This is a genomic window from Achromobacter sp. LC458, assembly GCF_001005835.2.
Taxonomy (GTDB): Bacteria; Pseudomonadota; Gammaproteobacteria; order Burkholderiales; family Burkholderiaceae_B; genus Achromobacter; species Achromobacter spanius_B.
In genome coordinates, this window is sequence record NZ_LBHW02000022.1 from 1 (window position 1) to 88,531 (window position 88,531).

Below are 88,531 nucleotides of genomic sequence, written 5' to 3' on the forward strand. Positions count from 1 at the left end.
ACGCGCAGAAAATTTCCCCTTTTCAAATTGGAATTCAAATGGCTGGAGTCAAAGGACGCAGCGGCGGCGCTCGTTCGGGCGCCGGCAGACCGCGCAAAAAGGTGGATGACAAGCCGAAGGCCCCGCCGCCGCTGATCGAAGCGGATGACATGCTGGACCTTCTGCAAAAAGTCGCACTGGGGCAGTTGGAGGCAACTGCGCTACAGGTGCGAGCTGCGATTGCCGCTGTGCAATACACACATGCCAAGAAAGGCGAGGGCGGAAAGAAGGACGCAGAGAAAGAAGCGGCAAAGCGGGTTGCTGGCCGCTTCTCCGCGCCGCAGCCGCCCACGAAACTGCGCGTCGTCGGAAGCTAACCCATGGAATGGACAACCGCGTGCCCAGATTGGGCGGACCGCCTGCGCGAACGCCGGTCGATCATTCCGCCGCCGATCTTCGAAGACCAGGCGGAATTCGCGCTGAACATCTTCAAGCAGCTTCGCGTGGTGGACCTGCCGGGCAAACCGACCTTTGGGGAATGCTCCGAAGAATGGGTGTTCGACTTCGTGCGGGCAATCTTCGGGGGCTACGACGCCGAGACCGGAAAGCAGTTGATCCGCGAATACGGTTTGCTCATCAGCAAGAAGAACACGAAGTCCACCATTGCCGCCGGCATCATGCTTACGGCCCTGGTGATGTGCTGGCGCGAGGAAGAGGAACATCTGATCCTGGCGCCCACGAAGGAAGTCGCCGATAACAGTTTCAAGCCGGCAGCAAGCATGATCCGCGCGGACGAAGACCTGTCGGACATGTTCCACATTCAAGACCACATTCGCACGATCACCCATCGCGTGACGCGCAACAGCCTCAAGGTTGTTGCTGCCGACACCGACACGGTATCGGGCAAGAAATCGGGCAGGATCCTGGTGGACGAGTTGTGGTTGTTCGGCAAGCGCGCCAATGCTGCGGCGATGTTCATGGAAGCGCTGGGCGGCCAGGTATCGCGCGATGAGGGATGGGTGATCTACCTGACCACGCAGAGCGACGATCCGCCGGCGGGCGTCTTCAAGGAAAAGCTGGATTACTGGCGCGACGTGCGCGACGGCAACATTGACGACCGCAAGACGTTGGGGGTTCTTTATGAATTTCCCGATGAAATGGTCGAGGCAAAAGCCTATCTGCTGCCAGAGAACTTCTACATCACCAACCCGAATCTTGGCCGTTCGGTCAGTGCTGAATGGCTGGAGGACGAACTCAAGAAGCACCTCGGCAAGCATGACGGGTCAAGCCAGAAGTTCCTGGCCAAACACCTGAACGTTCAGATCGGCCTCAGCTTGCGATCAAACCGCTGGGCCGGCGCCGACTTCTGGGTGGCGCAAGGCGATCCAGGCCTGGCCGATTTGGACGCCTTTCTGGACCGCTGCGAGGTGGTTGTGGTCGGCATCGACGGGGGCGGTCTGGACGACTTGCTGGGCTTTGCCCTGGTGGGCCGCGAGATCCGCACGCGCCGCTGGTTGCATTGGGGGCGCGCGTGGGCGCACAAGATCGTCTTGGAGCGTCGGGCGGAAATTGCGCCCGCCCTGCTGGATTTCGATAAGCAGGGCGACCTGAAAATCGTAGACCGGCCTGGCGATGACGTGGCCGAGGTAGCGGACATTGTTTGCCGCGTGCGCGACCGGGGCCTGTTGCCGGAGAAGCTGTGCATCGGCGTTGACGGCTCCGGCATCGGCGATATCGTTGACGAACTCACCAGTCCGGGGCGCGACTTCACGCTGGAAGAGATCACCGCCATTTCGCAGGGCTGGCGCCTGAACGGCGCGATCAAAACCACCGAACGCAAGGTCGCCGGGCAGGAAATGCTGCACGGGGGGCGCCCGTTGATGGCTTGGTGTGTCGGCAACGCGAAGACCGTACAGCAGGGCAACGCGCTGGCGATCAACAAGCAGGTTTCCGGCAGCGCAAAAATCGACCCGCTCATGGCGCTATTTGACGCCGTTTTTCTCCTGTCGCTCAATCCTGAGCCCCGGGGGCTTCAGAGCCTGGACGGGTTCTTCGCCAACCCCATCGTTATCGGATAAATCTATGAAGGCAGCAATCATTCTGCTGGCGCTCGTGCTGCTGGCAGGCGTTGCCATGCTCGCCGGCGGCGTCTACCTGCTGGCAGGGCCCGGGTGGTGTTTGGTCAGCGGGGCCGTCGTGTCTTTCGTTGTGGCGGGCTACCTGCTTCGCGGCATCCGGGGGGTGACGCATGGCCAATAGCTCTTTTTCGAAGGTTCTTGCCCGCAGCGTCGCGCCCTCCGTCCGGTCGGCTCAGGTCGATGGTGTGAAGTCGAGTCTCAGCGACTGGATCGGGCGCAAGCTGGGACTGACGGATACCGCGTTCTGGGCCGCATGGGGCGGTGGCGGCTCGGCCAGCGGCAAGGCGGTCACGGCTCAATCCGCCCTGACCCTCTCGGCGGTCTGGAGCTGCGTCAGGATCCTTGCCGAGACGATAGCGACCCTGCCCTTTGACCTCTACCGCAGGGAAGGGCGCGAGGCCGTCGAGGCGACGGACCTTGATCTGTATACGCTGTTGCGCCATCAGCCCAATGCGGACATGACCTCCGTGCAGTTCTGGGAGGTTCTTGTCGCTTGTCTGCTGCTTTGGGGAAACTCTTTCGCCGAAAAGCGAATGAGCAAGGACCGGATTATTGCGATTGACGTGCTGTACCCCTGGCGGATGCAGGTACGACGCCTCGCTGACGGCTCTATCGAGTATCGCTACAACGACATGGACGGTACGCATCGGGTGATCCCGGAGGACCGTATGTGGCATATCGCTGCCTTCAGCCTGGACGGCCTGATCGGCATGTCTACTATCCGATACGGCGCCAACGTCATCGGCGCATCTCTGGCGGCCGACGAAGCGAGCGCGAAGATCTTCGCCAACGGTCTGAATGTGGGCGGCGTCCTGTCCACGGACAAGATCCTGAACCCCGCCCAGCGCACGGAACTGGGCGACAGCCTATCGGCCAAGTTCGCCGGCGCGATGAACACCGGCAAAACGATGGTCCTTGAGGCCGGCATGAAGTACCAGCAGGTGCCCATGAACCCCGAGGACGCGCAACTGCTGGCCACCCGGGCGTTTAACGTCGAGGAAATTTGCCGATGGTTCCGGGTGCCGCCGTGGATGGTCGGGCATACCGAGAAATCCAGCAGCTGGGGGACGGGTATCGAACAGCAGATGATCGCCTTCCTATCGTTCTCGCTTCGGCCTTGGTTGACCCGTATCGAGCAGTCCATACGCAAATCCTTGCTGAAGCCTGCCGAACGGCCGCTGTACTTCGCCAAGTTCAACGTCGAGGGTCTGCTGCGGGCCGACAGTGCGGCCCGCGCGGCGTTCTATTCGGTGATGACGCAGAACGGCATTTACACGCGCGATGACTGCCGCCTTAAGGAGAACCTGCCGGCCCGTGGCGGCAATGCGGATGTGCTGACTGTGCAATCCAACTTGCTACCGATCGACCTGCTGGGCGAGACGGCGGGCGCGGAACACGCCAAATCGGCTCTCTCGGCCTGGCTGGGCCTACCGACATTTGAGGACAAGACATGAAGCGCAAAGATGCAGCGATGCATATCCGCTCGTTCGATTACGACGTGAAGGCCGTCCAGGATGACGGCCTTTTTTCTGGCTACGGCTCTGTCTTCGGCGTCGTCGATTCTTACAACGAAGTGGTCGCCCCGGGGGCGTTCATGGACAGCATCGAACAGACCCGAGCGAAAGGCCGCACCTTTCCGGTCCTGTGGCAACACCGCAGCGGCGAGCCGATTGGGAACTGGGACATCGATCAGCTCAAGGAAGACGCGCACGGGCTGCACGGCACCGGCCAACTCTGGCTGGATGACGCAACGTACGCCAAGACGGCCTATCGCGGCATGAAGACGCGCGCGATCACGGGCCTGTCCATCGGCTACTACGTGCGCGAGGACAGCTACGACGAAAAGACGCGCATCCGCACGCTCAAGCGCCTGGATCTGGTGGAAATCTCCATCGTGACCGCGCCGGCGAACGAGGAGGCTCGAGTTGACGCAATTAAGGCCCGGATTGCCCACGGCGGCATGCCGGATCTACCCGATTTTGAGCGGTTCCTGCGCGAGGCAGGCTTCTCGAAATCTCAGGCCGCGGTGATCGCCAACCGTGGCCTGAAACACCTGCTTGACCGGAGTGAGTCCGGGGGCGAGGCGAAAGAAGAAACCGCTGGACTGATCAAGCAGATCGGCCGGCTCCAACTCCCGACTTTTAAAAGGTAACCATATGGGCCGCTACACCAATCTGGCACACAAGCACGAATTCGGCCGCAAGTCCGCCGACAACGCAGGGCGTCTGGATGACACCCTCGAACTGAAGGGCCTGGTCAAGGCTCTGAACGAGCGCGACGACGAAATCAAGGCATTCGCCGAAAAGGCATCCGCCGAAATCAAGGAACACGGCAAGGTTCTGGACGACACCAAGAACATCCTCGAAACCCTGTCGAAGAGCGGTATCGCGCTGACCGAACGGCTGGTCGAAGTGGAACAGAAGCTGGCCCGCCGTGGCACCGCCAATGACGACCAGGCCGAAAAGTCCATCGGCGAGCAGTTCACCGAATCAGACGACTTTACCGGCTTGGCGGCAAAGGGTCGCGGCATCGCTCGCATGAACGTGAAGGCGGTCACCAGCATCACCAGTTCGACCACCGGCACCGGCGGCGTCGGCGTCGCCATTCAGCCGACCCGTGTGCCCGGCATCATTTCCGGCCCGGATCGCCCGTTTACCATCCGCGACCTGATCATGCCCGGCCGAACCGGGTCCAATTCGGTCGAATTCGTGCAGGAATCCGGTTTTCAGAACATGGCGGCACCTGTCGCCGAGACGGCACTCAAGCCGCAATCGGATCTGTCGTTCGAACTGAAGACCACCACGGTCAAGACAATCGCCCACTGGTTCCTGGCTTCCAAGCAGGTGCTGGCCGACGTTCCGCTGCTGCAAAGCTACATCAACGGTCGCGCGATCTTCGGCTTGAAGTACGTTGAAGAAAACCAGATCTTGGCCGGTGACGGCACCGGGCAGAACTTGCTGGGCCTGATTCCGCAGGCCACGCCGTTCAACGAAGCCCTGCGCCAAGCAGGCGATACGAAGATCGACCTGCTGCGTCGCGCGATTCTTCAAGTGCGCGTTGCCGAATACCGCGCCAGCGGCATCGTGCTGAACCCGGTGGACTGGGCGGACATCGAACTCCAGAAGGACGAGCAAGGTCGCTACATCTGGGTGAACGTCGTGGAAGGTGGCGTGCCGCGCCTGTGGAAGCTGCCCGTGGTGGACACCACGGCGGTGCCGGAAGGCGAATTCCTGGTCGGTGCTTTCAACATTGCCGCCCAGGTCTTTGACCGCGAAGACGCCGCCGTGGAAGTGTCGACGGAAGACAGCGACAACTTCCGCAAGAACATGGTGACCATCCGCGCCGAGGAACGCTTGGCCATGGCGGTCTACCGTCCCGAATCGTTCGTGCACGGCGAGTTCACTGCCACGCCGTAAGGCATCGGCATTCTGATGTGCGGGCTGGCCAGGTTGCTGGCCCGCCGCCAAGGAGAAAATCATGTCTTATGTCTCCCTGAAGGGGTTCCTTAATGGAGCCAGCTATCAGAAGCGTGGTCGGCCCATCGACGTGTCGGGCGAGCGGGCGCGGGAACTGCTCCGCTTGGGCTTGATCGGTGCGAGCGCCGGCAAGGCCGCCCCGACCCCGGAAAACAAGATGAACCCGGCGCCCGAGAACAAAGAGGGCGGCCCCGGTGCACCGGCGCAGTCGGTGGACTACGCGGGCCTGCTCGGCAAGAACGCACCAGAAGTGGTGGATGCGGTTTCCGCAATTGCCGACCCTGAAGCGCTACGCGGCCTGCTGGCGGCCGAAGAGGCTGGCAAGGCGCGCAAGTCTGTGATTGAAGCCATCCAAGCCGGGGTTGCGGCGCGGAGCGCGTAAATGGAACTGGTCACGATCGATTTGCTCCGCACGCACTGCCGCGCTGACTCCACGGACGACTCGCTGCTTGAGGTTTATGGATCCACCGCTGAGGAAAGCGCGCAGGCGTATTTGAATCGGCGCGTGTATCCGACGCCGGAGCAGCTGGCTGCGGGCGTCCTTGACGGCACGGCCGGCAACGATCCCATGCTGGTGACTTCCGCCATCCGCGCGGCGGTGCTTCTGATCGCCGCCAGTCTGTATCGGAACCGTGAAGAAGGGCCGGAAACGCGCACGTTGCCTATCGGCGCGCAGGCTTTGCTGCAACCGCTTCGTGTGGGGCTTGGCGTATGAGCATCGCTGCCGCAAGCCTGCGCCGTTTGGTGCGGATTGAACGCCGTGAGCCCGGAACCGATGAGGTGGGCCAGCCCAATGATGAGTGGGTCGAGGTAGCCACCGTTTGGGCGGATCCGCGCGGACAGACTGGAATGGGCGCCATCACACGCAACCAGGAAAACGTGGGCGCGTCGATCAACGCTTACAGCTTTCGGATCCGGTTCCGGCGCGGGATCGATCAGGGTATGCGACTGCTCGAACTGGAAAACGGCGCGCCCGTGGGCGACCCGTTTGACATCAAAAACGTTCGCATGGATCTGGCGGGCCGCGAATGGACCGATTTGATTTGCGAGCAGGGGGGCGGCGATGGCTAAGGGGCTACAGGCGACGTTCGACACGTCCGGCTGGTCGGCGGGTCTGGATCGCCTGCTTGGTCCCGCAAGGGTCAGCCTCGCGCGCTCCATGGCCGTTGCTGGCGGCGAGGTGCTACGGGACGAGGCCAAGGCCCGCGTGAGCACGCACAAGGGCGTCCTGGCCAATGCGATCTATTTGGCGTTTCGGGAGGCGTATTCCACCGAAAAGGAAGTCCAGTACGCCGTCACCTGGAACAAAAGCAAGGCGCCCCACGGTCACCTCGTGGAATTTGGGCATTGGCAAATCTACGCGGTGATTCGGAAACCGGACGGCAGCTATATCACCGACAAGCGCCGCAAGCTGGCGACGCCCAAATGGGTGCCTGCCCATCCATTCTTGCGACCCGCGTATGAGGCGGCGACGACTCGAGCGCAAGCCGCGATGGTTAAACGCGGGCGCGAGCGGTTGCCGCAGTTGCTGGCTGCCCAAGGGGGGAACGATGAGCCTTGAAGCAAAGCTGAAGACGCTCTTGGGGCCTCTAGTGGACGGGAGGGCATACGCGGACGTCACGCCGGACAAGCCGGTGTTTCCGCTGATTGTCTACCAAGGCGCCGGCGGCATCGAGCAGTGGTATGTCGAAGGCAAGCGACGCGAAAAGCGCCACCAGCGCATGCAGCTTTACGTCTGGTCCACAAGTCGCGCCGAGGCGAGCGCCATTGCCGACGCAATCGGCACAGCGCTTTGTGAAAGTGACTTTCCCGCCGTGGAGCCCTACGGCGCACCGGTCAGCCTCTACGAAGAGGCGATCAAGAAGTACGGCACCCGCCAGGACTTCGGTATCTGGTTCCTTCCCTCCTGATTCTGACCCTCCACATTCGACCCGGCCCCGCGCCGGGTTTTTTCATTTGAGGAACACAAATGTCTTCCATCTTCATCAACGGCACCCGCTATGCCATTTCGACCGCGCTGGCTGCGGCGGTGCCCATCACTGCCATCACCAACGCGAAGCCTGCCGTCGCCTCGGCGGCAACGCCGCCGGCGGACGAATCCATCCTGGTTCTGAAATCGGCCTGGACCAACTTGAACGAGACGGTCGCGCGCAGCGCCAATGCTGACGCCGACAGCTTCGAGCTCGAGGGCGTGGACACCACCAGCACAGTGCTTTACCCGGCAGCGGGGGGCGCCGGCAGCTTTCAGGCCGTCACGTCCTGGGTCGAGTTGGACCAAGTACGCGACGTGGTGATGGCCGGCGGTGATCAACAGTTCTTCAACTATCAGTACGTCGAAGATCCCACCAGCCGCCAGCGCCAGAAGCCCACGTTCAAGAACGCGATGACCATGACCGTATCGCTGGACTACGACCCGGATAAGCCGTGGTATGCGGCGCTGATCGAGGCCGACCGTCTGCGCGAACCGGTCGTCGTTCGCGGCGTACTGCCCAACGGCTCCACGCTGTTCTATTACGCCTACCCCTCCTTCAACAAGGTGCCCGTGGGCCAGGTGAACGAGAACTTGCAGAACACTGCGGTCTTCTCGCTGATCGCTGACCCCATCCGCTACGAGGCCGCGTAATGACGTTCAAGATCAAATCGAACCCGACCATTGACGCCAGCATCACCATCGTCGGCCAAGGGCGCGAGCAGCAACTGAACGTCACGTATCGGCACAAGACCGGCAAAGAGTACGACGCCCTGATGCAGCAGTTGGCGAACGACGAAATCACCACTGCGGACTTGTTGCTGTTGCTGATCGATAAGTGGGATGCGGACATGCCCGTGTGCAAGGAATCGATCGATTTGCTCTGCGAGCACCAGCCGGGCGCCGACTTGGCTATCGCCAGCGCTTTCAACGACGCCATCCGGGTCGAACGCCGAAAAAACTGACGGAGGCTGTGGCGGCTTTTCTATTCGAGCCGCCATCAGCCGCAACGTTAGCGATGGCCGGGTTAAGGGTTAGCGACTTTCCCCGGCCGTGCGTAGAACTCTGGCCGGACCACGTGTCGGCGTTCAACCTCTTCACCCGCAACTACACCCAATGGCGCGTAGGGGCAGGAGGTCCGATAGGGCTGGATTACGGGGTCCTGTATCACGATCTGGACCGTCAAGAGCTTGCTAATGCGGAGCAGCAGGAAATCATGGACGTTCTTCGGATCATCGAGCGGGCGGCCCTGGAAATCTTCCATAAGAGTTGAACATGGCACAGGAAAGCATTGGCACTGCGCGGCTAGACATTGTTGTCGATACCTCGCAGTTTGACGCCGCGATTGCTTCGGCCAAGCGCGGCACCAGCGATATGTCGCAGGCCGCGCAAGCGGACTACACGAAGCTGGCTGCTGTGGAGCGCCGCCGTGTTGACGCCTTGGTGAACCAGGCCAACACCATAGGGATGACCCGAAAGGAGCAGATCCTATACAACGCGGCCCTGCGTGGCGTGCCGACTTCGATCTTGGATGAGCTGAAGACCAAGCTCGCGGCGACAGGGACGGCGGCGGCTGCTGCCGGCAAGCAGCTGAATCAGTACGGGGTCAGTGCCGCCCAGCAGTCTGCCGCGCTTCGCGGTGTTCCTGCGCAAATCACCGACATAGTGGTCTCGCTCCAGGGCGGGCAGCAACCCCTTACGGTCCTGCTCCAACAGGGCGGTCAACTGAAGGATATGTTCGGGGGCATCGTGCCGGCGGCGCGTGCGCTGGGCAGCACGGTGTTGGGGTTGGTGACGCCGTGGAGACTTGCCGCCGCAGCCGTGGCGCTCTTCGCCGTTGCCGTGGGTGCTGGTAAGGGCGAACAGTCCGAATTCACCAAGACGCTGATTCTCTCAGGGAATGCGGCCGGCCAGACTGCCGCCGGCATGTCGAACCTTGCCACGCGTATTGCCGATGTGGCGGGCGCTCGTGGCAAGGCGGTGGAAGCGCTCAACCTAATCGCGGGGTCGGGCAAGATCGCCGGGCAGAACTTTGCGGCCGTCGGCGAGGCGGCGGTGGCTATGAACCGCGCCACCGGAAAGGCCCTCGCAGACACCGTGCAGGAGTTCGAAACGCTGCGCGGCAAGCCAGCTGAGGCCATCGCAGCCCTAAACGAACAGCAGCACTTCCTGACGCTTGAGATCTACCAACAGATCGCCAGCCTTGAGCGGCAAGGGCGAACGCAGGAAGCTGCCGCGCTTGCACAGCGCACCTATGCGGACGCGGTGAAGCAGCAGGCCGAGGAGGTGCGGCAGAACCTGGGCACGCTGGAAACCGCCTGGGATGCGGTCAAGCAGGGGGCCAGCGGCGCCTGGGAGGCGATGAAGAGCCTCGGGCGTGCCCCGAGCTTTGATGACTTGACGAGCAAGCTGCGCGCCGTTAACGAGGAACTGGCGCAGATGCGCGCCAATGCCGCGCCTCAGACGGACGAATCGCAGGCATTTTTTGGGGATGGTGGGCGTGGTGCGCGCCGGCGCGCCAGGCCGCTAGAGCAGGAGAGCCGCCGCCTGATCGCTGAGGCCGCAGCGTTGCAGGATCAGGCCGACCAAGCTGCAATTGTGGGATCGCAGAAGCGCCAGGAAGCCGAAAAGATCGCCGCCGCGACCCGACTGGCGGCGCTTGCCAAAGAAACGGAGACCAATCGCCAGAAGCGCGAGCGGGAGATTGCGCAGGTCAAGGACGACGCCAAGCTCACTGGCGCGACCCTGGAGACGCAGAAGAAGCTGATCGACCAGATCAATGACAAGTACAAGGATCCGGCGGTCAAGGCGTATACGGAGAACGCCGCAGCCAAGCTATTGCAGCAGTACCGGGAGGCAGAAGCGTCCTTGCATGCTCAGATTGGCAGCGAGGGCAAGCTTGCTACCTGGGGGCAGAAGCGCGCCGAGTTCGAGCAGCAGATTGCCGACCTGAAGGATAAGAAGAGCCTAACGGCCGATCAAAAGAGCCTGCTCGCCCAGCAGGATCTGCTACGGCGCCAGTTGGATCTGAACGTTGCGGCAGAAAAGGAACTCCGCACCAAGCAGGAAACCGCCAAGGTAGACGCACTGCGCGCCAGCTTGGCCTCCACTCGGGAACTGGAGCAACAGCAGTATGCCGACCAGGTGGCCGGGGTAGGGCTGGGCGACCGTGCGCAGGAGGAGCTTCGCGCTCGTCAAGGGATTCTGCGGGACCACCAGCGCCAGCAGGCGCAGTTTGACCGCTCGATGGCATCGGGGCAGATCTCGCAGGAGACGTACCGCAGCGAGACGGCGCTCCTGCAAGAACACCTGGGTCTGCGGCTGTCCATGCAGCAGCAGTACTTCGATCAGGTGCGCACGGCGCAAGGGGACTGGAAGAACGGCGCGACTTCAGCGCTGGCCAACTATCTGGACTCCGCTTCGAACGTAGCGGGCCAGACCAAGGCGTTGTTCTCCAACGCCTTCCAGGGCATGGAGGATGCCATTGTCCGGTTCGCCACCACGGGGAAGCTGTCGTTCAAGGACTTCGCGACTTCGGTGCTTTCGGACTTGGCGCGCATTGCCGCCCGGCAAGCGATTGTGGGCATGGTCGGCAGCATCGTCGGCGCTGTGGCTGGCGCGGCAGCAAGCGGCATATCTGCGGGCGCCAGCTATCAGGGCATGGGCGGGGCCGCGACGGGCAGTGTGGAAGGTATGAGCGGGTCCTGGGGCGCCGTGGCCGGTGCGCGGGCTTCGGGCGGACCGACAGCGGCTAACTCGCTTTACCGCGTCAACGAGTTAGGGCCTGAGCTCTATTCAGAAGACGGGCAAACGTACCTCATGAGCGGGGCCAATGGTGGCTACGTCACGCCGCTGAAAAGCAGCGTGCCTGGTGCCGGGTCGGCCGCTGCGGCAGCGCCGTCCATATCGATTCAGGTCAACGTCACAGCGGACGGCAAGGACGAACGCAAAGGCGCCGGTGAAAGCGAAATGGGCGACCGCCTGGCAGATGGGATCGTCGCCCTAGTGCGCAGCGAGATTACCCGGTCGCACAAGCCTGGGGGCGCGGCCTGGAATGCACGCAATGGGAGGGCCTAATGGCTGAAAGATTTACATGGCGGTCCACGGGCCAGCCTACTGGCGTGACGACCTTCCGGCGCCTTACTGCGCAATTCGGCGACGGCTACCGACAAGTGGCCGGCGACGGGATCAACAACAAGGTGCAGTCCTGGCCCCTGACGTTTTCGGGTGGCAGGGAAGAAATGGAAGCGCTTGTCAGATTCCTGGATCGGCACGCAGGCACTGCATCTTTTCTGTGGACACCGCCGATGGGCGCGGAGGGGTACTACGAGGCCCCCACGTACAACATCAACCCGGTAGGTGGCGACGTTTATTCGGTTTCCGCCACCTTCCAACAAGTATTTAGGCCGTAGACATGGTTGATATCCAAGCTATTAACGTAGGCCTTGCGCCCAACGATAAGAAGGGCGATCCGCTACGCGACGCGCTCGTAAAGGCCAATCTGAATTTCTCGGCGCTCAACATCGCGATTCAGGGCGTGCTTGATGGAAAGGGCCAAGCAAATGGCTTCGCCTCTTTGGGCGCGGATGGTCGCTTGTTGGCAGCACAGGCGCCCGTGGTCTATTCGGCTGCATTGCCCACGACCGCGCACGACCTGAATACGTATGTCACTCCCGGCACGTTCTACCAGACGACGATTGCAGGGGCCACGGCGGGCACCAATTATCCTGTGGCAAACGTGGGCTTTCTGGAAGTCGTAGCGGCGGGTACGCCCGTCCTACAGATCTACACCACGCGCACCAACGTGCTGGCGTCCATGCAGCGGTTTTGGCGCGTGCGTCAGACGGCAACGCTGTGGTCGGTGTGGAAAGAGGTAGTCGATGCGACGGCGCTGGCAGCGGTGAAGGCCACGGCTGATGCGGCCATCCCGGTGGCGCAAAAGGCCTCTGCGAATGGAGTGGGGTCACTGGACGCAGGTGGGCGCCAGCCGATCTCGCAGTTGCCCGCGCCGGTTCTTCTGCCGGCTACCGCCCATGACCTTGACACGTATGACCAGGATGGGACGTTCGGACAGAACGCTACGGCTGGTGCGGTGGCAGGTAGCAACTACCCGGCTGAGAAGGTGGCCGGTGTCCTCACTGTTCAGCGTGGGGGGGCGGGAAATATTCAAGCGCATCAGTGGTATCGGACCTACTTCACCGACAATTCCACGATCTACTACCGCAATAAGACCACTGCGGGCTGGGGTAATTGGGTCCGTCTCGCCAAATTCAGCGAGGCGATGACCCACACATTCCTTACCACTGCGACGGACGCAAACACGCTTGCAGCGGATAACACGTTCTACACCTTCACGTCCGCTACGCCATTTACCGGCGGCACGAATTGGCCGCCGACTTCCAACATCATCGGAGGTCTGGTCGAAGTGGCTTATCTCGATGGGGGTCGCGTCATCCAGACATGCACGCTGCCGGTGGGTAATGGAAAGCCCCGCATCTTTCAACGCTATGGCGATCCGAGGGCTGGTGGGGCTTGGCAGACGTGGCGGATGATCGGCGCGGTTTCATCCACCGGTTGGCTTCCAACGGCCGATGCCGGTGATGTCTACGTAGATGGGGTTGGATGGCATAGCTGGAATGGCACCGCCTACGCGCAGATGTCGCTTGCGACTACCTTACCTACGACGGCTCATGACCTGAACAGCTATCAAGTCCCGGGACAGTACCGACAGGCCTCGGTCGCCGGCGCGACGGCTGGAAGCAATTATCCAGTTTCCATTGGTGGTTTGCTGGAGGTTATTGGTACGGGAACGGCCGGGCAAACGAAGCAGGTCTATACGGTTGCCTCCACAACAAACGTCTCAGTAGCGGCGGGGCCGCGCCAGTTCTGGCGAATGGCCATTAACACCACTTGGTCCCCGTGGCAGGAGGTCTTGACGTCTGCGCTTGGCATGACGCACCAATTTCTGACGACGGCGACCGACGCCAATACGCTGACGGCCGATAACACGTTCTACAGCTGGACGGCATCGGCGGTCGCAGGCGGCGCTAACTTTCCGGGGTACTCGGCCGCAGGCTACATGCAAGTTTTCTGGAATGCGGCGACGGTTGTTTCGCAAGAACTGACGTTGCTGGTGACTGGAGGCAAGCCGCTGAAGTTTGCTCGGTTCGGCAACACCTCTACGGGGGTATGGCAACCTTGGAAGGTCACGTCGGCGTTCAATACCACTGGGTGGATGCCGTCCAGCAATATGGGCGATATTTACGTGGACGGTGATGGCTTTTATCGGTGGAATGGTACGGCCTATGTCCGGTCCAACGTGTCAAGTACCTCAATTGGTGGAAAGGTCGATGTGATTGCGGGCAAGGGCGGACAAGGCTACGTGCTGAATTCATCCGGGAACACATTGACGATGGGGTGGTCCGGTACCAATCTGAATCTGATGGTGGACTCGACCAGCCAAGGCATTGTATGGACGTCCGGTAATAACACGGCCGGTGGTGGGTGGCGGAGAAGCGCAGACGGTGTCATCCATCAGTGGGGGTACGTCACGGCAACGGGGGATTCTGAAGTGGCATTTCCCATCGCATTCCCGACTGCATGTGAAGTGATTTTCGCGGCCATGGAAGGGAACCCGGGTGCAACCCAGGCCCTCACTGCAATGGTAGACGGCCGAGGCCTTACCACATTCGCATTCCGCAAACGATACATAAACAATGGCGGCGCAGTCGGACCCGCGACCCAACTCGGAACATACTTTGCGATTGGACGATGAAATGGACTACTTCTACTCCCCCCGTACTGGCGGATTCTATGTGCGCGAAGTCCACGGGAACGATATGCCTGATGACGTTCTGCCGGTTAGTGAAGAGCTACATGCCCAACTGATCGCTCCTCCACAAGGGTATCAATTGGGATTAGATAGCGAAGGCAGACCGGCTCTGGTGGAACGCCCAGAACCTCCCGCGCTGGTTCCGGCCGTTGTGTCGCGTTTCCAGGGCCGTGAAGCGATGCACCAGACGGCATACGGCGAGGGTACGTTGTTTGATGCTGCGCAGGCCGTCATTGACCATGCTGATACGCCGGCCATGTATCGCCGGGCGTGGGCCGACTTGCAGGAATTCCGCCGCGATAGCGAAATGCTCGGAGCAATCGCAGGGGCGCTTGGCCTTACGGCGGTGCAGATCGACGCGGTGTTCATCCTGGCCGCGAGCATCCAGGCCTAAGGGGACGTCATGGGAATTTATGCAGACGTCCAAAAGCTGGAGGTGGGGGGGCTGGTCGACCTATTCGAGCTGGACGCCACCGGTGTCGGCGGTACGCTTCAACGCTTCCACGGCTACACACAGGTAGGGCCGATCTGGTGGCAGGGCTATCAATACGAACCTTGGGCTATCAACGCTGATGGGTTCGAGCAGGTAGGAGAAGGGCAGCAGCCCACGCCCACTCTATCTGTTGGCAACATCGGGCTGGATGGCGATGGCAACCCTATCGCGGGTGTTATCTCGTCGCTGTGCATCGCTTTGGATGACCTGGTGGGCGCGCGGATCGTCGTGCGTCGAACGCTGGGCAAGTATCTGGATGCGCGCAACTTTGCGGGTGGCAATCCAACGGCTGCGCCGGACGAAGAGCTGCCGCCAGAAATTTGGATCATTCAGCAGAAGACGGCCGAGACCGCCGAGGTGGTGGAATTTGAGCTGTCGAGCGCGCTGGACTTCAATGGCCAGATGCTGCCATCCCGGCAGATCATCGCTGGCATGTGCAGCTGGCTGACGAAAGGCGGCTATCGCGGCACCTACTGCGGCTACACCGGGTCGCGGATGTTCGACGTCAACGGAAACCCTGTTTCCGATCCGGCTCTGGATCGATGTTCGGGGCTGCTGTCCGACTGCAAAAGGCGGTTCGGCGAATACGAAGTGATCAACTTCGGCGGGTTCCCTTCAGCGGACCGCATTCGGGGATAAACATGCGTAAGAAAACTATGGCCGCCATCCGGGCGCACGCGGTGGCGGCGTACCCGCGCGAGTGCTGCGGGCTGGTGGTGCTGCGGGACCGCCGCGAAAGCTACCGGCCGTGCCGCAATATGGCGGAAGGCACGGACCATTTCATCCTTCACCCGGAAGACTACGCGGCGGCCGAAGAGGCGGGGCGGATCACTGCCGTAATCCACTCTCATCCAGACGCGCCGGCCGCGCCCAGCGAAGCGGATCGCGTTGCCTGCGAGGCATCCGGCCTGCCCTGGTTCATCGTCGCCGTGTCGAAGGATGACACCGGCGCGGTGTTGGCCGGCGAGCTGGTCAGCTTTGCGCCCGAGGGTTACGCCGCGCCGTTGCTGGGCCGCCCGTTCGCGCACGGCGTTCTGGACTGCTACAGCCTGGTGCGCGACTGGTACGCGCGGGAACGTGGGATCGTCCTTCCCGATTTCGCGCGCGAGGATGGTTGGTGGGACGCCGGCAAAAGCGCGGATCTTTACATGGACCACTACGCCGAGGCGGGATTCAGGCCGTTGACCATCAGCGAGCAGCTGGCTCCCGGCGACGTGGTGCTGATGCAGATCCGATCCGACCGGGCCAATCACGCCGGCGTGTTTATCGGCACGCAGCCGTTGATGGAGGTGCCCGATCTGTTCCCTGTGCCGGACGCAATGCTGCATCACCTGTATGGGCGGGATTCGGAACGTGTGGTGTACGGCGGTTACTGGCGCGAGGCCACGCGGCTAATGCTGCGATACAAGGGGGTTACGTGAGCGAAAAGTTGCGAGAGGTGCGGCTATATGGGCGCCTGGGCGCGCAATTCGGGCGCATCCATATGCTGGCAGTCAGCAGCGCGGCAGAGGCGATACGCGCCCTTTGCGTGCTGGTGCCGGGCTTTGAGCGGGCGCTTGCGGATAGCGACGCCCACGGCGTGCGGTATGCCTGCTTTTTGGGGAAGCGCAATATTGGCGAAGACGACTTGCATAAACTGGTTGGGGGCGACGCAATTCGGATTGCCCCCGTGATAGCCGGCGCAAAGCGTGCAGGTCTATTTCAAACGATTCTCGGCGCCGCCATTCTGGTGGTGTCCGCGCTGACTTATAACGCTTATGGCGCGACGGCCGGCTGGGCAATGATGACCGGCATGGGGGTGTCGATGGCCCTTGGCGGCGTTACGCAGTTGCTGTCACCGCAACAGCGCGGATTGAGTGCGCAGGACAGCCCCGAGAACGGTGCGTCTTACAACTTCAACGGTGCCGTAAACACCAGCGCACAGGGCAACCCGGTGCCGGTGCTGTACGGCCGAATGATTTGCGGAAGCTCGGTGATATCGGCGGGCATCTTCGCAGAGGACCAGGTATGACAGGTCAACATTATCGAGCCAACAGGGCGCCTTCGGGCGCCCTTGTTGTTTCTGGCGCGGGACGCGGGCGGGGCCTTCCGGTGGTTGGCTTCGGGGGCGGCAAAGGCGGGGGCGGCGGTCGCAGCCCGAAAGAATCGCCCGATAGCCTGCACAGCACCGCATTCGCGCGGATTATCGACCTAGTTTCAGAAGGCGAGGTGTACGGACCGACGCATGGCCTTAGCGGTGCGCTGCGCGACGTCTATCTGGATGGAACGCCCATCGCGAACGAAGACGGAACGCTTAACTTTCAAAACGTCGCAATCGACTTTCGGACAGGCACGCAAACGCAAGACCCGCTACCGGGCATTCCGGCATCTGAAACCACGACCGGCGCCAACGTTGAACTGACGGCCACCACACCATGGGTGCGCTCCTTCACCGACACCCAACTTTCCGCAGTGCGGATAACGCTCGCGGTGAATGGGCTTTCACAAGCGAACACGAGCAACGGCGACATTTCCGGATACCGGGTGGAGTATCGAATTGAGGTAAGCACCGATGGAGGCGCTTATCAGCTTGCACTGGCCAGCGCCTTCGACGGCAAGACCACGCAACGATACGCCCGCTCGCACCGTATCGAATTGCCCGCTGCGCGCTCCGGTTGGTCAGTTCGTGTTGTGCGCGTCACCGCAAACGCGGCGAGCAGCACGATCGTGGACCGCACGTTTGTCGATGCGTTTACGGAGGTGATAGACGCGAAGTTGCGATATCCGATGTCTGCGGTTGTGGGCATCAAGGTTGATGCTTCGCAGTTCCAGAACATCCCAACGCGCTCATACGATTGGAAGGGCCGGATCATTCGCGTACCGTCGAATTATGACGCCGACAGCCGGGCCTACACCGGTACGTGGGATGGCACCTTCAAGCTGTCCTGGACCGACAACCCGGCGTGGATTTTCTTTGACCTCGTAAGTAATGACCGCTACGGGCTCGGCGAGCGTATTCCGGCCGGCTGGCTGGACAAGTGGGGGCTGTACCAGATCGCCCGGTATTGCGATGAGCTGGTGCCGGATGGATTCGGCAGCCAAGAGCCGCGTTTCACCTGCAACGCCTATTTGCAGACGGCGGCCGACGCCTTTCGGGTATTGCAGGATCTGGCATCAACGTTTCGCGGAATGGCGTATTGGGCCAGCGGGTCAGTCTTCGCGGTGGCCGATATGCCCGGCGATCCTGTGTACACCTTCACTTCCGCCAACGTCATTGACGGGCGGTTCAACTATGTCGGGTCGGCACTCAATACCCGCTATACGGTGGCGCTGGTTTCGTGGAACGACTTGTCCGACATGGGCCGGCAGAAGGTCGAGTACGTGGAGGACCGGCAAGCGCTGGCTCGCTATGGGCTTAAGCAGGTCGAAGTGAGTGCGTTCGGGTGCACGTCTCGCGGGCAGGCTAATCGAGTTGGAAAGTGGCTTTTGCTGACCTCGCGGATGGAAACGCGCTCGGTGTCGTTCGCAGTAGGCCTGGACGCTTGCCGGGTACGGCCTGGCAGCATCATCCGCGTGGCTGATCAGCACCTAGCCGGCCGGCGTATCGGCGGGCGGATCCGTGAAGCGACCGCAACGGTTGTCACGGTAGATGCCGAACTGGGTGTGAGGCCCGGGGATCGTCTGACCGTGAATCTGCCCAGCGGCGTGTCGGAGACGCGGATTATCAGCACTGCGGTGGGACAGGGCCTGACGGCCGACATGACGACGTTCACCGTCGATTCCACGGAACTGACTGCGGACATGGTGGGCTTGCCCGGTACGGTGCTGATTCTGACTGTGACCGCGCCGTTTACCGAGGTGCCCGAGGCCGAGTGTGTGTGGACGCTGGAATCGGAAACGCTTTCTGCACAGCGCTTCCGCGTCCTCGGCGTGAAGCGCAAAGACGGACTGATTGCGGAAATCTCGGCCATACAGCACGAACCGGGCAAATTTGATAATGTGGATTTCGGGACGCGTCTAGACCCGGCGCCCATCACCGTTATCCCGCCTGGTGTCCAGCCGCCTCCGTCGGACGTGCAAATCACGTCGTATTCGGTGATCGACCAGGGGTACGCGAGCCACACCGCCGTGTTTTCTTGGAAGGCGGCGGCAAGTGCCGTTGCGTACGAAGTGCAGTGGCGCCGGGACAACTCGGAATGGGTCAACCTGCCGCGTACGGGATCGACCAGCATTGAGGTGCCCAACATATACGCCGGGGCGTTCTTGTGCCGCGTGCGGGCGCTGAACGCGCTGGATATCGCGTCCATCTGGGCATCGTCCACGCAGACGCAACTTGACGGGATTTTGGCCCCGCCGCCGATGGTCACAAGCTTGACGGCCACGGCTCTGGTGTTCGCCATCCGCTTGAAGTGGGGCCTGCCCACATCTCCGTCGATCATCGAGCGGACGGAGATCTGGTACAGCGAAGCGCCGGCGTTTTCCTCGGCGCAGAAGCTGGGCGATTTCGCATTCCCGCAGGACACCACCACCCTGATGGGGCTGTCCGCTGGTGCGCGGCTGTATTTTTGGGCCATCCTTCGCGACCGCAACGGGGTGGCGGGGGAACGCTACCCAGCGGGTAGCGGCGTGCTGGGGCAATCCAGTTCGGACGCTACAGAGATTCTGGAGTATCTGACCGGGAAGATTACGCAGACACAGCTGGCCCAGGACATTCTTGCGCCAATTGAAAAGATCCCGGTGCTGGAAACTCGCATTTCGCAGGAATCGACAATTCGGCAGGAGCAAAACGACGCGATGGCGCAGACCATCAGCGCCGTCAGCGCGAAGGCCGATGAAACTGCGGGCCTTGTGCAAGAAGAGTCCACGGCGCGCGCTGACGCTGACGGGGCGCTGGGAGAGCGCATCACCGCAGTTCAGGCTACGGCAAACGAGGCGTTCGCGGCGGTGGAGGAAACCAGCCAGGCCATCGCCAAGACGAACGGCGATATTTCGGCCATGTGGAACGTCCGTACGCAGATCTCTGTGGGCGGCAAGAACTATGTGGCAGGTATAGGCCTCGGCGTCGCAAGTTCGGGCGGGGTGACAGAATCGCAATTCCTGGTCGCGGCCGACCGGTTTGCGGTGATCCATCCAAATGGTGCGCAGCTTACGGCGCCGTTCGTGATCCAGGGCAGTCAGGTTTTCATGAACCAGGCTCTTATCGGCACTGGCTGGATCACCAACGCGATGATCGGCAACTTCATCCAGTCCGATAACTATGTCGCGGGCGTGCAGGGGTGGCGCCTGGACAAGTCGGGGACCTTTGAAATTAACGGACCGGTCGCCGGTCAAGGGCGTTTGCGCTTGACCAACCAGTTGCTGCAAGTCTTTTACGCGAATGGGGTGGAGGCGATCCGTTTGGGAGTGTGGGCATGACGGCAGGTTTGATGATGTGGAACAGCGACGGCACGTTGCTGTTTGGGCCTAATACCGTTATTGGCCGCACGCTTGGAGTGTTAACCACGACGACTTCACCGGGTTCGCTTTACGTGCCTGAATTCGCCTTGGGCGAGCCATTCTTCATGAGCAACGCGCCTCTTTCGGGCAGTGGCAGCAATTCGGCGGTGGCGCCGAGGGTGTATATCTCTGGGATGTACGTTATGTGGGATTTCTGGACCGACGTGTATCCGCACAAGGCAGCGCGTGTGACCTACGGGATTCGACTATGACGGCGGGATTCAGGTATACCAAGCCCGGCGGGGCGACGGCGCAAATCGACAACGAATATTCCAATTTGGTGTTGCGCGAAAAGAGGACCTTTGTCGTGCCTTTAGGGGCGGAGTGGTACATCGGAACCACTACCATTTCGGGTTCGCCGGATTCAGTGATCGCTTTTTCTGCGGACCAGTTTTGTGGGCTGCTCGGGTCCAGTCAGAGCGGGCAAACCTGGACGCTGGTTTTCGCTGCCCGCGCGAATGCGCCTGCACCCACCGTCACGATCTATTCCTTCGATCAAGCCGGGTACGGTCAGCAGTACGAATTCGCTAACGCTGCGCTTGAAATATGGAAACCAGATGGAACCAGGGCCTTCAGTTCGCGGCTCAAATACCTGCGCCCCATAGACACGCTATCCGAGGTCGTGCCGCCGACGCAGCCCATGACGCCGGCGACCCGCATTTACGGTGGTGGCGTGTTGCCCGCAGTGGTCGTCGGCAACCTTTTCTACTCCAACTTTTACCAGCTAACCAGTCCCGGACCGCAGCCGGATTTCATGTGGATTCAAATCTGGAGTTCGGTGCGGATGGGGGCGGGGGGCAGACTTGATGTGGACCAGTCAGCGCGCATCACCGGGCCGTATCGATCCGGTACGGCGTTGACGCCGGAGCCCGATCAGCCGGCCTGGACATACACCGTTTTGGACGTCAGCGGCCTGTAAAGCCGAGGCCCCGCGCATAGTGTTAATTCGAAGTTCACACCCGGCCCGCTAGTGCGGGCCTTTTTTTCGTCTCAAGGGGACGCGATTGAACATCCAAGATTTCGACGCCCTCGCGGCAAAGCTGGCCGGCGTTATCGGCGCGATGGTGTCCATGCGGTTCCTGCAAGGATCCCGGACGGCGAAGGCCAGCATGGCGGCGACCGGGGCCGCGTTGGCTTACTACGGGTCGCCGTGGCTGGCGCAGTTCCTCGGGATTCCCGAGGGCCTGTCGGGCTTCCTCTGCGGTTTCCTGGGCATGGCGATCATGTCGCGTATGTGGCAGGCCGTGCAGGAAGCGCCCATCGGTGCCCTGTGGCAAGCAGTACTTGACCGCGTTCGCGGCAAAGGAGCCTGACATGGATACCAAGATCTATATCACTTTGTGGGCTGTGCTGGCATTCGTCTGCTGGCTTGTAGTAGCGGGCGGTGCTGCGCTCGCAGTCTTTGCGAAGTCGATCAACGACACGACGCTGGAGCGCATCGGCCTGGCCGCAGTCTGCCTTACCGCGACGGGCGCAGCGTGCCGGGTCTTCGTGGCGGGCTGGGCCAGCGCGGGCGATGCCGCCCTCGCCGCGTCCGCCGCCTTCTACGTGGCCGCAGTGACGGCCAAGCACATCAGGACACCGAAGCAGCAATGAACCTTTCCGAAATCACCAAGACGGGTATCAACCCGGCCCTGGCGTTGCTACCAGCCAAGATGGACACGCCGGGCGCGCGCGTCATGCTGCTGGCCATCGGCCTTCAGGAAAGCCGCTTTGTGCATCGCCGGCAGATCAAGGGGCCTGCCGTGGGCTTCTGGCAATTCGAGCGCGGGGGCGGCGTCCGTGGCGTGCTTACGCATCCCTCCAGCTGGCCGGATGCTCGTGCGATCTGCACCGCTCGCGATGTCGAACCGACCGCGACGGACGTGTACAACTCCCTGGCTCATGACGACATTTTGGCGGCAGGCTTCGCGCGATTGCTGCTGTGGACGGATCCGGCGAGGCTTCCGGCTATCGGCGACAGTGACGCCGCGTGGCAGCTGTATTTGCGCACCTGGCGGCCCGGCAAGCCGCACCCGGGCACATGGGACGCACTGTACTCGCAGGCAGTGGCGGCAGTGGGGGGCGGCTATGACGGTATGGATTGAGCGATTCAAAGGGGCCTTGCTGCTGATCGGCTTGGCAGTCGCGGCGCTGGTCAGTGTGTTTTATCGGGGGCGCGCGACGGGGCGGCAGACAGAACGCCAAGAACGGGCGAATCAGATCAACGAACAGGGCGCGAAGGCCCGCAACGAGGTGCGCGATGTGCAACAGGAAACGGCCAGTATGGGCGACGACGATATTGCTGATGAGCTTAAGCGTAACTGGGTGCGCGGCTCCGGCGACCGTAGGCGTTGAGTACTGCGAGCACGCACGACCCGTCTATTTTGATACCGGGGAGGAAGTTGACGCGACGCCGCCGTCCGTGCGCCGGCAAATCTTGGAGGGCAACAATATGTGGTCGAGGCTATGTCGGCGGTAGCTGAAGCTCACCCTTTAGTTTTGACCATATAGCCCGTCCCGTGTAATTCTTAGTGCGCTGGATAAGGAGAACGTGCATGGACAGCGACGAACTACTGGCGCTTATGATTTCGGCGTCTGCACCGACACCAAACCTGAATTCGTGGGACAGCGTGCTGGTTATCTACTCTGGCCATTTGGCAAAACTGGCCGCGAAGCTCGACGAAAGAGAGCTGGGGCATCTGGTAGCGTGCGGCGCAATGTTTTACAGAACGCTGCGTCAGGCTGATGCTGCTCGCCTTCAGGCCCTGGAGAGGCGGGATAAGGCGGGGGATGCCGACAGCAGGCCGTAGCGAGTGGTGCCAATAGAATGGCGCCCGGGACAGGGCGCCATCATCTCGGAGCGTCGCCTACGGGCATGTGAATTGCTGCAACGCAATCGGCTCGCAAAAGGAAGGTGCCCTCCATGCTCCGTGATGAACTACTTGCAAAAATGATCGCTCAACCTGCGCCCAGTCGTAATTTTGACGACTGGGCGGAGGTCTTGACTGAGTATGCCAACTGTCTGGAGCGGATCAGCCCTCGATTGAGTCTCAATGAGTGCGCCGAGCTGGTGCACGTGGGCGCAAAGTTTTACCGTACCTTAGCCCGGGCCGAGGACTACCGTAGGACTTCTCTCCGGGACGGCTAGGCAGCGAGCGCGGCTACGGACGGAGGACGGCCGGCTTCGCACCTGTTTGCGCCAGCCGGTCTCCCATGCACGAATCTTCTCGCGCCATTCTGCAATTGGTCCCCCGGTGTGGCCGGGCATTTCCTCTGCGCGCAGATAAGGACAATCCCACAGGCTAAAACCCTCGCGAGCAGCTTGGGCGCCGAGCTTCTGGATGTCATCGCGATGCATTGCTGTACCCTCCAAAAGTATGGTGAACGGGACGTCAGTATGGCGCGGTTCGGCAGCTGCTTGCAATAGTGTTGCGGCACTAAGGGGAAAGGTACGGCGGTGTGGCGCTAGTGAGCGGTTGAACTCTTCAATTGATACCCTTTGCCTCGCACGGAGCGGATAGGGAACGGAACGCGCGCACGCGCGAATTTGGCCCTCATGCGCGAAACATACAGCGCCAAGCGGGTCGCCACGTTTTCTGTTGCCCCAGAGTTCCAAAGGCGAAGCAGATCGGCTTCTAGAACGTCTCTGCTCACAGCGGAGCCGGCGGCCGCAAGCAGGCGGCCGAAGACGATAAGTTCGGCCGCATTTAGACGGACGGAGCCGGACGGGCTGAGAACTTGTTGCCGCCAAAAGTCAACCTTCCAAGGACCAGCCTCCCACGCGAGGGTGCCAGGTGTTGCACGGTCTGTTCCGGAGATTTCGTCAAGAAGGTTTGATAGCGAACAGGACAGGGCGGGCGGTGCGCCCAGCACTTCGTCAGTTGACTTGGAGGTCATAGACGTTGCCCCCATCGTCAAGACAGGCGCCCGAGCCGTTTTGCGTTCGGGCATTCATGGCGAACACGCAACGCAGACCGCTGTTATCCGCCGACTTTGCAAACACGCTTCCGTTGCCTCCGACAAACCCCAGCTTTGCCTTCTTCGCCTCCAACGGAGGGGGAAGATTGTCGGATTGGGAAATCGACGGGACCGAGTAAGTGCTGTCCGAGCGGTAGCTAAATTTCCCCGCGTAGGTTTTGCCGCCCAATTCAATGAGGGCAATAGAGTCGTTCGCCGTGGCGCGCCCATGGCCCGTAGTGCCGCTCTTTTGGTCCATTAACGCCAGGTCGTAGGTCGAACAGCCGGAAACAGTCAGCACAGTAACGAGCAACGCTGCTTTTTTCATTTTGTTTCTCTCTTGTAATGCTATCGGAGCGTCAGACCTTCCGATTATTACATTATTTACTCATTGAAATGTACAGCGGCACAGTCGGGCAGTGGCGGAAATGTTGCCCTTCTGCCTAGGCCGGACACTTTGACATATCACGAGCAAAAAAATAGGCCCTAGACTGCTCCATGCTTCTGCGGTTCATTTTTCTGAGGGTGTCATGATCAATGCGGCAGTCGCGCTGGCCCTCAATTAAGGCGATGCTCGGCGTAACAGGGAAGAAAAAGCGTGGCCTTGCGTAGCCATCGGCGACGACGAACTCTCCGGATTCGGACTTTGCGACCCCCCATCTGAGAGCCGGGTACTGATGCATCCGTTCATCCACGCCGCGAAGGATTTGAATCGTGGTCGCGTGCTGTCCCCCCATCTTTGCGTCGTGATCGATGGTGATGACATGCTTTGCTTCTGCAAGCTGCCGCTGCAATGGCATTAGCGAGGTTCCCGTAATGCCGTTTAGCTTCATGTCAGGGATAGGCTGCTCCCGGGCGATCCGGCGCATTTGCCAAAGAAAGAAATACTCCGACACCGCCTCGTGGTCTTGCACCGAATAGCCATGCACGGCGCGCCCAAGCTGGCTGAAGAATCGGCGTTCGATGTTATCCCGCATCAGCGCACGTTCGCCCTGTAGCGACCACGCCCGATCTGCGCAGAACAAGGGGTCACTCGGCGGCAATCGCGTTTTTGCGACGCCCAACAAGACCACATCGACTTTCCCATCGGCGCCCACGAAATGCTTAATGCACTTGGCTGCATGCACATGCTGATGCCGGGTGAGCTGCGCCGGGTTTCCCCGGTCTATCTGACGTCCATTCACGGGATACCTTCGGTTGTTGTAATTTTGGCCAGCGACTTTAGAGGATGCGAACCACAGCTTTCATCCAACAGCAGATGTTCTCTCGTGGTCCTCTACGCTTATCGACGGTAGCCATGTGGCGGGATCGCCGAGCAGCTTTGTTAAATGTGCGCCCAACACATCGAATGCCTCCTTTCGCTGGGGGAGCATTGTTTGTCGCTGATAGGTGCGGGTGGTTTTTTTGGCTTTCTTGTGGTTTAGGCACAGGTCGATTACATCTGACGAGATGTCCAGCTCGCCCATGATCGTGGCACCGGTGCGCCGTAGGTCGTGCTGTGTCCAATGTCCGCCGGGCAGATCGAGGATAGTGCTGTTCTTTCGTCCTTTGATCGGCTTGGCCCGCGTCTGCCGGTCGGACAGTCGCCGGGTCACTTCCGTTTCCGACACGTGCCCACCGTCGCGTCCTTCAAACACATACTCCCCGTCACCTGGGATTTCGCACATGCGATCCCACACGGCCAACGCGAAGGGGCTCAGGTGAACCAGATGAGGCTTCTTGTTCTTGGAAACTTCGGCGGGTATCGTCCACGTGGCAGCTTTGCGGTTTACGACGCCTTTGCGTTTGATGGTTGCCACCTCCACGGCGCGCGCCAACGTTGCCAGAGTCCACCAAACCGCCAGCTCCGTATGGAGGGGCAGCACGCGCCGCCTAGCGACGTAATAACGAGATTTCGATTCCGGTGGCGTTGCGAGAATATCCCGCAGCATCACGATTTCTGAATCATCAAGAACGCGATCGCTTTCCTTGTCCTGCCCTCCGGCGTCTTTCCGAGTAATCGCGGCGGTCGGATCGCCCTGCATCCACTCCCGCGCCGCCGCGTAGCGGAACATTTGTCCAAGTTCCCCAAGAAGCAGATTGGCGGTGCGCATCTTGTTCGCTTCTCGGGCGGCATCGATGACGACCATCAGCTGACCCCGGCGGATCTTGCTCAATGGAATGTCGCCCACCCTGGGCCGGACGTAGTTCTCGAACCGGCTCTTTATGGAATCCTTGTCGCTCTTGCTGGATCGATTACGCTCGACGTGTTTGGCATACCACGTGTCGTACAGGTCACCGACGGTGGTCGGCGTTTCCCCGTCCTCCGCGAGCAGCACTGTCGCCGCGTCAGGACTCACGCCTTGCGCCACGAGGGTCTTTCGTTGGGAAGCCTTCTCGCGCGCGTCGGCGAGGCGCAACGCCGGATAAGCGCCGATATACTCTCGCACACGCTTTCCAGTGGTCGGACTGGTGTAACGCACCGCCCACATTTTTGTTCCATTGGTCTTGATGCGAAGAGCGAGGCCGCCGCCATCGGTGATCTCGTATTCTCGGTCCTTCGGCTTGGCCGCCAGGATTGCACGGTCGGTTAATAAATTCGTTGCCATTGCCAGATCGTCAGAGCGCGTGGATAGGTGGACCGAAAGTGGACCATTGAAACGGCGCTTCAGTCAAACGATTACAAACCGGCACAAACTCGGGTGTTGGCTAATTCATTGATTGTTATAGAAAAAGGCGCCTAACACAAACGGCTTCAAACTCTCAAAAACGCGACTGAAAACGATTTGGGAGCAGAGGGTCGTGAGTTCGAATCCCACCGCCCCGACCAAAAAAATCAAGGGCTTACGCTTTTATGGCGTAAGCCCTTGTGCTTTTGTAGCGGGCTATTCGCTGATGTGGTTGAACTGCACCGATTCCGGGGCAATGCCGCCTTGTTTCAGGCGGCTGTCCACCTGTTGTTCTTCGGTGCTGGCGCTGCTGCCTTCAGGCAGTTCCAGCCAGTTCGCCAATTCACGCTTGGCTTGCAGTGTCTCTGAGATACCGCCGTTGACCAGGGCGACGCCGTGGTCGCCGTCGAGTTTGCGATAGCTGATCTGCGTTTTCATTGTTTTCTCCTGACGTGAAGCATCCAAGAACCGCCCGTGCTTGTCGGGCGGTACGAGTGGCGCTCAGCAAGTCCCGTTCCAAGCTGGCCCCTTACCCGAACCAGGCGGCAGCAAGCGGCACCAGACGGCACCAGGCCGCGCCACGGGGACGGATGCAAGGCGCGGATCCGTCCACGGCCCACCCCTACGCCGGCTTGAACACCATCAGCCAGAAAATCCCCAGGAACGCGCCCAGCGCCGGAAAGCCCAGCACGAACCATGCGCGAAAGTAGCGCATGAACCGGGGCGATAGCGGTTCGCCGGCGGCGGCCGAGGCCGTCGCGCTGTCGCGCATCAGCATTTGCAGCCTCACGACCGGCAACCAGCAAGCGATCGCCACCGCATACAGCATCAACGAGGCGGACAGCCACGGCGTGTTCAAGGGCAACTGCATCAGGTGGGCCAGATACCAGCCGGTCAGCGGTTGGATGACGGCGGTGGTGGCGGTGAACAGCCAGTCGGCCACGACAACCACGCGCGCCACCGAGGCCACCACCTTGACGTCGCGGCGCAGCACCACGCACAGCAGGTAGAACGCCGACCCGATGCCCGTGCCGAACAGCAGCGTGGAAGACAGAATGTGCAGCAGCTTGAACCAAAGATATTCCATCACGGCCTCCGCGCGCGGCTATCGCATAGATACAGCAGCGCCAGCACCGCCAGCATCGGCACATTTTTCGAAATGGGGCCGAAGGGGTGCAGCCATTGCTCGGGCAATTGCACGGTGATGATGGCGGTGTAGCCCAGTATCAAGGCCATCTGCGCCAGCCACACCCAGCGCTTGCGCCCCCCCAGGTTCATCAACGTCAACACGCCCAGCACCAGGTCCAGGCCGGCCGCGCCCGCCAGCATGATCGGGGCCAGGGCGTCGGGCACGCCGGCGTCGGCAAGCAGCGCCAGGCTGTCCTGGATGGGGTACAAGCCCATGGATACCGCGGCCGTCCATAGCCAGACGGCGGCGATGCACAGCCGCATCACGGGCAGCATCGTGCGCAGGATGCTGTCGGCGCGCAGCGGTGCCTGTTCATGCGGCGCTATGAACGAAGGGGGGGCGACGGGGCTGCGGCCCAGCAGCGCGGCGAAGGCGATCGGGTTGCCGGTATTACCGCGGTTCAACATGGCCAGGCTGTCCGCGTCGACCAAGGAGCCTGGCATCCAGCTGCCGGCCCTGGCCGCGGCGCTCGCCATACGCGACGGCACCGGAATGATCCACTGCCTTCCCGCCATGCCCAGCCCGCCGCGCAGCATCGACAGGTAGGTCCTCACCGTGATGGGTTCGGGGCCGCAGAACGCCACGGTGACCGCACCGGGCGCCGGCTGCGCCAGCATCGCGCGCACGCCCGCAACCACGTCATTGATGTGCACGGGCTGAACGCGCTGCCAGCCGCCCGCAGGCAAAGCGACGACAGGCATGACGGCAAGCTGGTTGAACAGCGCGGCGCTGGTGCCGCCCACGCCATAGACCAGCGACGGCTGCACGATGTAAGCCGGTGCGCCGGCCGCGCGCAACGCGTCGTCCGCGGCGCGCTTGCTGATATGAAAGCCCGATGCGGCCTCGGCATCCGCCCCCAGCGCCGAAAACTGGATGACCGGCGCGCCGTATTGCCGGGCCGCCGCGAACAGCGCCTTGGCCGCCTTGTCGTGCACGTTGGCAAAGCTGGCCGAACCCGACTCCCGAAAAATTCCGACGGTATTGATAACGGCATCCACGCCCGACAACAGCGGCGCCCAGTCTTCCACCCGCGTCAGCCGAGAAAAGTCCGCGGGCACGTATCTTGCTCGCGGCACGTTCAAGTCGCGGGGGCGTGGCGTGCGCACCAGGCATACCAGCTGATGGTCGTCTTCGCGCAGGGCGTCGACCAGCCGGCTGCCGATAAATCCATGCGCACCGGTCAGCAGAATTTTCATGCCTGTTCCTTTTTTGTCGCGGCGCCAGATCGGTTCACGGGTTCAGCAAACTGCATACCTGGCGGCGCCGGGGCAAGAGCCCCGGGCTGCCACCACATCAACCAGGGGATCACCATGCATGAATGGCGGCAAGCTTTTGTAGAAGGCGTACGCAGCGGTAGCGCGGCTAGCGCGTTGTCCACGTTGGCATTGATTGCGTTGGCTAAGCACCAGACCGGGCACGCCGCCGCCGCGACCAATGCGACCAGCCAGTGGCTGTGGGGCGAGCGCGCGCTGCACCAGGATGACCCCAGCTGGAAGCACACGGCGACCGGCCTGCTGATCCACCATGCGGCGTCTATCTTCTGGGCCACGCTGCACGCCCGGGCCAGCGCACGCGCACAGCAGACGCGCTGGGGCAAGCGGCCGTGGATGGAAGGGGCGCTGGTGGCCGCCACATCGTGTTTTGCCGATTACCAATTAACGCCCAAGCGCTTGCAACCCGGCTTTGAGCAGCGACTGACGCGCGGCGCCTTGCTGTTGGTGTATATCGCTTTCGGCGTCGGCATTGCGTTGGCAACGGGCGGGGCATCGCCAGGCAGGCGGAACGATGCAAGCGGCAGCGGCCGTCGTGCCCGGCGGCCTTCACGCATACGTGATTGATGCGGGTTCGATTCGGGATTGACCCGGCTGCGGCACCGTTCGGACTCGCGCATCAAGAAAACACCCCGAGATCCGAAGACGCCCCCACGCGTCGGACCTCGGGGTGTGGGCGGCTCAGGCCGCTTGCCTGGCCTTACTTGGCTTTACCGGCCTGCGCGGCTTCCGCGTTGGTCTGCTGTAGCGCCAGCATGCTGAGCTTTTCGTCGGTGGCCTTTTCCTCGGCCAACGTTTCCTTCAACAGCGTCAACGCCTCGGTCAGGCCCAACTGCTTGGCGAAGGTGCACAACGTGCCGTAGCCGGCAATTTCGTAGTGCTCGACCTTCTGCGCGGCGGCAATCAACGCAGCATCGCGCACCGGCCCTTTTTCAACGTCTTCAATCACGTCGCGGCCTTCCTCCACCAAGCCTTCCATCGCTGCGCACTTGATGCGCTTGAGGCGGAAGTCGGCGGATTCGATGATCTTGTCGATGCGTTCCACCTGGCCGCGCGTTTCTTCCAGATGCTGCGTGAACGCTTCGGCAAGCGCTGGGTCTGAAGCGGCGCGGGCCATCTTCGGCAACGCCCGCGTCAGTTGCTTCTCGGCGCTGTAGATGTCCGACAGTTCATGCACGAATAGATCCTGCAAAGTCTTCTGGGTCATTGTCTGCTCCCGTGTGTTGATGGGTGTGATGGGTGTGAAGGTGGCCATGATTGGCGCAGCGCCATTCAGCAAACACCATGCCTGGCGCGCCGTGCTATTTCGCCTGGCCCTGGCCCTTAATGGCCTTTTGCAGTGCGCGCGCTTCTTGCAGATGGCGCTTCAGCGCGGGTAGCGTGTCGGCGGCAAAGCGCTTCAGGTCGGGATCGTTGGACTCTTTGGTGGCCTTGTCGAAGAGTTCGACGGCGTCTTCGTGCGCGGCCACCCCGATCTCGTCGCTGTACGCCTCATCAAAGCCGTCGCTGCGCAGGTCCAGCGCCTTGAGCTTGGCGCTTTGCACCAGCGAGGGCTCCTTCGGCGTCTCGAAGCCTTTCTGTTTTGCCAGCGCTTGCAATTGCTGCCCCACGCGGGTGTGGTCGTCGACCATCTTTTGCGCGAACTGTTTGACCTTTGCGTTCTGCGATTTCTTCAACGCCAGTTTGCTGCCGTCCACTTCCAGATAACCCGATTCCGCCGCCCGGGTCAGGAAGCCGCGGTCTTCGCTATTGAGCTTGGTGATCGACGCGGCGGAGTCGGCGGGGTCCGGCTTGGGCGCGGATTGCGCGGATTGCGCGGCGGCCACGCCATGTGCGCCCAACATGATGGCGCCGCAAAGCGCTGCGACATAGACGTGCTTGGTCATGCGTGTCTCCTGGATGAGGCCCGCCAGCGCGATGCCGCCCGGCGGGGCCATGCAACCTAGCAATCCGCATGCCCACGCACGCACGCGGTAGCGCCCGGAAAACCCGCTGCGAAGGCACGATAGTTGCTGCCCCCACCGCGCGATTCGCAACGCTGCGGTTGCATGTCTAAGGGGACACACATGAAAGCACTTTGCTGGCACGGAAAGCACGACATCCGGTACGACACGGTTCCGGATCCGATTCTGGAACATCCCGGCGACGCCATCATCAAGGTCAGCGCCTGCGCCATCTGCGGGTCGGACCTGCACTTGTTCGACGGCTTCATGCCGGAAATGAAATCGGGCGATGTGATGGGGCACGAATTCATGGGCGAGGTCGTCGAAGTGGGTAGCGAGACCAAGCGCCTGAAAGTAGGGGACCGCGTGGTGATTCCATTCACCATCACCTGCGGTCAGTGCGACCAATGCCGACGGGGCAATTTTTCGGTCTGCGAACGCACCAACCGCAATGCCGACGATGCGGCCAAGATGTTCGGTCACACCACGGCCGGGCTGTTCGGCTACACGCACCTGACGGGCGGCTACGCGGGCGGACAAGCGGAGTTCGTCCGCGTGCCGTGGGCCGACACCACGCATATTCCCGTACCGCCCGAACTCACCGACGACCAGGTCCTGTTCCTGGGCGACATCCTGCCCACGGGATGGCAGGCCGCGATGCAATGCGAGATCGAGCCCACCGATACCGTTGCGGTGTGGGGCGCGGGGCCGGTGGGCCAGATGGCGGTGCGCAGCGCCGTGCTGCTCAACGCCCGTCAGGTGATCTGCATCGACGATGTGCCCGAGCGGTTGCAGATGGCCAGGGACGGCGGCGCCATTACGATCAACTTCGAGGAAGAAAGCGTGGTGGAACGGCTGAACGCGCTGACGCAGGGCAAGGGGCCGGACAAGTGCATCGACGCGGTGGGCATGGAGTCGCATTCAGCCAGCGCCATGGGCGGCATGTACGACCGCGTGAAGCAGGCGGTGGGCGCCGAGACCGACCGGCCGCACGTGCTGCGTGAAATGATCTACGTATGCCGGCCGGGGGGCGTGTTGTCCGTGCCTGGCGTATACGGCGGCATGATCGACAAGATTCCGTTTGGCGCGTCGATGAACAAGGGGCTGACCTGGCGCATGGGCCAGACGCACGTGCAACGCTGGACGGATGAGTTGCTGGACATGATCGTCAAAGGCCGCATCGATCCGTCATTCGTCATCACGCACCACGAACATCTGCAAGCCGGCCCGGACATGTACAAGACCTTCCGCGACAAGCAGGACGGCTGCATCAAGGTGGTGTTGAAGCCGTAATCGTTGCGACCCCGCGCACGGCTGCCGTCGGCTAGCCGCCCGACGGCAGCAGCTGCATGCCGGTGCGGCGCACGAATTCGTCGTAGCTGATGGGCGCGCCTTCCCTGGCGCTGGCGGCGTTGGCCTGCCAGTGCACCCACGAGCGGCCCGTCGTGGCGTCGTACACGACTTTATAGACGTGGCTGGGCACGGCGACGCCGGCGCCGATCGTCGCCGGTTTGCCGCTGTAGTAGGGGCCGGTATAGACGTACACGTCGCCCGCCGCGCGCATGACGTATTTGCGCGTGTCCTGCTCGATGCGGCTCCACGAGCCCGCGTTCTGTGTCTGATCTTGGGGCACCATGTTCGCCAGCGAGAAGCTTTGCGCCATGGTTTCCTTGGAATACATGTCGCCGGCCGGCGCCATGTGACCGCGCGAATAGCCCGACCCCTTGTAGTCATCCAGCGCGGCGCGTTCGGCGCCGGGCAGCCGCGCTTCCGCGTAGAACTTGTCAGTGCGCTGCATGCCCTGCGCCTGCGCGAGCAGCTTGCGGTTCAGGCGTTCAACAACGAAAACGGGGGTTTTGGTTTGACCGTTATGCAAGACGGCAAAGCCGGTAAAGCACAGTTCGCGCAGCGCCGCGCCGGACGGCACGACAGGCATCTGGCCTTTCGGAAAGAACTGCGGACAGTCGGCAAACCGCGTGTGGGTCAGCGCGCCTGATGGAATCACGGCCGGGGCAATTTTTTCCTGCGCGGGCCAACCCAGGCGCGCCAGAATGGCGTCGGGCGTCAGTTGCGCGGGCCATTGCGGTTTCAGCACATAGGTGGCGGCGCCGAAGCTGGCCAACGACGACACCAGCAGCGCCCTGATGAACCGGTAGGCTCGGCCGGCGGATTTTGTATTGCCCCGGGCGGTGGGGCGTTTCTTTCTTGCTGCTGGTTTCTTCGCGCGCGTCATGCTACCTGTGTGTTGCGGGCCGGCCCTTGATGCGGCCGGCGTCAACGGATTGTAGATGACTGCGGCCAGCCGCAAGCCGGCGCGTTTACAGCACCAATTTCAAGCCGATGGCCAGCATGGCCACGCCCACGCAGGCATCGAGCACGCGCCAGGCGCGCGGGTTGGCGAACAGCGGTCGAAGCAGGCGGGCGCCGTAACCCAGCGTGAAGAAAAACGCGAACGAAGCCGACATGGCGCCCAGCGCGAAGGCGACTTTCCGCCCTTCGTATTGGCTGGATATGGACCCCAGCAGCACCACGGTGTCCAGGTAGACATGCGGGTTCAGCCAGGTGAATGCCAGGCAGGTGGCCAGCGTGGCGCCCAGCCCGGCCGTCTGCGTGGCCGACGGCGCCAGGCTGTCGTGCTGCGTGCGCCACGCCGACCGCAGGCTGCGCAGCGCGTACACAAACAGGAACAGCGCGCCGCCATAGCGCATGGCCGGCTCCAGCCAGGGCAGCGTGTCCACCGCCAGCCCGAAGCCGGCCACGCCCGTCGCAATCAGGATGGCGTCGGACACGGCGCAGGCCAGGCACACGGCAAACACATATTCCTGGCGCAGGCCCTGTCGCAGGACGAAAGCGTTTTGCGCCCCGATGGCAACGATCAGGCCCAGGCTGAGCAAAAATCCAGGAACGAACGCGGTCGTCATTGCAACCCCCATGAAAAGGGCGACAGACTAGCTGCTGGGGCCAGATTAGAAAAACTAATTAATCTAAACCGAGTTCAGGGCGGCTTAAGACGATGTCCGGGGGCGCGCCATATGCGAACTTGGGTACATGCCCGGCCCGGCACGCCGTGCCTTGCCGCGCCGTGGTGGCGTTCACGCAGAGGCATGTCCGGCCGCCACCAGGTGGTCCAGCAACAGGCTGGCCGCCGCCGATAGCGCTTGCGCGTCGCGCATGCAGATGGCAAAGCGGCGATGGCTCCAGGGATCCAGCAGTGGCAGCACGCGCAGCCCATGGGCCAGCGCATAGGGCGTGGCGACCTCGATGGGCGCGACGCTGATGGCCAAGCCGGCCAACACCACACGAAACGCCGAATCGAAATTGCTGACGGTGACGCGGTGGCGCAGGGTCTTGCCGCTATGGCTTGCCGCCGTCTGCAACATGCGCAAGACCGCGCCGGCGGCGGGCATGTTGACGTGTTCGAAGTCCAGCGCGTCGTCAAACCATACCGCCTCGCGCTGCGCCAGTGGATGGCCGGGCGCGGTCACGACAGCCAGGCGGTCGCCCCGGTAGGGCCGGGTTTGCAGGCCGTGGAAGTCGGCCGCGTCCCAGCAGATGCCCAGGCTGGCAATGCCGCCCTTGACCTCGCGCACGACCTCCTGGCTGACGCGTTCTTCCATGTCGACCCGGATGTTGCGATGGGGCGCCATTTGCAGAAACGCCGCGATGTCGTCGGCCAGGGATTCCGCCAGCACGGACGCCGTTGCCAGGATGCGGACCTGGCCCTTGACGCCGCTGGCATAGGCCGACATGTCGCGTTCGATGCGGTCCGAGCTGGCCAATATGGCGCGCGCGTGTTCCAGCAGGGTCTCGCCAGCCTGGGTGGGTTCGACGCCCCGGCGTTTGCGGGTCAGCAGCTTGGCGCCCACCGTGTCTTCCAGTTGCGCCAGTCGCTTGCTGATGGCCGATCCCACGATGCTGGCGCGTTCGCCGGCGCGCGCAATATTGCCGGTTTCGCATACCGAGATGAACAGGCGCAGGGTGGTGATGTCCAGATCGCGCATGGCGGGCTGCCTTGATATGAAATTCCGATTGGGAATATTAAACGTTCCAAAATACCGCTGGTGCGCGAATAGAGAATATCTAAACTGGCTTCATCTTCATCTTCATCTTCATCTTCATCTTCATCGGTCTTCCCACCCCTTGCCGAATCCGCCGCCATGCCGACTGCCCCATCTTTTGTGATTCCCCCCACCGCCGTCGTGCGCGAAGTGGGGCTGCGCGATGGGCTGCAAAGCCTGCCCGTGGTGCTGCCAACCCACACCAAATGCGAATGGATCGACGCCGCCTACGCCGCCGGTCAACGCGAGATCGAGGTCGGCTCTTTTGTGCCCGCCCGTCTGCTGCCGCAGTTGGCGGACACGGACGCGCTGGTGGCTCACGCGAAAAAACTGCCCGGTCTGTCGGTGTCGGTCCTGGTGCCCAACGTAAAGGGCGCCGAACGCGCGCTGGATAGCGGCGCCGACCTGATGCTGGTGCCCTTGTCGGCCAGCCATGCACACAGCGTGGCAAACCTGCGCAAAACGCCCGACGAGGTCGTCGCGATGGTGGGCCAGATACGCGCGGCGCGCGACGCGGCGGGCTCGTCGATGTTGATCGAAGGCGGCGTCGGCACGGCCTTTGGCTGCACCTTGCAGGGGCAGGTACCGCCGCACGACGTGTTGCGCTTGATGCAGGCGCTGCTGGACGCCGGCGCGGACCGCGTCAGCCTGGCCGATACGGTGGGCTATGCGGACCCCGCGGCGGTGCAGCGGCTGTTTACCGACGCGCGCCGCATTGCCGGCGAGCGCCTGTGCTGTGCGCACTTTCACGACACGCGAGGGCTCGGCCTGGCCAATGTGCTGGCCGCGTTGCAGACCGGCGTGTCGCGCTTTGACGCCTGCCTGGGCGGCATCGGCGGGTGCCCACATGCGCCCGGCGCCAGCGGCAACGTCAGTACGGAAGACCTGGTGTTCATGCTGGAAAGCATGGGCATCGCCACCGGCGTGGACATCGATCCCCTGCTGGCGCTGCGCGCTGCCGTGGATGGATGGCTGCCCGGGCAGCCGTTGCATGGGGCGTTGTGGCGCGCCGGCGTGCCCAAGACGTTCCGCGCTGCATCGCATTCGCTTGCGCAGCCCCACACCCAGGGTCCCCGCGGCGCGCGCCTTTAAGCGCCCGCGCACTTCACACGAGCTTTGTCATGTCACAACCACATCAAGAACCGACTCTGCCGCAGACTTCGCGCGCGTTGCCGCTTGCCGGCCTGCGCGTGGTCGAATTCACGCACATGGTGATGGGCCCGACCTGCGGCATGGTGCTGGCCGACCTGGGGGCGGAAGTCATCAAGGTCGAGCCCGTACAGGGTGACCGCACGCGGCATCTGCTGGGCGTGGGCGCGGGGTTTTTTCCCATGTTCAACCGCAACAAGAAGAGCATTGCGCTGGACATCCAAAGCGCCGCCGGCGCCGAGGCCGCGCGCAAGCTGGCCGCCGGCGCCGACGTGGTTGCCGAGAATTTCCGGCCGGGCACCATGGCCAAGTACGGGCTGGATTACGCGTCGCTGGCACGTGACAACCCCCGGCTGATCTACGTCAGCCACAAGGGTTTCCTGCCCGGGCCCTACGCCATGCGCACCGCGTTGGATGAAGTTGTGCAGATGATGGGCGGCCTGGCCTATATGACCGGGCGGCCCGGCGACCCGGTGCGCGCCGGCACCAGCGTGAACGACATCATGGGCGGCATGTTCGGCGCCATCGGCGCGATGGCCGCGCTGATCCAGCGCGGCATCACCGGACGCGGCCAGGAAGTGCAATCGGCGCTGTTCGAGAACAATGTCTTCCTGGTGGGGCAGCACATGCTGCAATACGCGATCACCGGCCAGCCGTCCGCACCGATGCCCGAACGTGTATCCGCCTGGGCGCTGTACGACGTTTTCACCGTGAAGGATGGCGAGCAGATTTTCCTGGCGGCCGTCAGCGATGCGCAGTGGATTACGTTCTGCGACGCTTTCGGCTTTGATGATTTGAAGCGCGACCCCGCCATGGCGACCAACAACGACCGTGTGCGCTTGCGCCCCACCTTGCTGGCGGACCTGCGCGCGCGTCTGGCGGGGTACAGCGCGGCGGAACTGGCGGCGGTGTTCGAACGCATCGGCCTACCGTTCGCGCCCATCGTCAAACCCGAAGCGCTTTACGACGACCCTCATTTGCGCGCGACGGGCGGGCTGGCCGACATCCGGCTGCCCGACGGCGAACGCGCCGGCCAGATGGCGGGCGCGGCGCTATTCCCATTGATGATGGACGGCCATCGGCTTGGGGTTCGACAGCATCCCCCTACCTTGGGCGCGGATACCGACGCACTGCTAGCAGACCTGGGGTATGACGCGACGCAGATCGCGGCGCTTCGGGAGCAGGGCGCGGTGGCCTGATGAACGGCAATAAAAAACAACCAGGAGACAGACATGAACGATCAACGCGCGGGTTGGAGCCGCCGACAACTATTGGGGGCGCTGGGCGCCGCGATGCTGGCCGTGCCGGGCCTGGGGCGCGCGCAATCGGACCGGCCCGTGAAGTTCATCCTGCCGGTAGGCGTGGGCTCTGGCGTCGACACGATCACGCGCTCGGCCGGCCCGGCTTTGTCGTCGGCGCTGGGCCACACGGTGGTGGTGGAAAACCAGCCGGGCGCGGGCGGCATCGTCGGTACGTCGGCGTTGGTGCGGTCGGCGCCCGACGGCTACACGCTGAGCATGGTGTCGAACAACCATGTGATTTTTCCCAGCGTCTATAAGTCCTTGCCGTTCGATCCGCTGGCGGACATCACCCCGATCAGCATGGTGGGCATGACGCCGTTCCTGTTGGTGGCCAACCCGAAGAACATCACGGCCAACAACCTGAAGGATCTGACGGCATTGTTGTCGCGGGAACCCGGCCGCTACAACTACGCGTCGTCGGGCAATGGCACGATCCTGCATCTGGCGGCGGAAATGTACGTGCAGCAGGCGGGCGTCAGGGCGCGCCATATTCCGTACAAGGGCGTGGGGCCCATGATGGCGGACCTGATCGGCGGGCAGGTGGATTTCGGGGTGTTGTCGCTGCCGTCGGTCCTGCCGCAGATCAAAAGCGGGGCGCTCAAGGCGCTGGCTGCCTGTGGGGGCGAACGGATGGAGGCATTGCCGGATCTTGCCACCGCGCGCGAGCAGGGCCTGGTTGACTACGAGATAGGCGGCTGGTTCGCGGCAGCGGGGCCGGCAAAGCTGCCGGCGGCCGATGTGCGGCGCGTCTACGACGCATTGGGGCGGGCGTTCAACGCGCCCGAGGTCAAACAGGCCATGGCCACCCAGAACAACAAGATCTTGCTGATGCCCCCCGAGCAGACGGCGGCGTACTTCCGTTCTGAAATGGCCAAGTACGCGGTCATCGTGCGGGGGGCGGGGCTTGAGCTGATGTAGCGCCCAAAGCTGGGGTGTCAGCCGGCCTTCTGGTCGGCGGCCCGCAGCAGGCCGTAGAGCTTGTCCTTGAGCTGTAGTTTTTCTTTTTTCAGCACTTCAATGTTGACGCCCGAGCTTGGCACGACGCCGTCCTCCATATTTTGAATCTCCTGGTCCAGGTCGTTGTGACGCTGGAACAAGGCCGAGAAATGCGCATTCTCGGATTTCATCTGCGTAATGAGTTGGCGATATTCAGGGAACATTAGGGCCTCTCTCTTGGGAACCCGTTGACGGGAACCGGCGACGCACCGGGACGCGGCACGCGTCGGCTCGTCCATGACACGCCAACCCCCGCGCCTTGTCAACCACGCGGCCCCCGCCGCCCTTGGTGTGAATTGACCGCCCGCAAAGCCGGCAGATACGCGGCGTGAAAATGTCGTTGATGCTCACTTTTGATTACATGAAAGGGTTTGCCCGGAGATACACTCGGCACCCCGTGGTCCGTCATCTTTTAGACATGAAACAACGCGCGTCCAATGTTCGGCAGGTTTTTGCTCTTTTCAGCAAGGACGGGCGTATCCACCCGGGCACTGGCATGATGAGCGGCGTGATCGCGCTGTTCCTGGCCATTCTGGCCGTGCTGGGCGTATTGGCTTTCCACTTTCCCGCTTACCTGACCACGCCGGAACTGCGCGCCTTCTATTCCGTGGAGGCGATGCGCACGCTGCTGTTTTCCGCGTTGCTCGTGTCAGGGTCGATCGCACTGGCCAACATCGTGCTGGGCCGCCAGCGCTGGCTGAATATTTCGGCTTTCGTGCTGGTCTGCTGCGCGGTGGCCGCCGGGGGTAGCCAGGTCGTAGTGACCACGTCCAATACCGGCAACCACCCGTACCTGGGCCTGGACTGGTTCATCCTGGACCTGCTGGCGTCCAGCATGGTCTTCATCATCTTCGAAAAGCTGACGCCGCTGTATCCCGGCCAACCCGTGTTTCGTGGCGAGTGGCAGGTGGACATGAAGCATTTCCTGTTCAACCATCTGTCGGTGGGCGCGGTGCTGCTGTGCATCAACTTCTTTATCCACCGGCTGTTTTCCTGGGCAGCCTACGAGCCGCTACAGGCCGCCATCCAGTCGATGCCGTATCTGCTGGAATTGTTCGTGGCGGTGCTGGTGGCGGACCTGGCGCAGTACGCGGCCCATCGGGTCTACCACGAGGTCCCGTTCATGTGGCGCATCCATGCCGTGCACCACAGCACGCGCACGCTGGACTGGCTGGCCGGATCGCGCCTGCACATCGTTGAACTGCTGATCACGCGCGTGGCGGTGTTGGGCGTGTTGTTCGTGCTGGGGTTTTCAAAGGCCGTGCTGGACGCCTACATCATCATCGTCGGCTTCCAGGCCGTGCTGATCCATTCCAACGTGAAGCTGCCGTGGGGCTGGCTGCGCTACATCATCGTGACGCCGGACTTTCACCATTGGCACCACTCGTCGGACACGGAAGCCATCGACAAGAACTACGCCGCCCACTTCTCGTTCATCGACTACATCTTCGGCACGGCCGTGCGCGGCGTGGGCAATCGCCTGCCCGAAAACTACGGCATCCTGGATAACGACATGCCGGGCACCTTCCTTGCCCAGCAAGCGTATCCCTTCAGCCGCAAGCGCTAGCCCGCGCCTGCCGGCTACAGCATCTTGACCGCGCGCCCGATGAACTGAATCGGGCCGGTCGGCTTGCCGATGGGCGAGCCGGTCTTGGGTTCAAGCGTCAGCTCGAAAAGCTGGTTGGGCTCCAGCGGCGGCAGCTTGTCCAGCGGGATTACGACGGGTTCGCCCGGCTTGATCAAACCCAGCGATACCGGGCCGGCCCAGCCGTCGGCCTTGGTCCAGAATTCCAGCGCCCGGTCCGGCGGCACTTCCGTTGCGGCGATGGGCACCAGTTGCACGGCGCTTTGCCCGGCCTGCGCCTGCACCACCCAGCCCGGCGCCTGCGATTGGGGCGCCACCAACACCACCACGTATTGCGGGGCCGACGGCGTCGATGCAGGGCGCAGCGCCAGCGTGCTGCCCAGGATCAGCACCGCCGCCATACCGCCCACGGCTACGCTGCGCCAGAACATCAGGCTGTCCCACAGCCCCGGCTTGGGTGGGCCGATAGGGCGCGACCGCGGGGCCGCCGACGTGTTCGTCTGGGCTTGTCCCCGGGCATGGGCTTGTACGCGGGCATGGGCGGTGCCCTTGGCCTGCGCCGCATCCAAGGTGCCGACGATGCGCGGCCAAAGGCTGGCCGACGGTTCCACCGGGGTCGACAGATTGGTCAATGGCAGCAGGCGCGCTTCCCATCGCGCCACGGCGGCCCGCAGGGCGGCATCGTGCGTCATGCGCGTTTGCACCGCGCGGCGCGCGTCGGCCGGCAAGGTGCGCAGCACGTATTCGCCTGCCAGTTCGTCGGTGTCGTCGTAAGCATCTTGCGGGGCGTTCATGCCAGGCACTCCCGCAGCGCTTGCAGGCTGCGCTTGATCCATGCCTTGACGGTGCCCAACGGCGCGCCCAGGCGTTGCGCGATCTCGCTGTGCGTCAGCCCCTCGACATACGCGTGCAGCACGCAGTTGCGGCGCACGGGTTCCAGTTCTTCCAGGCACGGAGCCATGCGGCCCGCGCTGGCGCGCCAGTCGAACGCGTCACGCGTGTCGTGCCAGGCTTCGATGGCGTGTCGCGCGTCCAGGGCGGCAGCGGCGTCATCATCTACGTCGGTTTCTCGCGCGGTGTCGCGCAGCGCGTTCAACGCCAGGTTGCGGGTGATGCTGTAGACCCAGCCGCGTCCCGAACCCCGCGATGCGTCAAAGGCGCCCGCCTGCTTCCAGATCTTGACGAATGCGTCATGCACGATGTCCTCCGCCCAAGCGCGGTCGCGCAGGAGTCGTTGGGCCACACCCAACAGGCGCGGGCCTTCTTGCCGATACAGGGCCTCCAGCGCGGCCCGGCGGCCGGCGGCGCATTCCTGCAAGGCGGCTTCGTAATCGAAATCCGGATCAAGGCGGTTCGGCATGCGAGAGCGGGGGAGCGGGAAGAGGGCGGCCGCGCGTGATCAGCCTGCGCGGTGGGAAGTTGCGCCATCTTACCCGTAGTCCCCTGCCGTGGGCCCGTCGGAATGCGACGGGCCCACGGGATCAGTTCGCCTTGTAGAAAATGTAGTCGGCCTGGTATTGCACCTGGCTCTTCTGGCCCAGCATGGCGGTGGTGCAAGGGGTCTTGGGCGCCACGCCGCCCTTCAGGGCCACGCGCTGAATGTAGGTCACCCCGGTCAACGCGCCCGCGCCCATCGCGGGGTTTGCCTTGACCAACTGGTAAGGCAGGTTGCCGTCACCCGCCGGCGCCACGGCCACTTGCGTGCCGGTCAGCTTCGAGCCGTCCATGGCTTCCCACGTGGCGGGCGGGCCGTAATACGTGCCCACCGGCTTGCCCTTGCGGTCGTTAAGCACGGCCTTCGGGCCGGCAAACACCCATTCGGCCTGGCCCTTCATATCGGCCTTGGCGCGGCATTCGTAGGTGATCTCGCCCACGCCCACGGTTTCCCAGGCCACCTTGTTGCCGGCGGGCGCCTGGACGCTGGCGGGCAGGTTGGCCTGCGAATAAGCCATGGATTTGGAACTCATCGAGCCGCAGGCGGCAAGCAGCGACACGGCGAACAGGCCGGCAACGGCGGGAATGCGGTGCGAACGTTGGGTCTTCATGAGCGGTCTCCAGCAACGTGAAAGGTCTGTGGACGACGCGCCCATTGCGCGCCGGTACAGGTACTACACGCGGGGAGCCCAAACGGATGCAGGCCGGATGCAAATATTTTTGCATCCGGCCTGCATTGGCAAAACGGGCGGGGGTTTACTTGGCCTTGCGGTTGGCCGAGTACGACGCCATCAGGTTGCGGTAGTCGGGGATGTGGTTGGCGAACAGGGTGCCCAGGCCTTCCACGTCGTTGCGCCAGTCGCGATGCAGTTCGCACGCCACGCCGAACCAAGACATCAGCTGCGCGCCGGCTTGTTCCATGCGGCTCCAGGCGGCGTTGCGGGTGACTTCGTTGAAGGTGCCCGAGGCGTCGGTCACGACGAACACATCAAAGCCTTCTTCCAGGGCCGACAGGGCGGGGAAGGCGACGCACACTTCGGTGACCACGCCGGCGATGATCAGCTGCTTCTTGCCGGTGGCCTTGACGGCCTTGACGAAGTCTTCGTTGTCCCAGGCGTTGATGTTGCCGGGGCGGGCGATGTAGGGGGCGGTGGGGAACTTGTCTTTCAGTTCCTGGACCAGCGGGCCGTTGGGGCCGTCTTCAAAACTGGTGGTCAGGATGGTGGGCAGCTTGAAGTATTCGGCCAGGTCGGCCAATGCCAGCACGTTGTTCTTGAATTGGTCCGGTTGGAAATCGCGCACCAGGGAAAGCAGGCCGGCTTGGTGGTCAACCAGCAGGACGGCGGCTTCGTTCTTGTCCAATTTCACGTAGGGCTTGGTCATGGTTTGCTCCGTTATGTCTTCAGGTTTGGTGCGCGGTGTTGCGCGGTGAGTGCATGAACAGAATTCTAAATATCAACCAATAACCCCGGTAGTCGGGCAAATTGCGCCTCAGCGTTCTATTTATCGGACGATGGGCGCGGGGCTTGCGGGCCAGGGATGCCGTGGCGCTGCTGCGTATCGCATTCGCGTTGGGCGTTTTCACGATACTCCGTCGCCATGAAATCCAGTAGCTCGCGCACGGCGGGCAGCAGCCCCCGCCGTGAGGGGAACACCGCATGGACGGCGCCCGGCTCCGGCACCCAGGGCGCGCCCACCGGCACCAGCGTGCCCGCGTCCAATTCTTCGCGAATCATCATCAGGGGCAGTGCGGCCACTCCCACGCCGCGCATCGTGGCCTGCTTCAGCGCCAGCATGTCGTCGGTGACCAGGCGCGGGGTGAACGCTACGTTCTGACGCACGCCATCGGGCCCGTCCAGCCGCCACTGGCATTCGCGCTGTTCCGTGCCCAGCGCCAACGTGGGCAGTTCGGCAATCCTGGCAATGTCGGCGTCCGGCGGCAGCCTGCGGGCCAGCGCGGGGCTGGCGACCAGGCTCTGGCAGCTCATGCCCAGCGGCTTCATGACCAGATCGCTGTTTTCCAGGGGACCAAAGCGCACGCGCACGGCCAGGTCAAAGCCTTCGCGCAGCACGTCCACGGAACGCGAAAAGCTCTTCAAATACACGTGCACCTTGGGGCACTTCTGCATGAACCGCGCGACCACATCGCCCAGAAAGTAATAGATCAAAGCGGGCGGCGCGCTCATGCGTATCGTGCCTTGCGGCTCGGCATGGGTGCGGTCGATGACGTCTTGCGCGGCCTCGGCGCCGGCCAGCATCGACAGGCACTGGTCGTAATATTCCTGCCCCAATTCGGTCACGGCAAAGGTGCGGGTGGAACGCTGGATCAGCCGCACGCCCAGCCGTTCTTCCAGCAGGGCAATGCGGCGGCTGAGGCGGGATTTGGGGATGTCCAGCGCACGGCCCGCGGGCGCGAAGCCGCCGTGTTTCACGACTTGGACAAAGTAGTAAAGATCATTCAAATCGTGCATGACTTCCCGCGTTTTCGGAATTAAGACGTAGCGGGAGCATATAACGCGATGACGGCCGCGCGGGACCCAAGCGGAACTCAGGCGGCCGCGCCCACCGATTCCTCTTTCCAGCGCTGTTTGTCGCGCAGCGGCGGGGTGCCGAACAGACGGCTGTATTCGCGACTGAATTGCGACGAACTTTCGTAGCCCACGGCGTGCGCGGCCAAGGCCACGCCGGCGTCATCGCTCAACATCAGCCGGCGCGCTTCCTGCAAGCGCAGGTGCTTCTGGTATTGCAGCGGGCTCATGGCGGTGGCCTGCTTGAAATGGTGGTGCAAGGACGACACGCTCATGTGCACGTCGCGCGCAATTTCTTCCACGCGCAGCGGTTGCGCGTAGTTGTCGCGCAGGATACGGATGGCCTTGGCCACGCGGTTGAGCTGGCTGTCTTGCAGCACCGTCTGGCGCAGCACGACGCCCTGGCCGTTCATCAGCAGCCGGTACAGCAGCTCGCGCTTGACCATGGGCGCCAGGATGGGGATGTCGCGCGGAGTGTCCAGCAGCCGCAGCAGCCGCAGCACCACGTCCAGCAGCGAGCCGCCCAGGGGATTGACGCACAGCGCGCGCGAGGCCTCGGCGGGCACCAGCGGCGGCAGGTTTTCGTCGCTGATCAGCTCGGCGATTTCCTCGGGGTTCAGGTCCAGCCGCAAGCCCAGGTAGGGCAGGGTGGGGCTGGCCACCGACACCTTGGCCACCACAGGCAGGTCCACCGACGAGATCAGGTAATGAAAGGGGTCGTATTCAAAGCTCTCGTCGCCGATCAACAAGCGCTTGGAGCCTTGCGCGATGACGGCCAGCGCGGCTTTTTGCAAACCAGGCTTGGCGCCGGTCGGTTGCGACAGGCGATGCAGATACAAGCCTTCGATGGGTGTATCCAACGAGCCCTCCAGCGTGCCCGTCATGCGGTCCAAGGTGCAAAGCAGCTCGCGGCGGGCGGGTTCGTAAGCACCGTCCAAGCCGGGAATATTGACGGAAGCTTCGGTTTGCTCGGTAGTAATAGGCATGGAGGCTCCGAGAGGGGCGCGGGCCTGGCGGCGGCACAGGCGCGGCGGAATAGGGGGCGGGCTCCAGTGTATGCCCGCTGGGGGCACGCCGAACCGGGGCCAGATAGGCTATGGAGAAATGGGCAAAAAATCAGGAGGATCGGGCGTATGCCTGATTCTCCGGCGCACCCGCCAGAGAATCAGGCAAAAAACGGGCAGGATCAAGCAGCGCGTGGCGGCCGCTTGCGACGCATACTGTTCGCACCCCGGCCAGTTGCGTTCGGCGTCCCATCCCGGGGCGCACGGATCCGCCACGCCGCAGAAGGAGCACCACCATGCGATACAAGAAATTTGGCAGCACCGGCCTATTCGTTTCGGAACTCTGCCTGGGCACCATGACCTTCGGCGGCGAAGGCGAGTTGTGGAGCAAGATCGGCAACCTGCAACAGGAAGACGCCAACCGTCTGGTCGGTCGCGCCCTGGAAGCGGGCGTCAACTTTATCGACACGGCCGACGTCTATTCCGAGGGGCGGTCGGAAATCATCACCGGCCAGGCGCTGCGCGATTTGAAGGTCGCGCGAGACGACGTCGTCATTGCCACAAAGGTGTTCGGCCAGACCGGCGCGGGCGTGAATGCGCGTGGCAATTCGCGTGTGCACATTCTGGATGGCGTGAAGAAAAGCCTGTCGCGCTTGCAGCTGGATCATATCGACCTCTACCAGATCCACGGCTTTGACCCGGCGACGCCCATTGAAGAAACCGTGCGCGCGCTGGACACGCTGGTCCAGCATGGCCACGTGCGTTATGTGGGCGTGTCCAACTGGGCGGCCTGGCAGATCATGAAGGCGCTGGGCATTGCCGAACGCCTGGGGCTGGCGCGCTTTGAATCGCTACAGGCGTACTACACGATTGCCGGGCGCGACCTGGAGCGCGAGCTGGTTCCGATGCTGCAAAGCGAAGGCGTCGGCCTGATGGTGTGGAGCCCGCTGGCAGGCGGCTTGCTCAGTGGTAAATACAGCCGTGACGGCTCTGCCGAAGCCGGCAGCCGCCGCGCCGCCTTCGACTTCCCGCCGGTGGACCGCGACCGCGCTTATGACAGCATCGACGTCCTGAAATCCGTGGCCGATGCGCGCGGCGTGTCGGTGGCGCAGGTGGCGCTGGCGTGGTTGCTGCACCAGCAGGTGGTGACCAGCGTCATCATCGGCGCCAAGCGGGTAGACCAGCTGGACGACAACCTGGCGGCAACCGCCATCAAGCTGACGCAGGATGAGCTGGCGGCGCTGGACAAGGTCAGCGCGCTGCCGCCCGAGTATCCCGGCTGGATGCACGTGCGCCAGGGCGAGTTCCGCCGCAAGCAATTGGCGGAATCGGGCGCGGTGTAAACGGCGCGGGGCCACCCGCGGCGCAGGCGCGCCCAGGTCATTGGGCGGTTCGGAGTGCGACCGAGAGCTGCGCGAAACGGGGGCGGCGCGAGTAGAATCTTCGCGTTCCGTCCCCGCCTTGAAGACCTCCCATGACACATCGCTTTCTCGCCAGCATGCCTTCCCCGACGGTCAAGCCGTGGTTGGCTGCGCTGGCCGTCACCGCCCTGGCAATGGCCGCGCCTGCGGGCGCCGCGCCGCAGCCCTCGTTTGACTGCGCCAAGGCCACGGCCGACGTAGACCGCGCCATCTGCGCCAGCGATGCCCTGGCCACGCAAGACGCCAGCATCGCGCGCCGCTTTGCCGAGGCCAAGAAGGCATTCGACGCCGACACCGCCCGCGCGCTGACGCAAGACCAGCGCTACTTTGTCGGCGTGCGCAACGAAGACTATGCCGAGCCCGGCAGCGCCGCCGAGCGCGTCGAAAGCTTGTCCGACCGCCTGAAATACCGCGACGCTTTTCTTGCGTCGCTGGTGCTGACGCCACGCCAGGGTTTTGAAGGCAGCTGGGACAACCTGGCTGGTGGCATCACGATCGTCCGTCAGGCCGATGGCAAGCTGATGGTCGAGGCCCAGGCCGCGCAGCCGCAGAATGCGCGCTGGTTGTGCGACGCCAGCGGCGTGGCGACGGTCAAGGGGGACACGCTGGTGGTCGAGGCGGACGACCCCGGCGGCTGGACGCTGACACTGTCGCGCAAGGGCGCGGCGCTTGTCGTGGTCGATACCCCGCCGGCCAAGGACAAGGCGGCGGGCGGCCCGCCGTACTGCGGCATGAACGGCGCGTTGGGCGGCGTCTACTTCCCCGTGCGCCAACCCTAGGCCGGCCCGTGGACGCCGACTAGAATGTGTGTCGCGTTGCCGTAGGCACGCTCTTCGTTTGAAGGGAATCGCGTGGCCATTCCGTATTTGCGCCGGCTGACGGCGGTCAGCCGCAGCCCGCAAGCCAACAGGCACCTTGCCTATTTTCTGACCTTTACCGCCGGCGCGGTAAACGCGGGCGGGTTTCTGGCCGTCCAGCAGTACACCTCGCACATGTCCGGCATTGTCTCGATGATGGCCGACCACATGGCGCTGGGCGGCATCGTGGTGGTGTTGCAGGGCATGGCGGCGTTGCTGTCGTTTCTGGCGGGCGCGGCCAGCTCCGCGTTCCTGATCAACTTCGGGCGGCGGTCCCATCTGGCTAGCGAATACGCCTTGCCGCTGCTGGTGGAAGCGGTGTTGCTGCTGCTGTTCGGCTTGCTGGGCGCCAACCTGGAAACGCTGCGCTGGTTCTATGTACCGGGCACCGTGATGCTGCTGTGCTACATCATGGGCCTGCAAAACGCGATGATCACCAAGGTGTCGCGCTCTGAAATCCGCACCACGCACGTCACGGGCATGGTGACCGACATCGGTATCGAACTGGGCAAGCTGTTTTACTGGAACGTGGCGAAAAGCGATGCCCAGCACACGCCGCCGGTGCGCGCAGACCGCGGCAAGCTGATCGTGCTGAGCCTGATGGTCACGCTGTTTTTTGTAGGCGGCGTGACGGGCGCGTACTCGTTCTTCCACTTTGGCTTCGGGTCGACCTGGCCCCTGGCGCTGCTGCTGACCTTGTTGGCCGCCGTGCCGATCGGGGACGACCTGCGCAGCCTGATGCGGCGCGTCTAGCGCATCACCGCGTGGCCTTGCGCACGACGGCGTGGCCCAGAAACACTTGCAGCGCGGCCAGGGTTTCGTAATGCAGGTTCTTCAGGCGGGCGTCTTTGGCCGCTTCGGTGATGGCGGTGCCCCGGGCGTTCAGGGGATACGGCTCACCCAGCAGGCGAGCCATGTCGATCTGGTAAAAACTGGCGTCGCCATAGGGCCGCTTGCCGTCGATCATGGGCATCGGCCAGAAACGATCGCCTTCGCGCAGCACGGCTTGCAGCTCTTGCGGGCCGGCCTCGCGCCACACCGCAGCGCGCAACACTGTCAGATGTTCGGCGCGCAACGTGAAGCCGCCTTGCGCGTCCACGCCGCTTTGCGGGAAGTCGAATGTGTCTTTCATCTCGGCCGGCACCGTGTAACGGCCCGGGGCGAGTTTGCCCGCCGACGTCACAAAGCCCGGCACCACGCGGCACACTTCGGCCAGGCGTTGGATGGCCAGCGCATCGTCCGACGTTTTCAGTGCGCGGCGAGCGGCCGCGAGCGTGTCCGGGCCACCGAGCAGCGGCTGTTCGAAATCGATGCCCGGCGCGCCGGATTCGATCGGCATCCATTGCACGCGCAGCAAACATATCAGCGCCGCGTGCTGGGCCGTGATCGGAATGGCTTCGATCGGCGTGGCGAAGACTTGTCGAATAATGGGCTTGCGGTCCACGGCGGCCAGTGCGCGTAGCGGCGCCAGCAGCAGCCCGCCCAGGCCCAGCCTTAGACCCAGACCCAGACCCAGACCGAGACCCAAACCCTGGCCCGTCCCCGCCAGCAGCTGGCGACGCGTCATCATGGCGCGTCCGCTCATTTGCGCAGCTCGTCCAGCGCGGACTGGGCCAGTGGGTAACCGGGCTGGATTCGCAAGGCGTCTTCATAAGACAAGCGCGCGTCGGTCTGCCGGCCCAGGCGCCGCAGCAAATTACCCTGGTTGGTCAGAATCAGCGCGCTGGCGGGTTTGGCGCGCACGGCCTTTTGGTAGGCTTCCAGCGCGTCGGCCTGGCGGTCCATGCTGTCCAGCAACGCGGCCTGAAGGTTGTAGCCGATGCTCCAGTCCGGGAAACGGCTGGTCAGCGCTTGCGCGGTAGCCAGGGCGTTGGGCAGGTCTTTGCGTTGTGCCTGGGCGCCGGCTTTGTTGACGTACGCCCATTTGTCGTCCGGATTCAGCTTGATGGCTTCGTCAAACAGGTCCTGGGCGGCGGGCAGGTTGCCTTGCTGCGCTTGCAGCTTTCCCAGGAACAGCCTGACGTCGGCGTTGCGGGGGTCTTGCTTGGCCATCTCTTCGGCCACGCGCTGCGCCTCTTGCGGGTCGTTGGCTCGCAGCGCGGCGGATATCCGCGAGTTCAGCGTCTGCATCGCGGGCGGCAGTTGCTGGACGCGCGCGTGCAACGCTTCGTTTTCGGCGCGCAGCTCGGCTTGGTACGCGTGGTCCAGCTGTGCGGCGCCTTGTGCATGGGCGGCGGGCAAGGCCAGGGCGGCAAGCGCCGATCCCAGTAAGCAGGCAAGCAAACGGCGGCGTAGGGGCGCAAGCATGGCGGTCGGCGGTTCCTGAAGCGGTTGGGCAAGCGGGCGGGGTGTTGGACGCCTACGATACCGGAAGCGCGGCGCGCGGTAAAAAAAGAGAGGCTGAAAAAGTCAGCATCGCGCCAACAGCAAGCAACAGTAAGCCAAGAGCAGGCCAACAGCACGCCCACATCGCGCTGCAAAACGCGCCACGGGCAAGCCGAACGCAAAAAAGCCGAACGCAAAAAAACCGAACGCAAAAAAGCCCGGCGCTTGGGCCGGGCCTGGAACCACGGCCCCGCAGGGCCGGCTCCCAATCAGTTGGGCATCAGCACCGTGTCCACGACATGGATCACGCCGTTGGACTGATAGACGTCGTACGTGCTGATGGTCGACATACCGCCCTTTTCGTCCTTCAGGGTCAGGTTGTGCTTGCCGTTCATCATCACCCAGAGCTTGCCGCCGCTGGCCGTTGTCAGTTCCGTCTTGCCGCCGCCCTTCTTGATCTTGGCCGCCAGCGCGTCGAAGTCCAGCTTGCCGGGCACCACGTGGTAAGTCAGGATTTTGGTCAGCGTGGCCTTGTTTTCAGGCTTGACCAGCGTGTCAACCGTACCGGCGGGCAGCTTGCCGAAGGCGGCGTTGGTGGGCGCGAACACCGTGAACGGGCCCTTGCCCTGCAACGTATCGACCAAACCCGCCGCCTTCACCGCAGCCACCAGCGTCGTGTGGTCCGCGGAATTGACCGCGTTGGCGACGATGTTCTTGGTGGGCATCATCGCCTGGCCGCCCACCACGACGTCAGCCGCGAACGTGGGCGACATGGTCAGGGCAGAGGTAGCGATGGCAATCTGGGCTAGCAATTTCATGACGATCTCCTTTTGTGTGGCCGTCATGAGGAGATACGGGGCTGGCCTTCGATTGGATGCGCGAATTCTTCCTGGGACAAACCCTGATCAGATGACCTTGCCGCTAAGCACGACCGGGCCGGTCGGGATGCCATTGGGGGCGCCGCCGTCCGGTTCCAGCGTAATGGCAACGGTGTCACCCTGTTGCGGCAGCTGGCTGGGAGCCAGCACCGTGGTCTGGCCGGGTAGCACCACGCCCAGCGAGCGCGGCGCCTGCCCCGGCGAAATGGCCCACAGCTCCAGCGCGCGGCCGTCCGCCAGCGCGACCAAGTCCTGCATGGGCTGCACGGCCAGACGGTTGTCCGGCAGGGTGTTCACGACCATGGCGCCGGGCACCTTGTCGTTCGACAACACGGCAACGGTGCGGACCTGGAGGGGCTCGGTGGGCGGCTTGAGCATCAGGAAGGCCAGTACCACCACGGCGGTGGCCAAGCCCGCGGACACGGCGCGCCACCAGGACAGGGCACGCGGGGGCGCCAACGTGCGGGCGGCGGCGGGGGCCGGCGCGATGCGCGCGGCAATGGCTTTCCAGACATGCGCGGGCGGGGTTTCGGGCGGCAAGGCCAATGCCAAGGGCAGCAGGCGGTCTTCCCATTCGGCCACGGCGCGGCGCAGGCCGGCGTCGTCGCGCATCAGCGTGATGAAGCGTTGCCGCGCACCCGCGCGCAAACCGCCCAGCACGTAATCGGCGGCCAGGCGATCCTGCAATTCGGGGTGGCGGTAGTTCATTCCAAGCACCTTTTCAGCCGTTGCAAGCCCCGGCGTATCCAGCTCTTTATCGTTCCCAGCGGCGTGTCCAGGCGCGCCGCGATGTCGGGATGCGCCAGGTCGTCAAAAAACGCCATGGCGATGGCAACGCGTTGCGGCCCTTCCAGTTCGCCCATGCAATCAGCCAGCCGACGGCCTTCCTGGTTGCTTTGCAGACGCGCCAGCGGACCCGGGCTGTCATCGGCCATGGCCAGGGTCAACGTGTCGTCCGGGTCCGGCACCACCACATCGGGCCGACGAAGGCGGTCGATGCAGCGATTGCGAACGATGCGAGTCATCCACGTCATCGGCTGGCTTTGCGTGGCCTGATACTGGCCGGCCTGGCGCCAGATCGATACGAAACACTCTTGCAGCACGTCTTCCGCGGCGGCCTGGTCCCTCAACATACGTCTGGCCAGCGCAAACAGATGCGGGGACGCAAGGCGATAGACCTCCGCCAGGGCGGATTCGCGTTTTTCCGCGCACTGGCCAAGCAGGGTCTGAAGGTGTTGAGCGTCGGGCATCGGTTCCTAAGGGGGGAAGGGCATGCTGGTGCAGAGCATACCGGCCCGTGACGCTGGCGTCACTGTGTTGGCGTCACTTATTTATCCCGGCACTACAATGCCCGGCACCGGATCGCGCGTCAGCGCGCGCCGCAGGTGGCCCGGTACGCCGGGCGCGCCGCCGTCCCGGGCCCCGGCCGGCCCGGCAAAAAGCGTATAGCTTGCAATCGAAACACAGGAGGAGCAGACAGGACATGGACGCAGAATTCTGGTTGGAACGCTGGCGCGAAGGGCGCACGCACTTTCATCAAACCCGGATTACGCCGCTCTTGCAGAAGTACTGGCCCACGTTGGCCGTACCGAAGGGGGGTCGGGTTTTGGTGCCGCTATGCGGCAAGTCGCTGGACATGGTCTGGCTGGCGGCGCAGGGGCACACCGTGCTGGGCGTGGAACTGTCGCAGCTGGCGGTGGAACAGTTCTTCAGCGAAAACGAGTTGCGCCCGGTCACGCATGAATCCGTCTACGGCACGCACTACGTGGCGGGCAATATTGAAATCATCCGCGGCGACATCTTCAAGCTGGATTCCCAGCTGCTGTCGCACTGCGTGGGCGCTTACGACCGCGCGGCGCTGGTCGCCTTGCCCGAGGACATGCGCGGCGACTACGTGCGCCACGTATACGGGCAGCTATCGCCCATTGCCCGGGGCTTGCTGATTACGCTGGACTATCCGCAAGAAGAAATGGCGGGGCCGCCGTTCGCGGTGCTCGACAGTGAAGTGCAAGCCATCTTCGCGGGCGTGGCGCCGGCGGTCATCATCGACCGCCGCGACATCCTCGACAAAGAACCCAAGTTCCAAGGGGCGGGCGTCAGCCGGCTGGACACGGTGGTGTACCGACTGGGCGTGCAAGGCGCCTGATCCGCAGTGCGGGCGGCGGCGCGGCGTGCCTACAGGCTTACAGGCTCAGGTCATCAGCCAGCCGCCCGCCACGTCCAGCACCTGGCCGGTCACGAACCGCGCCTGGTCGGACGCAAAAAACAGGCAGGCGTCGGCCACTTCCTCGGGGGTGCCCAGACGCCGTAGCGCCGTCACCCGCGCCACGGCGTCGTTGATTTCTTGCGGCACGCTTTTCAGCAGCGGCGTGCTGATGCGCCCCGGCGCCAGCCCATTCACCGTCACGTTGAATTCACCCAGCTCGGCAGCCCAATGCCGGGTGAGCCCAAGCAGCCCTGCCTTGGTGGCCGCGTAGTGCGCCGCCACGATGTCGCAATACGCCTTGCCCGCCACCGACGACATGTTGATCACGCGACCCTGGCGCTGCTGGACCATGTGCGGGGTCGCCAGGCGCGTCATGTAGAACACGCTGTTCAGGTTGACGGACACCACCTTGTCCCATTCGCCGGGCGGCATTTCCCAGACCTTCAACGCGCGCCCGCCCGTCTTGGGCGAAATGCCGACATTGTTCACCAGGATGGTTGCCGCGCCCAGTTCGGCGGTGATGCGATCGTAGGCCGCCTGGCACTGGTCGAAGTGCGCGACGTCGGCGGGCACGAAGGCGACGTCGTGGCCGCGTTTTTGCAGGACCTTTTCATAGGCCTGTCCAGCCTGGGCATTGAAATCGATCAGCCCGACGCGGCCGCCTTCGGCCACAAAACCTTCGACGATGGCCGAACCGATGCCGCCCACCGCGCCTGTCACGATGGCGACCTGGCCATCAAAGCGTCCGCTCATGCCTGCACCTTCAGCATGATCTTGCCGATGTGCCGGCTGCTTTCCATCAAGGCATGCGCGCGGTGGGCGTCGGCCAGCGGGAAGACCTCATGGATCAGCGGCAGGCATTGCCCTTGTTCCATCAACGGCACCACTTTTTCCGCCAGGGACCGGGCAATGGCGCCCTTGTCCTCATCGGAACGCGGGCGCAGCGTCGACCCGGTGAATTGCAGGCGCTTGGTCATGATGGGCAGGGCGTCGATCTCGGCCTTGCTGCCTTCCAGGAAGGCGATCTGCACCAGTCGGCCGTTCACCGCCAGCAGCCTGATGTTCTTGTTGATGTACGACCCGCCCACCATGTCCAGGATGACGTCCACGCCCGTGCCCTGGGTGGCGTCGCGCACGGCGGTTTCGAAGTCGGTGTCGCGGTACAGCAGCGCGTGATGCGCGCCGGCCTTCACGCAGGCGTCCGCCTTGGCCCGGTTGCCCACGGTGGTCCAGACCTGCGCGCCGAACGCGCGGGCCAGCTGAATGGCCGTCAGCCCGATGCCGCTGGAGCCGCCGTGCACCAGGAACTTCTCGCCGGCGGACAGGCGGGCGCGGTCGAACACATTGGTCCAGACGGTGAAGTAGTTTTCGGGAATGGCGGCGGCGGTCAGCATGTCCAGCCCGCGCGGCACGGGCAGGCAGTGGCGCTCGTCGGCCAGGCAATACTGGGCATAGCCGCCGCCGGGCGTCAGCGCGCAGACGGCGTCGCCCACCTTCCAGGCCGTAACGTCGGGGCCGACGCCGATGATGGTGCCGGACACTTCCAGCCCCAGGTAGGGGGATGCGCCCGGTGGCGGCGGATACGAGCCCGAGCGTTGCAGCACGTCGGGGCGGTTGACCCCGGCGTAGGCCACTTCAATCAGCACCTGGCGGCCGGTGGGCTCTTCCATGTCGCGTTGGGCGACCTGCATGCAATCGGGCGCGCCGCCCTTGCCATGGTCGATGAATGTGCAGCGTAGGGACATAGGGGAATCCTGGAGTTCAGTGGCCCAGATAGGCCTTTTTGACATGGGGGTCGCTAAGCAGTTCGGCGCCGGTGCCGGTGCGCACGATGGCGCCGTTTTCCAGCACGTAGCCCCGATCCGCAAGCCGCAGCGTGCGGAACACGTTTTGCTCGACCAGCAGCACCGTCACGCCATGCGACGTCACGTTGCGGATGATGTCGAACATCTGCTGCACCAGCAGCGGCGACAAGCCCAGCGAAGGCTCGTCGAACACCAGCAGCTTGGGGTCCGCCATCATGCCGCGCGCAATTGCCACCATCTGCTGTTCACCGCCCGACAGCGACCCGGCGTACTGCGACAGGCGTTCTTTGACGCGCGGGAAAATGCGCAGCACTTCGTCCAGCTTGCGGGCCACGATGGGGCGCGCCGCGCGCTTGTACGAACCCATCAGCAGATTGTCTTTGACCGTGAAGTGCGGAAACAGCTGACGGCCTTCGGGAATCATCGTGATGCCCGCATCCACGATGTCGTACGGGTTGCGGTTGGTCAGGTCCTGCCCTTCGAATTCAACCTTGCCCTGCATGGCCGGAATGACGCCGCACAGCGTCTTGAGCGTGGTGGTCTTGCCCGCGCCGTTCGCGCCGATAAGCGTCACGATTTCGCCGGCATTCACTTCGAAGTTCAGGCCGTTGAGCACCTGGCTCTTGCCATAGCCCGACGACAGATTCGACACCTTAAGCATCCTGGTACTCCTTGCCCAAATACGCCTCGATGACGGCGGGGTTCTCGACCACGTCCTTCGGCGCGCCGCTGACCAGCACGGCGCCTTCGTTCAGGACGATGATGCGGTCGGACAGCGCCATCGTGGCTTGCATCATGTGTTCGATCAGCAGCACCGACACGCCCGAATCGCGGATGCGCCGGATCATCTGGATCGACTTCTCGATGTCGGTCGGGTTCAGCCCCGCCATCACCTCATCCAGCAGCAGGATGCGCGGCTTGATCGCCAGCGCGCGGGCGATCTCCAGCCGCTTCATGCCGCCCACCGTCAGGCTGCGCGCCTCGGTGTTGAGGTACTTGAGCAGGTCCGTCTGTTCCGCGACTTTCAGCGCGATCTGCTCCGCTTCGTCACGGTTGGACGTGCGGATGAACGCACCCAGCATGATGTTCTCAAGCACCGTCAGGCCGGTGAACGGCTTGGCGATCTGGAACGTGCGGCCCAGGCCCTTGTGCGCGAACTCGTCCGGCGTCTTGCAGGTGACCCAGTTGCCGTCGGCGTCCAGCATCGAAATATCGCCCTTGTCCGGCGACAGAAAGCCCGACAGCAGATTGAACACCGTGGTCTTGCCCGCGCCGTTCGGCCCGATCATGCCCAGGATTTCGTTCTGGTTCAGCGTTAGCGACACGTCGTTGGTGGCGCGCAGCCCGCCGAAACTCTTGAACAGCTTGTCCGCCTTCAAGACCGGCTGGTCGGATCGGGTCGCGGCGCGCAGCCGCAGTTCGTCGGCCAGCTTCGGCTTCTTGCGCGGCGTGCCCAGATACGGCAAGCGCGCCAGCCCGCGTTCAATGGCGGGGCCGAAGGCGCCCGCCAGCCCACGCGGAATCGTCAGCACCACGGCCACCAGGATCAGGCCGTAGATCAGCCCGTGCATGCCGTTGCCCACGCTGGACAGCCAGCCGCGCGCCAGCTCGGCGATGGGCAGCACCAGGAACGTGCCGGCAATCGGCCCGGCCACCGTGCCCAGTCCGCCGATCAGCGCAAACATGGCCACCTGGATCGACAGCTCCAGCGAGAACGCGGAACTGGGATCCACGAAGGTCAGGTAGGTGATGTGGAAGGTGCCGATGATGCTGGTCAGCATGGCCGAGACGACGGCCGCGATGATCTTGACCCGCACGGTATGGATGCCCACCGCCAGCGCGGCGTCCTCGCGTTCGCGGATCGCGATCAGGTAATGGCCGATGCGCGACTTGCGTATCGCCCACGACACCCACGTCACGAACAGGAACAGGCCGAACGCGATGATCACGTAGTTCATCTTTTCGCGAAACACGATCCACGCCCAGCCGATATTGAGCGGCAGGCTGATGCCGCTGGAACCGCCCGTCCAGCTTTCCTCGTGGATGACCAGCAGCCGCACCACCTCCAGGATGGCGATGGTGGCCAGCGCGAAGAAGGGCCCGCGCAGCCGCAACGTGGGATAGCTGATCAGGATGGCGACGGCGGCCGAGATGGCCGCGCCCGCCAGCATGCCGATCCACGGCGAAATGCCGAAGTTCTGCGTCAGCAGCGTGGCGGTGTAGCCGCCGATGCCGTAGAACACGGCATGGCCCAGCGACAACTGGCCGGCGTAGCCGCCGACGATATTCCACGCCACGGACAGCGAGGCAAAGACGAACAGCAAGACAAAAAGGTTGGTCCAGAAAGGCGTGCCCATGACGGCGGGCACGAGGAACATCACGATCAGCAAAATCAGGCTGACGTAGGCTTTGGGGCTTCGAAAGTCGGGAAACACGTCTCGCTCCTTGTGGCTCTGATCACTCTGTGCCGACGCCGAACAGGCCGTTCGGTCGCAGGACAAGGATCAAGAGGAAGATCCCGAAATACACGACCTCTTTCAGGTCGGGGGCGATGTAGTAACCGGCCAGCGTATCGACGATGCCGATGATCATGGAGCCGGCCACGGCGCCATACAGGCTGCCCAGTCCGCCCAGCACCACGATCACGAAGGCGGTCAGCACGAAGTACGTGCCCACCGTCGGAAACACCGGATACTGCGGCGCCAGCAGGCCGGCCGCGATGCCGACGAACGCGGTGCCCAGGCCGAAGGCGATGGCGTAGACGTTGTTCACGTTCACGCCCATCAGCGTGGCGGCATAGCGATGCTGGGCCACGGCGCGCAGCGCGCGGCCCAGGTAGGTGCGATGCATGAACAGGTGCAGCAGCACGGCCAGGCTGATGCCGATCACGAAGGTGATCAACTGCCCGGTCACCATCGAGAAGTTGCCCACGTCGATGGCGTTCGTGCCCAGCTCCACCGGCGCGCGATACACGTTGGCGCCGAAGATCACCAGCGCCAGGTTCAGCAAGATGGTGGACACGCCCACCGTGGCGAAAATCTGAATGTGCTGGTCGGCGTTGAGCAGCGGCTGGATGATGCCTTTTTGCGTCAGCGCACCCAGCGCGAACAGGATCACCGCAACGGGAACCAGCCCCACATACGGGTGGACGCCGAATTGCGCGGCAATCAGATAAACCAGATACATGCCGATCATCAGGAACTCGCCGTGCGCGAAGTTCACGACACGCACGACGCCGAAAATCAGTGTCAGCCCCAGGCTGATGATGGTGTATGCGCCGCCCAGCAACAGGCCGTTGATGACCAGTTGAATGAAGATATCCATGGTGCAACCTCTTAGAGCGGGATGCGGCCCCGGCGCGGCTGCTGCATTGGCGGCCGCGCCGGGGCGCGCGTGTCCCGGGAAACATCAGGCGCCCCCGAGCGCCTGATCACTGGCGTCGCGCTTACTTCTTGAAGACGGGCTTGCCAAGTGCGAGGTTGCTGGGCGCAATGGTGACGAGCTTGCCGTCTTGCCACTGCATGACGTAGAACGTGGAGGCGTTGTTCTGGCCGTCTTCGCCGAAGTCGAACGCCCAACCGTTAGCCGTTTGGCCGGCCGGCTTTTTGTAGGCCATGACGGCGGCGCGAATCTTGTCCTTGTCGGTGGACTTGGCGTTGCCGATGGCTTCAAAGAAAGCCTTGGCGCCCACGTAGTTCGTCAGGCTGTGGCCCGACTGCGGGTCGCTCTTGTAGGTAGCTTTGTAGGCTTGCAGGAACTTGTCCAGGCCCGGCGCGCCGGCCGGGTTGATGGACGACTGGGGAAAGTCCAGGTCGAACACGCCGTTCATGTCGGCGCCCACGGCCTTGGCCGTATCGGCCAGCGAATAGCCGCCGCCCGCGCCGATCACGACCTTGGGCTTGAAGCCCGCGGCGCGTGCCTGGCTGAAGTACAGGATGGCGTCGTTCTGGTAGGCCGTTTGCAGCACGACGTCGACCTTGGCGCCCTTCAGGCGCAGGATCAACGACGACAGGTCAACGGTCTTGGCGGAATACGGCAGCACTTCGGCCACGGTGTAGCCCAGTTCCTGCGCGCGCTTTTTCTCGGTGGCCGCCACGTCGGTGCCATAAGGCCCGTCTTCGTGGATGATGCCGATCTTGATGTCCTTGGGGTTCAGCCCCATGCCCGGGGCAATGGTGTCATGCAGCGCGTTGACGACCGACACGCCGTACAGCGCCGTGTTCGGGTTGCTGCGGAACAGGTACTTGTAGCCGCGCGTGGTGATCTTGTGGGCGGTGGCGCCCAGTTCAAAGTACGGCACGCCGGCCAGTTCCGTCACGGGCGAGGCCGCGTACGAGATGCCCGATGCGTAGCTGCCGAACACGCCCACCACGTTGGCCGAAATCAGGCGCTTGGTTTCCGACACGGCCTGCGTCGGGTCCACAGCGTCCGCCTTGATGATTTCGATCTTCTCTCCGTTGACGCCGCCGGCGGCGTTGATCTCGTTGACGGCCAACTCCAGACCGCGATAGCTCTCTTGACCCAGGAGCGCAAGCGCACCGCTGAACGGGAAGAGGGCGCCCACTTTCATGTCGGCCGCTGCGGTGCCGCTTGCCAGTGCGCCACACACGCCCAGCGCCAAAATAATTTTATTGAACTTGAACACTGTCTACGCTCCTTTGTCGGTATGGGATGCGGACTGTCTTGAGTGCTGTCCGTCTTTTTTAAATATATGATATATGAGCCGGTCAGGTACAAAAACCCCGCCTTGGATTCTAGTGGGGGCCGCAGCAAGCCGAATCGGGGAATTCCCTAAAGCCGCATGAATAAAGCCTTAGCGGCCGATGACGCAGGAAATTAACCGCAATATTCCGCCTGGCGAAAGGGGCCGGCCCCCTGGCGCGGGGTACCCCGGAAAGCGGGGAAATTTCCGCGCTTTGTCATATATCGTATATGATCAAACGCAAGCTTTCCCATAAAAACCAGGAGACAACAGCATGTTCGAGGAAGTCGATTTCGCTGGCAAAAAGGTGCTGATCACCGCGGGCGCGGATGGTCTGGGTTTGGAGATGGCCAAGGTTTTCCACCACGCCGGCGCCACGGTTTTCGTCTGCGACGTGAACGAAACCAGAGTGGCCGCCATCCCGTCCGAGCTGCCGGGCGTGCAGGCCATGGTGGCCGACGTGTCCGACGAAGATAGCGTGGGCGCGCTCTTTGCCGCCGTCAAGCAAAAATTGGGCGGGCTGGACATCCTGATCAACAACGCGGGCGTTGCCGGCCCCACGGGCTATGTCGAAACCTTGTCCAAGGCCGACTGGGACCGCACGCTGGCCGTGAACATCACCGGCCAGTTTCTTTGCGCGCGCCAGGCCATCCCCCATTTGAAGCAGTCCAAGGCGGGCGTGCTGATCAACCTTTCGTCCGCTGCCGGTCACCTGGGCTTTGCCGGGCGCTCGGTGTATTCGGCGTCCAAGTGGGCCGTGATCGGGTTCACCAAGTCGCTGGCGATTGAGCTTGGCCCGCACGGCATCCGCGTCAACGCCATCCTGCCGGGCGCCGTGGAAGGCCCGCGCATCCGCGCCGTGATCGCCGCGAAGGCCGACACGCTGGGGCGGCCGGTTGAGGAAATTGCCGCGCAGTACGAAAACCAGGCGGTGCTGGGCCGCATGGTCACTGCGCGTGACATTGCCAACATGGTGTTGTTCAACGCCAGCGAGGCTGCCCGCAGCGTGACGGGCCAGGCCATCGTGGTGGACGGCTTCACGCAGAAGCTCTACTGATGGACGCCGATTCCGCGGCCCCCGTTGCCGCCATCATCGGCACCGGCCTGATCGGCCAGGGCTGGGCCATCGTGTTTGCGCGCATGGGCTGGCAGGTGCGTCTTCATGACGTGAATGCCGCCATGCTGGCCGAGGCCCGCACGCTGATCCTGCAACAGTTGCAGGAGTTGCAAGCGCAAGGCTTGTTGACCGACGCCGACGCCATCATCCAGCGCGTGCACGTTGCCGACAGCCTGGCCGATGCGGTCAAGGGCGCGTGCTACATCCAGGAAAACTCGCCCGAGAAGGTCGACATCAAGCGCGCCTTGTTCACCGAGCTGGATGCGGCGGCCGAGCCCGACGCGGTGATCGGCAGTTCCACGTCCAGCATTCCGGCCAGCCAGTTCACCGAGCACTTGCCAGGGCGCCATCGCTGCCTGGTGGCGCACCCCGTCAACCCGCCGTATCTGATCCCGGTTGTGGAACTTTGCCCAGCGCCGTGGACCAGTCCGGATACGCTGGAGGCGGCAAGCCGCATCATGACCGCCATCGGTCAGAAGCCCGTGCGGCTGCGTCGGGAAATCGAAGGCTTCATCTTGAACCGCCTGCAAGGCGCCTTGTTGCACGAGGCCTTCCGTCTGGCGAAAGAGGGCATCGCCAGCGCCGAGGACATCGATACCACCGTCAAGGACGGCCTGGGACCGCGCTGGTCGTTCATGGGGCCGTTTGAAACCATCGACCTGAATGCGCCCGGCGGCATTGCGGATTACTGTGCGCGCTATGGTGGGCTGTACCAGTCCATAGGCGCGGACCAAACCGAATGCGTGGCATGGGACGCGCCGCTGGTGCAAGCGCTGGCCGACGAGCGCCGCCGCTTGCTGCCGGAACCAGACCTTGCCAAGCGCCGCTTCTGGCGCGACGAAAAACTGATGCGCTTGATGCGCCACAAACAACAGGACGGAGACAACAATGGCTAAGCCCAAACAGAAAGTCGTCATCACTTGCGCCGTGACGGGCGCCATCCACACGCCCAGCATGTCGCCGCACCTGCCGGTCACGGCGGATGAGATCGCCGAAGCCGCCATCGGCGCGGCCAAGGCCGGCGCAGCGGTGCTGCACCTGCATGCGCGCGACCCCGAAACGGGCAAGCCGTCGCAAGACCCGGCGCTGTTCAAGCCGTTCCTGGAACGCATCAAGAACGAGACCGACGCCATCATCAACATCACGACCGGCGGCAGCCCGCACATGACCGTCGAAGAACGCATGCGCCCGGCCACGACGTTCAAGCCGGAGCTGGCGTCGCTGAACATGGGGTCGATGAACTTCGGCCTGTTCCCGATGCTGGACCGCTTCAAGGACCTGAAGCACGATTGGGAACGCGAGCATCTTGAGAACAGCCGGTCGCTGATCTTCCGCAACACGTACCAGGACATTGAATCGATCCTGACGCTGGGCAACGCCAACGGCACGCGCTTTGAGTTCGAGTGCTACGACATCAGCCACCTGTACAACCTGGCGCATTTCGTTGACCGCGGGCTGGTCAAATCGCCGCCTTTCATCCAGTCGGTGTTCGGCATTCTGGGCGGCATTGGCCCGCACCCGGAAGACCTGATGCACATGAAGCGCACTGCCGACCGCTTGTTCGGCAACGACTATGAATGGTCAATCCTGGGTGCCGGCCGCAATCAGATGCCGCTGGCCACCATCGGTGCGGCAATGGGGTCGAACGTGCGGGTCGGGCTGGAAGATTCGTTGTGGATCGGGCCGGGCCAGCTGGCCGAATCGAACCGCTCACAGGTCGAGCGCATTCGCACCATTGTCGAAGCGCTGAACCTGGAAGTGGCCACGCCCGACGAAGCGCGCGCCAAGCTGGGGCTGAAAGGGCGGGACAACGTGGCGTTCTGATCGGCAAGCGCGGCGGGCCTGGCCTGCCGCGCTGCGTGAGGCGCGACTAGGCGTGGCGGCGCAGCGCGTCCGCCAGCGTGGCGACGTCCAGCGGATGATCGAAGTTGGCGGCGTGGCGGGCCTTCAGGCTCAGCTCGGCCGCCAGCGTCAGGTCTGCGTCGCTGGGCATGTCGGCCGCGCCCAGCTCGCGCAGGGTGGTGGGCAGCCCGACCTGCGCGTACCACTGGGTCAGGTCCGCCAGCATGCCGTCGTTGCGTTGTTCAAGGTCCAGCTGCACCAGCAGGCCGACCGCCACTTGCAGGCCATGCAGCGCGGTGGCCACGCCGCCGATCTTGGGCAGGCCGCGCGTCAACGCGTGGGCAATGGACAAGCCGCCGCTTTCAAAACCGAGACCGCTCATGAGGATCATCGCTTCCACCACGCGCTCGAATGCAGGCGTGGGCTGGCCGGTGCCGGCCGCGCCCACGGCGTCCACGCCGTCGGCCAGCAGCGTGCGCAGGCAGCCGTCGGCAATCAGTTGCGCCGTCAGCAGCGGCGCGCCGTCGTACATGTTCTTGCCGCCGTTGCGCTGGCATTGTTCCGCTTCGAATTTCTTCGACACGGCGTCGCCCAGACCGGCGCGGAAAAAATGCACGGGCGCGGTGGCAATGATGGCGGTGTCGACCAGCACGATGGTGGGGTTGAACAGCATGTGCTCAACGGCCAGGAGGTTGTGATGCGCGTCGTAGAGCACGTAGTTCTTGCTGGTGGGCGCATCGTTGGAAGCCACCGTCGGCACCGTGATCAGATGGCAGTGCGAAGACTTGGCCACCGCCTTGCCCGCATCCAGCGACTTGCCCCCGCCCACGGCGATCACCATGTCGATGCCTGCCTGCGCGGCTTGCGCGCGCAGGGCGTCGATCAGCTCGGGCGTCAGGTCGCCGTCGACGATCAGCGGTGTCACCGCAACGTCGTGCTCGGCGCACAGGCTCTCGATTCTTGGACCCAGTACGCCATGGACATAGCTGTCGATGACCAGTGCCGCGCGGCGTCCGAACAAGGTGGCGGTCTGGCCCAGGGTGTCCAATGCGCCCGCGCCTTGTATGTAGCGGCTGGGCGCGCCAAAAATCTTCAGCATGAAGTCTTCCTATTTGCGTGGCACGGGAGGGCGGTAGTCGAGCTCTTTTTCGCGTTCGACCAACCAATCGATCATGATCTTGCCGCCCCAGACCAGGTCGGCCTGGATGGCGCTGCGCGCGGCTTCGGAATCGCGCGCTTCAAGCGCTTCCAGCACGGCTTCGTGGCGGTGTTCGTTTTCGGAATAGTCCAGCCCGGCGGTCTTGACGTGGAACACCTTGAGGATCGGCCCGGTAATGACCCAGAACGATTCGACGGTGCTGCGCAAGATGGGCTTGTTGCTGGCTTCCAGGATGGCGAAGTGGAACTTGCGGTTCAGGTAGCTGGCGCGCTTCGGATCGGTGGACGTGCAGGAGATGAAATCCTTTTGCAGGGCGATCAGGTTGTCCAGCTGCTTGCGCGTGATGTTCTGCGCGGCCTCGGCCGCGCCCATGCCTTCCAGGTGGAAACGGATCTGCTGGATTTCCCGCAACTTTTCCGAATTCACATAAGGCACGTAGACGGCCGTGGCCGCCTGCATTTCCAAGCCCTGTTCGCTGATGAGCCGGAAGATGGCTTCGCGTACGGGCGTGATCGACACGCCCATCTCTTGAGCCAGTTCGCCGATGATCAGGCGTTCGCCGGGTTCGTACTGCCCGTTGATGAGGGCATTGCGGATTTCGTTGTAGACCCTGACGGACAGGTTCTCTTTCTTTACCGGTTTAAGGCTGGGCATGACGTTTCGGGCTTGCTGTATTAAGGGGAACGGGTGAATCCGGGATGAATTCTAGCCCGCCATAGCCAATCCGAGCACAATGGGTATATTATATATCATATATCCTAACGTAGAAAGGACGCGCCATGCGCCAGCACCAGGAGGCCCCCACCGAGGGGGAAGTTGCGATGCTGCGGGAAAAGGCCCGCTACATCCGGCTGGAGACAATCAGGTTGATTGAAATTGCCAAGGTCGGGCATTACAGCTCGGTCTTTTCGTGCGCGGAGATCTTTGCGTCGCTGTACTACGACGTGATGCGGCTGCGTCCGGGCGAGCCGCATTGGCCCGATCGCGACCGCTTCCTGATGGGCAAGGGCCACGCCGCCGTCGGGCTGTTTCCGGTGCTGGCCGATCACGGCTTCATCGACCGCGCGTTGCTGGACGGCTATACGCGCCTGGGCAGCCCGCTGGGCGACCACCCCGACATGAGCAAAGTCCCCGGCGTCGATTTCAGTTCCGGCTCGATCGGGCACGCGCTGTCCAACGGCGTCGGCATGGCCATGGGTGGCCGCATGAGCCGGCGCGACTTCAACGTCTTCGTGATGCTGGGCGATGGCGAAATGCAGGAAGGCCAGGTCTGGGAAGCCGCGCTGTTCGCCGCCCACCACCGGCTGTCGCGCCTGGTCGCCATCATTGACCGCAACGGCTACCAGCTGGACGGCAAGGTAGACGACGTGATGGGCGTGGAATCGCTGCGGGAAAAGTGGCTAGCGTTTGGCTGGGACGTGCACGAGGTTGACGGCCATAACCTGCGCGACCTGACCGCGCTGCTGCGCCGCCTGCGCGCGGACGACACGCGCGACAAGCCCGCCTGCGTGATCGCCAAGACGATCAAGGGCAAGGGCGTGTCGTACATGGAAACCGAGCCGGGCTGGCATTTGGGCTACCTGGCGCCGCAAGACGCGCAAAGCGCCGTCGACGAAATTCTTTCCCGCGAGATCTGAATGGCACAGGCACAAGTCCTATCCCCCGACTCCTGGCAGTACCGCGCGCTGAACGCGGTGAACCCCGGGCTGTCGTACCTATCCGATGCGCTGATTGAATTGGCTCAGGCCGGGCACCCGGTGGTCGCCGGGTCGGCCGACCTGCAATACTCCAACGGCCTGAACCGCTTCGCCACCGCCTACCCCGACCGCTACATCCAGTTCGGCATTTCAGAGCAGAACATGGTGTCGGCCGCCGCCGGCCTGGCCACCACCGGCATGATGCCGTTCGTGGCCACCTTTGCGTCTTTCCTTGGCTTGCTGTGCTGCGAACAAATCCGCATGGACGTTGCGTACACGAAGCTGCCCGTGCGCCTGATCGGCCATCACACCGGCATCAGCCTGGGGTTTTATGGCACGTCGCACCACGCCACCGAAGACATCTCAACGATGCGTGCCCTGGCCGGCCTGACGGTCGTGTCGCCCGCCGACGGCCCGCAGCTGGCCGCCGCTATCAAGGCATCGGTCAACTGGCCTGAGCCGATCTACTTTCGCATCGGGCGCGGCCGCGATCCGCAGGTGTATGAAGACGGCACGCCGTTTGAATTCGGCCGCGCCATCGTGCATTCCACCGGCTCTGACTTGAACATCATTGCCTGCGGCATCACGCTGCACGCCGCACTGGCCGCCGCCGAGCAATTGCGTGCGGATGGCTTGTCCGTGGGCGTGATCGACATGCCGACCATCAAGCCCCTGGACCGCGATGCGGTGCTGGCCGCCGCCGGTCAGGCCCGCCGCATGATGACGGTGGAAGAGCACAATGTGCTGGGCGGCCTGGGGTCTGCCGTTGCCGAAGTGTTGGCCGACGCCGGCACCGGCACGCGCCTGCGCCGCCACGGCATCTACGACGAATACAGCCTGATCGCGCCGCCCACGACGCTCTACGCGCATTACCAGCTGGACGCGGCCGGTATCGGCGCCGTCGCCCGCGAAGTCATCGCATCCTGAATCTACCGCTTTTGAATCTGGAGAACCCATGAAGGAAATCACCGGCAACACCCGCCTGTTCGGCATCCTGGCCGACCCCATCCATCACGTGAAAACGCCGCAGCGCATGAACGAACTGTTCGCGCAGCTGGGCTACGACGGCGTCTGCGTGCCGTTTCACACCCGTCCCGATAATCTGGCCGCCGTGGTCGAAGGCTTGCGCCGGCTGGAGAACCTGGGCGGCGTCATCGTGACGATGCCGCACAAGACCGCCATCCTGGACCTGGTGGATGACGTGACGCCGGTGGCGCGCAAGATCGGCGCCGCCAACGTGGTGCGCCGCGATGCCGACGGCAAGCTCACCGCGCACATGCTGGATGGCGAAGGCTTTGTGCGCGGCCTGCAAACCGCGGGCGTGGACCTGCGCGGCAAAAGCGCCTACCTGGCGGGCGCGGGCGGCGCGGCCAATGCCATCGGCTTTGCCTTGGTGCAGGCCGGCGTGTCGCGGTTGACCATCGCCAACCGCACCCCGGCCAAGGCCGAGGACCTGAAGGCGCGCATCCTGTCGCTGCATCCCGATGCGAACATCGCCGTGGGTACGCCCGACCCTTCGGGCCATGATGTGGTGGTCAACGGCACGTCGCTGGGCATGAAGGAAGGCGACGCGCTGCCGCTCGATACCGAGCGCCTGACGCCCGAGCAGCTTGTGTGCGAAGTCATCATGCAGCCCAAGGACACCGCGCTGCTGCTGGCCGCGCAAGCCAAGGGCTGCAAAGTGCATTACGGCGCGCCGATGCTCGTCTGCCAGATTGCATTGATGGCCGAAATGCTGGGCGTGACGGCAGCCAAATAAGCCCGCCAAATAAGGCAGGCGGCGGACATCAGGACAAGGTGTAGAACGATGGGCGATTTCGATTTCATTATTGCGGGCGGCGGCACGGCGGGCTGCATCCTGGCCAACCGGCTCAGCGCCGACGGCAAGCATCGCGTCTTGATGCTGGAGGCGGGCCAGGAAGCCCGCAGCATGTGGATTTCAATACCGGCGGGTTTTTCCAAGCTACTGGTGAACCCCGACTACAACTGGCGCTTTGCCACCGAGCCCGAAGACAACGTCTATGGCCGCACCATCGCCGTGCCGCGCGGCAAAGGCGTGGGCGGTTCCACCTTGATCAACGGCATGATCTACGTGCGAGGCCAGCCGCGGGATTACGACGGCTGGGAAGCCGCGGGCGCAACCGGCTGGAATTACGCACAGGCCGAGCGGCTGTTTCGCAAGATCGAGCATTACGAGCGCGGTGGCGAGACACGCGGCAAGAACGGCCCCATGCATTTGGAAGAAGTGGCCGAACGGTTTCCCGTGTCCGACGCGTTCCTGCGCGCCGCGCAAGAAGACGGCCAGCCCTTGAACCCCGACTACAACAGCGGCAAGCAAGAAGGCGTGGGCCACTACCAGGTGCTTCAGCACCGTGGCCGCCGCTGGAGCGTGGTGGACGGCTACCTTAGGCCGGCCGCCGGGCGCAAGAACCTGCGCGTCGAATGCGGCGCGCACGTGACGCGACTGGTGTTTGAAGGCAAGCGCTGCGTGGGTGTCACGTACCGCAAGAACGGGCAGGAACACACCGTGCGCGCCGCCCGCGAAACCATCCTGTGCCTGGGCGCGGTGCAGTCGCCGCAGTTGCTGGAACTGTCCGGCATCGGCAACCCCGCCTTGCTGCAATCGTTCAACATTGCGCTGGTGCATGCGCAGCCGCAAGTGGGTGAAAACTACATCGACCACTTCGCCACCCGCATGAATTGGCGGGTGAAGGGCACGGTGACGTTGAACGAGATGTCGCGCGGCTGGCGCCTGGCGCAGCAGGTGGCGCGCTATTACACCAGCCACACCGGCATCCTGACGCTGGGCACGGGGCTGGTGCACGGCTTCGTGAAAAGCGCGCCCGATATGCCCACGGCTGACGTGCAGTTTTTCTTTGTGCACGCCAGCTACGCCAACGCCGCCGAACGCATCCTGGACCGTCAACCGGGCATGACGATCGGTGTGGCGCAGCTGCGCCCGGAATCGGTGGGCACCATACACATCAAGTCGGCGGACCCCTTGGCGGGCCCGTCCATTCGCCCGAATTTCCTGTCGGCGCAGATTGACCGCGACAGCTTGGTGGGCGGCATGAAGGTTGCGCGGCGCATTGTCGGGCAACCCGCGATGCAGCCCTATATCCAGGCCGAGCTCAGCCCCGGCGACGCGGTGCAAAGCGATGAACAATGGTTGGACTTCGCGCGCCGCAATGGGCAGACCATCTATCACCCCATCGGCACCTGCCGCATGGGCTCGGACGCCGCCGCCGTCACCGATGTGCGCCTGCGCGTGAACGGGGTGACGGGCTTGCGCGTGGTGGACGCATCGGTGATGCCGAAGATGGTGTCGGGCAACACGCAGGCCGCCGTGATGATGGTGGCCGAGCGCGGCGCCGAGCTGATTCTGGAAGACGCCGCCACGGCGTGATCGCGCACCGCGGCACGATGAGACAATGCGCGCCGGGCCGGGTAGCCCGTCGCGCATTGTGGTTTCTGGACGATCGGTGATTACCCGATCAACGAATCAGGAAGCCCGCGCCGACCGGGTCGTTGCGATCAATGACCCAACGCGCGGTGCCCAGGATGCTGGCCGTGCCCTTGACGGTAGGACGCACGGCGCGCGTGCCGTTCAAGTCCACTTCGCCCAACAAGCAGCCCTCAAACGTGCCGCTGCCCAGCAAGCCTTCGGACTTGATCGGCTGGTTCAGCCCCATCTTTCCGCGTGCTTCGAACATGGCCATCATGGCGCTGGTGCCGGTGCCGCCGGGCGAGCGGTCCAGCTGGCCGGCGCTGAACACGTGCACGTTCTTGTAGAACGCGCCTTCGATTGTGGGCTGGTGCCAGAAGGTGATGAAGTTCAGGTTGTTGATGTGCGCTTCGGTCGGATGCTGGATGCGGTGGCGCGCGTTCAACTGGTCACGCACGATCAGGCCCATGCGCGACAGCTCGGTGCCGTTGTCCGGCGAGATGCGCAGGTCGCAGCCTGACAGGTCGACGATGCCGAAGTAATTGCCGCCCCACACGATGTCGGCCGACAGCTTGCCGTAGCCCGGCAGTTCCACCGGAATGTCCTGCGCGGCCACGTAAGCGGGCACGTTTTCAAAGCGCGTCCACAGCACGTTGTCGCCTTCGGATGCGACCTCCGACACGACCAGGCCCGCCGTGGTTTCAAAGCGGATCTTGGTGATGCCGTCCTTGCCGCGCGCCACCAGGCCGTTGGCCACCATCGCCATGCTGACGGCAATGGTGCCGTGGCCGCACATGTGCGAATACTCGGTGCCGTCGATATAGATCAGGCCGGCATCGAATTCCGGGCTGGACGGCGGCGTGAGGAACACGCCGAACATGTCCTTGTGGCCGCGCGGCTCGCGCATCAGCGCTTGGCGCAACCAGTCGTAGTTCTGCTCCAGAAAAGCCCGCTTTTCCAGGATGGTGGATCCGGCGGGGTAGGGGATGCCGCTGTGCACGATGCACAGGGGCTCGCCTTCGGTATGGGTATAGATGACATCGAACGCGTCTTGCTTGCGCATGACTGTGGCTCCAGACTAAGTAGGATGAAGGGGAAAAGCGGATGGGGGAAACTATTTGCCGCGTTCGGAAAGCATGTCCAATCCGACGGTCAAATCCAGGATGACGATAGCGATCACCGCAACCACAATCGTGGCGCCCGATACGGCTGCGATGGTCGGATCGATCGTGTACTGCACATAATTGAATAGCTTGACGGGTATGGTGTTCAGGTCCGCCGTGGTGTTGAAGATGGATAGCTCCACGTTGATCCACGACGAGATGAACGCGAAGATGGAGCCGGTGACGATGCCGGGCCGGATCTGCGGCAGCACCACCAGGAAGAACGTGGTCCACGGGTTGGCGCCCAGGTCGGCCGACGCCTCTTCCAGCGCGCGTTGTTCGGGCGTGAGCAACGTCAGCGTCGAGCGCAACACGAACGGCGCGATGATGACGATGTGCCCGATCAACAGCGACAGGAAACTGCGCGTCAACCCAAAGTACGCGCCGTACTGCAACAGCGCCGCGCCCAGCACAATGTGCGGCAACACCAGCGGCGACATCAGCACCGATGTCATCGCCGCCTTGCCCGGGAAGTCATAGCGCGCCAGGGCCAGCGCGGCCGGCACCGTCAGCAACACCGCCACCACGGTGGCCGCCAGCGCCAGCACCGTGCTGGTCGTGAATGCCGCCACATAGCCGGCTTCGACCAGCAGCGTGCGATACCAGTCCAGCGTCCAGCCGTGCGGCGGAAACGCCAGGTAGGGCGTGGTCGTGAACGACGAGCCCAGGATGACGACCAGCGGCAGCGCCAGGTAGGCAAGCACAGCCAGCGCGATCAGGCGGATCAGGTGGCGGGCGATCATCGCGCGGCTCCCGGCAAGGTGGCGGCGCGGTTGGCCAGCGCCACCAGGATCAAGGTGAAAACCAGCAGCACCATGCTGAGCGCGCCGCCGTAATGAAAGTCGAAGACCGAGCTGTATTGCTGGAAGATCAACATGGACAAGACCGATATCCGTCCACCCGACAGCAGTGCCGGCGTCACATACGCGCTGACCGCCAGCGTGAAGACGATGATGGCGCCGGACACCACGCCCGGCAGCGTCAGCGGCCACGTGATGTGCAGGAAGGTGGCGGCGGGGCTGGCGCCCAAGTCGGCCGAGGCGTGCTCGCAAGCCGGGTCGACGCGCGCCAGCGCATTGCCCACCGCCAGCACCACGAAGGGCAGCAGCACGTACACCATGCCGATCAGGATGCCGGTCTCGGTGCCGATGAAGCGCACCGGCCGGTCCGCCGCGCCCACGCCCACCAGCGCCTGGTTCACCAGCCCGTTGCGGCCCAGCAGCACCATCCAGCCGAACGCGCGCACGATGTTGCTGGTGAACAAGGGCACCACCAGCAGGATCACGCAAAAACGCCGCCACGCCTGCCAGCGCACGACGCGCACCAGGTACCAGGCCAGCGGATAGCCCAGGATCACGCAAACGATCGTGGTGAAAAAGGCCAGCCGGAAGGTCGTCAGGATGACGTCCCAGTGGTACTGGTCAGCCAGCACGCGCAGGTACTGCTGCGCGGTCAAGGTCATGCCGCCAGCGCCGTCGGGGCCGGCGGCGGCACTGGTGATGCTGGCCACCGCAACCACGGCCAACGGCGCCAGGAAGAACGCCGCGAAGAACAGCGCGGGCGCCGCCAGCAGCAAGCCGGGCGATAGCCAGGTGCGGCGCGTCATGGTTGTTCACCGATCAGGTGCAGTTGTTCGGGCGCGAACGACAGGCTGACGGTCGCGCCCGGCAGCAAGCCCGACGGCGCGATGCCGCTATGACGCGCCACGACCGTCTGCCCGCCCACATCCACGTGGATCATGCTGTGGCTGCCCACATTGATTACGTCGGCCACCACGCCCGTCAACCTGCACGCGTCTTGCCCGTCGGCCAGGCGCAGATCTTCCGGACGCAGCACCGCCACGCCGCGTGCGGGCGCGGCATGGCCCGCCAGCGGCACCAGCACGCCTTGCGTATCCAGACGCAGCGCGTCGTCGTCCGCCGCGGTATACGTCATGAAGTTCGCGTCGCCGATAAATTCCGCCACGAATCGTGTGGCCGGCCGGCGATAGATATCCGTGCCCGCGCCCACCTGCTCAATGCGCCCGGCGTGCATCACGACGACGCGGTCCGCCATCGTCATTGCTTCTTCCTGGTCATGCGTGACGAAGATGAAGGCGATGCCCAGCTTGGCTTGCAGATGCTTGAGTTCCAGCTGCATGCGCTTGCGCAGCTTCAGGTCCAGTGCCGACAGGGGCTCGTCCAGCAACAGCAGCTTGGGCTGGTTCACAATGGCGCGCGCCAGCGCCACGCGCTGCTGTTGGCCGCCGGACATTTCACGCGGGTAGCGCGCACCGAAGTCGGCCAGCCCCACCATATCCAGCGCGGCGCGTGCGCGATCCGCCGCGTCCTTCTTGGACGCACCCTGGCGCCGGGGACCGTACGCCACGTTCTCCAACACGGTCATGTGCGGAAACAGCGCGTAGTTCTGGAACACCGTATTCAGCGGGCGGTGGTGCGCGGCCAGGCGGCTGATGTCCTGGCCCTCGATCAGGATGCGGCCCGATTCCGGTGTCAGAAAGCCGGCAATCGATCGCAGCAATGTGGTCTTGCCGCAACCGCTGGGCCCCAGCAGGGCCACGAATTCCCCCTGCTGGATGTCCAGCTCGATACGGTCCAGCGCCTGGTAGGCGCCAAAGCGCATCGACACGCCTTTGATGGAAAGCAAAGCAGACATGGTCGACCCCGGCCTAGCGCTTGCGAGCGACCTGGCGGTTCCACGCGTCGGTGACTTCCGCGCGCCGGCTGTTGATCAGGTTCCAGTCGAACAAGCTCAGGTTCTTGACGGAACCTTCGGCGCCCCACGGCAGCTTGCGGGCCACGTCCGGCCGTACCTGCACGCCCTTGACGGCCGGGCCCAGGTACAGGCGCGTGGCCAGGCAGGCGGCGGCGTCTGGCGTCAGCGCGGTGTCGATGAACTTCTTGGCCGCCGCCGCGTTGGGCGCGCCCTTGACCAGATGCAGGCGGGCGTCGGTGGCCCACGCGCCTTCCTTGGGTACGGCAAAGCCGATGGGCAAGCCCTTGTCGATCAAGTCCCAGGCGCCCACGTTGAAGTGCGCGCCGATGATGGCCTCGCCACTTTGGTAGGCGTTGCTGGCGGCGCCCGAGCTATCAAAGAACAGCGCGGTGTCCAGCGAGGCCAGCTTGGTGTAGAGCGGCGCCAGGTTGGACGGGTCTATCGCCCAGACGCGCGCCAGGAAGAACACGAACGGCACGCCGGAAGAGTTGGCGGGCGACGGCACGGCCACGGCGCCGGCGTACTCGGGCTTCCACAAGTCCTTCCAGCTGGTTGGGGCCTCGCGCACTTCCTTGGTGTTGTAGGTGATGCCCAGCGAGTAATAGCCGGTGCTGACCGCGTAGGCCGCGTCGCCATTGCGATAGACGCCCTGGTCGATCACATTTTTCAGATTGGGAATGGTGGCCGGGTCCAGCGTGTCCAGCACGCCGGCCTGCGCAGCCAGCTCGCTGATGCCGCCGTCCATCCATGCCACGTCGATCGTTGGCGCGTTCTTTTGCTGTTGCAGCTTGGCCAGGGTGGTTGTTGACGTGCCCACTTCAGGCACCACCGTGACGCCCGTGGCCTTGGTGTAGGGCTCGGCCACGCAAGCGCGAAACGCATCGCCCCAGTTGCCGCCGTACCAGGCGACGGTGATCTTCTGCTGCTGCGCGCCGGCGGGGCCGGCCATCAAGAGGCCGGCGCCCATCAGGGCGGCGGCCAAAGCGCTGCGGGTAAGTGTTGCCATCGTGGATTCCCCTTGTCGATTTGTTGGCATGTTCCGGAAGTCTGAGCCCAGTGAGGCGCTTGCCGACATTGCCATGGATGCATCTTGGGCGATGCGCGGGAAAACGAGCTTGAAGGCGCGGGACAAAAACTTGAATAATTGCGTCATGACCGCCACCGAAAACCCCGCCGCCGAGTCGCCCTCCTATGACGACGCCCACGACGCGCTGCCTCGGGAAAAACCCGCATTGAACGTCGGCATCGTGTTGATGGACCAGTTCACGCTGGCCGCTTTCGCCGGCCTGGTGGATGTTTTGCGCCTGGCGGGCGACCACGGCGGCCGCAGTCGTCAGATCCATACCTCGTGGCGTGTCATGAGCTGGGACGGCAAACCGCGCCGCGCCAGCGCCGGGCTGACGATCGATGTTGCCGACGGCTTGCCGGCCGACCCCGCCGAATTCGACTACGTCGCCGTGTGCGGCGGCAACGACTACATCAATGGCCGCATGCCGGAACCGCTACGCGACTGGCTGCGCCTGGCGGCGGCAAGGCGGGTCCGCCTTCTGGGCATCTGCACCGGAACGTTCGCCCTGGCGCAGGCCGACGTAGTCGGGCCGCGCACGGTCTGCGTGCATTGGAATGTGCTGGATGCTTTCCGTGCGCGCTTTCCGCAAACGCGCGCGGTCGTGGACCGCCTGTTCGTGGACGAGGGCGACCTGATTTCCTGCGCCGGTTCCACGGCCGCCATCGATCTGGCGCTGTATCTGGTGGCCCGGCATTGCGGGCGGGACAAGGCCCAGCAGGCAATGCGGCACATGATGCTGCAAGGTGTGCGCCCCGGCCGGGTGCCGCAGGCGCATTTCCGCACCGACTTGTCCGGCATCCAGGACCTGCGCGTGCGCCAGGCTGCGCACTTTATCGAGCAGCGCATCGACAATCCCCCGCCGCTGGACGCCATTGCCCGCTATGTCGGTGTGGGGCGACGGCAACTGGAGCGCGCGTTCCGGCAGGCGACAGGAAAATCCCCGATGGCGTTCCAGCGGCAACTGCGGCTGGAATATGGAAGCTGGTTGTTGCTGAATAATCCTTGCAGCATTACGCAGATTGCGTTGGACTGCGGATTTGCAGACGGCGCGCATTTCTCGCGTGATTTCCGCGCGCACTTTGGCGTATCGCCGCGCCAGTATCAACAGGCCCAAGGCCTGCAACCCCAAGGGCAGGAAGACAGCGTCGACGCCTTGCCCGCCTGAGCCTGCCCCCGACGCAAGGAGACGGCATGACCTACGACCTTTGGTATTGGGAAACCATTCCCGGACGCGGTGAATTCGTGCGCCTGGCGCTGGAAGCGGGCGCCATACCTTATCGCGAGCGGGCGCGCGAGCCGGGCGCCTCGGACGATGCGTTGATCGAAGACATGCGCACGCCGCGTCCGCATCCTCCGTTTGCGCCGCCTTATCTGGTGGTGGGCGAGATGACGCTGGGTCAGACTGCAAATATCCTGCTGTTCCTGGGTGAAGAGCACGGCCTGGCGCCCGAGTCGCTGGAAGGGCGGTTATGGGTCAATCAATTGCAGCTGACCATCGCCGATATGGTGACCGAGGCACACGACACCCACCATCCCATTTCGGCCAACGATTACTACGAAGACCAAAAAGAAGAGGCCGCGCGGCGCGCCCGGACTTTCCGGGAAGAGCGCATTCCGAAGTTCCTGTCCTATTTCGAGCGCGTATTGGCCGGGCCGAAGGCATGGTTGGCGGGCGAAGACCGCTGGACCTACGTGGACCTATCGCTGTTTCATCTGGTTGATGGCTTGCTCTACGCCTTTCCGAAGCGCATGGGGACGGTGGCGTCGAATTATCCGAATGTGATGGCGCTGCATGCGCGCGTTGCGGCGCTGCCCGCATTGCAGCCCTACTTTTCCAGTGGCAGGCGGCTGCCCTTTGGCGAATGCATATTCCGCCAGTATCGCGAGTTGGACGCAGCCTGATCGTTTGCACGACGCGCCAGAGACAAAAGCAGGAGACATTAACGGCTTGCGGATGGTCGATATTAAGTGACAAATCGGACAGTATTTTATAAGGGACGGATAGATCCGCATGACGTTTTCGATATTAATAAAAGGGCCGGTTCCATATATGGAGTCGGCCCTTTTTAGTTAATTGTCAGAAACCGCAATGTGCCCACGTGGTAACTCCGGTTGCACCGGGTTTATACCAACATAGAAACCCGCAGGATTATCGAATAACGCGATTTTTTTTCGTTGAACGAGCCAAAAGGTGGAGAAACGTACATTTATAGGATTAATATTTTCGACTAGATACATTCTGAACGGTTTATCTTCTTAGTCGGTTTCGTCGCCGTTGGCGCGACGGCCATACGCGGTAGTGCATGCGGCGCGGCGTGCATTGCCTAGGCAGGGTTGGGACGCGCCAATCGGTTCTGATTTGAAATTACCTTTTGGTCATCGGCAGCACTTCGTCCCACTTTGGCAGGAGAAACCCTATGCAATGGATCACATTAAGCCGGCTGTTCCGTGGAAATCGCGGCATGCAAAAGGCCGACCTGTACGGTCAGATATCCGCCATTCACAAAGCGCAAGCCGTAATCGAGTTCGACCTTCAGGGCCATGTGCTCATGGCGAACCAGAACTTCCTGGACACGATGGGTTATACGCTGGATGAAGTCGTGGGACATCATCACGGTATGTTCGTAGACCCTGAAGAACGGGAATCAGCGGAATACGCGGCCTTCTGGCACAAGCTGGGCCAGGGCGCCTATGACGCCGGGCGCTATCGCCGGGTGCGCCATGACGGCACGGACGTGTGGCTGCAAGCCTCGTACAACCCCATTTTCGATAAGCGCGGACGGCCGCTCAAGGTCGTGAAATACGCCACGGACATTACCGACCAGCAACAACGCCAGGCGGATACCGAAGGGCAGTTGGCCGCGATTTCGAAAGTGCAGGCGATTATTGAATTTGAACTTGACGGCACCATCATCCGCGCCAATGACCTGTTCTTGAAAACCGTGGGCTATCAGGCCGCGGAAGTGGAAGGCCAGCATCACAGTATGTTCGTGCGCCCGGACGAAGCGCGCGGGGCGGCCTATAAAGAGTTCTGGCGCAAGTTGCGCAGCGGCCAATATGACACCGGCCAGTATCTGCGCATCGGCAAGGGCGGCCGCCAGGTCTGGATCGAGGCCAGCTACAACCCCATCTTCGACGCCGAGGGCCGCCCGTTCAAGGTGGTGAAGTTTGCCACCGACATCACCAAGCGCTTCACCGCGGCGCAGACCTTGCGCGTGGCGGTCCAGGGCCTGACCGAAAACGCCGAGCGCGCCAGTCAGGCCAATGCGCTGGCCCTGGACGCCAGCCAGGTGGCCGAGCAGGGCGGCAAGACCGTGCAGGGCGTGGTGCGCACCATGGGCGCCATCACGGAAAGCTCGCGCCGCATATCGGAAATCATCGGCGTCATGGACGGCATTGCGTTTCAAACCAACATCCTGGCCTTGAACGCGGCGGTAGAGGCCGCGCGCGCGGGCGCGCATGGCAAGGGCTTTGCCGTGGTTGCGGCCGAGGTCCGCAGCCTGGCCCAGAGCAGCGCGGCGGCCGCCAAGGAAATCAAGGGCTTGATCACCACGTCGGTTGAACAGATCGAAAGCGGCGCGGGGCAGGTCCAATCCGCCGGGGTCACCATGGAGGACATTGTGGCGTCGTCGCGCCGCGTGACGGAAATCATGGCCGAGGTGGTCAATGTGTCACTGGCGCAGTCGGCCAAACTGGGCGGTGTCACGCAAGACATCACGCAGATGACGGCCGACGCCGAACAGACCTTGCGCGCGACGCAGGCCAGCGCTGACGCGCAGGCGGCGCGGGCTAGCCGTCAGCCCGCGGGCGTGGTCAAACCGGTGACCGCCGCGTTGCGCGCCCGGCCCGCGGCCAATACGGCGTTGCCGCCGGCGCCCGTCTTGGAGTACGTGCGGTACTGAAGCCGGCGCCGATTGCGCTATAAAGACGGTATTGTTTGAATCCCAGGCCTGGGCCGGAGCATTCCCGCCCAGGTCGATTTTTTTGCGGCCACCGTCCATGACTGAATCCGAAGCCCTGGCTCTTGCCTCTCACCGCCACTACAAGGGCGGCCTTTACCGTTATGTGGGCACGGCCCGACATTCCGAAACCGAAGAGTCGATGGTGGTGTACGAACACCTGTGGCCTCACGAGCGCGGCCTGTGGGTGCGGCCGGCTTCGCTGTTTTTTGGCCAGTTGGCCGATGGATCGCCGCGTTTTGCGCCCTTGGCTACAACGACCGTGACGCCGTGACGTTCTTTTATCGCCGCGCACGCACGGGGGTGTCGCCCGCGCTGACGACATCGACCGATGCATTGGCCGGACCTGCCGGCAAATCCACCAGCGGAACGCCGGCAAGAACGTCCGCAAGAACGCCCGCCAAGACGCAGGCTTCGGCGGCCTTGGCCTCGGCGCTTCAAGCGCTGCGGGGGCCATTCATCGTGGCCGACCTGGAAACCACCGGGCTTTCAACCGCCACCTGCGAGATCCTGGAATTTGCCGCCGTGCGCGTCGAGACCTGCGGCACGCTGGCGCGCGAATATACGCAGGTGGTTCGAACGTCGTCGCCCGTGCCGTCCTTCATCACCCGCTTGACCGGTATCACGCAGGCCGAAGTCGACCGTCACGGCGTGCCGGTGATGCAGGCGTTTTCGTCGTTTCTTGAATTCGTCGAAGACCTGCCAGTGTTCTTTCACAACGCGTCTTTTGACCGGCGTTTTCTGGGCGCCACGGCGGATCGCACCGGCCTGCCGTTCGTCAATGCCACGCATTGCACGCTGGCGTTGGCGCGCCGTGCGTGGCCCGAATTGCCCTCCCATAAACTGGAAATCCTGGCGCGGCACGTGGGTGCGTCCAACCCTACCCACCGGGCGCTGGCTGATGTGCGCACCACGGTCGCGGTGGCGCTGGCGGCCAATGCGCGGCTGGCCACGGCGTAGGAACGAAGATGTCGGATCTGCAAGATATCAAGCTGGCGCTGCGGGCCTTCACGGCCGAGCGGGCCTGGCAACCTTTCCATTCGCCCAAGAACCTGGCGATGGCGCTGTCGGGCGAGGCGGGCGAGCTGGTGGCGCTGTTTCAGTGGCTCACCGAGGCTCAGTCGCGCGAGATGACGCCGGCGCAGTTGGCGCACGCTGCCGACGAGATCGCCGATGTGCAGATGTACCTGGTGGCGCTGGCGGATCAGTTAGGCATCGACATTGCCGATGCCGTGGCGCGCAAGATGGTGAAAAACGCCGAGAAATATCCGGCGGACCGGTTCGCGGGCAGCGCCCGCAAATACGACGATCCGCCTGGCGAAGCCTAATGCCTGACGCCTGACCCCTGACCCCCAGACATCAGGCGCCGGGCGGTCAGATCACCTGCTGTTCATGATGCACCACGGGCGGCTCGACGAAGAACCCCGCCACCAGCTTGCGCCATTCCTGGAAGTCGGGCGATTCGCGGAAATCGACCATGTGGTTTTCAACCGTTTCCCAGGCCACCACCAGCGTGTAGCGCTGCGGTTGCTCGATGCTGCGGTGCAGTTCCATGCCGTGGCATCCGCGCGCGCGCAGGAACAGCGGCTTGGCCTGCGCGACGCCGGCTTCGAACAGCGCTTCCTGGCCCTCGCGAACGTGGATGCTGGCAATTTCCTGGATCATGACGAGTCTCCAAACAAATGGGGCCGGGTAAGCACCGGCCGGCCGGAGTAGTATGGCTGAAAATTTCTTGCTTAGCCTGTTCATGAATTCCCGAGCGGCCGTCCTGACTCGTCTCATTACCCTGCGCCTGTTCTGGTATGTGGGCATCGGCGCCGTTGCGCTGATGGCCCTGTCACTGCACACACAGTTCAGCGTAGCGGTCTTGCTGTCGGCCATCGCCGTCTACATTCCCCTGTCGATGCTTTTCTTGCCCCTGATGGCGTGGCTTTGCGTCCGGCGCGGCACGTCCGCCAACAGCGACAGCTTGCTGTCGCCCTGGCCCGCCTGGCTGGCCGGTTTGTCGGGCATCGCACTGCTGGTCAGCTACCACCTCGTGTCCGACCTGGACCTTGCCGAATGCGGCTTCCTGTTGCTGCTGGTGGCCGGCGACCTGTGGTTGGCGCGCCGCGAGTCGGCACAATTGCTGCGCATTGTCAGCTTGTCGCAAGGCTGACAGTAAGCCTAAAGGTCACTCGCGCGCTCATCCCCGGCGTGCGCGGTAGGCCCCTTGTCCGAGCCGACCGCGCGCCAAGCCATCCTTAGAGTTGAAGGTCGGCCCGCGGGCACGGCACGCGCCTGCGACTTTCATCGGCCATACGCACGGCGTAATGCCGGTTGGCACGCCATTCGTGCGGCCCGCTACCTGCCTTTGACTGCATCCTTACGGAACCGGTCGCCCGTTTAGCCGATATCGACGAGCCTAGGACGGAGCAATCATTCCGTACCAATACGAAAGTCCCGCGCCCAACATTTCAGTCAGGCGCCCGGCATGACGTAGGGGTCCGCGCCGGTAGGCCACCGGCACCTGAGCATCCGTATGAAACGGATCAGGAGGAGCTCAAATGAAAAAGCTCGCAGTCGTCGCAGCGCTGTCATTGTTTGCCGCATCCGCGTATGCCAGCGGTCCAAACATGCCTTCCGTGTCGATCACCGGCCACGCCGGCACGATCAATGGCACGGCTTCATCCATCTCGACCGGCAGTTCCGTCGTGGCCACCCAGGTCAACGGCTACGGCTCGTCCAGCCAGACCTCGTTTGGCGAAACGGGCGGCGTGGCGCAAGTTGGCGGAACGTTCAATCGGGACGGCACCACGGTGGTGACCAGCACGCGGCAATATGCCACCAGCGAATCCTACGGCCACATTTCGGGCAACGCGCCGATCATGGTCGGCGACAGCATCGCCAACGGCGGCGCCTCGTTCGGGAACACGGAAACCAAGGCAACGGCCTCCGGCACCTTCGCGTCCGCCAACATCGGCGCATTCGGGGCGATTGGTGGTGTGGGGTCGATGGGTCACGTTGGCGGGTTCAATCGCTGACCGATTTTCCGGACGGCTACGGCCGTCCGGTCGAGGGGACATCATGAAGAAAATCGTGTTTGCCATCACGCTGTCGCTTGCAGCCGGCTCGGCCGTTGCACAGACCAGCAATTCAAGTTCCACGACGTCTGCATCGTCGGGGGCAACCAACGCCGGCAACAACCAGGGCATTACGCTGAACTCGAACAACAGCGGATCCAGCACCGTGAAGACGGTGCCCCCGGTTGGCGGCCAGAGTTTTTATGGTTCGTTTTCGTCCGATAGCTGCATGGTGTCCGCCGGTGGCGGCGGGTCCGTGGTGGGCTTCGGCATGAACGTGGCCATTCCGATCGAAGACCAGAAGTGCAGCTTGCGGCGCAATTTTGAACGCACCATGCAGGCCGCCGCGTCGACCAAGGACGCCGATCGTTCACGGCGGCTGGAAACGGCGGCTATCGACATCCTGTGCCAGACCGACGACCGCACCAAGGCGGCGTTGGTGGCGCAAGGCTTGTGCACCAATCCCGCCTTGACGACGGCCGATCACCGCTTTGACACGACGGCGGTCGCACAGGCGGCCCCGACCACGGCGACCGCCGGAGCGCCCGCTGTGGGGACGCAGCCCGCCGGCGCTTTGGCTGCACCCTCGCAACCCCAGGCGCAATTACGCCCGCTTGCGACCACCGCCGCCTTGCAAGCGGTGCCGGTGCAAACCGCGCAAACCACCGCGCTGGCCTCGCCGCCGCTGCGCAATCCGCGCCTGGAGCGCCAGCGCTTCGCCGACCTGTATTCGCCGGGATGAACTGGGATGGCCGGGCTTGAACCGGGGCCGGTCGCGATGAACGGGCTGGCGCCTACGCTGAGGGCGGGGGCGCCACGGCTGCGGTGGGTTCGGGCGGGTTCAGCGGGCCAGGGGGCGCCGATGCCAGCAGCATGGTGGGCGGCGACGAGACCTCCAGGCCCGCATCGTGCAGACGCTTCAGAACGGTGAACAGCAAGGCGCTGCGTACGCCATAGGCCGCGCGCGGCGACGACACGTAGCCCTTGGCGTTAAAGATCAGATGGCCATTTTCCAGGCCGTCCAAAAATACATTGGGAGCCGGGGTGTCCAGCACATCTTCGTGGTCGGCAAAGGCTTGCAGCATCAGTTCGCGCACCGCTTCCGCATCGGTTGACAGCGGCAGGGGCAGCTTGATCTGCACCAATCCAAGCGGATTGGATCGCGTCACGTTGCGCACCGTCTTGGTCACGAACTCCGAGTTCGGAACGATCACGGTGGACCGGTCGCCCATCTGGATTTCCGTGGCGCGCACGTTGATGCGCAGGATGTCGCCTTCGACCCCGCCCAACGACACCCAATCGCCCACCTTGACCGGGCGCTCGGCCAGCAGGATCAGGCCGGACACAAAGTTCTGCACCACGGCTTGCAGGCCAAAACCGATACCCACGGACAGCGCGCTGGCAATCCACGCCACGCGTTCCAGGCCGATGCCGGCGGCGGACAGCGACAGGGCGAACGAGATCACAAAGCCCGCATAGCCGAACAAGGTGGCCGCCGACAGCTGCATCCCCGGGTCCAGCTCGGTAGTGGGCAGATATCGGTTGGACAGCCAACGCTTAAGCACCTTGACGCTAAGCAGTGACAAGGCCAGCACCATCAGCGCCTGCAAGACAGCGCCAGGCCGGATCTGCGCTTCTCCGATCGCCAGGCCTTTGCGCAGCTGGTCAAAGCGCTGGAGCAGGTCCATCGGGCCTTCGCCAAATGGTGCCAGCAGCAGGATGATGGCAAGCAGGCCCACCACCACGCGGCCCACGCCGGACAGCAATACGGCCGCCTGGTCGCGCAGGCTGGGACCTTCGCGTTCGCCGTCCCGGTGGGACGTGCCCAGCAGCGTGCTGAAACCGTCTTCGATCAGTGTCGACAGCAGATAAGCGGACGCCATCACGATCAGGATCCACAGCACCTGTTTGGCCAGGAACGCGCCAAAGGCCACGTAGCCGGCCAGCAGGCTGGCCATGCCCAGGATCAGCACGGCCCAGACCGCGCCAAGCAACAGCGACACCCAGAAGGGCGCGGGCGCCTCGTTTTCCTGAACGATCTTGCGCCGCAAGCGCCGGCCGATGGCCAGCACCGTGCTCATGGTCGCCATGATCAACACGGCCACGATGCCGGTCAGCGTGATGGTCGTCGTCAGGCTGGCGTTAAGCAAAACGGGCAGGCGCTCGGCCAGCCAGATCATGACGACCAGCGTGCCCAGCAGATTGGGCAGCCAGTGCAAGCGCGCGGCGACCAGGTCATGGATAGGCGGCAAGCGCCACGACGGCCGGTTGCGCGACAGCAGCGCGTTGCCCAGGCCCGACACGTAGCCGCCGAAACAGACCGTGGCTACCAGCGTGGCCAACAGCGCGGCCGTGTTGTCGGACAGCTGCGAATTCCAGTCCAGGCCGGTATGGATCAGCAGGGCGATGACGCCCGGCGTCGCCACCGACAACATCACCTGCGCCACGGCCAGGAACGAGCGGCGCAGGCGGCCTGGCGGCACGCGCGTCGCGGTCAGCTTGAGGATCAGGCGGCCGATCCAGATTCGAAGTGCGATCACCAGCGCGGCCATGGCAATCAACAGCAGCCAGCCCCATTTCGGTGTCTGTCCGATGGCTGTGGACAGGTCGTCACCCAAGGCTTCCAGGCGTTCCAGGTCGCGCGGAAATTCGGAACGGAATTCGGTCCAGAACTGGCTCGACAGGAAGGAATCGCGGCGCTCGCCCATGCGCGCCTGGAATTGGGTACGCCGCTGCGCCGAAATCTGTTCGGCGGTTTGGCCGGCGTCCACGGACAGCAGCCGGGCCAGCTTCAGCTGCGCGTCCAGGGCGCGGCTGTTCTTTTCCAGTTGCGCGCGCTGCGCCGCCACGTCGGGCGCTTCTTTTGCGCCGTCGGGCGGAGCGCCCAGCTCGCTCAGCCTGGCGGTCACGCTGGCCAGTTGCGGGGTCAGCGCTTCGGTAGCCGCATCGGCCTTGGACTGGATGTCCAGCGCGTCGCCGCGTTGCTTGACCAGGGCGGCGTCGTCGGTCTCGTCCGTGAAACGCTTGCGGATGTCGTCGATCTGCTTGCGAGCCGCAGCCAGCACCGCCTCGGTTTCAGTAGGGTTGGGCGGCGGCGCCGCGAAGGCGGGCATCAAGCACAGCGACAGCAGTATCGCGGCGAGGAAGGCGGCGAACGCGGGCATGCGCCCGTGGCGCAGGCTGGGGAAAAAAGGGGAGGGGATGGGGGTCATATTCCGGGGGCGAATCACTCGCGTCGAGGCGGCAGCATAACAAGCCGCGAGCCCCGCCGTTGCAACAAAAATAGTGCTGTGTCCCCGGTTCAAAATTCCTTTTGCCGCGTGGCAAGTCAGTCTTCTGCCCACCGGATAAATAGGGCCGGATTCCGCCCGAAAGGCCTGGACACCGCCGCTAGCCCAGGCGCCTTCGAAAATCCTGTTTACCAGGCCAACGTTTGGATTCAATCGGCGCGCGGCGCCGGCCCCCTCGTGCCGGACTTTTTGGGCTTGCCCAACACCGCGTCGCACACCTCCAGCCAGGCGCGCGCGGCGAACGACAGGTAGCCGGACCGCAACCAGATATGGCCCACCTCCCATTGCATGCCGGACTTGGCCAACTTGGCGGTGCTGAGCCCGCGCGTCTTGATGCGCTGCATCAGCGGTTCAGGCAGCAGCGCCACGCCAAGCCCGGCCGACGCCATTGCCACCAGAAAGTCCCAGTGCGCGCTTTGGGCGGCGATGCCGGGCTGAAAACCCGCGTCGGCAAACGCCTGGCGCAGCCGACGCGTGATGGCGAAGTCGTCGGTGGGGATCAGCAGCCGCGCGTCGCGCAGGGCGCTAAGGGGCAGCGACGTCTTTCCCGCCCAGGGCGCATCTGGCGGCCCGATCACCCAGATCGGGTAGCGCCCGAAGGGCTGGGCGGCCAGCCCACCGTCGGGCGCAATGGGCAGGATGGTGGCGCCTACCTCGAGTTCCCCGCTGGCGACCAGCGCCTCGACGGCTTGGCCGGTGCCTTCGCGCAAGGTCAGGTGGATGCCGGGATGCAGTTCTCGGAAGCGCTTGACCACCGGCGTGAACAGCAAGTTGATCATCGGCGGAATACCCACTTCCAGCGCGCCCCGCCGCACGTCGGCGGTCTGGCGCAGTTCTTCGGTCAGTTGGCGCATGGTCTCCAGCACCTGCAAACCGCGCAGGTACATCACGCGCCCGGTATCGGTGGGCCGGGCGGTGTGCCCATCGCGAATGAGCAGCGGCGTGCCCGCTTCTTCTTCCAGCTGGCGGATCATTTTGCTGACGGTGGATTGCGTCACGAACAGCGTCTTGGCCGCTTGCGTGAAGCTGGCGTGCCTGACCGTTTCAACGAAATACCGCAATGCGCGCACGTCCATGGCGGCAGGCTCCCGGTGCGCTCGTGGGCGCAATGACCATTAAAACGATGAAAAAAACGACTGATTTGGATGATTTTAAGTCATTACGAGATTTCAACGCGCCTTCCTATACTGCGAAAAATTCGTCCCGGACGGCGGCAATGTGCCTGTGTCTGTGCCGGGATATCGGGAAACGCCGCGTCAGACGGCGCCCGGGCGCGCAAGGCCGTCATGGTTGCGTCCGGCCGCAAGCCGTTGGCCTTTAAATGTGGAGACACCATGCATTCCGACCGTATTCGCCATCCCGGGCTGCTTGCCCGGATCACGTCCGCCGACCAGGCGGCATTGCTGATCAAGGACGGCATGACCGTCGGAATGAGCGGTTTCACGCGTGCGGGCGACTGTAAGTCCGTGCCGGCCGCGCTGGCCAGCCGGGCCGAACACGAGCCGCTGTCGATCACCTTGATCACGGGTGCGTCGTTGGGGCATGACACCGACAAGATGCTGGCCCAGGCAAACGTGTTGTCGCGCCGCATGCCGTTCCAGGTCGACACCACGTTGCGGCGCAAGATCAATCAGGGCGATATTGCCTTTATCGATCAGCATCTGTCCGAAACGGTGGAGCAATTGCGAGCCGGCCATATCGGACCGATCAACGTGGCGATTATCGAAGCGGCCGCCATTACGGAAACGGGCGCCATCGTGCCGACGATGTCGGTGGGCAATTCGGCGTCGTTCGCGCAGCAGGCTGACCAGATCATCATCGAATTGAATCTGGGTATCCCTGCTGCCATCGAAGGGCTGCACGACATCTACGTGCCCGCCGACCGCCCCGCGCGCCAGCCCATCGGGCTGGTGACCGCCGATCAACGTATCGGCCAGCCGTTCATCCAGGTGGACCCGGACAAGATCGCCGCCATCGTGATTACACACGAGCCGGACAGCCCATCCAACGCCTTGCCGCCGGACGACGAAACCAATGCCATCGCCGGGCATATCAATACGTTCCTGCGCGGTGAAGTCGACGCCGGCCGCCTGACCAATGCGTTGTTGCCGTTGCAGGCCGGCATCGGCACCATCGCCAACGCCGTGCTGCACGGGTTTGAATCATCGGACTTCGAGGCGCTGACGATGTACTCGGAAGTGCTGCAAGACAGCGCCATCGAGTTGCTGGATCAGGGCAAGCTGGCGTTTGCGTCGGCCTCGTCCATTACCGTGTCCAAACCGGTGTACGACAAGATCTTGGCAAACCTGGAGCATTACCGCGAACGCATCGTGCTGCGGCCGCAAGAGATCAGCAATGCGCCCGAGATCGTTCGTCGGTTGGGCATTATCGCCATCAATACGGCATTGGAATTCGACATCTACGGCAACGTGAATTCCACGCACGTCGGCGGTACGCACATGATGAACGGCATCGGAGGCTCGGGCGATTTCGCGCGCAACGCGCACTTGGCCATCTTTGTGTCCAAGTCGATGGCCAAGGGCGGCGATATCTCAAGCGTGGTGCCCATGGTCTCCCATGTGGACCATACCGAGCACGATGTCGACGTGCTGGTCACGGAATGCGGCCTGGCCGACCTGCGCGGTTTGGCGCCGCGTGAACGCGCCCGCGTCATTATCCAGAATTGCGTGCACCCGTCCCTCCGTGCGGCATTGCAGAATTATTTTGATCGCGCTTGCCAGCACGGCGGCCAAACCCCGCATCTGCTGGAAGAGGCCTTTTCGTGGCACCAGCGTTTCAACGAAACGGACTCGATGCAGGCTGACAAACCGGCGACGCGCAAAGCTGCTTAAGCCGGCGTCACTGGCGGGCTGGCCCCGCGTCCGTGCCCGTGTCCGTGTCGGTGTCGGACGAAGGCGTCACCAGCGCGCAGCGGGACAACTCCAGCTCTTCGTGCAGCCACTGTTTCAACGCGACAAGCGGCGCCCACTCGCGCAGGCTTGGCGGATAAACCAAGTGGTAGGTCTGCGCCTGCTCATAGTGCACGCGCATGGGCGACACGCGCACGAGCCGTCCCGCGCAAAGCGCGTCTGCCGCGAGTAGCTCGCGGCCAAGAGTGATGCCCAGCCCTTGTTCGGCGGCCTGCAACATCATGCCGGCGTCGTTGAACGTGGCGACGGGCGTAACGAGCGTGCGCAGACCCGCCGCGTTGAACCAGTGTTGCCACATTTCCCGCTCGCCCAGCAACGGCTGGCGGGCCAGCGTTTGCGCCGTGTCGTCTTCCAGCGACGCGGCGGTTTCTGGCGACGCCAAGGCGATCAAGGGCAACGGCATGTCGAACAACGGTTCAGACTCCACGCCCGCCCACGGTCCGCGGCCAAATCGCAGGGCTGCATGAAATCCGTCCCGAACCAGATCGACCACCTGCTGGGACGTCTCGATTTCAAGCGACACGCCCGGATGGCGCGCGCGCCAACGCGCCATGCGCGGCAATAGCCAACGCTGAGCGAATGACGGCAGTACCGACACGCGCAGCCGTTGTTCACTACCGGTAGCCGACGCGGCGGCCGCCATGACGCCTTCGTCCAGCAGGGCCAGCGCGCTCTGCACGCTGCACAACAACGCCGCGCCGGCGCTATTCAAGACAATGCCGCGTCCGCTGCGCTCAAACAGCGCGAAACCCAGCTGCTCTTCCAATCCCTTGATTTGCTGGCTGACCGCGCTGTGCGTCAAATGCAGGCGCTCGGCGGCGGCGCGCAGGTTCTGCAATTCGGCAACGGCCCTGAAAGCGGGCAGGGTGTTGAGCGGGAGGCGCATGGCGGAATGTTCGGGCATTGAGCGGGTGGTTAGCGTAACTGACCAATAGGCCGAAAACAATTGGATTTTCATCGGGTATCTGGGCGGCTACGCTTACCGAATCGTCAAACGCAATAAGGAGACGGTCATGTCTGCCCAACTTTCACCTGTTTCACGGTCATTCCCGGCTACCGGGTCCGGCGCGCACCCGAGCTTTCAGGCAGGCGCCGGGTTGGGGCCGCTGCTGTGGGCGGCATTCCGCTGGTGGCGCGTGCAGTCTCGCATGCGTAACGTGGCCGCCGAGATGGACCCTCGCATCATGCAAGACGTCGGCGTACCGGAGTGGCTGGTTCACGAAACCACCGTGCACCGCGAACTGGCCCGCCTGCGCAACGTGGACTATCTGCGCTGGTAGACGTCTCCACCGGCAATAAGCGTGACCACGCTTTGTCGCTATATATATAGGGGCGGGGCGCGCCAAGGGCGTCCTCTATATAGAGAGGCAGGAGGAAGCCCCGGCCGGCGGCACCCTATGCGGCGACGTTTGAGTCGCCTTCATGACCGACCCGAAACTTGTGCTATAGTCTCGCTCCTTCGCAGTTCAGACATTTTGAACG

98 protein-coding genes and 1 pseudogene are annotated in these 88,531 nt (G+C 63.5%); 57 read left to right on the plus strand and 42 right to left on the minus strand.

Features of this window, described 5'->3' with window-relative positions; translation table 11 throughout:
* The 29 genes from YH64_RS18330 to YH64_RS18465 form a co-directional block, all read left to right on the plus strand.
* The coding region (locus YH64_RS18330) for a hypothetical protein (RefSeq protein ID WP_221935909.1) at positions 1-356 on the plus strand (356 nt) is incomplete at its 5' end.
* Between the two features lie 3 nt (positions 357-359).
* A complete protein-coding gene (locus tag YH64_RS18335; RefSeq protein WP_046806251.1) occupies positions 360-2,057 on the plus strand; it encodes a terminase large subunit in 1,698 nt (565 codons plus the stop codon).
* Positions 2,058-2,061: 4 nt separating this feature from the next.
* The gene (locus YH64_RS30210; RefSeq protein ID WP_185975393.1) at positions 2,062-2,238 is read left to right on the plus strand and encodes a hypothetical protein; all 177 of its coding nucleotides are present in this window, start codon (positions 2,062-2,064) and stop codon (positions 2,236-2,238) included.
* Entirely contained in the window at positions 2,228-3,571 is a 1,344-nt protein-coding gene (locus YH64_RS18340) for a phage portal protein (RefSeq protein WP_082134570.1), read from the plus strand. The genes YH64_RS30210 and YH64_RS18340 overlap by 11 nt, the downstream gene beginning before the upstream one ends.
* Positions 3,568-4,269, plus strand: a complete 702-nt coding sequence (locus YH64_RS18345) for an HK97 family phage prohead protease (protein WP_046806250.1) — start codon at positions 3,568-3,570, stop codon at positions 4,267-4,269. The genes YH64_RS18340 and YH64_RS18345 overlap by 4 nt, the downstream gene beginning before the upstream one ends.
* Before the next feature lie 4 nt (positions 4,270-4,273).
* Positions 4,274-5,533, plus strand: coding sequence for a phage major capsid protein (locus YH64_RS18350; RefSeq protein ID WP_082134569.1), 1,260 nt, complete (start codon positions 4,274-4,276; stop codon positions 5,531-5,533).
* Positions 5,534-5,594: 61 nt separating this feature from the next.
* Complete coding sequence (locus YH64_RS30215) at positions 5,595-5,975, plus strand: hypothetical protein (RefSeq protein ID WP_185975394.1); 381 nt, start codon at positions 5,595-5,597, stop codon at positions 5,973-5,975.
* On the plus strand, positions 5,976-6,308 hold the full coding sequence (locus tag YH64_RS18360) for a head-tail connector protein (protein ID WP_046806249.1): 333 nt from the start codon (positions 5,976-5,978) through the stop codon (positions 6,306-6,308). It abuts the gene before it with no gap.
* Positions 6,305-6,664 carry a phage head closure protein gene (locus YH64_RS18365; RefSeq protein ID WP_046806248.1) on the plus strand — a complete coding sequence of 120 codons (360 nt, stop codon included), beginning with the start codon at positions 6,305-6,307 and terminating at the stop codon, positions 6,662-6,664. The genes YH64_RS18360 and YH64_RS18365 overlap by 4 nt, the downstream gene beginning before the upstream one ends.
* Entirely contained in the window at positions 6,657-7,154 is a 498-nt protein-coding gene (locus YH64_RS18370) for an HK97 gp10 family phage protein (RefSeq protein WP_046806247.1), read from the plus strand. The genes YH64_RS18365 and YH64_RS18370 overlap by 8 nt, the downstream gene beginning before the upstream one ends.
* A complete protein-coding gene (locus tag YH64_RS18375) occupies positions 7,144-7,503 on the plus strand; it encodes a DUF3168 domain-containing protein (protein WP_046806246.1) in 360 nt (119 codons plus the stop codon). Before YH64_RS18370 ends, YH64_RS18375 begins: the two co-directional genes overlap by 11 nt.
* Before the next feature lie 59 nt (positions 7,504-7,562).
* On the plus strand, positions 7,563-8,216 hold the full coding sequence (locus YH64_RS18380) for a phage tail protein (RefSeq protein WP_143215435.1): 654 nt from the start codon (positions 7,563-7,565) through the stop codon (positions 8,214-8,216).
* Entirely contained in the window at positions 8,216-8,527 is a 312-nt protein-coding gene (locus YH64_RS18385; RefSeq protein ID WP_046806244.1) for a phage tail assembly chaperone, read from the plus strand. The genes YH64_RS18380 and YH64_RS18385 overlap by 1 nt, the downstream gene beginning before the upstream one ends.
* A gap of 53 nt (positions 8,528-8,580) precedes the next feature.
* Positions 8,581-8,835 carry a DUF1799 domain-containing protein gene (locus tag YH64_RS18390; RefSeq protein ID WP_046806243.1) on the plus strand — a complete coding sequence of 85 codons (255 nt, stop codon included), beginning with the start codon at positions 8,581-8,583 and terminating at the stop codon, positions 8,833-8,835.
* Between the two features lie 2 nt (positions 8,836-8,837).
* Positions 8,838-11,639 carry a phage tail tape measure protein gene (locus tag YH64_RS18395; protein WP_052946074.1) on the plus strand — a complete coding sequence of 934 codons (2,802 nt, stop codon included), beginning with the start codon at positions 8,838-8,840 and terminating at the stop codon, positions 11,637-11,639.
* Complete coding sequence (locus YH64_RS18400) at positions 11,639-11,974, plus strand: phage tail protein (protein ID WP_046806242.1); 336 nt, start codon at positions 11,639-11,641, stop codon at positions 11,972-11,974. Before YH64_RS18395 ends, YH64_RS18400 begins: the two co-directional genes overlap by 1 nt.
* A 2-nt stretch (positions 11,975-11,976) precedes the next feature.
* Entirely contained in the window at positions 11,977-14,337 is a 2,361-nt protein-coding gene (locus tag YH64_RS18405; RefSeq protein ID WP_046806241.1) for a pyocin knob domain-containing protein, read from the plus strand.
* 1 nt (position 14,338) lies between these two features.
* Positions 14,339-14,788: a hypothetical protein gene (locus YH64_RS30220; protein WP_185975395.1), complete on the plus strand. Its 450-nt coding sequence runs from the start codon at positions 14,339-14,341 to the stop codon at positions 14,786-14,788.
* A gap of 9 nt (positions 14,789-14,797) precedes the next feature.
* Positions 14,798-15,526 (plus strand): phage minor tail protein L, encoded by a 729-nt coding sequence (locus YH64_RS18415; protein ID WP_046806240.1) that lies wholly within the window; start codon positions 14,798-14,800, stop codon positions 15,524-15,526.
* Positions 15,527-15,528: 2 nt separating this feature from the next.
* The gene (locus tag YH64_RS18420; RefSeq protein WP_046806239.1) at positions 15,529-16,308 is read left to right on the plus strand and encodes a C40 family peptidase; all 780 of its coding nucleotides are present in this window, start codon (positions 15,529-15,531) and stop codon (positions 16,306-16,308) included.
* Entirely contained in the window at positions 16,305-16,898 is a 594-nt protein-coding gene (locus YH64_RS18425) for a tail assembly protein (RefSeq protein WP_046806238.1), read from the plus strand. The genes YH64_RS18420 and YH64_RS18425 overlap by 4 nt, the downstream gene beginning before the upstream one ends.
* The gene (locus YH64_RS18430; RefSeq protein ID WP_082134567.1) at positions 16,895-20,281 is read left to right on the plus strand and encodes a host specificity protein J; all 3,387 of its coding nucleotides are present in this window, start codon (positions 16,895-16,897) and stop codon (positions 20,279-20,281) included. Before YH64_RS18425 ends, YH64_RS18430 begins: the two co-directional genes overlap by 4 nt.
* The gene (locus YH64_RS18435; RefSeq protein ID WP_046806236.1) at positions 20,278-20,574 is read left to right on the plus strand and encodes a hypothetical protein; all 297 of its coding nucleotides are present in this window, start codon (positions 20,278-20,280) and stop codon (positions 20,572-20,574) included. Before YH64_RS18430 ends, YH64_RS18435 begins: the two co-directional genes overlap by 4 nt.
* Entirely contained in the window at positions 20,571-21,281 is a 711-nt protein-coding gene (locus YH64_RS18440; protein WP_052946073.1) for a hypothetical protein, read from the plus strand. Before YH64_RS18435 ends, YH64_RS18440 begins: the two co-directional genes overlap by 4 nt.
* Positions 21,282-21,366: 85 nt before the next feature.
* On the plus strand, positions 21,367-21,675 hold the full coding sequence (locus YH64_RS18445; protein WP_046806235.1) for a hypothetical protein: 309 nt from the start codon (positions 21,367-21,369) through the stop codon (positions 21,673-21,675).
* Position 21,676: 1 nt separating this feature from the next.
* Entirely contained in the window at positions 21,677-21,958 is a 282-nt protein-coding gene (locus tag YH64_RS18450; protein ID WP_046806234.1) for a hypothetical protein, read from the plus strand.
* Positions 21,955-22,449, plus strand: coding sequence for a hypothetical protein (locus YH64_RS18455; RefSeq protein WP_046806233.1), 495 nt, complete (start codon positions 21,955-21,957; stop codon positions 22,447-22,449). The genes YH64_RS18450 and YH64_RS18455 overlap by 4 nt, the downstream gene beginning before the upstream one ends.
* Positions 22,433-22,699 (plus strand): hypothetical protein, encoded by a 267-nt coding sequence (locus tag YH64_RS18460; RefSeq protein ID WP_046806232.1) that lies wholly within the window; start codon positions 22,433-22,435, stop codon positions 22,697-22,699. The genes YH64_RS18455 and YH64_RS18460 overlap by 17 nt, the downstream gene beginning before the upstream one ends.
* A 200-nt stretch (positions 22,700-22,899) precedes the next feature.
* A complete protein-coding gene (locus tag YH64_RS18465) occupies positions 22,900-23,154 on the plus strand; it encodes a hypothetical protein (protein WP_046806231.1) in 255 nt (84 codons plus the stop codon).
* A gap of 290 nt (positions 23,155-23,444) precedes the next feature.
* On the opposite strand, the gene YH64_RS30715 is transcribed toward YH64_RS18465, so the two are convergent.
* The 8 genes from YH64_RS30715 to YH64_RS18510 all read right to left on the minus strand — a co-directional run bounded on the left by YH64_RS30715 (position 23,445) and on the right by YH64_RS18510 (position 29,334).
* Complete coding sequence (locus YH64_RS30715) at positions 23,445-23,702, minus strand: CrpP-related protein (RefSeq protein WP_082134566.1); 258 nt, start codon at positions 23,700-23,702, stop codon at positions 23,445-23,447.
* A gap of 107 nt (positions 23,703-23,809) precedes the next feature.
* Positions 23,810-24,295: a winged helix-turn-helix domain-containing protein gene (locus YH64_RS30825; protein WP_082134565.1), complete on the minus strand. Its 486-nt coding sequence runs from the start codon at positions 24,293-24,295 to the stop codon at positions 23,810-23,812.
* Positions 24,222-24,629, minus strand: a complete 408-nt coding sequence (locus YH64_RS18485) for a hypothetical protein (protein ID WP_143215436.1) — start codon at positions 24,627-24,629, stop codon at positions 24,222-24,224. The genes YH64_RS30825 and YH64_RS18485 overlap by 74 nt, the downstream gene beginning before the upstream one ends.
* Before the next feature lie 115 nt (positions 24,630-24,744).
* Complete coding sequence (locus tag YH64_RS18490) at positions 24,745-25,485, minus strand: hypothetical protein (protein WP_143215437.1); 741 nt, start codon at positions 25,483-25,485, stop codon at positions 24,745-24,747.
* Positions 25,486-25,545: 60 nt separating this feature from the next.
* Entirely contained in the window at positions 25,546-26,889 is a 1,344-nt protein-coding gene (locus tag YH64_RS18495) for a site-specific integrase (RefSeq protein WP_046806227.1), read from the minus strand.
* A 276-nt stretch (positions 26,890-27,165) separates the two neighbouring features.
* Positions 27,166-27,387, minus strand: a complete 222-nt coding sequence (locus YH64_RS18500) for a hypothetical protein (RefSeq protein ID WP_046806226.1) — start codon at positions 27,385-27,387, stop codon at positions 27,166-27,168.
* Positions 27,388-27,571: 184 nt separating this feature from the next.
* Positions 27,572-28,036, minus strand: coding sequence for a DUF2269 domain-containing protein (locus YH64_RS18505; protein ID WP_046806225.1), 465 nt, complete (start codon positions 28,034-28,036; stop codon positions 27,572-27,574).
* Complete coding sequence (locus YH64_RS18510; protein WP_046806224.1) at positions 28,036-29,334, minus strand: SDR family oxidoreductase; 1,299 nt, start codon at positions 29,332-29,334, stop codon at positions 28,036-28,038. The genes YH64_RS18505 and YH64_RS18510 overlap by 1 nt, the downstream gene beginning before the upstream one ends.
* Positions 29,335-29,448: 114 nt before the next feature.
* Between YH64_RS18510 and YH64_RS18515 the strand changes: the two genes are divergently transcribed.
* Positions 29,449-29,976, plus strand: coding sequence for a hypothetical protein (locus YH64_RS18515; RefSeq protein ID WP_046806223.1), 528 nt, complete (start codon positions 29,449-29,451; stop codon positions 29,974-29,976).
* Between the two features lie 133 nt (positions 29,977-30,109).
* Here the strand turns inward: YH64_RS18515 and YH64_RS18520 are convergent, their stop codons facing one another.
* Together YH64_RS18520 and YH64_RS18525 are read right to left on the minus strand one after the other, a co-directional pair.
* Positions 30,110-30,616: a ferritin-like domain-containing protein gene (locus YH64_RS18520; RefSeq protein ID WP_046806222.1), complete on the minus strand. Its 507-nt coding sequence runs from the start codon at positions 30,614-30,616 to the stop codon at positions 30,110-30,112.
* Between the two features lie 94 nt (positions 30,617-30,710).
* On the minus strand, positions 30,711-31,295 hold the full coding sequence (locus YH64_RS18525) for a DUF4142 domain-containing protein (protein ID WP_046806259.1): 585 nt from the start codon (positions 31,293-31,295) through the stop codon (positions 30,711-30,713).
* Positions 31,296-31,475: 180 nt separating this feature from the next.
* Here YH64_RS18525 and YH64_RS18530 point away from each other — a divergent pair, with 180 nt between their 5' ends.
* Positions 31,476-32,645 carry a zinc-dependent alcohol dehydrogenase gene (locus YH64_RS18530; protein ID WP_046806221.1) on the plus strand — a complete coding sequence of 390 codons (1,170 nt, stop codon included), beginning with the start codon at positions 31,476-31,478 and terminating at the stop codon, positions 32,643-32,645.
* A gap of 31 nt (positions 32,646-32,676) precedes the next feature.
* On the opposite strand, the gene YH64_RS18535 is transcribed toward YH64_RS18530, so the two are convergent.
* From YH64_RS18535 to YH64_RS18545, 3 genes are all read right to left on the minus strand, one after another.
* Positions 32,677-33,585 (minus strand): DNA/RNA non-specific endonuclease, encoded by a 909-nt coding sequence (locus YH64_RS18535; protein WP_082134572.1) that lies wholly within the window; start codon positions 33,583-33,585, stop codon positions 32,677-32,679.
* Between the two features lie 85 nt (positions 33,586-33,670).
* Positions 33,671-34,273, minus strand: a complete 603-nt coding sequence (locus YH64_RS18540) for a LysE/ArgO family amino acid transporter (protein ID WP_046806220.1) — start codon at positions 34,271-34,273, stop codon at positions 33,671-33,673.
* Between the two features lie 171 nt (positions 34,274-34,444).
* On the minus strand, positions 34,445-35,353 hold the full coding sequence (locus YH64_RS18545) for a LysR family transcriptional regulator (protein ID WP_046806219.1): 909 nt from the start codon (positions 35,351-35,353) through the stop codon (positions 34,445-34,447).
* A 156-nt stretch (positions 35,354-35,509) separates the two neighbouring features.
* Between YH64_RS18545 and YH64_RS18550 the strand changes: the two genes are divergently transcribed.
* From YH64_RS18550 to YH64_RS18560, 3 genes are read left to right on the plus strand one after another with little or no spacing between them, the layout of a single operon-like run.
* Positions 35,510-36,502, plus strand: a complete 993-nt coding sequence (locus YH64_RS18550; RefSeq protein ID WP_046806218.1) for a hydroxymethylglutaryl-CoA lyase — start codon at positions 35,510-35,512, stop codon at positions 36,500-36,502.
* Positions 36,503-36,531: 29 nt separating this feature from the next.
* On the plus strand, positions 36,532-37,758 hold the full coding sequence (locus YH64_RS18555; RefSeq protein WP_046806217.1) for a CaiB/BaiF CoA-transferase family protein: 1,227 nt from the start codon (positions 36,532-36,534) through the stop codon (positions 37,756-37,758).
* Between the two features lie 33 nt (positions 37,759-37,791).
* Positions 37,792-38,778 (plus strand): tripartite tricarboxylate transporter substrate binding protein, encoded by a 987-nt coding sequence (locus YH64_RS18560; RefSeq protein ID WP_046806216.1) that lies wholly within the window; start codon positions 37,792-37,794, stop codon positions 38,776-38,778.
* A 17-nt stretch (positions 38,779-38,795) separates the two neighbouring features.
* Here YH64_RS18560 and YH64_RS18565 read toward each other — a convergent pair whose 3' ends face one another.
* Positions 38,796-39,020 (minus strand): YdcH family protein, encoded by a 225-nt coding sequence (locus YH64_RS18565; RefSeq protein WP_046806215.1) that lies wholly within the window; start codon positions 39,018-39,020, stop codon positions 38,796-38,798.
* 254 nt (positions 39,021-39,274) lie between these two features.
* Between YH64_RS18565 and YH64_RS18570 the strand changes: the two genes are divergently transcribed.
* Positions 39,275-40,423 (plus strand): sterol desaturase family protein, encoded by a 1,149-nt coding sequence (locus YH64_RS18570; protein WP_046806214.1) that lies wholly within the window; start codon positions 39,275-39,277, stop codon positions 40,421-40,423.
* Between the two features lie 14 nt (positions 40,424-40,437).
* Here YH64_RS18570 and YH64_RS18575 read toward each other — a convergent pair whose 3' ends face one another.
* From YH64_RS18575 to YH64_RS18600, 6 genes are all read right to left on the minus strand, one after another.
* Positions 40,438-41,235 carry an anti-sigma factor domain-containing protein gene (locus YH64_RS18575; protein WP_046806213.1) on the minus strand — a complete coding sequence of 266 codons (798 nt, stop codon included), beginning with the start codon at positions 41,233-41,235 and terminating at the stop codon, positions 40,438-40,440.
* Positions 41,232-41,801 (minus strand): sigma-70 family RNA polymerase sigma factor, encoded by a 570-nt coding sequence (locus YH64_RS18580; RefSeq protein WP_046806212.1) that lies wholly within the window; start codon positions 41,799-41,801, stop codon positions 41,232-41,234. Before YH64_RS18580 ends, YH64_RS18575 begins: the two co-directional genes overlap by 4 nt.
* A gap of 121 nt (positions 41,802-41,922) precedes the next feature.
* Positions 41,923-42,486: a DUF3455 domain-containing protein gene (locus YH64_RS18585; RefSeq protein WP_046806211.1), complete on the minus strand. Its 564-nt coding sequence runs from the start codon at positions 42,484-42,486 to the stop codon at positions 41,923-41,925.
* Between the two features lie 145 nt (positions 42,487-42,631).
* A complete protein-coding gene (gene ycaC, locus YH64_RS18590; RefSeq protein ID WP_046806210.1) occupies positions 42,632-43,258 on the minus strand; it encodes an isochorismate family cysteine hydrolase YcaC in 627 nt (208 codons plus the stop codon).
* Between the two features lie 116 nt (positions 43,259-43,374).
* Positions 43,375-44,346 carry a LysR substrate-binding domain-containing protein gene (locus tag YH64_RS18595; RefSeq protein WP_046806209.1) on the minus strand — a complete coding sequence of 324 codons (972 nt, stop codon included), beginning with the start codon at positions 44,344-44,346 and terminating at the stop codon, positions 43,375-43,377.
* A 77-nt stretch (positions 44,347-44,423) separates the two neighbouring features.
* Positions 44,424-45,389: an AraC family transcriptional regulator gene (locus YH64_RS18600; protein WP_046806208.1), complete on the minus strand. Its 966-nt coding sequence runs from the start codon at positions 45,387-45,389 to the stop codon at positions 44,424-44,426.
* A gap of 314 nt (positions 45,390-45,703) precedes the next feature.
* On the opposite strand from YH64_RS18600, the gene YH64_RS18605 reads away from it, so the two are divergent.
* The 3 genes and pseudogenes from YH64_RS18605 to YH64_RS18615 all read left to right on the plus strand — a co-directional run.
* Entirely contained in the window at positions 45,704-46,750 is a 1,047-nt protein-coding gene (locus YH64_RS18605) for an aldo/keto reductase (protein WP_046806207.1), read from the plus strand.
* Positions 46,751-46,881: 131 nt separating this feature from the next.
* Complete coding sequence (locus YH64_RS18610; RefSeq protein ID WP_052946072.1) at positions 46,882-47,607, plus strand: lysozyme inhibitor LprI family protein; 726 nt, start codon at positions 46,882-46,884, stop codon at positions 47,605-47,607.
* A 72-nt stretch (positions 47,608-47,679) separates the two neighbouring features.
* Positions 47,680-48,432, plus strand: a pseudogene (locus YH64_RS18615) (YoaK family protein); the annotation flags it as partial.
* A 10-nt stretch (positions 48,433-48,442) separates the two neighbouring features.
* Here YH64_RS18615 and YH64_RS18620 read toward each other — a convergent pair.
* The 5 genes from YH64_RS18620 to YH64_RS18640 form a co-directional block, all read right to left on the minus strand.
* On the minus strand, positions 48,443-49,270 hold the full coding sequence (locus tag YH64_RS18620) for a hypothetical protein (protein WP_143215438.1): 828 nt from the start codon (positions 49,268-49,270) through the stop codon (positions 48,443-48,445).
* Complete coding sequence (locus YH64_RS18625) at positions 49,267-49,992, minus strand: tetratricopeptide repeat protein (RefSeq protein ID WP_046806205.1); 726 nt, start codon at positions 49,990-49,992, stop codon at positions 49,267-49,269. Before YH64_RS18625 ends, YH64_RS18620 begins: the two co-directional genes overlap by 4 nt.
* A 287-nt stretch (positions 49,993-50,279) precedes the next feature.
* Complete coding sequence (locus YH64_RS18630; protein ID WP_046806204.1) at positions 50,280-50,828, minus strand: fasciclin domain-containing protein; 549 nt, start codon at positions 50,826-50,828, stop codon at positions 50,280-50,282.
* Between the two features lie 87 nt (positions 50,829-50,915).
* Positions 50,916-51,596 carry an anti-sigma factor domain-containing protein gene (locus YH64_RS18635; RefSeq protein ID WP_046806203.1) on the minus strand — a complete coding sequence of 227 codons (681 nt, stop codon included), beginning with the start codon at positions 51,594-51,596 and terminating at the stop codon, positions 50,916-50,918.
* Positions 51,593-52,138, minus strand: coding sequence for a sigma-70 family RNA polymerase sigma factor (locus YH64_RS18640; protein WP_046806202.1), 546 nt, complete (start codon positions 52,136-52,138; stop codon positions 51,593-51,595). The genes YH64_RS18635 and YH64_RS18640 overlap by 4 nt, the downstream gene beginning before the upstream one ends.
* Positions 52,139-52,371: 233 nt before the next feature.
* Between YH64_RS18640 and YH64_RS18645 the strand changes: the two genes are divergently transcribed.
* Positions 52,372-53,034 carry a thiopurine S-methyltransferase gene (locus YH64_RS18645; RefSeq protein ID WP_046806201.1) on the plus strand — a complete coding sequence of 221 codons (663 nt, stop codon included), beginning with the start codon at positions 52,372-52,374 and terminating at the stop codon, positions 53,032-53,034.
* Between the two features lie 45 nt (positions 53,035-53,079).
* Here YH64_RS18645 and YH64_RS18650 read toward each other — a convergent pair whose 3' ends face one another.
* The 6 genes from YH64_RS18650 to YH64_RS18675 form a co-directional block, all read right to left on the minus strand.
* A complete protein-coding gene (locus YH64_RS18650) occupies positions 53,080-53,847 on the minus strand; it encodes an SDR family NAD(P)-dependent oxidoreductase (protein ID WP_046806200.1) in 768 nt (255 codons plus the stop codon).
* Positions 53,844-54,839, minus strand: coding sequence for an NAD(P)H-quinone oxidoreductase (locus YH64_RS18655; RefSeq protein ID WP_046806199.1), 996 nt, complete (start codon positions 54,837-54,839; stop codon positions 53,844-53,846). The genes YH64_RS18650 and YH64_RS18655 overlap by 4 nt, the downstream gene beginning before the upstream one ends.
* 16 nt (positions 54,840-54,855) lie before the next feature.
* Positions 54,856-55,560, minus strand: a complete 705-nt coding sequence (locus YH64_RS18660; protein WP_046806198.1) for an ABC transporter ATP-binding protein — start codon at positions 55,558-55,560, stop codon at positions 54,856-54,858.
* On the minus strand, positions 55,553-57,334 hold the full coding sequence (locus YH64_RS18665) for an ATP-binding cassette domain-containing protein (protein WP_046806197.1): 1,782 nt from the start codon (positions 57,332-57,334) through the stop codon (positions 55,553-55,555). The genes YH64_RS18660 and YH64_RS18665 overlap by 8 nt, the downstream gene beginning before the upstream one ends.
* A gap of 22 nt (positions 57,335-57,356) precedes the next feature.
* Positions 57,357-58,223, minus strand: a complete 867-nt coding sequence (locus YH64_RS18670; protein ID WP_046806196.1) for a branched-chain amino acid ABC transporter permease — start codon at positions 58,221-58,223, stop codon at positions 57,357-57,359.
* 121 nt (positions 58,224-58,344) lie between these two features.
* Positions 58,345-59,544: an ABC transporter substrate-binding protein gene (locus YH64_RS18675; protein ID WP_046806195.1), complete on the minus strand. Its 1,200-nt coding sequence runs from the start codon at positions 59,542-59,544 to the stop codon at positions 58,345-58,347.
* Between the two features lie 331 nt (positions 59,545-59,875).
* Here YH64_RS18675 and YH64_RS18680 point away from each other — a divergent pair, with 331 nt between their 5' ends.
* The 3 genes from YH64_RS18680 to YH64_RS18690 are packed head-to-tail and all read left to right on the plus strand — an operon-like array spanning position 59,876 to position 62,542.
* Entirely contained in the window at positions 59,876-60,658 is a 783-nt protein-coding gene (locus YH64_RS18680; RefSeq protein WP_046806194.1) for an SDR family oxidoreductase, read from the plus strand.
* On the plus strand, positions 60,658-61,614 hold the full coding sequence (locus YH64_RS18685) for a 3-hydroxyacyl-CoA dehydrogenase (RefSeq protein WP_046806193.1): 957 nt from the start codon (positions 60,658-60,660) through the stop codon (positions 61,612-61,614). The genes YH64_RS18680 and YH64_RS18685 overlap by 1 nt, the downstream gene beginning before the upstream one ends.
* Positions 61,607-62,542: a 3-keto-5-aminohexanoate cleavage protein gene (locus tag YH64_RS18690; protein WP_046806192.1), complete on the plus strand. Its 936-nt coding sequence runs from the start codon at positions 61,607-61,609 to the stop codon at positions 62,540-62,542. Before YH64_RS18685 ends, YH64_RS18690 begins: the two co-directional genes overlap by 8 nt.
* A 46-nt stretch (positions 62,543-62,588) precedes the next feature.
* Here the strand turns inward: YH64_RS18690 and YH64_RS18695 are convergent, their stop codons facing one another.
* Complete coding sequence (locus tag YH64_RS18695) at positions 62,589-63,659, minus strand: glycerol dehydrogenase (RefSeq protein ID WP_046806191.1); 1,071 nt, start codon at positions 63,657-63,659, stop codon at positions 62,589-62,591.
* Positions 63,660-63,668: 9 nt separating this feature from the next.
* Positions 63,669-64,373, minus strand: coding sequence for a GntR family transcriptional regulator (locus YH64_RS18700; RefSeq protein WP_046806190.1), 705 nt, complete (start codon positions 64,371-64,373; stop codon positions 63,669-63,671).
* A gap of 125 nt (positions 64,374-64,498) precedes the next feature.
* Here YH64_RS18700 and YH64_RS18705 point away from each other — a divergent pair, with 125 nt between their 5' ends.
* From YH64_RS18705 to YH64_RS18720, 4 genes are read left to right on the plus strand one after another with little or no spacing between them, the layout of a single operon-like run.
* A complete protein-coding gene (locus YH64_RS18705) occupies positions 64,499-65,356 on the plus strand; it encodes a transketolase (protein WP_046806189.1) in 858 nt (285 codons plus the stop codon).
* A complete protein-coding gene (locus tag YH64_RS18710) occupies positions 65,357-66,343 on the plus strand; it encodes a transketolase family protein (RefSeq protein ID WP_046806188.1) in 987 nt (328 codons plus the stop codon).
* 28 nt (positions 66,344-66,371) lie between these two features.
* Positions 66,372-67,175, plus strand: coding sequence for a shikimate dehydrogenase (locus YH64_RS18715; RefSeq protein WP_046806187.1), 804 nt, complete (start codon positions 66,372-66,374; stop codon positions 67,173-67,175).
* 48 nt (positions 67,176-67,223) lie between these two features.
* Positions 67,224-68,822: a GMC family oxidoreductase gene (locus YH64_RS18720; protein ID WP_046806186.1), complete on the plus strand. Its 1,599-nt coding sequence runs from the start codon at positions 67,224-67,226 to the stop codon at positions 68,820-68,822.
* 88 nt (positions 68,823-68,910) lie between these two features.
* On the opposite strand, the gene YH64_RS18725 is transcribed toward YH64_RS18720, so the two are convergent.
* From YH64_RS18725 to YH64_RS18745, 5 genes are read right to left on the minus strand one after another with little or no spacing between them, the layout of a single operon-like run.
* Positions 68,911-69,924, minus strand: a complete 1,014-nt coding sequence (locus tag YH64_RS18725) for a proline racemase family protein (RefSeq protein WP_006227860.1) — start codon at positions 69,922-69,924, stop codon at positions 68,911-68,913.
* Positions 69,925-69,975: 51 nt separating this feature from the next.
* Positions 69,976-70,767: an ABC transporter permease gene (locus tag YH64_RS18730; RefSeq protein ID WP_046806185.1), complete on the minus strand. Its 792-nt coding sequence runs from the start codon at positions 70,765-70,767 to the stop codon at positions 69,976-69,978.
* Positions 70,764-71,630, minus strand: coding sequence for an ABC transporter permease (locus YH64_RS18735; protein WP_046806184.1), 867 nt, complete (start codon positions 71,628-71,630; stop codon positions 70,764-70,766). Before YH64_RS18735 ends, YH64_RS18730 begins: the two co-directional genes overlap by 4 nt.
* Positions 71,627-72,679, minus strand: a complete 1,053-nt coding sequence (locus tag YH64_RS18740) for an ABC transporter ATP-binding protein (protein WP_046806183.1) — start codon at positions 72,677-72,679, stop codon at positions 71,627-71,629. The genes YH64_RS18735 and YH64_RS18740 overlap by 4 nt, the downstream gene beginning before the upstream one ends.
* 13 nt (positions 72,680-72,692) lie before the next feature.
* The gene (locus YH64_RS18745; protein WP_046806255.1) at positions 72,693-73,745 is read right to left on the minus strand and encodes an ABC transporter substrate-binding protein; all 1,053 of its coding nucleotides are present in this window, start codon (positions 73,743-73,745) and stop codon (positions 72,693-72,695) included.
* A gap of 145 nt (positions 73,746-73,890) precedes the next feature.
* On the opposite strand from YH64_RS18745, the gene YH64_RS18750 reads away from it, so the two are divergent.
* The 6 genes from YH64_RS18750 to YH64_RS18775 all read left to right on the plus strand — a co-directional run bounded on the left by YH64_RS18750 (position 73,891) and on the right by YH64_RS18775 (position 79,095).
* Entirely contained in the window at positions 73,891-74,973 is a 1,083-nt protein-coding gene (locus YH64_RS18750) for a GlxA family transcriptional regulator (protein ID WP_046806182.1), read from the plus strand.
* 26 nt (positions 74,974-74,999) lie between these two features.
* Positions 75,000-75,710: a glutathione S-transferase gene (locus YH64_RS18755; protein WP_046806181.1), complete on the plus strand. Its 711-nt coding sequence runs from the start codon at positions 75,000-75,002 to the stop codon at positions 75,708-75,710.
* A gap of 515 nt (positions 75,711-76,225) precedes the next feature.
* Entirely contained in the window at positions 76,226-77,710 is a 1,485-nt protein-coding gene (locus tag YH64_RS18760) for a methyl-accepting chemotaxis protein (RefSeq protein WP_046806180.1), read from the plus strand.
* 97 nt (positions 77,711-77,807) lie between these two features.
* Positions 77,808-78,041 carry a DUF1653 domain-containing protein gene (locus YH64_RS18765; protein ID WP_046806179.1) on the plus strand — a complete coding sequence of 78 codons (234 nt, stop codon included), beginning with the start codon at positions 77,808-77,810 and terminating at the stop codon, positions 78,039-78,041.
* A 29-nt stretch (positions 78,042-78,070) separates the two neighbouring features.
* Positions 78,071-78,727, plus strand: coding sequence for a PolC-type DNA polymerase III (locus tag YH64_RS18770; RefSeq protein WP_370512762.1), 657 nt, complete (start codon positions 78,071-78,073; stop codon positions 78,725-78,727).
* Between the two features lie 8 nt (positions 78,728-78,735).
* On the plus strand, positions 78,736-79,095 hold the full coding sequence (locus YH64_RS18775) for a nucleotide pyrophosphohydrolase (RefSeq protein WP_046806178.1): 360 nt from the start codon (positions 78,736-78,738) through the stop codon (positions 79,093-79,095).
* A 46-nt stretch (positions 79,096-79,141) separates the two neighbouring features.
* Here YH64_RS18775 and YH64_RS18780 read toward each other — a convergent pair whose 3' ends face one another.
* The gene (locus tag YH64_RS18780) at positions 79,142-79,432 is read right to left on the minus strand and encodes an antibiotic biosynthesis monooxygenase (RefSeq protein WP_046806177.1); all 291 of its coding nucleotides are present in this window, start codon (positions 79,430-79,432) and stop codon (positions 79,142-79,144) included.
* Positions 79,433-79,484: 52 nt separating this feature from the next.
* Between YH64_RS18780 and YH64_RS18785 the strand changes: the two genes are divergently transcribed.
* The 3 genes from YH64_RS18785 to YH64_RS18795 all read left to right on the plus strand — a co-directional run bounded on the left by YH64_RS18785 (position 79,485) and on the right by YH64_RS18795 (position 81,571).
* Entirely contained in the window at positions 79,485-79,925 is a 441-nt protein-coding gene (locus YH64_RS18785; protein WP_255444555.1) for a hypothetical protein, read from the plus strand.
* 388 nt (positions 79,926-80,313) lie between these two features.
* A complete protein-coding gene (locus tag YH64_RS18790; RefSeq protein WP_046806176.1) occupies positions 80,314-80,790 on the plus strand; it encodes a hypothetical protein in 477 nt (158 codons plus the stop codon).
* A 43-nt stretch (positions 80,791-80,833) separates the two neighbouring features.
* Positions 80,834-81,571, plus strand: a complete 738-nt coding sequence (locus tag YH64_RS18795; protein ID WP_143215439.1) for a hypothetical protein — start codon at positions 80,834-80,836, stop codon at positions 81,569-81,571.
* A 52-nt stretch (positions 81,572-81,623) separates the two neighbouring features.
* Here the strand turns inward: YH64_RS18795 and YH64_RS18800 are convergent, their stop codons facing one another.
* Together YH64_RS18800 and YH64_RS18805 are read right to left on the minus strand one after the other, a co-directional pair.
* The gene (locus YH64_RS18800; RefSeq protein ID WP_046806174.1) at positions 81,624-84,041 is read right to left on the minus strand and encodes a DUF3772 domain-containing protein; all 2,418 of its coding nucleotides are present in this window, start codon (positions 84,039-84,041) and stop codon (positions 81,624-81,626) included.
* A 227-nt stretch (positions 84,042-84,268) separates the two neighbouring features.
* The gene (locus YH64_RS18805) at positions 84,269-85,195 is read right to left on the minus strand and encodes a LysR family transcriptional regulator (RefSeq protein WP_046807946.1); all 927 of its coding nucleotides are present in this window, start codon (positions 85,193-85,195) and stop codon (positions 84,269-84,271) included.
* 258 nt (positions 85,196-85,453) lie between these two features.
* Between YH64_RS18805 and YH64_RS18810 the strand changes: the two genes are divergently transcribed.
* The gene (locus YH64_RS18810) at positions 85,454-86,971 is read left to right on the plus strand and encodes an acetyl-CoA hydrolase/transferase family protein (RefSeq protein ID WP_046807947.1); all 1,518 of its coding nucleotides are present in this window, start codon (positions 85,454-85,456) and stop codon (positions 86,969-86,971) included.
* Between the two features lie 7 nt (positions 86,972-86,978).
* On the opposite strand, the gene YH64_RS18815 is transcribed toward YH64_RS18810, so the two are convergent.
* Complete coding sequence (locus YH64_RS18815) at positions 86,979-87,935, minus strand: LysR substrate-binding domain-containing protein (RefSeq protein ID WP_046807948.1); 957 nt, start codon at positions 87,933-87,935, stop codon at positions 86,979-86,981.
* A 127-nt stretch (positions 87,936-88,062) separates the two neighbouring features.
* Between YH64_RS18815 and YH64_RS18820 the strand changes: the two genes are divergently transcribed.
* The gene (locus YH64_RS18820; protein ID WP_255444557.1) at positions 88,063-88,329 is read left to right on the plus strand and encodes an isoleucyl-tRNA synthetase; all 267 of its coding nucleotides are present in this window, start codon (positions 88,063-88,065) and stop codon (positions 88,327-88,329) included.
* Positions 88,330-88,531 lie beyond the last annotated feature (202 nt).

What these genes read in the sequence shown, in the direction of transcription:
- YH64_RS18335 (WP_046806251.1), top strand. Translation starts at nt 360, where the DNA reads ATGGAATGGACAACCGCGTGCCCAGATTGGGCGGACCGCCTGCGCGAA.
- YH64_RS30210 (WP_185975393.1), top strand. Translation starts at nt 2,062, where the DNA reads ATGAAGGCAGCAATCATTCTGCTGGCGCTCGTGCTGCTGGCAGGCGTT.
- YH64_RS18340 (WP_082134570.1), top strand. Translation starts at nt 2,228, where the DNA reads ATGGCCAATAGCTCTTTTTCGAAGGTTCTTGCCCGCAGCGTCGCGCCC.
- YH64_RS18345 (WP_046806250.1), top strand. Translation starts at nt 3,568, where the DNA reads ATGAAGCGCAAAGATGCAGCGATGCATATCCGCTCGTTCGATTACGAC.
- YH64_RS18350 (WP_082134569.1), top strand. Translation starts at nt 4,274, where the DNA reads ATGGGCCGCTACACCAATCTGGCACACAAGCACGAATTCGGCCGCAAG.
- YH64_RS30215 (WP_185975394.1), top strand. Translation starts at nt 5,595, where the DNA reads ATGTCTTATGTCTCCCTGAAGGGGTTCCTTAATGGAGCCAGCTATCAG.
- YH64_RS18360 (WP_046806249.1), top strand. Translation starts at nt 5,976, where the DNA reads ATGGAACTGGTCACGATCGATTTGCTCCGCACGCACTGCCGCGCTGAC.
- YH64_RS18365 (WP_046806248.1), top strand. Translation starts at nt 6,305, where the DNA reads ATGAGCATCGCTGCCGCAAGCCTGCGCCGTTTGGTGCGGATTGAACGC.
- YH64_RS18370 (WP_046806247.1), top strand. Translation starts at nt 6,657, where the DNA reads ATGGCTAAGGGGCTACAGGCGACGTTCGACACGTCCGGCTGGTCGGCG.
- YH64_RS18375 (WP_046806246.1), top strand. Translation starts at nt 7,144, where the DNA reads ATGAGCCTTGAAGCAAAGCTGAAGACGCTCTTGGGGCCTCTAGTGGAC.
- YH64_RS18380 (WP_143215435.1), top strand. Translation starts at nt 7,563, where the DNA reads ATGTCTTCCATCTTCATCAACGGCACCCGCTATGCCATTTCGACCGCG.
- YH64_RS18385 (WP_046806244.1), top strand. Translation starts at nt 8,216, where the DNA reads ATGACGTTCAAGATCAAATCGAACCCGACCATTGACGCCAGCATCACC.
- YH64_RS18390 (WP_046806243.1), top strand. Translation starts at nt 8,581, where the DNA reads ATGGCCGGGTTAAGGGTTAGCGACTTTCCCCGGCCGTGCGTAGAACTC.
- YH64_RS18395 (WP_052946074.1), top strand. Translation starts at nt 8,838, where the DNA reads ATGGCACAGGAAAGCATTGGCACTGCGCGGCTAGACATTGTTGTCGAT.
- YH64_RS18400 (WP_046806242.1), top strand. Translation starts at nt 11,639, where the DNA reads ATGGCTGAAAGATTTACATGGCGGTCCACGGGCCAGCCTACTGGCGTG.
- YH64_RS18405 (WP_046806241.1), top strand. Translation starts at nt 11,977, where the DNA reads ATGGTTGATATCCAAGCTATTAACGTAGGCCTTGCGCCCAACGATAAG.
- YH64_RS30220 (WP_185975395.1), top strand. Translation starts at nt 14,339, where the DNA reads ATGGACTACTTCTACTCCCCCCGTACTGGCGGATTCTATGTGCGCGAA.
- YH64_RS18415 (WP_046806240.1), top strand. Translation starts at nt 14,798, where the DNA reads ATGGGAATTTATGCAGACGTCCAAAAGCTGGAGGTGGGGGGGCTGGTC.
- YH64_RS18420 (WP_046806239.1), top strand. Translation starts at nt 15,529, where the DNA reads ATGCGTAAGAAAACTATGGCCGCCATCCGGGCGCACGCGGTGGCGGCG.
- YH64_RS18430 (WP_082134567.1), top strand. Translation starts at nt 16,895, where the DNA reads ATGACAGGTCAACATTATCGAGCCAACAGGGCGCCTTCGGGCGCCCTT.
- YH64_RS18435 (WP_046806236.1), top strand. Translation starts at nt 20,278, where the DNA reads ATGACGGCAGGTTTGATGATGTGGAACAGCGACGGCACGTTGCTGTTT.
- YH64_RS18440 (WP_052946073.1), top strand. Translation starts at nt 20,571, where the DNA reads ATGACGGCGGGATTCAGGTATACCAAGCCCGGCGGGGCGACGGCGCAA.
- YH64_RS18450 (WP_046806234.1), top strand. Translation starts at nt 21,677, where the DNA reads ATGGATACCAAGATCTATATCACTTTGTGGGCTGTGCTGGCATTCGTC.
- YH64_RS18455 (WP_046806233.1), top strand. Translation starts at nt 21,955, where the DNA reads ATGAACCTTTCCGAAATCACCAAGACGGGTATCAACCCGGCCCTGGCG.
- YH64_RS18460 (WP_046806232.1), top strand. Translation starts at nt 22,433, where the DNA reads ATGACGGTATGGATTGAGCGATTCAAAGGGGCCTTGCTGCTGATCGGC.
- YH64_RS18465 (WP_046806231.1), top strand. Translation starts at nt 22,900, where the DNA reads ATGGACAGCGACGAACTACTGGCGCTTATGATTTCGGCGTCTGCACCG.
- YH64_RS30715 (WP_082134566.1), bottom strand. Translation starts at nt 23,702, where the DNA reads ATGCATCGCGATGACATCCAGAAGCTCGGCGCCCAAGCTGCTCGCGAG.
- YH64_RS30825 (WP_082134565.1), bottom strand. Translation starts at nt 24,295, where the DNA reads ATGCCCGAACGCAAAACGGCTCGGGCGCCTGTCTTGACGATGGGGGCA.
- YH64_RS18485 (WP_143215436.1), bottom strand. Translation starts at nt 24,629, where the DNA reads ATGAAAAAAGCAGCGTTGCTCGTTACTGTGCTGACTGTTTCCGGCTGT.
- YH64_RS18495 (WP_046806227.1), bottom strand. Translation starts at nt 26,889, where the DNA reads ATGGCAACGAATTTATTAACCGACCGTGCAATCCTGGCGGCCAAGCCG.
- YH64_RS18500 (WP_046806226.1), bottom strand. Translation starts at nt 27,387, where the DNA reads ATGAAAACGCAGATCAGCTATCGCAAACTCGACGGCGACCACGGCGTC.
- YH64_RS18505 (WP_046806225.1), bottom strand. Translation starts at nt 28,036, where the DNA reads ATGGAATATCTTTGGTTCAAGCTGCTGCACATTCTGTCTTCCACGCTG.
- YH64_RS18510 (WP_046806224.1), bottom strand. Translation starts at nt 29,334, where the DNA reads ATGAAAATTCTGCTGACCGGTGCGCATGGATTTATCGGCAGCCGGCTG.
- YH64_RS18515 (WP_046806223.1), top strand. Translation starts at nt 29,449, where the DNA reads ATGCATGAATGGCGGCAAGCTTTTGTAGAAGGCGTACGCAGCGGTAGC.
- YH64_RS18520 (WP_046806222.1), bottom strand. Translation starts at nt 30,616, where the DNA reads ATGACCCAGAAGACTTTGCAGGATCTATTCGTGCATGAACTGTCGGAC.
- YH64_RS18525 (WP_046806259.1), bottom strand. Translation starts at nt 31,295, where the DNA reads ATGACCAAGCACGTCTATGTCGCAGCGCTTTGCGGCGCCATCATGTTG.
- YH64_RS18530 (WP_046806221.1), top strand. Translation starts at nt 31,476, where the DNA reads ATGAAAGCACTTTGCTGGCACGGAAAGCACGACATCCGGTACGACACG.
- YH64_RS18535 (WP_082134572.1), bottom strand. Translation starts at nt 33,585, where the DNA reads ATGACGCGCGCGAAGAAACCAGCAGCAAGAAAGAAACGCCCCACCGCC.
- YH64_RS18540 (WP_046806220.1), bottom strand. Translation starts at nt 34,273, where the DNA reads ATGACGACCGCGTTCGTTCCTGGATTTTTGCTCAGCCTGGGCCTGATC.
- YH64_RS18545 (WP_046806219.1), bottom strand. Translation starts at nt 35,353, where the DNA reads ATGCGCGATCTGGACATCACCACCCTGCGCCTGTTCATCTCGGTATGC.
- YH64_RS18550 (WP_046806218.1), top strand. Translation starts at nt 35,510, where the DNA reads ATGCCGACTGCCCCATCTTTTGTGATTCCCCCCACCGCCGTCGTGCGC.
- YH64_RS18555 (WP_046806217.1), top strand. Translation starts at nt 36,532, where the DNA reads ATGTCACAACCACATCAAGAACCGACTCTGCCGCAGACTTCGCGCGCG.
- YH64_RS18560 (WP_046806216.1), top strand. Translation starts at nt 37,792, where the DNA reads ATGAACGATCAACGCGCGGGTTGGAGCCGCCGACAACTATTGGGGGCG.
- YH64_RS18565 (WP_046806215.1), bottom strand. Translation starts at nt 39,020, where the DNA reads ATGTTCCCTGAATATCGCCAACTCATTACGCAGATGAAATCCGAGAAT.
- YH64_RS18570 (WP_046806214.1), top strand. Translation starts at nt 39,275, where the DNA reads ATGAAACAACGCGCGTCCAATGTTCGGCAGGTTTTTGCTCTTTTCAGC.
- YH64_RS18575 (WP_046806213.1), bottom strand. Translation starts at nt 41,235, where the DNA reads ATGAACGCCCCGCAAGATGCTTACGACGACACCGACGAACTGGCAGGC.
- YH64_RS18580 (WP_046806212.1), bottom strand. Translation starts at nt 41,801, where the DNA reads ATGCCGAACCGCCTTGATCCGGATTTCGATTACGAAGCCGCCTTGCAG.
- YH64_RS18585 (WP_046806211.1), bottom strand. Translation starts at nt 42,486, where the DNA reads ATGAAGACCCAACGTTCGCACCGCATTCCCGCCGTTGCCGGCCTGTTC.
- ycaC (WP_046806210.1), bottom strand. Translation starts at nt 43,258, where the DNA reads ATGACCAAGCCCTACGTGAAATTGGACAAGAACGAAGCCGCCGTCCTG.
- YH64_RS18595 (WP_046806209.1), bottom strand. Translation starts at nt 44,346, where the DNA reads ATGCACGATTTGAATGATCTTTACTACTTTGTCCAAGTCGTGAAACAC.
- YH64_RS18600 (WP_046806208.1), bottom strand. Translation starts at nt 45,389, where the DNA reads ATGCCTATTACTACCGAGCAAACCGAAGCTTCCGTCAATATTCCCGGC.
- YH64_RS18605 (WP_046806207.1), top strand. Translation starts at nt 45,704, where the DNA reads ATGCGATACAAGAAATTTGGCAGCACCGGCCTATTCGTTTCGGAACTC.
- YH64_RS18610 (WP_052946072.1), top strand. Translation starts at nt 46,882, where the DNA reads ATGACACATCGCTTTCTCGCCAGCATGCCTTCCCCGACGGTCAAGCCG.
- YH64_RS18620 (WP_143215438.1), bottom strand. Translation starts at nt 49,270, where the DNA reads ATGAGCGGACGCGCCATGATGACGCGTCGCCAGCTGCTGGCGGGGACG.
- YH64_RS18625 (WP_046806205.1), bottom strand. Translation starts at nt 49,992, where the DNA reads ATGCTTGCGCCCCTACGCCGCCGTTTGCTTGCCTGCTTACTGGGATCG.
- YH64_RS18630 (WP_046806204.1), bottom strand. Translation starts at nt 50,828, where the DNA reads ATGAAATTGCTAGCCCAGATTGCCATCGCTACCTCTGCCCTGACCATG.
- YH64_RS18635 (WP_046806203.1), bottom strand. Translation starts at nt 51,596, where the DNA reads ATGAACTACCGCCACCCCGAATTGCAGGATCGCCTGGCCGCCGATTAC.
- YH64_RS18640 (WP_046806202.1), bottom strand. Translation starts at nt 52,138, where the DNA reads ATGCCCGACGCTCAACACCTTCAGACCCTGCTTGGCCAGTGCGCGGAA.
- YH64_RS18645 (WP_046806201.1), top strand. Translation starts at nt 52,372, where the DNA reads ATGGACGCAGAATTCTGGTTGGAACGCTGGCGCGAAGGGCGCACGCAC.
- YH64_RS18650 (WP_046806200.1), bottom strand. Translation starts at nt 53,847, where the DNA reads ATGAGCGGACGCTTTGATGGCCAGGTCGCCATCGTGACAGGCGCGGTG.
- YH64_RS18655 (WP_046806199.1), bottom strand. Translation starts at nt 54,839, where the DNA reads ATGTCCCTACGCTGCACATTCATCGACCATGGCAAGGGCGGCGCGCCC.
- YH64_RS18660 (WP_046806198.1), bottom strand. Translation starts at nt 55,560, where the DNA reads ATGCTTAAGGTGTCGAATCTGTCGTCGGGCTATGGCAAGAGCCAGGTG.
- YH64_RS18670 (WP_046806196.1), bottom strand. Translation starts at nt 58,223, where the DNA reads ATGGATATCTTCATTCAACTGGTCATCAACGGCCTGTTGCTGGGCGGC.
- YH64_RS18680 (WP_046806194.1), top strand. Translation starts at nt 59,876, where the DNA reads ATGTTCGAGGAAGTCGATTTCGCTGGCAAAAAGGTGCTGATCACCGCG.
- YH64_RS18685 (WP_046806193.1), top strand. Translation starts at nt 60,658, where the DNA reads ATGGACGCCGATTCCGCGGCCCCCGTTGCCGCCATCATCGGCACCGGC.
- YH64_RS18690 (WP_046806192.1), top strand. Translation starts at nt 61,607, where the DNA reads ATGGCTAAGCCCAAACAGAAAGTCGTCATCACTTGCGCCGTGACGGGC.
- YH64_RS18695 (WP_046806191.1), bottom strand. Translation starts at nt 63,659, where the DNA reads ATGCTGAAGATTTTTGGCGCGCCCAGCCGCTACATACAAGGCGCGGGC.
- YH64_RS18700 (WP_046806190.1), bottom strand. Translation starts at nt 64,373, where the DNA reads ATGCCCAGCCTTAAACCGGTAAAGAAAGAGAACCTGTCCGTCAGGGTC.
- YH64_RS18705 (WP_046806189.1), top strand. Translation starts at nt 64,499, where the DNA reads ATGCGCCAGCACCAGGAGGCCCCCACCGAGGGGGAAGTTGCGATGCTG.
- YH64_RS18710 (WP_046806188.1), top strand. Translation starts at nt 65,357, where the DNA reads ATGGCACAGGCACAAGTCCTATCCCCCGACTCCTGGCAGTACCGCGCG.
- YH64_RS18715 (WP_046806187.1), top strand. Translation starts at nt 66,372, where the DNA reads ATGAAGGAAATCACCGGCAACACCCGCCTGTTCGGCATCCTGGCCGAC.
- YH64_RS18720 (WP_046806186.1), top strand. Translation starts at nt 67,224, where the DNA reads ATGGGCGATTTCGATTTCATTATTGCGGGCGGCGGCACGGCGGGCTGC.
- YH64_RS18725 (WP_006227860.1), bottom strand. Translation starts at nt 69,924, where the DNA reads ATGCGCAAGCAAGACGCGTTCGATGTCATCTATACCCATACCGAAGGC.
- YH64_RS18730 (WP_046806185.1), bottom strand. Translation starts at nt 70,767, where the DNA reads ATGATCGCCCGCCACCTGATCCGCCTGATCGCGCTGGCTGTGCTTGCC.
- YH64_RS18735 (WP_046806184.1), bottom strand. Translation starts at nt 71,630, where the DNA reads ATGACGCGCCGCACCTGGCTATCGCCCGGCTTGCTGCTGGCGGCGCCC.
- YH64_RS18740 (WP_046806183.1), bottom strand. Translation starts at nt 72,679, where the DNA reads ATGTCTGCTTTGCTTTCCATCAAAGGCGTGTCGATGCGCTTTGGCGCC.
- YH64_RS18745 (WP_046806255.1), bottom strand. Translation starts at nt 73,745, where the DNA reads ATGGCAACACTTACCCGCAGCGCTTTGGCCGCCGCCCTGATGGGCGCC.
- YH64_RS18750 (WP_046806182.1), top strand. Translation starts at nt 73,891, where the DNA reads ATGACCGCCACCGAAAACCCCGCCGCCGAGTCGCCCTCCTATGACGAC.
- YH64_RS18755 (WP_046806181.1), top strand. Translation starts at nt 75,000, where the DNA reads ATGACCTACGACCTTTGGTATTGGGAAACCATTCCCGGACGCGGTGAA.
- YH64_RS18760 (WP_046806180.1), top strand. Translation starts at nt 76,226, where the DNA reads ATGCAATGGATCACATTAAGCCGGCTGTTCCGTGGAAATCGCGGCATG.
- YH64_RS18765 (WP_046806179.1), top strand. Translation starts at nt 77,808, where the DNA reads ATGACTGAATCCGAAGCCCTGGCTCTTGCCTCTCACCGCCACTACAAG.
- YH64_RS18775 (WP_046806178.1), top strand. Translation starts at nt 78,736, where the DNA reads ATGTCGGATCTGCAAGATATCAAGCTGGCGCTGCGGGCCTTCACGGCC.
- YH64_RS18780 (WP_046806177.1), bottom strand. Translation starts at nt 79,432, where the DNA reads ATGATCCAGGAAATTGCCAGCATCCACGTTCGCGAGGGCCAGGAAGCG.
- YH64_RS18785 (WP_255444555.1), top strand. Translation starts at nt 79,485, where the DNA reads ATGGCTGAAAATTTCTTGCTTAGCCTGTTCATGAATTCCCGAGCGGCC.
- YH64_RS18790 (WP_046806176.1), top strand. Translation starts at nt 80,314, where the DNA reads ATGAAAAAGCTCGCAGTCGTCGCAGCGCTGTCATTGTTTGCCGCATCC.
- YH64_RS18795 (WP_143215439.1), top strand. Translation starts at nt 80,834, where the DNA reads ATGAAGAAAATCGTGTTTGCCATCACGCTGTCGCTTGCAGCCGGCTCG.
- YH64_RS18800 (WP_046806174.1), bottom strand. Translation starts at nt 84,041, where the DNA reads ATGACCCCCATCCCCTCCCCTTTTTTCCCCAGCCTGCGCCACGGGCGC.
- YH64_RS18805 (WP_046807946.1), bottom strand. Translation starts at nt 85,195, where the DNA reads ATGGACGTGCGCGCATTGCGGTATTTCGTTGAAACGGTCAGGCACGCC.
- YH64_RS18810 (WP_046807947.1), top strand. Translation starts at nt 85,454, where the DNA reads ATGCATTCCGACCGTATTCGCCATCCCGGGCTGCTTGCCCGGATCACG.
- YH64_RS18815 (WP_046807948.1), bottom strand. Translation starts at nt 87,935, where the DNA reads ATGCGCCTCCCGCTCAACACCCTGCCCGCTTTCAGGGCCGTTGCCGAA.
- YH64_RS18820 (WP_255444557.1), top strand. Translation starts at nt 88,063, where the DNA reads ATGTCTGCCCAACTTTCACCTGTTTCACGGTCATTCCCGGCTACCGGG.